This is a genomic window from uncultured Sphingomonas sp. (assembly GCF_964021865.1).
In the GTDB taxonomy this organism is placed as follows: Bacteria; Pseudomonadota; Alphaproteobacteria; order Sphingomonadales; family Sphingomonadaceae; genus Sphingomonas.
Map to the genome: position 1 here is coordinate 1 of NZ_CAXIAM010000001.1, position 114673 is coordinate 114673.

Annotated in this window: 105 protein-coding genes, 2 tRNA genes and 1 pseudogene (1 of these 108 cut by a window edge); 65 read left to right on the forward strand and 43 right to left on the reverse strand. The window is 68.2% G+C overall.

Annotation, left to right across the window (positions count from 1 at the left end; all coding sequences use genetic code 11):
• The 17 genes and pseudogenes from AADI75_RS00005 to AADI75_RS00085 all read left to right on the forward strand — a co-directional run.
• Positions 1-484 (forward strand): phage portal protein (locus AADI75_RS00005; RefSeq protein WP_341207012.1); only part of this gene is annotated, 484 nt, incomplete at its 5' end.
• The gene (locus AADI75_RS00010) at positions 481-810 is read left to right on the forward strand and encodes a DUF6127 family protein (RefSeq protein ID WP_341207013.1); all 330 of its coding nucleotides are present in this window, start codon (positions 481-483) and stop codon (positions 808-810) included. The genes AADI75_RS00005 and AADI75_RS00010, both read left to right, overlap by 4 nt.
• Positions 807-1175 (forward strand): HK97 family phage prohead protease, encoded by a 369-nt coding sequence (locus AADI75_RS00015; protein ID WP_341207014.1) that lies wholly within the window; start codon positions 807-809, stop codon positions 1173-1175. The genes AADI75_RS00010 and AADI75_RS00015 overlap by 4 nt, the downstream gene beginning before the upstream one ends.
• A 56-nt stretch (positions 1176-1231) precedes the next feature.
• Entirely contained in the window at positions 1232-2236 is a 1005-nt protein-coding gene (locus AADI75_RS00020; RefSeq protein WP_341207015.1) for a phage major capsid protein, read from the forward strand.
• Between the two features lie 280 nt (positions 2237-2516).
• Positions 2517-3029, forward strand: coding sequence for a hypothetical protein (locus AADI75_RS00025; protein ID WP_341207016.1), 513 nt, complete (start codon positions 2517-2519; stop codon positions 3027-3029).
• An 8-nt stretch (positions 3030-3037) separates the two neighbouring features.
• Positions 3038-3190 carry a hypothetical protein gene (locus tag AADI75_RS00030; protein ID WP_341207017.1) on the forward strand — a complete coding sequence of 51 codons (153 nt, stop codon included), beginning with the start codon at positions 3038-3040 and terminating at the stop codon, positions 3188-3190.
• Entirely contained in the window at positions 3178-3555 is a 378-nt protein-coding gene (locus tag AADI75_RS00035) for a DUF3168 domain-containing protein (RefSeq protein ID WP_341207018.1), read from the forward strand. Before AADI75_RS00030 ends, AADI75_RS00035 begins: the two co-directional genes overlap by 13 nt.
• Position 3556: 1 nt before the next feature.
• Positions 3557-3964, forward strand: coding sequence for a phage tail protein (locus tag AADI75_RS00040; RefSeq protein ID WP_341207019.1), 408 nt, complete (start codon positions 3557-3559; stop codon positions 3962-3964).
• Positions 3961-4263 (forward strand): GTA-gp10 family protein, encoded by a 303-nt coding sequence (locus AADI75_RS00045; protein ID WP_341207020.1) that lies wholly within the window; start codon positions 3961-3963, stop codon positions 4261-4263. Before AADI75_RS00040 ends, AADI75_RS00045 begins: the two co-directional genes overlap by 4 nt.
• A complete protein-coding gene (locus AADI75_RS00050) occupies positions 4260-4478 on the forward strand; it encodes a phage tail assembly chaperone (RefSeq protein ID WP_341207021.1) in 219 nt (72 codons plus the stop codon). The genes AADI75_RS00045 and AADI75_RS00050 overlap by 4 nt, the downstream gene beginning before the upstream one ends.
• A complete protein-coding gene (locus AADI75_RS00055) occupies positions 4471-5025 on the forward strand; it encodes a tail tape measure protein (RefSeq protein WP_341207022.1) in 555 nt (184 codons plus the stop codon). Before AADI75_RS00050 ends, AADI75_RS00055 begins: the two co-directional genes overlap by 8 nt.
• On the forward strand, positions 5025-7271 hold the full coding sequence (locus AADI75_RS00060; protein WP_341207023.1) for a DUF2460 domain-containing protein: 2247 nt from the start codon (positions 5025-5027) through the stop codon (positions 7269-7271). Before AADI75_RS00055 ends, AADI75_RS00060 begins: the two co-directional genes overlap by 1 nt.
• A pseudogene (locus AADI75_RS00065) lies at positions 7268-8070 on the forward strand (DUF2163 domain-containing protein). The gene AADI75_RS00060 and the pseudogene AADI75_RS00065 overlap by 4 nt, the downstream one beginning before the upstream one ends.
• Positions 8067-8480 carry a peptidoglycan endopeptidase gene (locus AADI75_RS00070; RefSeq protein WP_341207024.1) on the forward strand — a complete coding sequence of 138 codons (414 nt, stop codon included), beginning with the start codon at positions 8067-8069 and terminating at the stop codon, positions 8478-8480. Before AADI75_RS00065 ends, AADI75_RS00070 begins: the two are co-directional and overlap by 4 nt.
• Before the next feature lies 1 nt (position 8481).
• Positions 8482-10629, forward strand: a complete 2148-nt coding sequence (locus AADI75_RS00075; RefSeq protein ID WP_341207025.1) for a phage tail protein — start codon at positions 8482-8484, stop codon at positions 10627-10629.
• A gap of 2 nt (positions 10630-10631) precedes the next feature.
• Positions 10632-11135: a DUF2793 domain-containing protein gene (locus AADI75_RS00080; RefSeq protein WP_341207026.1), complete on the forward strand. Its 504-nt coding sequence runs from the start codon at positions 10632-10634 to the stop codon at positions 11133-11135.
• A gap of 131 nt (positions 11136-11266) precedes the next feature.
• Positions 11267-12391, forward strand: a complete 1125-nt coding sequence (locus tag AADI75_RS00085; RefSeq protein ID WP_341207027.1) for an OmpA family protein — start codon at positions 11267-11269, stop codon at positions 12389-12391.
• Between the two features lie 247 nt (positions 12392-12638).
• On the opposite strand, the gene AADI75_RS00090 is transcribed toward AADI75_RS00085, so the two are convergent.
• Positions 12639-13376: a folate-binding protein gene (locus AADI75_RS00090; protein WP_341207028.1), complete on the reverse strand. Its 738-nt coding sequence runs from the start codon at positions 13374-13376 to the stop codon at positions 12639-12641.
• A gap of 54 nt (positions 13377-13430) precedes the next feature.
• Here AADI75_RS00090 and AADI75_RS00095 point away from each other — a divergent pair, with 54 nt between their 5' ends.
• Complete coding sequence (locus tag AADI75_RS00095; protein WP_341207029.1) at positions 13431-14765, forward strand: dihydroorotase; 1335 nt, start codon at positions 13431-13433, stop codon at positions 14763-14765.
• Between the two features lie 22 nt (positions 14766-14787).
• On the opposite strand, the gene AADI75_RS00100 is transcribed toward AADI75_RS00095, so the two are convergent.
• Positions 14788-15552: a DUF1134 domain-containing protein gene (locus AADI75_RS00100; RefSeq protein WP_341207030.1), complete on the reverse strand. Its 765-nt coding sequence runs from the start codon at positions 15550-15552 to the stop codon at positions 14788-14790.
• Positions 15553-15710: 158 nt separating this feature from the next.
• Between AADI75_RS00100 and AADI75_RS00105 the strand changes: the two genes are divergently transcribed.
• Positions 15711-15800: transfer RNA gene (locus AADI75_RS00105), tRNA-Ser, on the forward strand.
• Between the two features lie 157 nt (positions 15801-15957).
• Positions 15958-16944, forward strand: a complete 987-nt coding sequence (locus AADI75_RS00110; RefSeq protein ID WP_341207031.1) for a glycosyltransferase — start codon at positions 15958-15960, stop codon at positions 16942-16944.
• Between the two features lie 15 nt (positions 16945-16959).
• Here AADI75_RS00110 and AADI75_RS00115 read toward each other — a convergent pair whose 3' ends face one another.
• Positions 16960-18621 carry a hypothetical protein gene (locus AADI75_RS00115; RefSeq protein WP_341207032.1) on the reverse strand — a complete coding sequence of 554 codons (1662 nt, stop codon included), beginning with the start codon at positions 18619-18621 and terminating at the stop codon, positions 16960-16962.
• A 206-nt stretch (positions 18622-18827) separates the two neighbouring features.
• Between AADI75_RS00115 and AADI75_RS00120 the strand changes: the two genes are divergently transcribed.
• The 3 genes from AADI75_RS00120 to AADI75_RS00130 are packed head-to-tail and all read left to right on the forward strand — an operon-like array spanning position 18828 to position 21972.
• The gene (locus AADI75_RS00120) at positions 18828-19565 is read left to right on the forward strand and encodes a DUF1080 domain-containing protein (RefSeq protein WP_341207033.1); all 738 of its coding nucleotides are present in this window, start codon (positions 18828-18830) and stop codon (positions 19563-19565) included.
• Entirely contained in the window at positions 19562-21268 is a 1707-nt protein-coding gene (locus AADI75_RS00125; RefSeq protein ID WP_341207034.1) for a GMC family oxidoreductase, read from the forward strand. The genes AADI75_RS00120 and AADI75_RS00125 overlap by 4 nt, the downstream gene beginning before the upstream one ends.
• Positions 21265-21972, forward strand: coding sequence for a gluconate 2-dehydrogenase subunit 3 family protein (locus tag AADI75_RS00130; protein WP_341207035.1), 708 nt, complete (start codon positions 21265-21267; stop codon positions 21970-21972). Before AADI75_RS00125 ends, AADI75_RS00130 begins: the two co-directional genes overlap by 4 nt.
• Before the next feature lie 112 nt (positions 21973-22084).
• On the opposite strand, the gene AADI75_RS00135 is transcribed toward AADI75_RS00130, so the two are convergent.
• The 4 genes from AADI75_RS00135 to AADI75_RS00150 form a co-directional block, all read right to left on the reverse strand.
• On the reverse strand, positions 22085-22984 hold the full coding sequence (locus AADI75_RS00135) for an intradiol ring-cleavage dioxygenase (RefSeq protein WP_341207036.1): 900 nt from the start codon (positions 22982-22984) through the stop codon (positions 22085-22087).
• A 136-nt stretch (positions 22985-23120) separates the two neighbouring features.
• Positions 23121-24458 carry an ATP-binding protein gene (locus AADI75_RS00140; RefSeq protein WP_341207037.1) on the reverse strand — a complete coding sequence of 446 codons (1338 nt, stop codon included), beginning with the start codon at positions 24456-24458 and terminating at the stop codon, positions 23121-23123.
• Complete coding sequence (locus AADI75_RS00145; RefSeq protein ID WP_341207038.1) at positions 24442-25212, reverse strand: response regulator transcription factor; 771 nt, start codon at positions 25210-25212, stop codon at positions 24442-24444. The genes AADI75_RS00140 and AADI75_RS00145 overlap by 17 nt, the downstream gene beginning before the upstream one ends.
• Before the next feature lie 121 nt (positions 25213-25333).
• Entirely contained in the window at positions 25334-28135 is a 2802-nt protein-coding gene (locus tag AADI75_RS00150; protein WP_341207039.1) for a TonB-dependent receptor, read from the reverse strand.
• A 170-nt stretch (positions 28136-28305) separates the two neighbouring features.
• Here AADI75_RS00150 and AADI75_RS00155 point away from each other — a divergent pair, with 170 nt between their 5' ends.
• Positions 28306-29865: a tryptophan halogenase family protein gene (locus AADI75_RS00155; RefSeq protein ID WP_341207040.1), complete on the forward strand. Its 1560-nt coding sequence runs from the start codon at positions 28306-28308 to the stop codon at positions 29863-29865.
• Entirely contained in the window at positions 29862-30569 is a 708-nt protein-coding gene (locus tag AADI75_RS00160; RefSeq protein ID WP_341207041.1) for a SapC family protein, read from the forward strand. The genes AADI75_RS00155 and AADI75_RS00160 overlap by 4 nt, the downstream gene beginning before the upstream one ends.
• A 19-nt stretch (positions 30570-30588) precedes the next feature.
• On the opposite strand, the gene AADI75_RS00165 is transcribed toward AADI75_RS00160, so the two are convergent.
• Positions 30589-30663, reverse strand: a tRNA-Thr gene (locus AADI75_RS00165).
• 87 nt (positions 30664-30750) lie between these two features.
• On the opposite strand from AADI75_RS00165, the gene AADI75_RS00170 reads away from it, so the two are divergent.
• A complete protein-coding gene (locus AADI75_RS00170; RefSeq protein WP_341207042.1) occupies positions 30751-30885 on the forward strand; it encodes a hypothetical protein in 135 nt (44 codons plus the stop codon).
• A 10-nt stretch (positions 30886-30895) separates the two neighbouring features.
• Here the strand turns inward: AADI75_RS00170 and AADI75_RS00175 are convergent, their stop codons facing one another.
• Entirely contained in the window at positions 30896-32695 is a 1800-nt protein-coding gene (locus tag AADI75_RS00175) for an aminopeptidase P family protein (RefSeq protein WP_341207043.1), read from the reverse strand.
• 277 nt (positions 32696-32972) lie between these two features.
• On the opposite strand from AADI75_RS00175, the gene AADI75_RS00180 reads away from it, so the two are divergent.
• The 8 genes from AADI75_RS00180 (at position 32973) to AADI75_RS00215 (ending at position 39542) form a co-directional block, all read left to right on the forward strand.
• Positions 32973-33542 carry an HNH endonuclease gene (locus AADI75_RS00180; protein WP_335309992.1) on the forward strand — a complete coding sequence of 190 codons (570 nt, stop codon included), beginning with the start codon at positions 32973-32975 and terminating at the stop codon, positions 33540-33542.
• A gap of 16 nt (positions 33543-33558) precedes the next feature.
• Positions 33559-33987 carry a hypothetical protein gene (locus AADI75_RS00185; RefSeq protein ID WP_341207156.1) on the forward strand — a complete coding sequence of 143 codons (429 nt, stop codon included), beginning with the start codon at positions 33559-33561 and terminating at the stop codon, positions 33985-33987.
• A 72-nt stretch (positions 33988-34059) separates the two neighbouring features.
• Positions 34060-36732 (forward strand): phosphoenolpyruvate carboxylase, encoded by a 2673-nt coding sequence (gene ppc, locus AADI75_RS00190; protein ID WP_341207044.1) that lies wholly within the window; start codon positions 34060-34062, stop codon positions 36730-36732.
• Positions 36733-36735: 3 nt separating this feature from the next.
• The gene (locus AADI75_RS00195) at positions 36736-37365 is read left to right on the forward strand and encodes a LysE family translocator (protein WP_341207045.1); all 630 of its coding nucleotides are present in this window, start codon (positions 36736-36738) and stop codon (positions 37363-37365) included.
• A gap of 64 nt (positions 37366-37429) precedes the next feature.
• Entirely contained in the window at positions 37430-38398 is a 969-nt protein-coding gene (locus AADI75_RS00200) for a glycoside hydrolase family 43 protein (RefSeq protein WP_341207046.1), read from the forward strand.
• A 106-nt stretch (positions 38399-38504) separates the two neighbouring features.
• On the forward strand, positions 38505-38675 hold the full coding sequence (locus AADI75_RS00205; RefSeq protein WP_341207047.1) for a hypothetical protein: 171 nt from the start codon (positions 38505-38507) through the stop codon (positions 38673-38675).
• Positions 38672-38932, forward strand: coding sequence for a hypothetical protein (locus AADI75_RS00210; RefSeq protein WP_341207048.1), 261 nt, complete (start codon positions 38672-38674; stop codon positions 38930-38932). Before AADI75_RS00205 ends, AADI75_RS00210 begins: the two co-directional genes overlap by 4 nt.
• Positions 38901-39542, forward strand: a complete 642-nt coding sequence (locus AADI75_RS00215; protein ID WP_341207049.1) for a hypothetical protein — start codon at positions 38901-38903, stop codon at positions 39540-39542. Before AADI75_RS00210 ends, AADI75_RS00215 begins: the two co-directional genes overlap by 32 nt.
• Before the next feature lie 301 nt (positions 39543-39843).
• Here AADI75_RS00215 and pepN read toward each other — a convergent pair whose 3' ends face one another.
• Positions 39844-42441 carry an aminopeptidase N gene (gene pepN, locus AADI75_RS00220; RefSeq protein WP_341207050.1) on the reverse strand — a complete coding sequence of 866 codons (2598 nt, stop codon included), beginning with the start codon at positions 42439-42441 and terminating at the stop codon, positions 39844-39846.
• A gap of 119 nt (positions 42442-42560) precedes the next feature.
• On the opposite strand from pepN, the gene AADI75_RS00225 reads away from it, so the two are divergent.
• Together AADI75_RS00225 and AADI75_RS00230 are read left to right on the forward strand one after the other, a co-directional pair.
• Positions 42561-44201 (forward strand): M28 family peptidase, encoded by a 1641-nt coding sequence (locus tag AADI75_RS00225; protein WP_341207051.1) that lies wholly within the window; start codon positions 42561-42563, stop codon positions 44199-44201.
• Positions 44198-44851, forward strand: a complete 654-nt coding sequence (locus tag AADI75_RS00230; RefSeq protein ID WP_341207052.1) for a hypothetical protein — start codon at positions 44198-44200, stop codon at positions 44849-44851. Before AADI75_RS00225 ends, AADI75_RS00230 begins: the two co-directional genes overlap by 4 nt.
• A gap of 175 nt (positions 44852-45026) precedes the next feature.
• Here AADI75_RS00230 and AADI75_RS00235 read toward each other — a convergent pair whose 3' ends face one another.
• Together AADI75_RS00235 and AADI75_RS00240 are read right to left on the reverse strand one after the other, a co-directional pair.
• Positions 45027-46328, reverse strand: coding sequence for a UDP-glucose/GDP-mannose dehydrogenase family protein (locus tag AADI75_RS00235; protein ID WP_341207053.1), 1302 nt, complete (start codon positions 46326-46328; stop codon positions 45027-45029).
• Between the two features lie 85 nt (positions 46329-46413).
• The gene (locus AADI75_RS00240) at positions 46414-46800 is read right to left on the reverse strand and encodes a hypothetical protein (RefSeq protein WP_341207054.1); all 387 of its coding nucleotides are present in this window, start codon (positions 46798-46800) and stop codon (positions 46414-46416) included.
• Between the two features lie 95 nt (positions 46801-46895).
• Between AADI75_RS00240 and AADI75_RS00245 the strand changes: the two genes are divergently transcribed.
• Together AADI75_RS00245 and AADI75_RS00250 are read left to right on the forward strand one after the other, a co-directional pair.
• Complete coding sequence (locus AADI75_RS00245) at positions 46896-47966, forward strand: polysaccharide pyruvyl transferase family protein (protein ID WP_341207055.1); 1071 nt, start codon at positions 46896-46898, stop codon at positions 47964-47966.
• A complete protein-coding gene (locus AADI75_RS00250; RefSeq protein WP_341207056.1) occupies positions 47950-49317 on the forward strand; it encodes a Coenzyme F420 hydrogenase/dehydrogenase, beta subunit C-terminal domain in 1368 nt (455 codons plus the stop codon). Before AADI75_RS00245 ends, AADI75_RS00250 begins: the two co-directional genes overlap by 17 nt.
• Before the next feature lie 129 nt (positions 49318-49446).
• Here AADI75_RS00250 and AADI75_RS00255 read toward each other — a convergent pair whose 3' ends face one another.
• From AADI75_RS00255 to AADI75_RS00295, 9 genes are all read right to left on the reverse strand, one after another.
• Entirely contained in the window at positions 49447-50940 is a 1494-nt protein-coding gene (locus AADI75_RS00255) for an esterase-like activity of phytase family protein (protein WP_341207057.1), read from the reverse strand.
• A gap of 111 nt (positions 50941-51051) precedes the next feature.
• Positions 51052-52725, reverse strand: a complete 1674-nt coding sequence (locus AADI75_RS00260) for an FAD-dependent oxidoreductase (protein WP_341207058.1) — start codon at positions 52723-52725, stop codon at positions 51052-51054.
• Complete coding sequence (locus tag AADI75_RS00265; RefSeq protein ID WP_341207059.1) at positions 52722-53534, reverse strand: aldo/keto reductase; 813 nt, start codon at positions 53532-53534, stop codon at positions 52722-52724. Before AADI75_RS00265 ends, AADI75_RS00260 begins: the two co-directional genes overlap by 4 nt.
• Positions 53531-54409 carry a glycoside hydrolase family 16 protein gene (locus AADI75_RS00270; protein ID WP_341207060.1) on the reverse strand — a complete coding sequence of 293 codons (879 nt, stop codon included), beginning with the start codon at positions 54407-54409 and terminating at the stop codon, positions 53531-53533. Before AADI75_RS00270 ends, AADI75_RS00265 begins: the two co-directional genes overlap by 4 nt.
• Entirely contained in the window at positions 54406-55299 is an 894-nt protein-coding gene (locus AADI75_RS00275) for a glycosyltransferase (RefSeq protein WP_341207061.1), read from the reverse strand. Before AADI75_RS00275 ends, AADI75_RS00270 begins: the two co-directional genes overlap by 4 nt.
• The gene (locus tag AADI75_RS00280) at positions 55296-56594 is read right to left on the reverse strand and encodes a hypothetical protein (RefSeq protein WP_341207062.1); all 1299 of its coding nucleotides are present in this window, start codon (positions 56592-56594) and stop codon (positions 55296-55298) included. Before AADI75_RS00280 ends, AADI75_RS00275 begins: the two co-directional genes overlap by 4 nt.
• Before the next feature lie 34 nt (positions 56595-56628).
• Positions 56629-58746 (reverse strand): polysaccharide biosynthesis tyrosine autokinase, encoded by a 2118-nt coding sequence (locus AADI75_RS00285; protein WP_341207063.1) that lies wholly within the window; start codon positions 58744-58746, stop codon positions 56629-56631.
• Positions 58747-58778: 32 nt separating this feature from the next.
• Positions 58779-60113: an outer membrane beta-barrel protein gene (locus AADI75_RS00290; protein ID WP_341207064.1), complete on the reverse strand. Its 1335-nt coding sequence runs from the start codon at positions 60111-60113 to the stop codon at positions 58779-58781.
• 8 nt (positions 60114-60121) lie between these two features.
• Entirely contained in the window at positions 60122-60703 is a 582-nt protein-coding gene (locus tag AADI75_RS00295) for a polysaccharide biosynthesis/export family protein (protein ID WP_341207065.1), read from the reverse strand.
• Between the two features lie 221 nt (positions 60704-60924).
• Here AADI75_RS00295 and AADI75_RS00300 point away from each other — a divergent pair, with 221 nt between their 5' ends.
• Both AADI75_RS00300 and AADI75_RS00305 read left to right on the forward strand, forming a co-directional pair.
• Positions 60925-62070, forward strand: coding sequence for a glycosyltransferase (locus AADI75_RS00300; protein WP_341207066.1), 1146 nt, complete (start codon positions 60925-60927; stop codon positions 62068-62070).
• Positions 62071-62160: 90 nt separating this feature from the next.
• Positions 62161-63153, forward strand: coding sequence for an NAD-dependent epimerase/dehydratase family protein (locus tag AADI75_RS00305; RefSeq protein ID WP_341207067.1), 993 nt, complete (start codon positions 62161-62163; stop codon positions 63151-63153).
• A 53-nt stretch (positions 63154-63206) separates the two neighbouring features.
• Here the strand turns inward: AADI75_RS00305 and AADI75_RS00310 are convergent, their stop codons facing one another.
• The 4 genes from AADI75_RS00310 to AADI75_RS00325 all read right to left on the reverse strand — a co-directional run bounded on the left by AADI75_RS00310 (position 63207) and on the right by AADI75_RS00325 (position 69248).
• A complete protein-coding gene (locus AADI75_RS00310; protein WP_341207068.1) occupies positions 63207-64598 on the reverse strand; it encodes an oligosaccharide flippase family protein in 1392 nt (463 codons plus the stop codon).
• Positions 64599-64696: 98 nt separating this feature from the next.
• Positions 64697-66001, reverse strand: coding sequence for a DUF1996 domain-containing protein (locus AADI75_RS00315; RefSeq protein WP_341207157.1), 1305 nt, complete (start codon positions 65999-66001; stop codon positions 64697-64699).
• Positions 66002-66003: 2 nt separating this feature from the next.
• Positions 66004-67368: a DUF1501 domain-containing protein gene (locus AADI75_RS00320; protein ID WP_341207069.1), complete on the reverse strand. Its 1365-nt coding sequence runs from the start codon at positions 67366-67368 to the stop codon at positions 66004-66006.
• 11 nt (positions 67369-67379) lie between these two features.
• Entirely contained in the window at positions 67380-69248 is a 1869-nt protein-coding gene (locus AADI75_RS00325) for a DUF1800 family protein (RefSeq protein WP_341207070.1), read from the reverse strand.
• 163 nt (positions 69249-69411) lie between these two features.
• On the opposite strand from AADI75_RS00325, the gene AADI75_RS00330 reads away from it, so the two are divergent.
• Both AADI75_RS00330 and AADI75_RS00335 read left to right on the forward strand, forming a co-directional pair.
• The gene (locus tag AADI75_RS00330) at positions 69412-69768 is read left to right on the forward strand and encodes a hypothetical protein (protein ID WP_341207071.1); all 357 of its coding nucleotides are present in this window, start codon (positions 69412-69414) and stop codon (positions 69766-69768) included.
• Positions 69769-69958: 190 nt separating this feature from the next.
• Positions 69959-70597 (forward strand): hypothetical protein, encoded by a 639-nt coding sequence (locus tag AADI75_RS00335; protein ID WP_341207072.1) that lies wholly within the window; start codon positions 69959-69961, stop codon positions 70595-70597.
• Positions 70598-70630: 33 nt separating this feature from the next.
• Here the strand turns inward: AADI75_RS00335 and AADI75_RS00340 are convergent, their stop codons facing one another.
• Positions 70631-71323, reverse strand: a complete 693-nt coding sequence (locus AADI75_RS00340) for a sugar transferase (protein WP_341207073.1) — start codon at positions 71321-71323, stop codon at positions 70631-70633.
• A 299-nt stretch (positions 71324-71622) separates the two neighbouring features.
• Here AADI75_RS00340 and AADI75_RS00345 point away from each other — a divergent pair, with 299 nt between their 5' ends.
• On the forward strand, positions 71623-73506 hold the full coding sequence (locus tag AADI75_RS00345) for an acyltransferase family protein (protein WP_341207074.1): 1884 nt from the start codon (positions 71623-71625) through the stop codon (positions 73504-73506).
• Positions 73507-73534: 28 nt separating this feature from the next.
• On the opposite strand, the gene AADI75_RS00350 is transcribed toward AADI75_RS00345, so the two are convergent.
• Together AADI75_RS00350 and AADI75_RS00355 are read right to left on the reverse strand one after the other, a co-directional pair.
• The gene (locus AADI75_RS00350) at positions 73535-74728 is read right to left on the reverse strand and encodes an acyltransferase (protein WP_341207075.1); all 1194 of its coding nucleotides are present in this window, start codon (positions 74726-74728) and stop codon (positions 73535-73537) included.
• A gap of 4 nt (positions 74729-74732) precedes the next feature.
• Entirely contained in the window at positions 74733-75203 is a 471-nt protein-coding gene (locus AADI75_RS00355; RefSeq protein ID WP_341207076.1) for a PilZ domain-containing protein, read from the reverse strand.
• 176 nt (positions 75204-75379) lie between these two features.
• On the opposite strand from AADI75_RS00355, the gene AADI75_RS00360 reads away from it, so the two are divergent.
• On the forward strand, positions 75380-75562 hold the full coding sequence (locus tag AADI75_RS00360) for a hypothetical protein (protein ID WP_341207077.1): 183 nt from the start codon (positions 75380-75382) through the stop codon (positions 75560-75562).
• A 41-nt stretch (positions 75563-75603) separates the two neighbouring features.
• On the opposite strand, the gene AADI75_RS00365 is transcribed toward AADI75_RS00360, so the two are convergent.
• The 3 genes from AADI75_RS00365 to AADI75_RS00375 form a co-directional block, all read right to left on the reverse strand.
• On the reverse strand, positions 75604-76869 hold the full coding sequence (locus tag AADI75_RS00365) for a DUF1996 domain-containing protein (RefSeq protein ID WP_341207078.1): 1266 nt from the start codon (positions 76867-76869) through the stop codon (positions 75604-75606).
• 142 nt (positions 76870-77011) lie between these two features.
• Positions 77012-77677, reverse strand: a complete 666-nt coding sequence (locus AADI75_RS00370) for a hypothetical protein (RefSeq protein WP_341207079.1) — start codon at positions 77675-77677, stop codon at positions 77012-77014.
• Positions 77678-77680: 3 nt separating this feature from the next.
• On the reverse strand, positions 77681-78874 hold the full coding sequence (locus AADI75_RS00375; RefSeq protein WP_341207080.1) for a glycosyltransferase: 1194 nt from the start codon (positions 78872-78874) through the stop codon (positions 77681-77683).
• A 237-nt stretch (positions 78875-79111) separates the two neighbouring features.
• Here AADI75_RS00375 and AADI75_RS00380 point away from each other — a divergent pair, with 237 nt between their 5' ends.
• The gene (locus AADI75_RS00380) at positions 79112-80209 is read left to right on the forward strand and encodes a glycosyltransferase family 4 protein (protein WP_341207081.1); all 1098 of its coding nucleotides are present in this window, start codon (positions 79112-79114) and stop codon (positions 80207-80209) included.
• A 24-nt stretch (positions 80210-80233) separates the two neighbouring features.
• On the opposite strand, the gene AADI75_RS00385 is transcribed toward AADI75_RS00380, so the two are convergent.
• Positions 80234-81190, reverse strand: a complete 957-nt coding sequence (locus tag AADI75_RS00385) for a UDP-glucuronic acid decarboxylase family protein (protein ID WP_341207082.1) — start codon at positions 81188-81190, stop codon at positions 80234-80236.
• 136 nt (positions 81191-81326) lie between these two features.
• Positions 81327-82493 carry a glycosyltransferase family 2 protein gene (locus AADI75_RS00390; protein WP_341207083.1) on the reverse strand — a complete coding sequence of 389 codons (1167 nt, stop codon included), beginning with the start codon at positions 82491-82493 and terminating at the stop codon, positions 81327-81329.
• 242 nt (positions 82494-82735) lie between these two features.
• On the opposite strand from AADI75_RS00390, the gene xrtV reads away from it, so the two are divergent.
• Complete coding sequence (gene xrtV / locus AADI75_RS00395) at positions 82736-83665, forward strand: exosortase V (protein ID WP_341207084.1); 930 nt, start codon at positions 82736-82738, stop codon at positions 83663-83665.
• Positions 83649-84353: an exosortase-associated protein EpsI, V-type gene (gene epsI / locus AADI75_RS00400; protein WP_341207085.1), complete on the forward strand. Its 705-nt coding sequence runs from the start codon at positions 83649-83651 to the stop codon at positions 84351-84353. Before xrtV ends, epsI begins: the two co-directional genes overlap by 17 nt.
• A gap of 12 nt (positions 84354-84365) precedes the next feature.
• On the opposite strand, the gene AADI75_RS00405 is transcribed toward epsI, so the two are convergent.
• Complete coding sequence (locus AADI75_RS00405) at positions 84366-84614, reverse strand: XrtV sorting system accessory protein (RefSeq protein ID WP_341207086.1); 249 nt, start codon at positions 84612-84614, stop codon at positions 84366-84368.
• Between the two features lie 94 nt (positions 84615-84708).
• Here AADI75_RS00405 and AADI75_RS00410 point away from each other — a divergent pair, with 94 nt between their 5' ends.
• Both AADI75_RS00410 and AADI75_RS00415 read left to right on the forward strand, forming a co-directional pair.
• Entirely contained in the window at positions 84709-85560 is an 852-nt protein-coding gene (locus AADI75_RS00410; protein ID WP_341207087.1) for a SurA N-terminal domain-containing protein, read from the forward strand.
• A gap of 99 nt (positions 85561-85659) precedes the next feature.
• Positions 85660-86742 (forward strand): DUF5694 domain-containing protein, encoded by a 1083-nt coding sequence (locus AADI75_RS00415; protein WP_341207088.1) that lies wholly within the window; start codon positions 85660-85662, stop codon positions 86740-86742.
• Between the two features lie 37 nt (positions 86743-86779).
• Here AADI75_RS00415 and AADI75_RS00420 read toward each other — a convergent pair whose 3' ends face one another.
• The 4 genes from AADI75_RS00420 to AADI75_RS00435 are packed head-to-tail and all read right to left on the reverse strand — an operon-like array spanning position 86780 to position 90895.
• Positions 86780-87580 (reverse strand): CpsD/CapB family tyrosine-protein kinase, encoded by an 801-nt coding sequence (locus AADI75_RS00420; protein WP_341207089.1) that lies wholly within the window; start codon positions 87578-87580, stop codon positions 86780-86782.
• Positions 87580-89058: a Wzz/FepE/Etk N-terminal domain-containing protein gene (locus tag AADI75_RS00425; protein ID WP_341207090.1), complete on the reverse strand. Its 1479-nt coding sequence runs from the start codon at positions 89056-89058 to the stop codon at positions 87580-87582. The genes AADI75_RS00420 and AADI75_RS00425 overlap by 1 nt, the downstream gene beginning before the upstream one ends.
• Positions 89055-90284, reverse strand: a complete 1230-nt coding sequence (locus AADI75_RS00430; protein WP_341207091.1) for a hypothetical protein — start codon at positions 90282-90284, stop codon at positions 89055-89057. The genes AADI75_RS00425 and AADI75_RS00430 overlap by 4 nt, the downstream gene beginning before the upstream one ends.
• Entirely contained in the window at positions 90281-90895 is a 615-nt protein-coding gene (locus tag AADI75_RS00435) for a polysaccharide biosynthesis/export family protein (protein WP_341207092.1), read from the reverse strand. Before AADI75_RS00435 ends, AADI75_RS00430 begins: the two co-directional genes overlap by 4 nt.
• Positions 90896-91078: 183 nt before the next feature.
• Between AADI75_RS00435 and AADI75_RS00440 the strand changes: the two genes are divergently transcribed.
• The 12 genes from AADI75_RS00440 (at position 91079) to AADI75_RS00495 (ending at position 103417) form a co-directional block, all read left to right on the forward strand.
• A complete protein-coding gene (locus AADI75_RS00440; RefSeq protein ID WP_341207093.1) occupies positions 91079-92521 on the forward strand; it encodes a hypothetical protein in 1443 nt (480 codons plus the stop codon).
• A gap of 41 nt (positions 92522-92562) precedes the next feature.
• Entirely contained in the window at positions 92563-94002 is a 1440-nt protein-coding gene (locus AADI75_RS00445) for an undecaprenyl-phosphate glucose phosphotransferase (protein ID WP_341207094.1), read from the forward strand.
• Positions 94003-94012: 10 nt separating this feature from the next.
• A complete protein-coding gene (locus tag AADI75_RS00450; protein ID WP_341207095.1) occupies positions 94013-94771 on the forward strand; it encodes a WecB/TagA/CpsF family glycosyltransferase in 759 nt (252 codons plus the stop codon).
• Positions 94768-95307 carry a hypothetical protein gene (locus AADI75_RS00455; RefSeq protein WP_341207096.1) on the forward strand — a complete coding sequence of 180 codons (540 nt, stop codon included), beginning with the start codon at positions 94768-94770 and terminating at the stop codon, positions 95305-95307. The genes AADI75_RS00450 and AADI75_RS00455 overlap by 4 nt, the downstream gene beginning before the upstream one ends.
• Before the next feature lie 360 nt (positions 95308-95667).
• Positions 95668-96195, forward strand: coding sequence for an FxDxF family PEP-CTERM protein (locus AADI75_RS00460; RefSeq protein ID WP_341207097.1), 528 nt, complete (start codon positions 95668-95670; stop codon positions 96193-96195).
• A 261-nt stretch (positions 96196-96456) separates the two neighbouring features.
• On the forward strand, positions 96457-97383 hold the full coding sequence (locus AADI75_RS00465; RefSeq protein ID WP_341207098.1) for a beta-1,6-N-acetylglucosaminyltransferase: 927 nt from the start codon (positions 96457-96459) through the stop codon (positions 97381-97383).
• A 12-nt stretch (positions 97384-97395) separates the two neighbouring features.
• Positions 97396-98166 (forward strand): metallophosphoesterase, encoded by a 771-nt coding sequence (locus AADI75_RS00470; RefSeq protein ID WP_341207099.1) that lies wholly within the window; start codon positions 97396-97398, stop codon positions 98164-98166.
• Positions 98167-98209: 43 nt separating this feature from the next.
• Entirely contained in the window at positions 98210-98677 is a 468-nt protein-coding gene (locus AADI75_RS00475; RefSeq protein WP_341207100.1) for a dihydrofolate reductase, read from the forward strand.
• 24 nt (positions 98678-98701) lie between these two features.
• A complete protein-coding gene (locus tag AADI75_RS00480) occupies positions 98702-99628 on the forward strand; it encodes a bifunctional riboflavin kinase/FAD synthetase (RefSeq protein ID WP_341207101.1) in 927 nt (308 codons plus the stop codon).
• Positions 99629-99652: 24 nt separating this feature from the next.
• Positions 99653-102454, forward strand: a complete 2802-nt coding sequence (gene ileS / locus AADI75_RS00485; protein WP_341207102.1) for an isoleucine--tRNA ligase — start codon at positions 99653-99655, stop codon at positions 102452-102454.
• Positions 102451-102954 carry a signal peptidase II gene (lspA, locus tag AADI75_RS00490; RefSeq protein ID WP_341207103.1) on the forward strand — a complete coding sequence of 168 codons (504 nt, stop codon included), beginning with the start codon at positions 102451-102453 and terminating at the stop codon, positions 102952-102954. Before ileS ends, lspA begins: the two co-directional genes overlap by 4 nt.
• Positions 102947-103417 (forward strand): DUF3035 domain-containing protein, encoded by a 471-nt coding sequence (locus AADI75_RS00495; protein WP_341207104.1) that lies wholly within the window; start codon positions 102947-102949, stop codon positions 103415-103417. The genes lspA and AADI75_RS00495 overlap by 8 nt, the downstream gene beginning before the upstream one ends.
• 155 nt (positions 103418-103572) lie before the next feature.
• Here the strand turns inward: AADI75_RS00495 and AADI75_RS00500 are convergent, their stop codons facing one another.
• From AADI75_RS00500 to AADI75_RS00510, 3 genes are read right to left on the reverse strand one after another with little or no spacing between them, the layout of a single operon-like run.
• The gene (locus AADI75_RS00500; RefSeq protein WP_341207105.1) at positions 103573-104865 is read right to left on the reverse strand and encodes a mechanosensitive ion channel domain-containing protein; all 1293 of its coding nucleotides are present in this window, start codon (positions 104863-104865) and stop codon (positions 103573-103575) included.
• Positions 104844-106037, reverse strand: coding sequence for a cystathionine beta-lyase (gene metC / locus AADI75_RS00505; RefSeq protein ID WP_341207106.1), 1194 nt, complete (start codon positions 106035-106037; stop codon positions 104844-104846). Before metC ends, AADI75_RS00500 begins: the two co-directional genes overlap by 22 nt.
• Complete coding sequence (locus tag AADI75_RS00510; RefSeq protein ID WP_341207107.1) at positions 106034-106882, reverse strand: sulfurtransferase; 849 nt, start codon at positions 106880-106882, stop codon at positions 106034-106036. The genes metC and AADI75_RS00510 overlap by 4 nt, the downstream gene beginning before the upstream one ends.
• Before the next feature lie 75 nt (positions 106883-106957).
• Here AADI75_RS00510 and queF point away from each other — a divergent pair, with 75 nt between their 5' ends.
• From queF to AADI75_RS00525, 3 genes are all read left to right on the forward strand, one after another.
• Complete coding sequence (queF, locus tag AADI75_RS00515; protein ID WP_341207108.1) at positions 106958-107404, forward strand: preQ(1) synthase; 447 nt, start codon at positions 106958-106960, stop codon at positions 107402-107404.
• A 126-nt stretch (positions 107405-107530) separates the two neighbouring features.
• Positions 107531-109804, forward strand: a complete 2274-nt coding sequence (locus tag AADI75_RS00520) for a glycosyltransferase family 4 protein (protein WP_341207109.1) — start codon at positions 107531-107533, stop codon at positions 109802-109804.
• A gap of 46 nt (positions 109805-109850) precedes the next feature.
• Positions 109851-111131, forward strand: coding sequence for a glycoside hydrolase family 130 protein (locus AADI75_RS00525; protein WP_341207110.1), 1281 nt, complete (start codon positions 109851-109853; stop codon positions 111129-111131).
• Between the two features lie 233 nt (positions 111132-111364).
• On the opposite strand, the gene topA is transcribed toward AADI75_RS00525, so the two are convergent.
• Positions 111365-113932 (reverse strand): type I DNA topoisomerase, encoded by a 2568-nt coding sequence (gene topA, locus AADI75_RS00530; protein WP_341207111.1) that lies wholly within the window; start codon positions 113930-113932, stop codon positions 111365-111367.
• Between the two features lie 140 nt (positions 113933-114072).
• Here topA and AADI75_RS00535 point away from each other — a divergent pair, with 140 nt between their 5' ends.
• Entirely contained in the window at positions 114073-114489 is a 417-nt protein-coding gene (locus AADI75_RS00535) for a hypothetical protein (protein WP_341207112.1), read from the forward strand.
• 87 nt (positions 114490-114576) lie between these two features.
• Here the strand turns inward: AADI75_RS00535 and dprA are convergent, their stop codons facing one another.
• Positions 114577-114673, reverse strand: the end of a protein-coding gene (dprA, locus tag AADI75_RS00540; protein WP_341207113.1) for a DNA-processing protein DprA. It continues 980 nt past the right edge of the window; 97 of the gene's 1077 nt are visible here — the last part of the coding sequence; its start codon lies off the right edge, out of view; the stop codon is at positions 114577-114579.

Here is a 114673-nt window from a genome sequence, read left to right on the forward strand (position 1 = left end):
CGGCGACGGATCGGTGCTGAGCCCCGAGCAGTTCCGGCGGCTGCGCGACGAGATGGAGCAGGGTTTCGCGGGCGCGGCCAATGCCGGGCGGCCGATGCTGCTGGAAGGCGGGCTGAAGTGGCAGGCGATGAGCCTGACGCCCGCCGACATGGACTTTGCGGGCACCAAGGCGGCGGCGGCGCGCGAGATCGCGCTGGCGTTCGGGGTGCCGCCGATGCTGCTCGGGCTGCCCGGCGACAGCACGCATGCCAATTACAAGGAAGCGAACCGCGCCCTGTGGCGGCTGACGGTGCTGCCGCTGGCAGGCGCGATCCTGTCGGCGGTGCGCGAGGGGTTGGCGGCGGACTTTCCCGACGCGCGGTTGCAGGTCGATCTCGATCGCGTGCCGGCGCTGGTCGAGGATCGTGCGCAATTGTGGCGGATGGTCGCGGAGGCCGACTTCCTCTCGGCCGACGAGAAGCGGCAGATGGTGGATTGGTCGTGAGCGCCGCCGGGGGAAACGTGCTGGCGCAATTGCTGGCGCAGGGGTGCGACGAGGGCGCGGCGATCGCGACCTTGCGCGGGATCGTCGAGGAGGCGGGCGAGCTGGGCGCGGTGCGCGCGCTGAAGCGGCTCGGGCTGGCCGATGACGGTGCGGCGGGGGACGTCGCCGAACTGCGTGAGCTGTTGCGCGCGTGGCGCGATGCGAAGCGCTCGGCGTGGCGCGCGCTGGCGGCGTGGGTGATGCGGGTGGTGTTCGCGCTGCTGCTCGCGGGGATCGCGGTGCGGCTGGGGCTGGACGGCCTGCTGAAGCCGGGGGCGATCAAGTGAGGATCGCGGGCTATGCGGCGGTGTTCGATACGGTCGACCGGGCGGGGGACGTCATCCGGCGCGGAGCGTTCGCGGACGCGGGGCCGGTACCGCTGCTGATGCAGCATCGCGGCGCGCCGGTCGGCACGGTGCTGACGATCGGCGAGGATGCGCGGGGCTTGCGCGTCGAGGCGCAGGTTGCGGACGACGAGGTCGCGCGGTTGGTGCGCGCGCGGGCGTTGCCGGGGCTGTCGGTCGGGTATCGCGCGCGGGTGGTGCAGCAGGGCGCGTGGCGCGCGATCCTGCGCGCCGATCTGGTCGAGGTGAGCCTGGTGGCGGTGCCGATGCAGCCCGCCGCGCGCGTCGAGCCAATCCTCGACGCCTGATTTTACCGGGCCTGATTTTACCGGGGTCTCGGGACCCCTTTTTCGTGGAGAAGAGCATGAGCGATACGGTGGTGGCACGCCCGGTGCTGGATGGCGCACGCGTGGGCGGCGGCGCGGCGTTCGACGGCTTCGTGCGGTCGGGGATCGTGGTCGAGCAGAAGGCGTTCACCGGCACGACCGGCGACCAGGGCGGCTATGCGATCCCCAGGGAGATCGACGCGCAGATCGATGCGGTGCTGAAGAACGCCAGCCCGATCCGCAGCATCGCGAACGTCGTGCAGGTCGGTACGGCGGGATATCGCAAGCTGGTGACGACCGGCGGGACGCCGTCGGGCTGGGCGGCGGAAACCGACGTGCGGCCGGTGACGGCGACGCCGACGTTCGTCGAGATCGCGCCGCCGATGGGCGAGCTGTACGCTAATCCCTCGGCGAGCCAGGCGATGCTCGACGATGCGCTGTTCGACGTCGAGGCGTGGCTTGCGGGCGAGATCGCGGCGGAGTTCGCCAAGGCCGAGGGCGCGGCGTTCGTCGGCGGGAATGGCGTCAACCGCCCGCGCGGCTTCCTGCAGGCGCCGACCGCGGCCACCGGGGACGCGACGCGCCCGTTCGGGACGCTGCAATATCTGCCGACCGGCACCGCCGGCGACTTCGGCGCGAACGGGGCGGAGCGGCTGATCGATCTAGTGCAGGCGCTGCGCGCGCCGTACCGGCAGGGCGCGACCTTCGTGATGAACGCGGCGACCGCGGCGCGCATCCGCAAGTTCAAGACCAGCGACGGGCAGTTCCTGTGGCAGCCCGGCATGGCGGCGGGGCAGCCGGCCAGCCTGCTCGGCTATCCGGTGGTCGAGGCCGAGGACATGCCCGACATCGCGGCGGGCGCGCATGCGGTGGCGTTCGGCAATTTCAAGTTCGGCTATCTGATCGCCGAGCGCAGCGAGACCAATGTGTTGCGCGATCCGTACAGCAACAAGCCGTTCGTGACCTTCTACGCGACCAAGCGCGTCGGCGGGTGCGTGTCGAACAGCGAGGCGATCAAGCTGCTGCGGTTCGCCGCAAGCTGAGCCTGCGATTGCACAGGCAATCGCAGGACTCGGCAAGGCCGGGCAGCGGAGGGCGGCGCACGCCGTCCTCCGTCTGACGGTGTTGCCGCGTTGGTGGGCGGGACGGTCGCGGCGGTAACGTGTGCGGCTCTGGATCGCGTCGCTTCGCTCGCGATGACGGGCGGGTGTCGTCTGCGCGCCGTGATGGCGGTGTGCGCGGAGAGATGGACCCCGGCCTTCGCCGGGGTGACGGAAGGGGTGGGGACACGGTCCCCCTCCGTCCGGCTGACGGAGGTTTCATATGACATGGGTGGCAGGGGCGCCCGGCGTGGTGACGCTGGGGGCGGGGGATCGTGCGCTGGCGCTGGCGGCGGTGCGCACGGCATTGCGCGCGGCGACGATCGACGACGATGCGCTGGCGCTGGCGTTCGTCGAGGCGGCGCTGGGGCTGGCGGAGCAATTCACCGGACGCGTGCTGATCGCGCGCGAGCTGGTGGTCGATCTGGCCGCGGCAGCGGGGTGGCAGGCACTGCCCGCCGCGCCGGTCAGCGCGATCGTCGCCAATGGCGCGGCGATCGACATCGATGCGCAGGGCGTCGGCTGGGTGAAGGGCGATGGCGCGCTGCGCGTCACCTTCACCGCCGGGCTGGCGAGCGGCTGGGCAGGGCTGCCCGCGCCGTTGCGGCAGGGCGTGGCGATGCTGGCGGCGCATCTGTTCAGCGACCGCGCGGGGAGCACGCCGGTGCCGGCGGCGGTGAGCGCGCTGTGGCGGCCGTTCCGCAGCGTCGCGCTCGCGCAGCCGGTGCACGCATGAAGCGCGCGGTGGCGCGGGTCCGCGCGCGGGTGGTGGCGCGGTTGCGCGACGTGCTGCCCGAAGCCGAGATCGCGGAGCGCGACGACGGCGTCGAGGTCGGCGCGCGCGGGCTGAAGCGGCGCTGGGTGGAGGATCCGTCGCTGGCGTGGTGGCGGCAGTGATGCGCGCGGCGGTGCTGGCGCGGCTGCGCGCGCAGGTGGCGGTGACGCGGGTGTTCGAGAGCGCGGCGGAGAAGGGCACGGTGCCGTTCCTGACGCTGCGCGAATGGAGCGAGAGCGACTGGGGGACGAAGGACCGCGCCGGACGCGAGCTGCGGATCGGCGTGGCGGTGCGCGACGCGGGCGAGAGCGGCGCGCGCGCGGTGGCGCTGGCGGCGGATGCGCAGGCGGTGCTGCTGGCGCTGCCCGGCGTCGCGGGGTGGCGCGTGGTGACGGCGGTGCCGGTGCGCAACGTGCTGGTGAGCGAGAGCGCGGGGCGCTGGTCGGCGCTGGTCGACGTGCGGGTGCGGATCATGGCGGAGGATTGAGATGGCGGCGGAGAAGGGCAGTGCGTTCCTGCTGAAGGTCGGCGATGGCGCGACCCCGGTGACGTACCGGACGGTGGCGGGGCTGCGCACGACGCAGCTGAGCGTCAACGGCGAGGGGGTGGCGATCACCAGCAAGGATTCGGGCGGGTGGCGCGAATTGCTGTCGGGCGCCGGCGTGCGATCGGTGAGCGTGGCGGCGGCGGGCGTGTTCACCGGATCGGCGGCGGAGGTGCGCGTCAAGGCGAGCGCGCTGGCGGGCACGCTCGACGATTACCGGCTGACGTTCGAGAGCGGCGAGACGATGACCGGGCGGTTCCTGGTCACGCGGCTCGACTATGCCGGGGATTACAACGGCGAGCGCAGCTACACGCTGGCGCTGGAAAGCTCCGGCCCGGTGGTGAGCGCATGAACCCGATACGCGGAGAAGCCGCCGTGCGGGTGGCGGGCGAAATGCTGGTGCTGCGCCCCACCTTCGCGGCGCTGGTGGCGGCGGAGCAGGAACTGGGGCCGCTGTTCGCACTGGTTGAGCGGGCGGCGGGGGGGTTGCTGCGGCTCGACGAGCTGGTCGGCCTGTTCTGGCATTGCCGGCACGAGGCACCGCCGGCGTTGACGCGCGAGGCGCTGGGCGAGGCGGTGGTGGCGGCGGGAGTCAGTGCGGCGACACCGGCGCTGAAGGTGCTGCTGACGCAGATCCTCGCGGGGCGATGACGACCTTCGCCGAGGCGGGAGTCAGTCGTTTCGCCGAAGCGGCGGGGCGGCTGGCCGGGCTGACGGGCGCGGTGTTCGGGTGGCGGCCGGACGATTTCTGGCGCGCGACGCCCGCGGAACTGGCGGCGCTGGTGCGCGCGTGCGCGCCCGAGGCGGCGACGCCCCCGGATGCCGCGACGATCGCGGCGATGCAGGAGGCTTTTCCCGATGGATGAGGAGATCGAGCGGCTGGTGATCGGCGTGCGCGCCGACACCGGCGGGTTCGCGCGCGACGTGGCGGCGATGCGCGCGACGCTGGAGGGCGGATTGGGCAGCGGTGCGCAGCGCGCGGGGCGGGCGGTCGAGACCGCGCTGGCGCGTGCGGTGCGGACCGGCAAATTGGGGTTCGACGATCTGAAGTCCGTGGCGCTGCACGCGCTGGGCGAGATCGCGACGGCGGCGCTGAAGAGGGGGATCACCAGCGTGCTCGGCAGTGGCGGCGGGGGGCTGGCGGGCGTGCTGACCGGGTTGCTGGGGTTGCCGGGTCGGGCGACCGGCGGGCCGGTGAGCCCGGGGCGTGCCTATCTGGTCGGGGAGCGCGGGCCGGAGGTGTTCGTGCCGACGACCAGCGGGCAGGTGGCGGTGCCCGGCAGTGGCGGCGCGCGCGACGTGCGGGTGGCGATCACGATCAACGCCGGTGGCACCGCCGCGCCCGAGGCGATGGCGCGATCGAGCCGGCAGGTGGCGCGCGCGGTGCGTGCGGCGCTGATGGAGGCGGAGTGATGGGGCATTGGTTGACCACGGCGCGCACCGCGCAGGCAATGGGCGTGATGACGCGCTTCGATCCCGTGTACTGGTCGGTTGATTTTCCGCGGCCGATGATGGCGGCGATTACGACGATCGCGGCCGATGCGCTGCGCGTCGATGCGGTGTTCTACAACCGCGACGATCTGGCCGGGCTGATCTGGGAGAGCGCCGACCGCCACGACCATCCGCTGCTGCGCTACGACACGGCGCGCGACTATCGCGCGTGCCGGTTGTCGTTTCGGTGGCGGTCGGCGGGGGTGCTGGCGCTGGACGCGGTCAACGGCCCGGTGCTGACGATCGAGGGGCGCGACGCGGCGGGGCAGGCGCGGGCGTGGTACGTGCGGCTGTGGAATTATGCGACCGGGACGCCGCAGGATGCGCGCGTGTCGATCGACTTCGCCGCGGTCGATGGCGGCTTCCTGCTGCCGGGCGAGCGCGATCCGGTGTGGGCGGGCGATATCGACCGGATGTTCGTGTCGCTGGTGGCGCCCGGCTACGCTGCGACCGGCGGGGCGCTGGCGGAACCGGTGGAGGCGTGGGTCGAGCTGAGCGAGATCGCGTGCGCCGGGGCGGGGGCGGTGATCGCCATCGGCGACGTGGTGCTGCCCGACCATGATCTGCGGATCGCGAACGGATATGACGACAGCTATCACCTGACCCCGGCGCGATTGCTGCGCAATATGCTGCAGCTCGGCTATCGCGGCGGGATCGTCCATTACGTCGGCATGAGCCACTATTTCCGGCTGCGCGGCGGACTGGTGGAGGGCGCGCTGAACGTCGCGTGCGCGGCGTGGCACCGGGACTTTGCGGCGCGGGCGAAGACGCTCGGTTATGACGTCGTCTGGTCGTTGTCCTACGAATTGTTCGATGCGCATTGCCCGCCGGCGTGGAAGCAGCGCGCGGCGGATGGATCGCCGGCACTGACCGGGTGGGTGCCGCCCTCGACCTTGCTGTCGCCGAGCCATGCGGCGGCGATGGCGTATCTGCGTGGGATCGCACTGGCGTTTCTGGGGATCGGGGCGGCGGCAGGGCTGGCGCCGCACTTCCAGATCGGCGAGCCGTGGTGGTGGGTGATGCCGGATGGGCGGCCATGCCTGTACGACGACAGTGCGAAGGCGGCGTTCGCGCCGGTGGCGATCGCGAGCGTGCGCGATGCTCTGAGCGAGGCGCAACGCGCGACGCTGGATCGTGCGGGGGCGGCGCTGGCGGCGTCGACCAGGGCGCTGGCGGCAGCGGTGAAGGCGGCGGCGCCGGGGTGCACGACCTATCTGCTCGCGTACCTGCCGACCGTGCTTGATGCCACCGCGCCGGAGGTGGTGCGGATGAACCTGCCCCTCGGCTGGGCGGCCCCGGCGTTCGATGTGCTCCAGCTCGAGGATTACGACTGGGTCACCGCCGGCGACACCGCGGCGAGCGCGCGCGGCGCGGCGGTGGCGACGGCGCGGCTCGGCTACCCGGCGGCGGCGCAGGACTATCTTTCCGGTTTCGTGCTGCGCGGCGCGGATCGCGGGCAATGGCCGGCGATCGTGACGGCGGCGGGCGCGGCGCAGGCGCGCGGGGTGACGCGCGTCTATCTCTGGGCGCTGCCGCAGGTGCTGCGCGACGGGCTGGTCTATTGGCAGGAGGAGGGCGCGGTGGAGGCGTTCGACGATGTGATGTTCCCGCTGGCGCTGGGGCGCGAGGCGGAGGTGACGCCGACCTTTTCGACCGGCGTGACGACCAGCGCGGGCGGGCGCGAGACGCGCAGCGCCGGCTGGGCGGAGGCGCGCACGCGCTACGACGTCGGGCCGGGGGTGCGCAGCGAGGCGGATGTCGCGATGCTGCTGGCGTTCTTCCGCGCGCGGATGGGCGCGGCGCGCGGGTTCCGGCTGCGCGATCCGTTCGACTGGCGGGCGACCGGCGAGACGATCGGCACGGGCGACGGCGTGACCCGTCGGTTCGTGCTGCTGCGGCGATATGGCGCGGCGACGCGGCGCATCACGCGGCCGGTGGCCGGAAGCGTGCGCGTCTTTGTCGACGGTGTGGCGACGGCCGGCTTCACCGTGTCGGCGGGTGGTGTGGTGACGCTCGATGCCGCGCCGGCGCAGGGGGCCGTGGTGGCGGCGTCTTTCGACTTCGACGTGCCGGTGCGCTTCGCCGAGGATCATCTGAGCGTGACCCGCGCGACCTATCTGGCCGGGGCCGCGCCCTCCGTACCGCTGATCGAGGTGCGCGAGGCATGAGCGATCAGCTGGTGACACAGGCCTTGTGCTGGCGGGTCGAGCGGCGCGACGGGGTGATGCTGGCGCTGACCGACCATGATCGCGATCTGGCGGTGGACGGCGTGACCTATCGCGCCGCGCCGGGGATGGTGCCGTCGGCGATCGTGCGCGGCGAGGGGCTGAACGCCGACACGATGGAGGTGAGCGGCGCGCTGGGCACGGGCGCGTTCCGGCGCGACGACCTGCTCGCCGGGCGCTGGGACGGCGCGCGGGTGGTGATCTGCGCGGTCGACTGGAGCGATCCGGGGCGCGGAGCGATCCCGCTGGGTGAAGGCCGGATCGGCGAGGTCGAGCTGGACGAGCATGGCTTCACCGCCGAGCTGCGCGGTGCGCAGGCGCGACTCGAGCGGCCGGCGAGCGAGACGACGTCGCCGACGTGTCGCGCCACGCTGGGCGATGCGCGGTGCCGGGTGGCGATGGCGCCGCGCCGCCGCTTCGCGCGGGTGATGGCGGGCGCGGGGGCCGAGGTGACGCTGGATGCGGGCGAGCCGGTCGCCGATGCGTATGGCGAGGGGGTGCTGCGCTGGTTCGGCGGCGCGAATGCGGGGCTGGCCAGCGCGATCGAGCGGTCGGCTGGGGCGGTGCTGACGCTGCGTCAAGCGCCGGCGTTCGCGGTCGCGCCCGGTGTGCTGGTCAGGTGACGGAGGGGTGCGACCGGCGGCTGGCGACGTGCGCGGCGCGCTTCGGGAATGTCGCGAACTTCCGTGGCGAACCGCATCTGCCCGGGATCGACCTGTTGACGCGGTATCCGGGCGAATGACGGGGCCGGAGCGGGTGGGCGGCGAGCGGGTGCTCGCCGCCGCACAGGCGTTGGTCGGAGTGCGGTTCCGCATGCAGGGGCGCGATCCGGCGCTGGGGCTGGATTGCGTCGGGCTGGTCGGCGTCGCGTTGCGGCGGGCCGGTGCCGACGTCACGGTGCCGCGCGATTACGCTGTGTCACGGGGGCGTGTTTCACCGGGGTCGGTGCCGCCGGGCCTGATCGTGTGCGACGGTGCGGCGGCGGGCGATGTGCTGTTGTGCCGGGTTGGCGCGACCCAGCTGCATCTGGCGGTGCGCGCGTACGACGGGATCATCCACGCCGATGCGCTGGCGCGGCGCGTCGTTGCACGGCCGGGCGCGGTGCCGTGGCCGATCGAGGGAGCGTGGCGCTGGACGCCGCAAGGAGGGTGAGATGGCGACATTGGTGCTGACCGCGGTCGGCAGCGCGGTCGGCGGGCCGGTGGGCGGCGCGCTGGGCGCGGCGCTGGGGAATGCGGTCGATCGCCGCGTGCTGGGGCCGGTGCTGACGCGGACGCGGGCGGGGGGGCGGCTGACCGACCTGAAGGTGCAGACGTCCTCCTATGGCACGCCGATCGCGAAGGTCTTTGGGACGACGCGCGTCGCGGGGTGCGTGATCTGGGCCACCGACCTGATCGAGACCCGCAGCGTCACGCGGGGCGGCAAGGGGCGACCGGGAGTCGAGGGCTATCGCTACGCCGCGTCGTTCGCGGTGGCGCTGTCGGCGCGGCCGATCGTCGGGATCGGGCGCATCTGGGCCGAGGGCAAGCTGTTGCGCGGGGCGGCGGGCGACTGGAAGTCGCCGGTGACGATGCGGCTGTATCGCGGCGACGAGGCGCAGACGCCCGATCCGCTGATCGCCGCGCTGGAGGATCAGGCCCCGGCCTATCGGGGAACCGCCTATGCGGTGTTCGAGAACCTGCCGCTGGAGCCGTTCGGCAACCGCATTCCCTCGCTGAGCTTCGAGGTGATCGGCGACGCTGCCACGCCGACGATCGGTGCGGTCGCGGGGGCGCTGGGCGTGGGCGCGATTGTGGGGGCGGGGCCGCAGGCGGCGCTGCCCGGCTATGCGACCGGGGGGGAGAGCGTTGCGGGTGCGCTGGAGATGCTGGCGACGATCGCGGGCGGCTGGTTCGTGCCCGCCGGGGGCGCACTGCGCTTTGCGGATACAACCGACGCGCCCCTAACAGTGGCGGCGGATGCGGCGATGAGCGAGCGACGGCAACCGATCGAGACGGTGCCGCAGCGGGTGCGTGTCTCCTGCTACGATCCCGCGCGCGATTACCAGATCGGGGTGCAGCAGGCGGGGCGGCCCGGGGGCGGCTGGCGCGAGGATGCGCAGGAGCTGTCCGCCGCCCTGGAGGCGGTGCAGGCGCGGGGTCTGGCGCAGGCATTGATGAAGCGCGCCGAGCGGGCGCGCGTGACCCGGCGGGTGACGCTGGACGCGACCGCGACCGGCATTGCGCCGGGCGACGCGCTGCGCTTTCCCGGTGAGCGCGCGACATGGCGGGTGACGCGCGCCGAGGTGAGCGCGCGGGGGGTGGTGTTGTCGCTGACACCGCAGGATAGCGGATCGGAGACGGGAGCAGGGACGGCGCCGGCCGATGCAGGGCGCGTGCTGGCGGCGCCGGATCGCCCGGTGGCGGCGACGATGCTGGTCGCCGCCGAACTGCCATCGCTCGACGACGGACGCGGCGAGACGCTGCGGCTGGCGGTGCTGGCGAACGGCGACGCGTCGGGGTGGCGCGGGGCGGCCTTGCTGACCAGCGACGATGATGGCGCGTCCTGGGAGGAGGCGGGCGGCACGGCTGCGCCCGCGATCGTCGGGCAATTGGCGGCGGCGGTGGCTGCGGGGACGGAGTGGTTGACCGACCGCCATGCGACGATCGACGTGGTGCTGGCGCATGATGCGCTGACCTTGTTGTCGATCGACGACGCCACGCTCGATCGCGGTGGCAACCTCGCGTTGCTGGGTGAGGAGCTGATCCAGTTTCGCGATGCCGAGCAGATCGGGCCGCGCCGCTGGCGATTGTCGACGCTGTTGCGCGCCCGGCGCGGGTGCGTGGCGCAGGCGCATGCGGCGGGGACGGCGTTCGCGCTGATCGAGCGCGGGTGCGTGGCGACGATCGCGCTGCCGCGCGCGCAGGTCGGCGACACGATCCGACTGCTTGCCAGCGGGATCGGCGATGCCGAGCCGATGGCGATGTCGATCGCGGTGACCGGCGCGTCGATCGCGCCGCCGTCGCCGGTGCGGCTGCGCGCGGTTCGGCGCGGCGGCGGCGAGGTGGACGTGAGCTGGGTACGCCGCAGCCGGTTGGGATGGCGGTGGGGCGATGATGGGGATGCGCCGCTCGGCGAGGAACGCGAGCGTTACCGCGTGACGATCGGCGACGGCGCGGGCGCGCGGGTGATCGAGAGCGATGCGGCGAGCGTCACGGTGCCCGCGACGATGGTGCCGGCCGGCGCCGCGCGGGTGACGGTGCGACAGCTCGGCACGCTGGCGGCTTCGGCCGCGGCCGGCGGTTTGATCGAGGGAGAGTGACGATGAGCGACGAGGATAGCGCGCGGCTCGGCCTGCCGCTGCTGGCGCCGGGGCAGGCGCAGAAGGAGATGTGGCATAACGAGGCGTTGGCGCTCCTCGATATCGCGGTGCAGGCCGGCGTCGAAGAGATCGACCGCAACACGCCGCCGGCTGCACCGCAGCCGGGGCAATGCTGGATCGTCGGCGCCGCCCCGACCGGCGTCTGGAGCGGGCACGCGGGGGCGATCGCGGGATGGACGTCCGGCGGATGGCGGTTCGTCGCGCCGCGCCCCGGTCTGGCCGTCCGGCATCTGCCGAGTGGGCAGATGGCGATCCGTGAGGCGAACGGGTGGAGAACCGGGGAGCTGCGCGCGACGCGAATGTTGATCGACGGCGTGCAGGTGGTGGGCGCGCAGGGTGCGGCGATCACCGTGCCGACCGGCGGCGCGACGATCGACGCCGAACTTCGTGCCTGCGTCGAAACGATCTTGATTATGCTTAGAAAGCATGGGCTTATCGCGGCATAACACCGTCTGTGGCGTCAATTTACGTGTGGCAATTGCGCCACAGTGGGCGGTATTTGTCAGCTTGTTCGGAAACCATCCTTCCGATAGTGAGTTTGCGCTGTCCGTAGTGACACCAAGGAAAGGGGATTATGATGCGTAAGCTTGCCATGATCATGGCGCTTGCCTCCACCGCCCTCGCCACGCCCGCGCTCGCGCGCGACAAGGCGTGGTATGTAGGCGTTGAAGGCGGTGCGATGATCGTCGAGGACATCGACTGGAGCGTCGTTGGTACCGCGACGAGCCGCAGCGGCACCGCCACTGTCGATCACGACTATGGTTGGGACGTCGACGGCGTCGTCGGTTACGATTTCGGCGCGTTCCGCCTCGAAACCGAAGCCGGCTATCGTCGCGCGACCGTCGACAGCCTCCGCACGACCGCGGGCGTTCCGACCAGCGGCACCACCCAGGCGAACCCGGGCACCTATGATGGCGTCGGCGGCCGTACCACGGCCTTGAGCTTCATGGTCAACGGTTTGCTCGACTTCGGTGAAGACGATGGCCTGCAGGGCTTCGTCGGCGGCGGTGCGGGTGTTGCCCGCGTCCAGGCCCGCATGTCGGCGCCGAACGCCTATCGCTTCCTCGACGATTCGGACACCGTCTTCGCCTGGCAGGCGCTGGCCGGTATCCGCGCGCCGCTGAGCGAGAATGTCGACGTTTCGCTGAAGTATCGCTTCTTCAACGCCGACAACGTCAACCTGTTTGACGCACGCGGCAGCTCGTACGACGGTCGTTTCCGTTCGCACAGCCTGCTGGGTGGCGTGACGTACAACTTCGGCGCACCGGAAGAAGCGGCTCCGCCGCCTCCGCCGCCCCCGCCGCCGCCGCCTCCGCCCCCGCCGCCGCCGCCTCCGCCGCCGGAAGTGGTCTGCTCGCCGGGTCCGTTCATCGTGTTCTTCGAGTGGAACAAGTCGGACGTCACCCCGGAAGCAGCGTCGATCCTCGACAACGCGGTTACCCAGTACCAGAGCTGCAACAACGCGCAGGTCATGCTGGCTGGTTACACCGACACCTCGGGTTCGGCGAAGTACAACGTGGGCCTTTCGCAGCGTCGTGCAGACGGCGTGAAGGCGTACCTCGCGTCGAAGGGTATCCCGGACGGCGTGATGACGACCGAAGCGTTCGGCGAGACCAAGCTGCGCGTCGAGACCGCCGATGGCGTCCGCGAAGTGCAGAACCGTCGCGTCGAGATCACCTACGGCCCGGGTTCGGGTCAGTAAGGTCGGTCACTTCGGTGACCGAAAAAAGGGAGGTCGGCGCGAGCCGGCCTCCTTTTTTGTTTGGGGCGGTGGATGCTTGGCTCTTGCCGCTATCCGGTCCTGACCGGCGGCGGGCCGCTTTAATCGGTGCCGTTAAAGCGAACCTCCGGAGAGAGGGGCGCTGTCATTGCGAGCATAGCGAAGCAATCCGGGGTGTCGTGAGCCGGCCCTGGATTGCTTCGCTACGCTCGCAATGACGTCAGGTGCGTTAGTTCTGATCTCGCTCGTCGGTGTCGGTGGCATCCGGCAGCCAATCCGGCACGTGCGCGTCGCCGAGCGTGTCGACCCGGCGTAACGTCACCATCAGGCCCAGCGGCGGATAGGTCGAGCGCTTGCGCGTGTCGCTCTCGTCGAGCGGTGCGACCAACAGGCGGCGGCGGACCTTATCGCGGTGGTGCATCCGCGCGGTATTTTCCTGACCGACGTAGCAGCCCTTGGTGAAGCTGACGCCGCGCAACTCGCGCGCATTCGCCTCCAGCCACAGCGTCTCGCCCGCGCCTAGATCGGCGACGCCCTCCGGCACGCCCAGCGACAGGCGGTGTTCGTGCCAGCCCGTCGCGGCAGGCGCCGGTGGCGCGATCCAGCGCGCGCCGAGCGCCTCCAGTCGTGGGTCGGGGGTGCGGTCCGGCGCGACGGGGGCCCAGTGCACCGCCAGCGCGTCCTCGGGCGCGATCGTGATCGCACGGCGCAGGCGGTACATCGTCAGCCGGCGCGCGATCGCCTCGCGCTGCTCACGCTCGACGTCGAGCAGTACGTCGTCGCCGTCGCTCCACACGATCATGTCGAACAGCGCCTTGCCCTGCGGGGTTAGCAGCCCCGCCCACACCGGCAGCGCCCCGGCCACGTCATTGGTCAGCAATCCCTGAAGGAAGCCGCGCACATCCTCGCCGGACAGCCGCAACAGCGCGCGATCGGCCAGCATCGTCGCCGGGGTGGTATCGTCCATGACGCCAAGGTAGGAAGAGCGGCGACCCCGCGAAAGAGCCGGAAAGGGCTGACGATGGCGACCTACGATCTCCTGTTGACCGGTGGCACGGTGCACACGCCGGGCGGCCCCGTGGCCGCCGACGTCGGCGTGCGCGACGGGCGGATCGTCGCGATCGGCGCGCGCGGCGATGCGGGGCGGACGATCGACTGCACCGGGCTCGACATCCTGCCGGGCGTTATCGACACGCAGGTCCATTTCCGCGAGCCGGGGCTGGTCCACAAGGAAGACCTCGCCACCGGCAGCGAGGCCGCGGTGATGGGCGGCGTGGTGGCGGTGTTCGAGATGCCGAACACCAAGCCCAACACCGACTCGGCCGAGGCGATCGAGGACAAGCTGACCCGCGCCAGGGGGCGGATGTGGTGCGATCACGCCTTCTACGTCGGCGCGACCAACCACAATGCGCGCGATCTGGCGGAACTGGAACGGCTGCCGGGCACCGCGGGGGTGAAGATCTTCATGGGCGCGTCGACCGGTGACCTGCTGGTCAGCGAGGATGCGCGGCTCGCCGAGGTGCTGGCGAGCGGGCATCGCCGCGTCGCGATCCACGCTGAGGACGAGGACCGGATGAATGCGCGCGCGGGCGAGCGCATCGAGGGTGATCCGTCGTCGCACCCGGTATGGCGCGACGACGAGAGCGCGTTGCTGGCGACGACGCGTATCCTGCGGCTGGCGCGCGCGGCGCGGCGGCGGATCCACGTCCTGCACGTCACCACGCCGGCCGAGCTGGAATTGCTCGGGCAGAACAAGGATATCGCGACCTGCGAGGTCACGCCGCAGCATCTGACGCTGGCGGGCGAGGAAGCCTATCCGCGGATCGGCACGCTGGCGCAGATGAACCCGCCGATCCGCTCGGGCGCGCATCGCGACGGGCTGTGGTATTGGCTCAACCAGGGCGTGCCCGACGTGATCGGTTCCGACCACGCCCCGCACACGCTGGAGGAAAAGGCCAAGCCTTATCCGGCGAGCCCGAGCGGGATGCCGGGGGTGCAGACGCTGCTGCCGTTGCTGCTCGATCACGTCGCGCACGGGCGGCTGTCGCTCCAGCGCGTGATCGAGCTGACCAGCGCGGGGGCGCAGCGGATCTTCGGGCTGACCGGCAAGGGGCGCATCGCGGCGGGTTACGACGCCGACTTCACGATCGTCGACCTCAAGAAGCGCTGGACGATCGAGGAGCGCTGGCTGCGCTCGCGCGCGGGCTGGTCGCCGTTTACCGGCATGGAGCTGACCGGCAAGCCGATCGGAACGATCGTGCGCGGCCGGGTGGCGATGTGGGACGATCAGCTCGGCGACGCGCCGCAGGGGGCGCCGATGCGGTTCGAGACGACCGGCTTCCCCGGCGGGCGCTGACGCCCCGCCGGTCAGGCGCGCGTCAGAAGGGGAGCCATTTCGAGGTTTCGGTGAACTTCATATAGCCGACGTTCACCCCGGCGCGCCAGCCGACGCCCAGCCGGACCGGGATCAACACGACATTGCCCTTGCGCAGATAGGTCGCGGCGAACCCGCCGACGAAATACAGCCGCCCCTCGGCGCCGGGGAAGCGCGTGAACAATTCGTGCGAATCGTAGAGGTTGTAGACCAGCACGAACACCTTGTTGGCGTCGCCGCCGACGTCGAAGCCGACCGACGGTCCGGTCCAGTAGACCGGCCGCTGTCCCTCGACCTTGTGCGTCATGATGCCGGAGCCGTAGCGGACGCCGACGATGAACGCGCCCGATGCCTCGCGGCCCGCGATATAGGCGTTGGGCTCGCCCTGGTCCTTCAGGATGTTCTCGATGATCTGCGCGAAGCCCTCCGCGCCCTTGCCGAACACGCCCTCGCCGGCGGCGATCAGGTCGTCACGCTTGTAGGTCGAGGCGGCGGTGGTGGTCGCGTCGGCGCGCACCTCCGATCCGGTGGTGGGTGGAGTCTGTGGCGCGGGTGTCGGCTCCTGCGGCGGTGTCGCGGGGAGCGGCCGGGCGGGAGCGGGGGCGGTCGGCGTGCGCACGCTGCGCGGCGGCGGGGCGGTGGTGACGTCGCCGTCGATCGCGGCGTTCGGGTCGATCGTCCGCACCTGCGCCGCGGCGCCGAGCGGCGCGCCGACGAGCGCGGCGATCAGCATCGCCGCCCTGATGCTGCGTTGTGCGATCCGCTTCATGCCTGCCCCCTCGACCATCGCGTCGTTATAGGCCGAGCGCTGCTGTCGCGGCAATGAACGGCGCGACGACCGGAGTCGAAGGCGCGATGTGCGGAAATGTTGCGCACCCGGTTGATCGCGGCGATCCCCCTCGCTATAGCCGCGCCCTACGCCGGCCCGGAGACGTGGGTGAGTGGCTGAAACCAACGCTTTGCTAAAGCGTCGTACGGGAAACCGTACCGAGGGTTCGAATCCCTCCGTCTCCGCCATATATATGCCGCACAACGCGACATCGTCCATCTCCCGATCGCGGTGCGAAGCGCACGCAGGATCGCGCCTGATCGTTCGCGGCTGATCGTCTGAGCAAACGCAAATCACCGGTCGGGCGCCTAGGCACGATCATAATTCTCGCTATACGATCGACGGGTGCCGGAGCATCGCCTAGCCATCGTCGTCATCGGCAGAAACGAGGGCCCGCGCCTTGCGGCGTGTCTTGCTTCGGTGCCGGCGGGCGTCACCGTGGTCTATGCCGATTCCGCATCGACCGACGACAGCATCGCGGTGGCGGGCGCACATGGCGCCGCGGTGGTCGCGTTGCACACCGACACGCCGCTGACCGCCGCCCGTGGGCGCAATGCCGGAGCGTACAAGGCGCTCGAACGAATACCGGATCTCGAGTTCATCCAGTTCGTCGACGGCGATTGCACGATCATGCCGGAATGGCTGCCGGCGGCGCTCGATTTTCTCGCGACCCATCCCGAGGTGGCGGTCGTATGCGGGCGTCGGTTCGAGCGTCATCCCGAGCGCTCGCTCTACAATGCGATGTGCGATCGGGAGTGGAACACGCCGGTGGGAAAGGCGGACGCCAGTGGCGGCGACGCGCTGGTCCGCGTGCAGGCATTCGTCGAAGTCGGCGGGTTCGCCGATGACCAGGTCGCGCACGAAGAGCCCGAGATGTGCGGCCGGTTGCGCGCCGCCGGCTGGGAAATCTGGCGGCTGGACGTCCCGATGACCGCGCATGACGCCAATATCACGCGACTGGGGCAATTCTATCGCCGCAGCCGTCGTGCCGGGTTAGGCATCAGCCAGTGCCTGGACCGGGGTGGGGCCGGGCGCGATCCGCAGGGGACGGCGATCGTGCGGCGCGCGCTGATCTGGGGTGTCGGACTGCCGTTGGCGATCGTGGCATCGTTGGCGGTCGATGCGCGGTTGGCGGCAGTCGTGGCGGCTGCCTATCCGGCGCAACTGCTGCGCCAGGCCGCGAGGAACAGGCGGCAGGGCTGGAGCGCGGGGCAAGCCGTGCGCGTCGCCGCGCTCGGCATCGTGTCCAAGTTCGCCGAAGCGCATGGCGTACTGGAATATTGGGCGGCCCGGCTTAGCAACCGACGCCACCGGCCGGTCACCTACAAGTAAAGCGCCACGGCGGGGTCACGACAGTGCCCATTGCTTGCGGGCGCCGTCGATCAGCGTCATGTCGCCGACCTGCGAGATCGTGTGCAGGCCATAGCGATAGCCGCCGTCCGCCCGCGGCTCGACACGCGCCACGACGCGCTCCTCGAACTCGGTCTCGCTCAGCGTCAGCACTTCGTTGATCGATACGGCGCTGCCGTAATGGGTCGAGCAATCCTGTGCCGGGCGATACAATCGGCCGTCGATCACGAACGGCGTGCCGGCCGGACGCGCGCTTCTCACGTCGGTCTTCACCGGATTGAGCGGATGCGCCTGCCACGGCCCGGCGAGGCTGTCGGCATGAAAGACGAACAGATCGGTGTTGTGGGTGGCCGTGTCCTTGGTCGCGAACGCCCAAATCTTGCCATCCCAAGCGACGAAGCTCGTATCGATCAACGGCGCGTCGGGCAGCATCGTCGCCTTGGCGGTCACCTCACCGTCCGGGCCGGTCGCGTAATGCGAGACGTCGCGGGCTGCTGCATGTTCCGGGACGAACCCGGCGACGCCCTCCAGCGCCAGCGTGAACGGGTAAGAGAGATGCGTCTCTGTCTCCAGCACCGTCCAGGTGTCACCGAACCGACCGTCAGCGTAGGTGGCGGTGGCGATCTCACCGCGGTTCTTTCGCCAGTCTAGTCGCTCGAAGAACAGGCGGATGGTGTCGCCGGGGCCGGTCTGCTGGCCGAACGGGTCGGCGTAGAATTCGCCGCGTGGCGGTTTCATCCACTGCACGCTGCGCAGCGCCTGCGCCTGCCGCTCCGCCCCTGCCAAGCCCGCCACGTCCGCGATCGGTGCGGCGATCACGCCGCAGGTCCAATCCTGTCGGAAGAAGCGATAGGTCACTTGCGTCGCGACGAACGCGCAGAGCGTCTTCCAGAGAAACCGCAGCATCGCCGTGTTGTTCGGCTGACGATAGATCTTGCCCTTGCCGTGACTGGCCGGCGCGGTGGGAAGACGCCCGGTGGCGAGAACGGCCGCGCAGGTCGTCCTTACCCACGACGCGCTGCCGAGATAGAGCGTGTCGCGCGTCTTGACGTAGGAGGAGCGGTTGGTCTGGAACATGCCCTGCCACAGGATCCTGCCGCCATCCAGTTCGTCGCTGAGCACCTGCAGGATGCTTCCGGCGACCGGCGATCCCTCCGCCAGCTCCCAGAAGCCGGGCGGCTGGCCGCGATACCGTGCCGGATCGCCATGATGAAAGGACCATACGCCATAGGTCGGCAGCTTCAGGATATCGCCGCGCACGATGCCGTAGCTGAACCGGAGCACGAAATCGGGCGCCAGCGCGCGGACGAAATCGAGCGTTGTATCGCTCAAGGCTTCGCCGAACTTGCCCTGCTTGACCGGGGTGTCGCGACATTGCGGGACGTCGGCGAACACGTCCGATAGATCGATGCGCTCAATCGCGCGGCTTCGGCGGCGTATGTAGAAGCGATCGAAGACGCGCCAGATCGCCAGATGACGCGCCTGCCACCGCCGGGCCCATCGACGGCTGTTGTCCGGCGGCGAGTCAGCCTCGCGGATCACCACCCCGACGGGCACGGCAACGCCCGCATCGACGGCCTCGGTGATGCTGCGTGCCTGCCATTGTTCGAAGTCGAGACCGTCGCACAGGACGACGAAACGAAGAGGTGCCGGCTGCATGCCCGGTTCATGGTCTGAAACGATCGCATAGTCGATGTCGAAATTGGCGCGGTGGCCGAGGGCGCCGGGCGAAGGAATGCAGGTTGCGCGCGGCGGTTGACGGGCATCAGCGCAAACGTCCGACCTTGCTTGTAAACAGGGGCGAAGCCGTTAAGCCCTTGGGGCAAAGGCGGCCTTGGGCGCGCGGGGATGGTGGGAGAGTGAAGATGCGTTTGGCATTTGGCATCGCGGCGGCGCTGGTGATGACGGCGCCCTGCGCTGCGCTGGCGAAGGACAACAGCCTGACCGCCGCGGAGCGCGCGCAGGGCTGGAAGTTGTTGTTCAACGGGCGTGACCTGTCGGGCTGGGGCGCCTTCGGTGGTGGTCCCGCGCCCTCGACGTGGACGGTGCGCGACGGGACGCTGCTGCTGACCAAGGCGGACGGGAAGATGAGCGGGACCGACCTCGTCACCACCGATCCCTATGGCGCGTTCGAGCTGACGCTGGACTGGAAGGTGGAGAAGGGCGGCAATAGCGGCGTGCTGTACCTGGCGCGTGCCGTCGAGGGTGCGCCGCTGCTGTACCAGACCGGATTGGAGATGCAGGTGCTTGACGATGCCGGACATCCCGATGGCAAGATCCCGACCCACCGCGCCGGATCGCTGTACGACATGACGGTGCCGCCGGCCGGCGTCGCCAAGCCGGCGGGCAGCTGGAACCATGCGCGGCTGCTCGTCCAGAATGGTCGGATCCGCCAATGGCTTAACGGCACGCCGACCGCCGACGTCTCGTATGGCGACGACGCATGGCGGCAGCGGGTGGCGGCCTCGAAGTTTGCGAAGATGCCGCACTTCGGTACCTTCGACAGCGGGGTGATCGGGTTGCAGGACCACGGCGAGCCGGTGGCGTTCCGCAACATCAAGCTGCGGCGCATCGGTGCGTCGGCAAAGGGAGGTGGACGGTGACGGCAGCCGCGGCGAACGGTGCCGAAAGCCCCGTCGATGTTGTCATCGTCGGCTCCGGCGCGGCCGGCGGGATGGCGGCCTATACGCTGACCAAGGCGGGCGTGCGCTGCCTGATCCTCGAGGCCGGGCGCGATTACGACCCGCAGGCCGAGGTCAACATGTTCGCGCCCGAGAGCGACGCGCCGCTGCGCGGGACGGGCACCGCCGACAAGCCGTTCGGCTATTTCGATGCGACCGTCGACGGCGGATGGCAGGTCGAGGGCGAGCCCTATACGATGACCGAGGGCAGCGACTTTCGCTGGTGGCGCCCGCGGATGCTGGGCGGGCGCACCAACCATTGGGGGCGGCACGTGCCCCGGTTCGGCGCCTATGACTTCAAGCCCTTCTCGCGCGACGGGCTCGGGGTCGACTGGCCGATCGGCTATGACGATGTCGCGCCCTTCTACGACCGCGTCGAGCGGATGATCGGGGTCAACGGCGGACCGATCGGGCTGGAGAACCACCCTGACTCACCCGCCGGCTGCCTGATGCCGCCGCCGAAGCCGCGCGTGCCGGAAATGCTTATCACCGCTGCGGCCGAGAGCCTGGGCATCCCGGTGCGCGCGGCGCATACCGCGGTGCTGACGCGCGACATGCCAGATAAGGTTGCGCCGCGCAGCGCGTGCTTCAACGCCACGCCGTGCACGCGCGGCTGCACGATCGGCGCGATGTTCCAGACCACCACCTCGCTGCTGCCGATGGCCAAGGCGACCGGCAAGTTGCGCGTCGTCACCGATGCGATGGTGTCGCGCGTGGTGATGGGCGCGCGGGGCCGGGCCGGGGGGGTCGAATATGTCGACCGCAAGACCGGGCAGCGGCATCAGGTAACGGCGCGCGCGGTGGTGCTGGCGGCGGGCACCGGCGAGACGACGCGGCTGTTGCTCAACTCGGGTGAAGCGGGCCGCGGGCTCGCCAATTCGTCGGGCCAGTTGGGGCGCAACCTGACCGACTCGACCGGCGCGTCGTTCCGCGCCTTCATCCCCGGCCTCGCCGGGCGCCCGCGCTACAACGAGGACGGGATCGGCGGGCAGCATATCTACATCCCGTTCTGGCTGTACGAGCAGCAGAAGCGCGGCGAGCTGGATTTCGCGCGCGGCTATCATTTCGAGATCGGCGGGCGGTTCGGCATCCCCGCCGAGGCGGCGCTGCCGCGCGTCTGGGGCAAGGAGCTGAAAGAGGCGGTGCGCAACGCATCGGGCGCGACGATCAACCTGACGTTGCGCGGCGAGATGATCCCCAACAAGGACACGTTCTGCGAGATCGATCCGAGTGTGAAGGACAGGTTCGGCATTCCGGTGCTGCGCTTCGCGTTCCGCTGGTCCAGACACGAGGTCAATCAGGTCGCGCATGGCCGCCGCGCCGCGCATTCGGTGTTCAAGCGGCTGAACGGCACGATCCTCGACCCCGACCTGCCGCCTGAGCAGATCATGACCGCGGGCGGCGAGATCATCCACGAACTCGGCACCGCGCGGATGGGGGCCGATCCGACATCCTCGGTGGTCGACAGCTACGGCCAGACCTGGGACGTCGACAATGTCGTGCTGATGGATGGTGCGACCTTCGCCTCCGGGCCGCACAAGAACCCGACGCTGACGATCCTCGCGCTGGCGCTGCGCGCGTCGGAGCGGCTCGCCACGCGTCTGTCGTCAGGAGCGCTGGCATGACGTTCACCCGACGCACGACGCTGCAATGGTTCGCCACCGCGACCGCGCTGTCGCTCGCCAATCGTGGCATCGCCGCTGCCGCCGTGCCACAGGCGACCGGCGCGGCGCCGCCGTTCAAGGTGGTCGCCTGGCCGGCGAGCATCGCGCCGATGCCGGTGGCCAAAGGCTATGGCCGCGATCCCGACCTGACCGCGCCCAAGGTGCCGTGGCCGCTGACGCTGACCAAGCCGCAGCGCGCGACGATCGATATGCTGGGCGACATGATCCTGCCCACCGATGGCGCTTCGCCGGGGGCGGGAACGCTTGGGGTGGGCGCGTTCATCGACGAATGGGTCAGCGCCCCCTACGCCCAGCAGCAGGAGGATCGCGCGAAGATCCTGGCCGGGCTGACGTGGCTCGATGCACAGAGCCGGGTGCTGCATGGCGGTGCGTTCACCGCGGGGACGGCGGCGCAGCGCACGACGTTGCTCGACGCGCTGACGGTCGAGACGCCAAGCGCGGCGATGGCGCAGCCGGTGGCGTTCATGGACCGGGTGCGCAACCTGTTCGTGCTCGGCTTCTACAGCCTGCCCGAGGGCAAGGCCGACATGGGGTATATCGGCGACCAGCCGACCGAGGGGCCGTATCCGGGACCGACCCCGGAGGCGCAGGCGCATTTTACGGCGTTGCTGGCGTCGTTGAAGTTGGAGGCAGTCAAGGTTTGACGCCGACGTGCCCCTTCACGTCGGTGGTGGGGCTGTGTCTTACCAAGCCTTGCACCCGCGGACAGGCCCCACCCCAACCCCTCCCCCGCAGGGGGAGGGGCTTGTCACAACATTACCGCGCAACGCCGATCACCACGGTCGCGGTGAAGCCGGTCGACGGGCTGCCGGTGATCGTCGGCGTCATCTGCGCGAGTTGCGCGGTGGTGTTGTCGCCGAAGACGTTGTCGCTCGACAAGGCCACCCGCGCGAAGTTCGACTGGCTCGACGGGTAGGTCGTCGTGTCCGCGTAAGCGGTGGTGCAGCTGCCGGCCGGCATCGCGAACTGGCTGGTCAGGATCGCGTAGCGGCCGCCCAGCGCCGTCGAGAGCGTCGAGAATACCTCGAAATGCATGTGCGGCCAGCGCCCGTCGTAGCAACCGGGGAAGATCGTGGTGAAGGTGACCTGCCCGTTGGCATCGGTGACCTGAACGCCGCGCAGATAGCTTTCGCCCGGCGCGCTGTAGAGCGAGTAATTGCCGCTGCGGTCGCAATGCCACAGATACACCGCATAGCCGGCGAGCGGCGCGCAGGTGGCATTCACGTTCACGACGGTGATCGTGAAGGTCATTGCGATCCCGGTCGCGACGGTGGTGGTCGTCAGGAAGCTGGCGCGGATGTCCGAGCGGACGATGCCGGTGCTGGTCAGCACGTTGCTGGTGGAACCCGACGCGGTGTTGGTGCCGTCGGCGGGATAGGGGCCGCCGGTTTCCTGCGGATCGGCGATGCAGGTGCCGGTCGCGGTGGTGCTGGTTGGCGTGGGGGTGGGTGTCGGGGTCGGCGTGGGCGTCGGCGTCGCGGTGGTCGACGTCGTGGTGTCGGTGCCGGTGGCATCGCTGCCGCCGCAGCCGGTGAGGAACGCGACCGTGCCCGCCCCCGCGAACCATTTGAGCGCACGGCGGCGCGCCATCAGCGCGTCGATCCGCTGCAGGTCTTCGGCCAGGCTGTGGCCGTGCGAATGGTCGTGATCGGTCATGGTCGAGTGGCTCCCGCTTTGCTGCAGAGCCGTGTGGCGGCGTTTGCTCACGTCGATATGTCGGGGCGTCGCAACCTTGTTGCAGGGTGTTGCAAAGCGGCAGGGTTTTGGCGGACGTCGCGGTTTTACCGGGGAGTTACGCCGACAGCGGCAACACCACGCGCGCCTGTGCGCCCGTTTCGCCGTTGCCGAGCGTGACCGCCCCGCCGTGCGCGGTGGCGATCGTGCGGACGATCGCGAGGCCGAGCCCGGTGCCGCCGGTCATGCGGTTGCGCGACGGATCGCCGCGCACGAATGGCTGGAACAAGCGCTCGGCCAGCGTCGGATCGATCCCCGGCCCGACATCGTCGATCGTGATCGTCACGCGCCCGTCGTCGACCGTCCAGCCGACCGTCGCACGCTCACCGTAGCGCATCGCATTCTCGACCAGATTGGCGAACAGCCGGCGCAGCGCGCTGCTGTCGCCGCGCACGATTGCGCGCGGGCCGCCGACGGATTCGACCGGCGCGCCTATATCCTTCAGGTCGTAGACGAGGCTGTCGATCAGGCTGGCGAGATCAAGCCGCGCCATCATCGTCGCGGCGGCATCATCGCGCGCGAAGACGAGGGTCGCGCCGATCATCGCGCGCATTTCCTCGATGTCGGCGGCCGCCTTGGCGCGTGCCGCCTCGGGCAGCGCCTCGACGCGGAAGGCGAGGCGGGCGAGTGGGGTGCCGAGATCGTGCGCGATCCCGGCGAGCATCGCGGTGCGCGCCTCGGCATGGCTCGCCAGCCGGGCATGCATCGTCGAGACCGCGCGCGCCAGATCGCGGATTTCGCGCGAGCCGCCGGGCAGCTCGGGCAGCGGCGCGCCGGTGCCGGCGCGATCGGCGGCGCCGGCAAGCTGGCGCAGCGGACGGGTGATCGCGCGCGCCAGCCACCAGCCGGGGATCGACAGCAGCAGGATCGCCGCGAGCAGCGCCAGGAGCGTGCGGACGTGCCAGCGGGTCAGCCACGGCGGTTGCTGGCTGCGGACCACCCACCAGCCGCCGTCCTGCCGCCAGCCGAACGTCCAGTCGCCGGAGAACGCCTCGCCCTCGCTACGGCCGGGTTGGGTGAAGGCGCGCACCTCCGCGACGGGTGTGCGCAAGGTGGCGGCGAGCCGGGCCGCGGCCTCGGGGTTGGGGCGTTCGTCCGGGCGGGGGCCGGGCGGCGTGGCGAGCCGCTGACGGCGGAGCGGGACGGGGCCGTGGCGGAAGGCGCCCCGCGGCATGCCACGATCACCCGCGCCCGGCGGCATCCCGCCGAAGCCGAACGGCGGTCGCTCGCCCCTCAGCGCGCGCGCGATCCCGGTCAGGCTGCGCGGCGGTTCGAACGGCGGCGGGCCCGAGAAGGTGACCGTGAACGAGATGACCGCGGTGACCAGCACCGACACCACCACCAGCACGAAGATCGGCCGCGCGAGCGGCCGGCTGCGGTCAGCGCTGCGCGACATCGGCCGCGAACATATAGCCTTCGTTGCGGACGGTGCGGATCAGCTCGTCGCCACCGCGCCCGTCGCTGCGCGCCAGCTTGCGGCGCAGCCGGCTGACCTGCACGTCGATCGCGCGATCGAAATGCTCGGCGGTGGGGCCGCGCGCGTGGTCGAGCAGGAAATCGCGCGTCAGCACGCGGCGCGGATGGTCGACGAAGGTCATCAGCAGCCGGAACTCGCCGTCCGACAGGTTGATGACCACCTCGTCGGGATCGAGCAACTGCCGCCCGATCGGGTCGAGCCGCCAGCCCTGGAAATGCTGCCACGGGCGCACCATCGCCGACTGGCGGACGGTGGCGTCGGATGTGGCGGCCGCCGCCCGGCGGAGCACCGAGCGGATGCGCGCGAGCAATTCGCGCGGGTTGGCGGGCTTGGCGATATAATCATCGGCGCCCATCTCCAGCCCGACGATTCGGTCGACCTCCTCGCCGATCACAGACATGATGATGACGGCGGGCGGCCCCGAACGGTCGAGCCCGCGGAGCAGCGTCAGCCCGTCCTCGCCGGGCATCATGACGTCCAGGACGACCAGCGCGTAATCGTGCGTCGCCATCGCGCGGCGCATCTCCGCACCGTCCTGTGCGACGTCGACGGTATAGCCGTGGCGGACGAGGAAATCGGCGGTCAGCTCGCGGATGTCGGGATCGTCGTCGACGATCAGCAATCGCGCGGCGCGGTCCATCAGGTCACCGGCATCGAGGCAGGACTGGAGCATGACGCGGCCATCGCTTGCCGACGTATCGCGCGCGTTTCACGGTTGCAACAAAGCGAAGAACGCAGCGCCGCCGCGCCGAAAAAGACAGCGGGTGGCGGCATGGGCCGCCACCCGCCGGAGATCAGAACGAGAAGCGGACGCCCGCGTCGTAGCGGGGGCCGAAGTTCTGGTACGTCAGCAGTTGATTGTCGAAGCGGCCGGTGGTGAAATACTTGGCGTTGAACAGGTTGGTGCCTTCGACGAACACCTGCACCGCCGGGGTGACGTTGACCGCGACGCTGCCGTCGAACTGGCCATAGTCGCGCACGAAGATCGGCTCGTTGCCCGACCCGCCCGCCAGCTGGCGCAGGAAGCGCTCGCGACGATTGTAGGCGATCCGCGCCGAGATGCCGTACTTTTCGTAGAACACGGTGCCGTTCTGCGAATTGCCGATCCCCTCCGCCGCGAACGACTGATCGATCTGGTTCACGTCGAAATCGCGGTTGGTGCTGACGAAGGTCGCATTGGCCTGCACGCCGAGACCGCTCAGGACGCCGGGCAACCAGTCGAACGTGTGCACCAGGTTCAGCTCGAGACCCTTGATCTCCAGCGATTGCGCGTTGCGCGGACGCCGCACGCTGAACCTTCCGAAGAACTGCCCGCCCTGCTGAACAATCAACCCGCCAGCCGGCAAAGTTACGCCCTGCGCGTTGCCGGCATTCAAGATCGGTATCAACTCCTCCTCGAAGCTCTGAACGATGAAGTCGCTGATCTTCTTGTAGAAGACTGCGGCCGACAGCGTCGTCGTACTGGTGGGATACCATTCGACCGACAGATCGGCGTTATTGGCACGGTACGGCTTCAGCTCGGTATTGCCGCCGCTGGCGCTCAGCGTCGCCGGACGCAGCGTCTCGGTGTTGAAGGTCGGCGCCAGATCGCCGATCGCAGGGCGGGTCAGCGTCTGATACGCCGCGACGCGCGCCTGCAGCTTCGGCGTCAGGTTCAGGCGGACGTTCGCGTTGGGCAGGAAGTTGCTGTACGACGACTGGCGCGACACCGGCAGACCGGACGTGCTGTCGAACACCCCGACATAGATCGTCGGATCGGTCGGCGGCCGGCCACCGGTAGGGGTCAGATCCACCAGCTGCCGCTGCTGCCCGAACGAGCTGAGTTCGGTATATTCGTAGCGCGCGCCGACGTTGACGAACAACGGCATGCTGCCGATGTTCGATTCGAGATCGATGTCGGCATAGCTGGCGTAGACCGTTTCCTTGACCCGTGCCGACGGCTGCGGGGTCGCCGCATAGCCGTTGGCGCGCGCATAGCGTGCCGCGGTGGTGCCGGGCGCGAGCTTCTGCGCGGTGTCGAGCGCCGAGGTGGCGGCCGCGCTGGTCAGGAAGTTCAGATAGGCGCGCGGATCGAAGGTCAGGAAGGTCAGCGGCACCGACCCGCTCTTCGCGCCGAGCGAATTCATCGTGAACGACGACAGCAGCGACGGGTCGGCCAGCGTGGGATAACCGCAATAGATGCAGCCAACGTCATCCGCCGACGTGATCGGAACGTTGTTCTTGTCACGCGTGGTGCGCGCCAGACCGAAGCGGAACGCCTTGAGGACGCCGTCCACCGGCTTGAATTCGTTGTTCCAACGATATTCGGTTACCTTTTCGGTGATGTCGTTGCCGTTGACGCCGGCGATGTGCGTACGGCCCAATGCCGGGTTGGTCAGCACGCCCGAGGAGTAACCCGAGGTGGAACCGATCCCGCCGTCCTCGGCCTGGGTGAACGTATATTGCGACGGCGAGCCGATCACCGCGAAATAGGACTTCCCGCCGCCGGCGTTCTTCGCGCGCGACCAGGTGGCGTCGAGCGTCATCTTGAACTGGTCGGTCGGTCGCCATTCGACGTTACCGCCCGCTTCCCACGTCGTCGTCTCACGGATCGCCCCCGACGAAATGAAGTCGGCATTGCCGTTGGTGGTCAGCGAGGTGATCGTGCGGTTTTCGTCGATCGTCGCCGCAGTATAGCTCGTGGGCTCGAACCAGCTGCCCAGCGCGCGCGTCGTCGAATCGCTCTTGAACTTGTTGTACAGGCCGTCGACCGTGAAGGTCAGCGTGTCGGTAGCCTCGTATTGCGCGACTAAGGTGGCACCCAGACGGGTGCGCACGTCGCGCGCATTGCCGACGTCCTGATTGCGCGGCGCGTAGACGCCTTCGGGGAACAGCCGGGCACCCTCTGGACCGACCAGCGTGTTGCGGAGGTAGCCGCCGTTACTGACCGAATCGACCGACGCGATACGCTTCTGGTACGAGATCGAGCCGAGCAGGCCGAGCCGGCCGTCAGCGAACGTATTGCTCAACAGCCCGAACAGCTGTGGGGTGAACTTCTCGCTGTTCTTCTCGTACAGCGCCTTGCCGGTGAAGATGCCCTTGAAGCCCTTCAGATCGAGCGGCCGCGGCGTCTGGATGTTGATCGTCGCACCGATCCCGCCGCTCTGCAATGGCGCCTGCGCGCTCTTGTAGACCTGCGCGCCGCTGATGAGTTCGGCCGGAATCAGGTCGAACGAGAAGGAGCGGTTGAAATTGTCCGAGGCGAAGCTGCGGCCGTTGAACAAGACGGTGTTGAACTGCGGCCCGAGGCCACGGACGGTCACCGACTGACCTTCGCCGTTGTTGCGGTCGATCGCGACGCCAGGGATGCGTTGCAGCGATTCGGCGACGTTGGCGTCGGGGAATTTGCCGAGATCCTCGGACGAGATCGCGTCGAGAATGCCCGAGGAGTCGCGCTTCTGCGCGGCGGAGCTGGCGATGCTGGCGCGGATGCCGGTGACCACAATGTCGTCGGCGGCGGTTTCGCCCGGGACGGCGACGCCAGTGGCCTGCGGCGGGGTGCTTTCCTGCGCGAGGGCCGGGGTGGCGACGATCAATGCGCCGATGGCGCAGCCCATACCCGCCGTGATATGGCGAAAGCCACGGGCATGCCGGTACCGAGACGTCATCCTTATCCTCCCATATGCCCGCCTTGGATCTGCGGGTTCGTCGTTGATTCTAGTAATATAATCAGACACCGGCAATATGGCCGTCAAACGTTTGCGGGTTTAGCCGCGGGGAGAGGGAAATGAGCAACACTGCCGAAGGCCGCGACCGTCCGGTGCGACAGGTCGTCGTGGTCGGGGGTGGCTCTGCGGGGTGGATCTCGGCCTGCCGGCTTGCCGCAGCGGCGCGACGCGGTGGCAGCGACGTGGCAGTGACGCTGGTCGAATCCGCGACGGTGCCGACGGTCGGGGTCGGCGAGGGCACCTGGCCGACGATGCGCAACACGCTCGCCAAGATCGGCATCTCCGAGACGCAATTCGTGCGCGGCTGCGACGCGGCGTTCAAGCAGGGCGCGCGCTTCGTCGGTTGGGCGGATGGGACGCCGGGCGACGGCTATTACCACCCGCTCAATCCCCCTGCGGGGGCGACCGACGTCGACCTGGCGCCGTATTGGCAGCAAACCCCCGGGGGCGTCGACTTCGCCGAATGGGTCGATTTCCAGGCGTCGCTCTGCGACGCGGGACTTGCGCCCAAGGCGATCACGATGCCCGAATATGCCGGGCAGGCGAATTACGCCTATCACCTCGACGCCGGCAAGTTCGCCGCGCTGCTCCAGGAACATGCCACGCAGACGTTGGGGGTCGAGCATGTCGTGGGCGATATCGTGCGCGCCGACATGGCGGACAACGGCGACGTGGCCGGGGTGGTGCTGGCAGACGGACGCACGATCGACGGCGATCTGTTCGTCGATTGCTCGGGCTTTGCGGCGCTGCTGATCGGTGGGGTATACGACGTGCCGTTCCGGTCGTGGGCGGACGTCATGTTCGCCGATCGCGCGATCGCGATGCAGGTGCCTTACGACGATCCCGACGATCCGGTGACGTGCCACACCGTCGCGACCGCACAGGAGTCGGGGTGGATCTGGGACATCGGGCTGTGGACGCGGCGCGGGATCGGTCATGTCTACAGCAGCGCCCACCAGAGCGACGACGATGCCGAGGCGACGCTGCGCCGCTATATCGGTCCGGCGGCGGAGAAGCTTTCCGCGCGCACGTTGCGCATCGACGCGGGCCATCGCGAGCGGTTCTGGCAGAACAATTGCGTCGCAGTGGGGCTGTCGGCGGGGTTCGTCGAGCCGCTTGAGGCGTCGGCGCTGATGCTGATCGAGGCTTCGATGGATGCGATCGCCGATCGCCTGCCGCGCACGCGCAGCGCGATCGACACCGCCGCGCGGCAGTTCAATGCCGCCTTCACGCATCACTGGGCGCGGATCATCGAGTTCCTGAAGCTGCATTATGCGATCACGCGGCGCACCGACACCGCGTTCTGGCGCGACCATGCCGATCCCGGGACCTGGCCGGACGGGCTGGCGGAGCGGCTGGCGCTATGGCGCGACCATCCGCCCGCCGCGGTCGATTTCGACCATGCGCGCGAGGTGTTCGGCTGGCCAAGCTATCAATATGTGCTGAACGGCATGAACTATCCGACCACCTACGCGCGCCCCGCCGCCGCCCCGGAGACCGCGCTGGCGCAGCGCTGGCTGGCGCGCAACGAGCGGATGCGCGCCGATGCGATGCAGCGGCTGCCGAAGCATCGCGACCTGTTGCGCGCTGTGCGCGCGCACGGGATGCAGGCGGTATGACGCGGTTGCGGGCGCTCGATCCGGCGCGGCACGGCGCGCTGCGGCTCGATCGGGCACGCGGGGCGGCGGCGCGGCGGCTGGTCCCGGTCGGGCGGAGCGAGATCGCGCTGGCGGCGGCGGACATGCCGCTGCTGCTGGCGAAGGACGGCCAGACCGGGCGCTTTGAACTGGTCGCGCTGGTCGGATTGGTGGAGCCGGTAAACCTCTTCGTCTCGCCGGCGGGCTATCATGCCACGAGCCAGCCGCAGGCCGCCGGGCTGACCGCGCTGCGGCTCGACCCGGAAGGCGCGGACGGGCTGGCGGTGGACGAGGCGGATGCGTCGCTGGGCGCGGCGGGAGAGGCGTTGTTCGAGTACGGACGCGCCGAACATTGGCGGCGGGCGCTGGAGGCGGCGCTGGCCGACGTCACCGCCGGGCGCGCGCTGGCGGAGGGCTATGCGCGGCGCGGGGTGCTGCGGCCGCTGTCGGTGACGCTGACGATGGCCGACGGGCACGAGCAGATGCTGGACGGGCTGTACGGGATCGCCGAAGCCGCGCTGGCCGAATTGGCGGATGCGGACGTCGTGGCGATGCACCGTGCCGACGAACTCGCCCCCGCGACGGTGCTGACCGCGTCGCTGGCGCAGGTCGAGCGGTTGCGACAGCTACATAACGCGCGGTTTTCAGGGCAGATTGCGGCGATCGGGCTGGGGATCGCCGACTGACGGGCATATCAGGAGAAAATGGTGCTGCCGGTGAGGATTGAACTCACGACCTCAGCCTTACCAAGGATGCGCTCTACCACTGAGCTACGGCAGCACTTCCCACGTCGTCCGCGGGAGCGGGCCTAAGAGCCGAGACCGGCGGCGTTGTCAAGCGCGTTCGGTGGCGGTAGCGAGATTTGCGATGAGCGATCAGGACGAACGCGCCGCGCGGCTGGCCGCGCAACTCAGGGCCAATCTGCGGCGGCGCAAGGCGCAGGCGCGGGAGCAGGCCGGGCCGCTTTCGGACGCCAATGACGGGGAAAAGGAGCGGCCCTGAGTGCGTCCGGTCACGCCGGGAGCGGCATACAGCGCGATTCGAGCCACTTGCGGTCCGCTTCGTCGAGCAACGGGGCCAATTCGCGCGCCACAATAGCATGGTAATTGTCGACCCAGTGTCGCTCCGACGCCGATAATAGCCCCGTGTCGATCAGGTCGGTATCGAGCGGTGCCAGAGTCAGCGTCTCGAATGCCAGCATCTCCGCCTCGCCACCCGCGATGGTGCGCGGCACGACCAGCAGCAGGTTCTCGATACGGATGCCGTAGTCGCCGGCCTTGTAATAGCCCGGCTCGTTGGAGAGGATCATGCCGGGGCGCAGCGGCTCGGACGGGCCGGCGCCGGGGTAGCTCGGCTTGGCGATCCGCGCCGGGCCTTCGTGGACCGACAGGAAGCTGCCGACGCCGTGACCGGTGCCGTGCGCATAGTCGAGCCCGGCCTGCCACAAGGGTCCGCGCGCGAGCGCGTCGAGCTGCGCGCCGGTGGTGCCGTGCGGGAAGACCGCGGTGGCAAGCGCAATATGTCCCCGGAGCACGCGGGTGTAGCGATCGCGCATCTCGGGCGTCGGCGGGCCGATCGGGACGACGCGGGTCAGATCGGTGGTGCCGTCGTCATACTGGCCGCCGGAATCGATCAGGTAGAGCTGCCCGGGCTCGAGCGCGCGGTTCGATTGCTCGGTGACGCGGTAGTGCGGCAGCGCGCCGTTCGGGCCGGCGGCGCTGATCGTGTCGAACGACAGGTCGCGCAGCACGCCGGTTTCCTCGCGAAAGCGCAGCAGTTGCGCCGCCGCCGACAATTCGGTCTGGCCGCCGTGCGGCGCGGCGTCGGCGATCCAGCGCAGGAAGCGCGTCACCGCCGCGCCGTCGCGCAGCGAGGCGGCGCGGTGGCCGGCGATCTCGACCGGGTTCTTGCACGCGCGCGGCACGACGGTCGGGTCACGCCGCGCCAGCGTCGTCCCGCCGCCGGCCTCGACCGCGTCGAAGATCGCCGCGACGGTCAGCGCCGGATCGATCGCGACCGTCTTGCCGGCGAAGCGCCGGAGCGACGCGGCGAAATCCGTGCGATCGTGGAGCCGCACCGCGTTGCCGAGATGCTCGCGCACCGCCGCGCCGACCTTTCCGGGTGCGACGAACAGGTCGGCGGTGCCGTCGGCATGGACGATCGCATAGGAGAGCGCGACGGGCGTGTGATCGACGTCGCCGCCGCGGACGTTGAACAGCCAGGCGATCGAATCGAGCGCGGCGACGACGAACGCGTCGGCCTTTTCCGTGCCAAGCCAGTCGGCGACCTCGGCGCGCTTGGCCGCGGAGGCGACGCCGGCCAGCGCCTCGGGCTGGACGAGCATCGGCTCGGGGGAAGGGGCGGGGCGGTCGCGCCAGACCGCGTCGATCGGGTTGGCATCGACCGCGACCAGCGTCACGTCCTTGTCGGCCAGCGCGGCGCGCCATTCGTCGATCGCGCCGCGCGGATGGAGCCACGGGTCGTAGCCGATCCGCGCGCCGGCGGGAGCGTGGTCGGCGAGCCAGCCGGCGATGCTGTCCTCCGGCACGCCGACATAATCCCAGTGGGCGGGGTCGACCTGTTCGCGGACCTGGATCGTATAGCGCCCGTCGGTGAAGATCGCGGCGCGCGCCGCCAGCACCACCGCGCTGCCCGCCGAGCCGGCGAAGCCGGTCAGCCACGCCAGCCGCTGCGCATAGCTGCCGACATATTCGCTCATATGCTCGTCGGTCAGCGGCACGATGAAGCCGTCGAGGGCGGCGGCGGCAAGCTGCGCGCGCAGCGCGGCGAGGCGGTCGGTGTGGGACGTCATGCGGAGACAGGTGGCATAGCGGGGCGGTGTAGTCACGCCTGCGATCCCTTCGTCCTTCCTGCGAAGGCGGGAATCCAGAACCTCTCACGTCTCGCCTCTTGCGAAAACCCGCGCGTCTGGATTCCCGCCTTCGCGGGAATGACGGAGGGGAGAAGGGAAGCGCGGAGAGTCGATCCCGCTGACTCTTGAAGCGGCTCGCGGGTGCTGTCATCATGGCGTCACGCGGCGGCGCGAAAGCACGCCGCACGACCAAGCGAGGTAAGGGGGACGTTCTGACGTGTTCCATCCCGACCTGATGCGGCACCCGGACTCCTGTCCGACCTTGGTGCTGAATGCCGATTACACGCCGCTGTCCTATTATCCGCTGAGCATCTGGCCGTGGCAGACCGCGGTGAAGGCGGTGTTCCTCGAGCGCGTCGACATCGTCGCGCATTACGAGCGCGAGGTGCACAGCCCCAATCTGACGATGCGGCTGCCCTCGGTGATCGCGCTACGGCAATTCGTGAAGCCGTCGCAATTTCCGGCCTTCACGCGCTTCAACCTGTTCCTGCGCGATACCTTCGCGTGCCAATATTGCGGCAGCCACGTCCGCGACCTGACGTTCGACCATGTCGTGCCGCGCGCGCAGGGCGGGCGGACGACCTGGGAGAATGTCGTCACCGCCTGCGCGCCGTGCAACCTGAAGAAGGGCGGACGCACGCCGAAACAGGCGGGGATGCCGCTGCCGATCGAGCCGATCCGGCCGACGAGCTGGCAGCTTCAGGAACATGGCCGTCGCTTTCCGCCCAATTATCTGCATGAGACGTGGCACGACTGGCTCTACTGGGATGTTGAGCTGGACGCTTGAGGGAGACGTGACGGACATGCGGGTGATGGTGGTGGTCGCAGGCGCGCTGGCGCTTGCCGCATGTTCGCAATCCAAGGAGCCGTCGCCCGAGGAACAGGCGGCGCTGTCCAATTACGTGCCGCCGTTCGTGATGTCGCGGCTCGACTTCGGCGGGGTGGTGGAGCGGCGGTTCCGCCGGCTGGACGTCAACAACGACGACAAGCTGACCCGCAACGAAGTGTCCAAGCGGCTGCTGCCGCGTTTCGACGAGATCGACCGCACCAAGGACGGCGCGATTTCGAACGAGGAATGGGGCGCGTGGATGATGGCGCGGTTCGACGGGCAGGACATCAACCACGACGGCACCGTGACCAGCGACGAGCGCGAGCGCGCACGCGAGCTGAAGGAGGTCGATCTGCCGACCCCGGCGGAAGAGCCCGCCAATACGACCGCGCCGCGCAACTAAATATCGTCTACGAACGTGTCGGGGCAGCAAACAATCGTTGACCCGGCTCTTGCGGCAGCGCAGCAAGGCCGCATGAGCACGCTGCCCCCGATCACGAACAATCCCGATGTCCGCTATCTCGGCCGCGTGCTGGGCGATGTGATCCGCGCCTATGGCGGGGAGACGTTGTACGAGCGGACCGAGGCGATCCGATCGGCCTCGGTCGAGCGGCATCGCGGCAACCACCAGGCGTCGGCGGATGCGGAGCTGGGCGCGCTGGACCTGGACGAGACGCTCGATTTCGTGCGCGGGTTCATGCTGTTTTCGATGCTCGCCAATCTCGCCGAGGACCGGCAGGGGATCGCGGCGGAAGAGGGCGCGGACGTCGCGGCGGCGCTGGCGCGGCTGAAGGATGCCGGGGTCGGCGTGGATCGCGTCCGCGCGCTGCTCGAACAGGCGCTGGTCGCGCCGGTGCTGACCGCGCACCCGACCGAGGTGCGGCGCAAGAGCATGATCGACCACCGCAACCGCATCGCGCAGTTGATGGCGCTGCGCGATCGCGGGCTGGAGACGACGCCCGACGGCGATCTGGTCGACGAGGCGATCGTGCGGCAAGTGGCGCTGTTGTGGCAGACGCGCGTGCTGCGGCGCGAGCGGCTGTATGTGGTCGACGAGGTCGAAACCGCGCTCAGCTATCTGCGCGACGTGTTCCTGCCGGTGCTGCCCGCGCTGTACCAGCGCTGGGACCGCGCGCTGGGCGGGCGGGTGCCGTCGTTCCTGCGCCCGGGAAGCTGGATCGGCGGCGACCGCGACGGCAATCCGTTCGTCACCGCCGATTCGCTGCGCACCGCGCTCGCCAAGGCGGCGCAGGCGGTGCTGGGCTTCTATCTGGAGCAGCTTCACGCGATGGGCGCGGAACTGTCGATCTCGGCACATCACGCGACGGTGGATGCGGGCGTGCAGGCGCTGGCGGATGCGAGCGGCGATGCCTCCGAGACGCGCAGCGACGAGCCGTATCGGCGCGCCTTGTCGGGCATCTATGCGCGCACCGCGGCGACCTATGCCAAGCTGACCGGGCAGCCGGCGCCGCGGCCGGGGAAGTTGAAGGGCGAGCCTTATGCCGATCCCAAGGCGCTGCGGGCCGACCTGATCGCGATCGCGCGGCCGCTGTCGGCGGGCGGCGACGGGCTGCTGGGGAGCGGCGGGGCAATCGGGCGGTTGATCCGCGCGGTCGACGTGTTCGGCTTCCACCTTGCGACGCTCGACCTGCGGCAGAACAGTGCGGTGCACGAGCGCGTCGTCGCGGAGATGCTGAAGGTCGCGGGGGTGTGCGACGATTATGCCGCGCTGGACGAGGATGCGCGGGTGATGCTGCTGCGGCAGGAGCTGGCGACGCCGCGCCCGCTGACGACGCGCTTCGCCGATTATTCGGAGGAGACCGCGGGCGAGCTGGCGATCGTGCAGGCCGCCGCCGACGCGCACGCGACCTACGGCGCGGCGGCGATCCGGCAATATATCGTGTCGATGACCAAGTCGGTGTCCGACCTGCTCGAAGTGCATCTGCTGCTGAAGGAGGTCGGGCTCTATCGCCCCGGCCCTCCGGCGAGCGCGGCGGTGATGGCGGTGCCGCTGTTCGAGACGATCGAGGATCTCGAGGCCGCGCCGGCGATCATGAGCGAATGGTTCGCGATCCCCGAGGTGCGCGCGATCGCCACGGCGCGCGGGCATCAGGAAGTGATGATCGGCTATTCGGACAGCAACAAGGACGGCGGCTATCTGACCTCGACGTGGCAATTGTCGAAGGCGTCGACCGCGTTGAAGCCGGTGTTCGATGCGGTGGGCGTGGGCATGCAGCTGTTCCACGGGCGCGGCGGCGCGGTGGGACGCGGCGGCGGGAGCAGCTTCGCGGCGATCCGCGCGCAGCCGCCGGGGACGGTGCAGGGCCGCATCCGCATCACCGAACAGGGCGAGGTGATCGCGGGCAAATATGGCACGCGCGAGAGTGCGGCGACCAACCTGGAGGCGATGGCGTCGGCGACGCTGATCGCCAGCCTCGAGCCCGAGGCGCTGTCGAACGGTGACAACGAGACGTTTGCCGGCGCAATGGACCGGCTGTCGGCCGACGCCTTCCGCGCCTATCGCGGGCTGGTCTATGAGACCGAGGGGTTCCGCACCTTCTTCCGCCAGATGACGCCGATTGCCGAGATCGCTGGGCTCAAGATCGGCAGCCGCCCGGCGAGCCGGAAGCAGTCCGACGCGATCGAGGATCTGCGCGCGATCCCGTGGGTGTTCAGCTGGGCGCAGGCGCGCGTGATGCTGCCGGGCTGGTACGGCGTCGGGCAGGCGATCGCCGCGTTCGAGGATCGCGCGCTGCTGCGCGACATGGCGCAGGGCTGGCCATTGTTCGCCGCGACGCTGGCGAACATGGAGATGGTGCTCGCCAAGTCCGACATGGGGCTGGCCGAGCGCTATGCCGGGCTGGTCGAGGACCAGGCGCTGCGCGACCATGTGTTCGGCCGGATCCGCGACGGCTGGCAGCAGACGCACGACGGGTTGCTCGACGTGACCGGGCAGGCGCATCTGCTGGAGAAGCATCCGGCGCTCGACGCGTCGATCCGGCTGCGGCTGCCGTATATCGAGCCGCTGAACCTGTTGCAGATCGAGCTGATGAAGCGGCACCGCGCCGGCGAGGAAGACGAGCGCGTGCGGCAGGGCATCCTGCTGTCGATCAACGCGATCGCGACCGCGTTGCGCAATTCGGGGTAAGGCATGGACTGGCACGCGTGGCTGGTATTTGCGGGCGCGTCGGTGGTGATGGCGATCATCCCGGGGCCGGGGGTCGCGAGCATCATCGGCTTCGCGTTCAGTTCGGGGCGGCGCACCGCGCTGGCCTCGGTCGCGGGAATGGCGGTCGGCAACATGATCGCGATGACCGTCTCGCTGGCGGGGGCCGGGGCGGTGCTGGCGTCGTCGGCGCTGGCGTTCACGATCCTGAAGTGGATCGGCGCGGCGTATCTGATCGCGATCGGGGCGCTGGCGATCGTGCGCAGCGGCGCGGCGGCGGGGGCGGACGACGCGCCGCGCCGGGCGGTGAGCCCACGCGCGGCGTTCGCGACCAATGTCGCGGTCGGCACCTTCCATCCCAAGACGATCCTGTTCTTCGTCGCCTTCGCCTCGCAGTTCATCCGCGCCGATGCGGCGTTCGTACCGCAGGCGGCGGTGCTGGTCGCGACCTTCACGCTGATCGCGGGGGTGAGCGACAGCCTGTACGCGCTGGCGGGATCGCGGGCGTCGGGGTGGCTGCGGCACCCGCGGGCGCGGGTGTGGACGCAGCGCGCGGGGGGCGGCGCGGTGCTGGGCGCCGGCCTCGCGATGGCGGCGATGCGTAGCCCTCGCTGACCGGTTGCGCTCGGTGACGATCTGTCGCATTGGTCGGCACCAATAATAAGATTAAGGTGCGCTGATGCTGCTCGACCGCCGCGTGATCCTTGCCGCGTTCGGGGCGGTGCCGTTCGCCACGGCGGCGCTGGCGGCAACGGATGACGATCCGTTGCTGTTCGCCTATTTCGGCACCGGCACGGACGAGGCGACGGGCTTGCGCTTCGCGGTCAGCGACGATGGGCTGGCGTTCCGCAATCTGGGCGACGGCGCGAGCTATCTGCGCCCCGAGGTGGGCGAGGCGAAGCTGATGCGCGACCCGTTCCTGTTCCGCGATGCGACGCAGGACGGGCTATGGCATCTGGTGTGGACGACCGCGTGGGAGGGGGTGACGATCGGGCACGCCACCAGCCGCGACCTGCGCCACTGGTCGCCGCAGCGCGCGCTGCCGGTGATGGCGTCGGTGCCGGGCACGCGCAATTGCTGGGCGCCCGAGGCGATCTGGGACGCGAAGGCACGGCGTTATGTCGTGTTCTGGTCGAGCACGGTGAAGGGGCGCTTCCCGGAGACCGAGGGGACGTCGGAAACCGGCTACAACCACCGCCTGTGGTATGTGACGACGCGCGACTTCGCGACGTTCAGTGCGCCCGCGGTGCTGTACGATCCCGGGTTCAGCGTGATCGACGGGACGTTTGCGCAGGGCCCTGGCGGCGCGCTGCATCTGATCGTCAAGGACGAGACGCTGCATCCGCCGCGCAAGCATCTGCGCAGCATCGCGGCGGCGTCGCCGACCGGGCCGTTCGGAACGCTCTCCGCGCCGTTCACCACGTCGTGGGTCGAGGGACCGATGAGCGCGACGGTGCGCGGCGAGACGCTGTGCTACTGGGACGTCTATCTGGAAGGCCGCTGGGGCGCGGCGGCGACGCGCGATTTCGTGACCTGGCGCGACGTGACGCCCGCGCTGTCGATGCCGAAGGGCGCGCGGCACGGCTCGCTGGCGCGGGTGCCGCGCCGGTTGATCGACGGGCTGGCGATGGGCCCGGCTGCCGATTAGGTTAAGCCGCCGATCCGTGTTAAGGTCCGTCATCGTCGGTAGATTGCCCACAAGCACCGACGGCTGAGAGACGCCGCGCTCCCGCTTGTCACTCGGGAGCCAGCGCATGGACCTCAACTACCTTTTCCATCGGCATCAGGTGTCGGTGATGATGGCCGCCGCCGCACGCGGCAGCGAGGCGCGCATGGCGCATGTTCAGCTTGCCGGCCGGTACGCGACGAAGATCGCCACCGTGCAGGCGCAGATGGGCGCCGACCGGACCTTCGTCGCCGCATGAGCGACGAACAGCCGCGCGCGACGCGCACCTTCCGCGCCGCGCGCGTCCGCTACGATCCCGAGCGCGCCGAACGGCAGAGCAAGGTGACGCGGCTGGCGATCGAGCGGCTTGGCGCGTCGGCGGCGCTGCCGTTCCTCAACGCCGACCACGAAGGGTTGGGCGCGACGCCGCTCCACCTGGCCGGCGACAGCGTCGAATCGTGCGCGCGGGTCGAGGCGGTGATCCGTGCGCTCGGGCCCGGCACGGAGGTGGCGTGATGCCGCGCTGGCGCCGCTGGCTGCGCGACTGGCTGCGGCGTCGTCGGGCGCGGCGCGCATGGCGGTGAGCGCGGCGGCGCGCGATCAGGCCGCGCTGACGCTGGCGCGGGCGACCGCGTTCCTGCGCACGCAGATCGGCCAGCCGTGGCTGGACCAATGCTGGGGCGAGAACGACCGGCTGGTGCGCTCCCGCGTGATCGGCAACTGGATCGGCGAACTCGACCGATTGCTGCACGTCCTGCTCGACGCGGCGGCGGATCATGCCGGGCAGCCGGTGCAGGCACGCCAGCGCAACACCGGCAGCAAACTGGTGACGTTCTGCGCCGAGGCATCATGGGGCGTCGAGCGGCTGGACGGCATGGCGCGCGCGCGTGCGACGTTCCGCTATACGCAAGGCGCGGCGCGGCGCGCGGATGTGCGCGGCGGCAGCCACATGACGGTCGGCTGGTCCGGGCCCGGCGGGGCGCTGCGGCGCTTTACGCTGGGCGAGCGGATACACCTGGGCAGTGATGCGTTACTAGAGGTCTGCGACCTGTACGACGAACTGGCGGCGCAGGTCGTGCGCGTGCCGCCCGTGCAAGCCAAAGGGGTCGGTCATCAAGGAATATGAACGCTTCGAAGCGATCGCCGCGCAACACCGCCGCGATGCGCAGGAAACCACGCTGGATAACGTTCGCGAACGCTGCCAGCGATCAGAGGATGCGTGGCTGAAGATGGCGGCGCAGTCGCGGCGCACCGAGCAGCGTCGCGTCGAGCGAGACGCGAAGGTGGAGCTGGCCGCGGCCGTCTGAGGTGGTTTAGCCCCTCCCCTTCAGGGGAGGGGTTGGGGTGGGGACTGGCCTTTGCCGTGTAGGATCAGGTAGTTTGAGTCCCCCACCCCCAGCCCCTCCCCTGAAGGGGACGGGAGATTGTTACCCCTCCAGACTCTTCGATGCCTGTTCGAACAGGTCCTTGCTGATCCCCGGCGTGCCCACGATCCGCTCCAGCTCCGCGCGCATCGCGGCCGAGCGCACCGGATCGAAGCGGCGCCAGCGGCCGAGTGGCGGGAGCAGGCGCGCCGAGGTTTGCGGGTTGAGCTTGTCGAGCGCCAGCAATTGCTCGGTCAGCCAGCGATAGCCCGCGCCGCCCTCCGCATGGAAGGCGCGTTGATTGACCGCGAACGCCCCGACCAGCGCGCGCGCGCGATTGGGGTTGGCGAGCGTGAAGTCGGGATGCTGGGCGAGTTCCGCGACCAGCGCGGGCGTGTCGTCGCGCGACGACAGCGCCTGCGTCTGGAACCATTTGTCGAGCACCAGCGCATTGTCGGCATAGCGGGTATAGAAATGATCGAGCGCGCGTTCGCGTTCGGGCGAATAACCGCTCACCAGCGTCGATAGCGCACCCTGACGGTCGGTCATGTTGTCGGCCGCCTCGAACTGCGCCCATGCCAGCGCCGCGGCATCCTCTGCACCGGATGCGGCGAGATAGCCGAGCGCGACGCTGCGCAGGCGGCGGATGCCCTTGTCCTCGGGCGTGTAGGCGTAGGGGCGGCGCAATGCGGGATCGATCGCGGTACGCCAGCGCGGCTCCAGTTCGCGGCCGAGCGTGGCGCGTAGCCCCTCGCGCGCGCGGAAGATCGCCTCGGGATCGACGACGCTCAGCTGGTCGCCGATGAAATTCTCCGAGGGCAGCAGCACCGCCTCGGCGACGAACGCGCGGTCGAGCGTCGGGTCGTCGAGCGTGTCGGCGACCGCCGCGACCACCGCGCTTGGATCGGCGTCGCCCTCGACGGTGGCGGCGATCAGCGTGTCGAGCATCAATTGCTGCATCGCCTCGTAGCGCGCGAAGGCATCGTCGTCGTGGCGCGCGAGGAACGCGAGGTCGGCAGCGCTACGGTCGCTCTCGACGATCACCGGCGCGGAGAAGCCGCGGTTGAGCGACACGACCGGGCGTTCGGTCACCGTCTCGAACGTCACGCTGGCGCTGGCGTCGGAGAGGATCACGAGCTGCTCCTCGCCGAGCGGCTGGCCGGTGTCGCCGCCGAACAGCCGGATGCGCAACGGGAGCACCTGCGGCTGCTTGATCGGCTGGCCGGGGGTTTCGGGCACCTTCTGCGCGAGGTTGAGCGTCGCGCGGCCGCTGCCGGGTTCGTGGACCAGCGAGGCGGAGACGCGCGGGGTGCCGGCCTGACTGTACCACAAGCGGAATTGCGTGAGGTCGATCCCGCCGGCCTCTTCCATGCAGGCGACGAAATCCTCGCAGGTGGCGGCGGTGCCATCGAAGCGGTCGAAATACAGGTCGCAGGCGGCGCGGAAGCGTTGCGGCCCGAGCATCGTCGCCATCATGCGGATCAGCTCCGCGCCCTTGTTGTAAATGGTCGCGGTGTAGAAGTTGCTGATCTCGATATAGCTTTCCGGGCGGACCGGGTGCGCGAGCGGGCCGGCATCCTCCGGGAACTGCGCGGCGCGCAGGCCGCGCACGTCCTCGATCCGTTTGACCGCGGCCGAGCCCTTATCGGCGGAGAAGCCCTGATCGCGGTAGACGGTGAAGCCTTCCTTGAGGCTCAACTGGAACCAGTCGCGACAGGTGATGCGGTTGCCCGACCAATTGTGGAAATATTCGTGTGCGACCACCGCGGCGATCGCATCGTAATCGTAATCGGTCGCGGTATCGGGGTCGGCGAGGATGTAGCGGCTGTTGAAGATGTTCAGCCCCTTGTTCTCCATCGCGCCGAAGTTGAAATCGTCGACCGCGACGATGTTGAACACGTCGAGATCATATTCGCGGCCATAGACGCGCTCGTCCCACGCCATCGACAGCTTGAGCGCGTCGAGTGCATGATCGGTCTTGGGCAGATCACCGGCGCGGACCCAGATGCCGAGCCGGACCTCGCGGCCCGAGCGGGTGGTGAAGGTGCCGCGATTGACCGCGAGATCGCCCGCGACCAGCGCGAAGAGGTACGACGGCTTGGGCCACGGATCGTGCCATTCCGCCCAGTGCGTGCCGTCGGCGTTGTCGCCTTGCGCGATCGGGTCGCCGTTGGCGAGCAGCACCGGGAAGCGCGCCTTGTCAGCGGTCATCCTCACGCGGTAGGTTGCGAGCACGTCGGGACGGTCGGGGAACCAGGTAATGCGGCGGAAGCCCTCTGCCTCGCATTGCGTGCACAGATTCCCGCCCGAGGCGTAGAGCCCCATCAATTGCGTGTTGCGGTCGGGCGCGATCTCCACCTCGGTCTCGACGACATGCGCGTCGCCGGGGAGCGGGACGACGAGCTGCTCGCCCTCGATCCGCCAGTCGTTGATCGCTTGCCCGTCGACCGTCACCGAGAGCGGCACCTGACCGGCGCCGTCGAGCCGCAGCGGGGTGTCGTGCGCGCCGTTGCGGGTGACGTCGAGGCGGGCGCGGACGCGCGTCGCGACGGGGTCGAGCGCGAAGTCGAGCGCGACCTGCGGCACCAGCCAGGCGGGCGGGGTATAATCGCTGCGGCGCGTGGCGGCGGGCGTGACGGGCGTGGTGCGGGCATCGGCCATGCCGCGGACTATGACGACATCGCGGGCCGTGTTCCATCCGAAAGCCGCGCGATCGTCTCGACGGCAACCATCGGCCCCCGTAAGGTCAGCGATCCTTCCTCTTCCAGCCGGGCGTGTCCATGTTTCGTTCGTTCGCTTTCCTGCCGTTGCTCGCTTTTTCCGCCACCGCGCTCGCCCAGACGACGCCCGCCGCGCGCAACGCTGCGCTCAACGCGCCGCTGCCCGCCGATCAGGCGGCGATGAAGGCGCATGTGATGTTCCTGGCGTCGGACGCGATGAAGGGGCGTGACGTCGGCTCGCCCGAGTTCGATATCGCCGCGCAATATGTCGCCGCGCAATTCTACGCCGCGGGGCTGAAGCCGATGGGCGACGATGGCGGCTATCTGCAGAAGGTGCCGCTGACCGGGTACAAGATCGCGGGTGAGGGGAATGCGTCGTGGACCGCGGCGGGCGGGGCCGCGGTGCCGCTGGCGTTCGGCAACGACTTCACCCCGGCGGCGAATCCGGCCGCGAAGGTGACCAGGGTCGCGGCACCGGTGGTGTTCGTCGGCTATGGGCTGGAAGCGCCGCAATATGGGCTGAACGATTATGCGGGCGTCGACGTGCGCGGCAAGATCGTCGCTTATGTCGGGGGCGCGCCGGCCGGGCTGCCGAGCGAGGTGGCGGCGACCTTCGGCAGCGCGGCGGCGCGGCAGAGCGCGGCGGCCAAGCATGGTGCCGTCGGCGTGATCGCGATCGCCGATCTGCGCAAGGCCGGGCGTGGCGCGCCGTCGTTCGCGTCTGTGACGAAGGGCTATGCCGCGGAGCGGATCACCTGGGCGCGCCCCGACGGCACCGGCAATGCGAGCGGCGCGCCGTTGCTGGGAACGCTGTCCCCAGCGGGCGCGGCGAAGGTGTTCGGACGGCAGTGGCGGGCGCTCGCCAAGGGCGCGGCGCGCCAGACGCTGAAGGTGCGGCCCGTGACGGCGGCGGGAACGCTGTCGATCGCAAGCGCGACCAGCTATCGCCCGATCGACAGCAGCAATGTCGTGGGGATCATCCCGGGCAGCGATCCGGCGCTGGGACGCGAGACGGTGGTGCTGTCGGCGCATCTCGATCACGTCGGGGTCGGCGCGGCGGTGAACGGCGACACGATTTACAACGGCGCGCTTGACGACGGTATCGGGATCGCGAGCCTGATCGAAGCCGCCAAGCGCTTCAAGACCGCGGCCGCGCCGAAGCGCAGCATCCTGTTCCTTGCGGTGACCGCCGAGGAGAAGGGTTTGGTCGGCAGCGATTATTTCGCGAACCATCCGACGGTGCCGATCCGCGACATCGTCGCCGACGTGAACCTGGACATGCCGATCCTGACCTATCGGTTCGAGGATATGGTGGCGTTCGGCGGTGACCGTTCGACGCTGGGGCCGATCATCGCGCGCGCGGTGGCGGGGATCGGCGTCGGCCTGTCACCCGACCCGATGCCCGAGCAGGCGATCTTCGTCCGCTCCGACCATTATCGCTTCGTGCAGAAGGGCGTGCCCTCGGTGTTCCTGTGGCCGGGGGAGAAGGGGCCGGGCAAGGCGGCGATCGAGACGTTCATGAGCACATGCTACCACAAGCCCTGCGACGACCTGACGCAGCCGATCCTGTGGGATCAGGGGGTGCGCTTCGTCGACGCCAATTACCGGATCGCCCGCGAGATCGCCGATGCGCCACAGCGGCCGGTGTGGAACAAGGGTGATTATTTCGGGCTGCTGTTCGGCGGCCCGATGGCGAATTGAGCGCGCTTGCCAAGCGACGCTCGACGGCCGATGACGGTCGCTGGTCAGGAGAGCGGCAGGTGACAGGCGGGCGCGACATCATCCGACGCACGGTAATCGAACTGGGACCGATGCGGATCACGCGCGAGTGCCGGTTCGCGGTGCCGGGGCCGTATTATCCCTTCTACGAGCCGGCGCGAGCGCGTTCCGGCGGCGGCTGGCGCGCGGCCGGGATCATGGGGGTGATGCTGGCGGTGAGCGCGGGCGGGCTGTCGATGGCCGCGACCCATGCGCCGCCGGTGCGCGCGGTGAACTATTCGGTCAGCGTGCCGGTGCCGCAGCAGGTGATCGCGCCCCCGGCGCCGTTGGTGGTGGCGCGCGCGGTGCGGCCGATCGTGCCGGGCCCAACGCCGGCGCCCTTGGCGAAGACGGCCGTGGCCGACGACTTGCCGCAGGAGAGCGGCAGCCGCGCGGCGGCGATCGCGGCGGCGTTGCGCAGCGGCGAGGTGCAGGAATGGTATGAGTCGGCCGGGCAGGTGCACGGCTTCGTCGTCGCGGGCGAGGCCGAGGCGGATGGCGGAAAGCTGTGTCGCGCGCTGTCCGTGCTGACGCGCGCGCCGGGGGGCGCGGACCGGGTCGATCAGCGGCGGGAGTGTTTGCCGGCGGGGTAGGCGCTCCAGGCTGCCCATCGGCTCGCCGTTCCCGCGGAGGCGGGACTCTAGACGCGCGGGTTTGTCGGTAGAGCCGGCGCGTCGCAGGTTCTGGATCCCCCGCCTTTGCGGGAATAACGGTGGCGAAAAAGAAGCGGGGCGACGGACCGTTGGTTCGTCGCCCCGCGGTCTTCGATCAGCGGCCGATGCTGGTGTACTGGAACCCCGCCGCCTTCACCTCGGCAGGGGTGTAGATGTTGCGCAGATCGATCAGGATCGGCTCCTTGAGCAGCGACTTCACGCGCGGCAGGTCGAGCGCGCGGAATTCGTCCCATTCGGTGACGATCGCCAGCGCGTCGGCGCCCTCGATCGCCTGATACGGGCCGTCGCAATAGTCGACGTTCTCCAGCACCAGCTTGGCCTGTTCGGTGCCCTCGGGGTCGAACGCCTTCACCTTCGCACCGGCGTCCTGCAGCGCCTGGATCACCGCGATGGCAGGCGAATCGCGCATATCGTCGGTGTTCGGCTTAAAGGTCAGGCCCAGCACCGCGATCGTCTTGCCGCGGACGTCGTCGCCCATCGCATGGACGATCTTGCGGCCCATCGCACGCTTACGGTTGTCGTTGACGGCCACGACCGCCTCGACGATCCGCTGCGGCGCGTCATAGTCCTGGCTGGTCTTCAGCAACGCCAGCGTGTCCTTGGGGAAACACGACCCGCCATAGCCCGGCCCGGCATGCAGGAACTTCGAGCCGATGCGATTGTCGAGCCCGATCCCGCGGCTGACGTCCTTCACGTCGGCGCCGACCTTCTCGCACAGGTCCGCGATCTCGTTGATGAAGGTGATCTTGGTCGCGAGGAACGCATTGCCCGCGTATTTGATCAGCTCGGCGGTGCGGCGCGCGGTGACGAGGATCGGTGCGGCGTTGAGATACAAAGGCCGATAGACCTGGCGCATCACCTCGGTCGCGCGATCGTCCTCAGAGCCGATCACGATTCGGTCGGGACGCTTGAAGTCGTCGATCGCCGCGCCTTCGCGCAGGAATTCCGGGTTCGAGACGACGCCGAATTCGGCGTTCGGCGCGGCCTCGCGGATGATCCGCTCGACTTCGTCGCCGGTGCCGACCGGAACGGTCGACTTGGTGACGATCACGGTATAGCCGGTCAGCGCCTCGCCGATTTCCTTGGCGGCGGCGTAGACGTAGGACAGGTCGGCATGGCCGTCGCCACGACGGGTCGGCGTGCCGACGCCGATGAACACCGCGTCCGCCCCCGCGACCGCTTCCTTCAGGTCGGTGGTGAACTTCAGCCGGCCCGCCGCCACGTTGCGCGCGACCAGATCCTCGAGACCGGGCTCGTAGATCGGCATCTTGCCGGCGAGCAGCCGGTCGATCTTGCCCTTGTCCTTGTCGACGCAGATCACGTCATGGCCGAAGTCGGCAAAGCATGTGCCTGAAACCAGGCCGACATAGCCCGAACCGATCATGGTAATGCGCAAGACGGTCGCTCCCTTGAATGAACCGCCCCCCGGGCGGCATCCCAGCCTTGCCCGCTAGCGACTCGACCGCCCGTCTGGCAAGCGTTCAGGTGGTTGCAATCGGTGCAGCGCCGCTTGACCTTGCCGAAATCGGGGCGGGGCGTGCGAGCGTGGCAATCGTCTTCTGCCAGCGTCGACGGCGCCATGCGATCACCACGGTGATCGCCGTCGGCCACATCATGGTGAGAACAAAGTCTGAAATCGTGTCGCCCCACGTCCATTTCGGGCTGGCGGCGAGCCAGTCCATCGTCTCGTTCGCCAGTTCGGCGGCGAGCACGCATTGCAAAGCCAGAAAACCGCCGCGGCGTTGCCGGACCACCATGAGCGCGAGAAGATAGATCGCGAGCCCCGCGTGGACGTGTAGCAATTCCGCCGACCCGCTGTGTTCGACGATGATATCGATCAGCGACTTGTAGAGGTACACGATTTCCATGCCCCGACGTTAACACAGATAAGTTGATAAAGCGTCATTGCCCCGGCGGACCCAAGCGTCTGGAACCGCGCCGTTTCGAAAAGATTGTCACCGTAATGACCGAATCACCCGCGCAGGTCGGCGTCCTGACCTTTCACCGTTGCATCAATTATGGATCCTATTGGCAGGCGCGTTGCCTGGTCGAAGGGCTGCGTGCCTTGGGGCATGATGCGCGCCTGCTCGACCACCACAGCGACGCGGTGGTGCAGGCGGAGTGGCGGTGCGCGTTGCAGCCGACCCTGCCCGAGCGGACGCGGGCGGCGGACCTGCCGGCGTACAAGGCCAAGGCGCGCAAGTTCGTCACCGCGATCGAGGAACTGCCGCGCTCCGCGACGTTCGCGATCGACGATCCGGGCGCCGCGTCGGCGCTGGACGCGGTGGTGGTCGGCAGCGACGAGGTCTGGAATTTCCGGCATCCCTGGTATGCGGGCGTGCCGCTGTTCTTCGGCGAGGGCGTCGCGGCGCCGCGGCTGGTGTCCTATGCCGCCAGTTTCGGGAACCATGACGCGGCCGACGGGATCGGGGACGCGTGGGTGGAACGGCTGCGGCGGTTCACCGCGATCTCGGTGCGCGATGCCAATGCGCAGGCGCTGGTCGGTGGCGCGTTAAGCGTGACGCCGCCGCTGGTGCTCGATCCGGTGCTGCAATTCGGCGAGCGCGTGCCGCGCGGGACGCCGGACGGCGACCGCTATGCGCTGGTCTACGGCCACGGCTTTCCGGACTGGCTGGCGCAGGCGATGCGACGCTGGGCGGCGCGGCACGACGTGCGGCTGCACAGCATCGGTTATCGCAACGACTGGGCCGATACGCAGGAGATCGATGCCGGGCCGGACGCCTTTGCCGAGCGCGTGGCGGGGGCAAGCGCGCTGGTCACCAATTTCTTCCACGGCTGCGTCTTCGCGCTGGTGCACGGGACGCCGTTCGTGACGGCGCCGTCCTCTTACCGGTTCAACAAGGTGCGCGATCTGGCGGCGGCGCTGGATGCCGGGCGGCATATCGTCGCGCCGGAGACCGCCGACGGGTTCTACGACACCATGCTGACCACGCCGCACGAGGCGCGGATCGGAGAGCGGATCGCCGAATTGCGCGCGCAATCGACCGCCTTCCTGGGTGCGGCGCTTGGTTGAGGCGCTGCGACCCGACGATATCGTCGACGCAGGGCTGTGCATCGGCTGCGGTGGCTGCGCCGCGGCGATGCGGATGGATCGCGACGGGCTGTGGAAGCCGGAGCGGGGCACACTAGGCGGCGCGGACTTTGCGGCGCGCTGCCCGTTCTCGCCGGTCGCGGCGAACGAGGATGTGCTGGCCGCCGAGCGCTTTCCGGCGGCGGCGGCGCGCAGCGCGCTGCTCGGACGGTTCGAATCGACCTGGGTCGGGCATGTCGCGGAGGGTGGCGTTCGCGCCAACGGCAGCTCGGGCGGGATGGTGAGCTGGGTCGCGGCGGAATTGCTGCGCACCGGCGCGGTCGATGCGGTGGCGCATGTCGCGCCGGTCGCCGATCCGCAGGCGGACGGGCGGTTCTTCTCGTACCGGCTGTCGCGGGACGTTGACGAGATCGCGGGGGGCGCCAAGTCGCGTTACTATCCGGTCGAGCTGTCGGCCGTGATTGCGGCGATCCGCGCGACGCCGGGGCGCTATGCGGTGGTGGCAGTGCCGTGCTTCATCAAGGCGCTCAACCTGTTGCGGCGCACCGATCCGGTGATCGCGGAGCGGGTGACGCATCTGCTGGGGCTATTCTGCGGGCATCAGAAGAGCGCACGACTGGTCGACAGTTTCGCGTGGCAATTGGCGACGCCAATCGCGCGGGTGCGGAGCGTCGATTACCGGATCAAGGACGCCAGCCGACCCGCCAATTGGTATCGCGCGCATCTGACGCTCGATGACGGCAGCGCGCGCGCCGAGGATTGGTGGCATCTGGCCGATGGCGACTGGGGCGCGGGCTTCTTCCAGAACCCAGCGTGCGACTGGTGCGACGATGTCGTCGCCGAAACGGCCGATGTCGCGTTCGGCGATGCGTGGGTGGAGCCCTATTCGTCGGACGGGCGCGGCACCAATGTCGTGATCGCGCGCTCGCCGGAGATCCATGCGATGATCGCGGGGGCGGTGGCGGACGGGCGGCTGGCGCTAAGCGAGGTCGATGCGGCGTTCGTCGAGCAGACGCAGGCGGCGGGGTTTCGGCATCGTCGCGAGGGGCTGGCGTATCGGTTGACGTGGGCACGCGGGGGGGAGGCGGTGCGGCCGGTCAAGCGCGTTGCGCCCTCGGCGGCGCTGCCGGTGCGGCGCAAGCTGGTGTATCGGATGCGCTACATGATCGCGCGCGACAGCCACCGGATCGCGCGGGTGGCGCTGCGCACCGGGCGGCCGGGGCTTTATACCGGATGGGCGCGGCGCGTGCTGGCGGTGTATCGTGCGGTGGCGTGGTCGCACGGTCGGCTGGGCGCATGGGTCGACCGGGTGCTGCCCGACCGGCGGCGATAGCTCAAGTCCCATCCGCCCTGAGCGTGTCGAAAGGCCGGGTGCGCGGCATGTGCTTCGACAGGCTCGGCGCGAACCGACTGGGAGGGCGCTTGGAATGCGCCCCGGGGTCAAGCCCCGGGGCGGCGATCGTCAGACGAGCGCGCGGCGGAGCGGCTTGCGGCGGCGGCGCATCGCCGCGCCGACCACGCCGAAGCCGGTGAGCATCATCGCCCAGGTCTGCGGCTCGGGCACCGCGCCGGTCAGCTTGGCATATTCGGCCGCGCTCACCTTGAAGCTGTAGACCGTGTTCGGGATCAGCTTCATCCCCGCCGGGCAGGCCGCACCGAGCTTGACCTGTTCGGTGCTGCCCTTCCCCGCGACGCCGCTGGTGCAGACGTCGAACTGCTCGCCGCTGCCCGACTGGGTGACCGAATAGTCGTTATCGGTGACGACGATCAGCGTGTAGCTGCCGTCCGCCAGCCGCGGACCGAATGCGAAGCCCTCGATCTTCTCGGGGATCGGGTAGCCCGCCGCCTTCAGCGCGGCGGCGATGTCGAGGAACGGGGTCGAGGCCTTGCTCACCGCGGTGACGCCGGCGGGCAGATCGTTGGTGGCAGCCAGGCTGACATCCTTGACGTCGGTGGCGTTGGTCAGGTCGATCTCATAGACGCGCTTGTCGCCGACCTGCTTCTTGCCGTTGGGATCGTCGACGCCGAAGCCGCGATTGTCGCGTTCCAGCACCAGCAGCTTGTTGTCGCCGACCGCCTGGAGCGAGGAGACGCCGATCGAGCGGCCCTGCTTGTCGGCGTCGAACGTGCCCTTGGTGATGCCCTTGTTGATGTCGTCGACCGAATCGAGCTGATAGACATATTGCTTGGTCTGCTTGCCGCTCGCGACGTCGAATTCGACGATGCGGGTGTTGCGGCTGTAGACGCCGTTTGCCGAACCGTCGGGCGCGCGACCTTCGTTGACCAACGGATCCTGCAGGATCGCGTAAGCGGTCTTGCCGTCCTTGCTGACGGTCAGCCCTTCGAAGCCGCGATTGTCCTGGCGGCCGGTAACGATCGCGCCCGCACCCCCGACGTAATCGACGCCGCCGTTGCCGTCGCGCGGCACGAGGTTCGACGGCACCTCGAACGCGCGGACGAACTGGCCGTCGGTGCGGAATTCGTAGACCGACGGGCCATATTCGTCGGACACCAGGAAATTGCCGTTGGGCAGCCGTGCCAGCCCTTCGGGATCGAGCGAGCGGCCGAGATCGGCGACGCTGCCGTTCAGCAACTGCGGGTTGAGGCCGTTATACGTGTTGGCACCGTCACGGTAGAGGACGGTGTTGGTCAGGTTGAAGCCGTTGATCTTGCCGCCGGCATCGATGTCGAGCGTGAAGCCCTGCAGCCGCGGGGCGTACGACAGGACGCCGCCGCCCGGCCCGCGATCGGTGGTGCTCCAGAAAGTGCCGGTGCTCGCGTCGTAGCTGAGGTCCGACCCGAAGCCGCCGAACCGATTGTCACCGACATTGGCGAAGCCCGACAGATCCGTGCCGTTGTCGACCGAGAAGGACGAGATCAGCGTGACGGCGCCCGCCGATGACGGCGCGAGGGCGAGCGTGGCGGCGGCGGTAGCGAGCAAGGCGAAGCGGCGCATCGGGTTAATCTCCTGTTAACCATGCGCCTGACCCTTCGCTGTTACGCAGCCATGACGGTTGCGCGACGATCGTGCGACACTTGTCCGCCTGTCCCGCTTTGGAACGGCGGGTCAGCCGTTACGACGCAGATGCTCCGCCAGCCGCAGCGTCTGTGCGAGCAGCGTCAGCGTCGGATTGGCGAAGCTGGAGGTCGGGAAGCTCGCCGCGCCCGCGATGAACACGCCGCGCGTGCCGAACAGCTCGGCATTGGCGTCGCAGACGCCATCGGTCGCGGTCTCTGCCATCCGCGCGGTGCCGATATGGTGGCCGCCGACCGGAACGGGATGATCGCTCCACGCCTGTGCCTCTTCGTCCGGGAGCATGATCGTCGCGGCACCGCTGCGGTTCACCGCCGCCGCGATCACGCGCACGCCCGCGATCATGCGTTCGCGATCGGCGGCGGTGCAGCGCCAGTCAATGATCGCGCGGCGCATGCCGACGGCATCGCGCTCGTTCCCGAGCATCACGCGGCTGTCGCGATACGGCTCCTGTTCGCCATTGAGGTCGAGCGGATAGACGCCGCGCGGTTCGGCGAGCAGCACGCTGGGCAGTTTGCGCTGCGCAAGGATGCGGCGGCGCGTCCAGTCGAGCGCAAACCCCGCCAGCCGCGGCGCGCCGCGCAGCACGTTGCGGAAATGCGCGGCATGGAAGGACGCCGACGAGCCGCCGCGTCGCGCACGCGCGTCATGCTCCAGCGCGGTCATCTTGCGCGCATATTCGGGGACAATCATGTTCTTGGCAAGATACATCGCCGACAGCACCGGATGGCGATGCGCGGGATCGACGATGCTGGGATGCGCGGGGCGCAGCACCATGTTGGCCAGACGCTCGCGCCGCTGCGCCTCCGGCGACAGCCACAGATAGCGGCGGCAATAGACGCCATCGTGCGAGCGGAAATAGTCGAAGCGGTCGTGCCCGGCGGGCGGGTGGAAGGCGATCGTGCCGAGCGTGCCCTCCAGATGGCATTGGTAATAGCGCCCGACCAGATCATGCTCGTTGCCGAGCCCGCAGGCGCGCGCCTCGTCGCTGGCGAGCAGCAGCCGCGCGGTTTCGATCCCGCCCGCGGCTATGACGATGCGCGGCGCGGCGACCGTGACCTTCGCGCCATCGGGAAGGCGGAGGCGGACGCCGCTGGCGACTGCGCCGTCGTCGGCGGTGAGGATCTGGTCAACGGGGGCGTTGGTGAGGACGCGCAGCCGCGGTGCGGCGGCGAGCCGCTTGCGATACCAGCCGCCGAAATCGGTCGGGTGGCTGAAGCGCTCGACGCGCTCGGTGATCGCGTCGTCGCCGGTGCCGGGGAGCGCGGGGTCGGCCTCGCGCGGGTCGGCGGCGGCGGCGGTGACGTCGAGCGCGCCGGCCTCGGCGAGCGCCATTGCATGCGGGTAGAAGCGCGCGATGTCGTCATGCCGGATCGGCCAGCGCGCGGCGGGCATCCAGTCGCGCGTTTCGAAATCTACGGGATCGAACGGGATGCAGCGCCCGCCCCACACCGCGCTGGTGCCGCCGAACTGGCGACGGCGGTACATCTCGCCGGGCGAGTGCGAGGAGGGGGAGACCGACTGCGCGCGCAGGAAATCCTGCCCGGCCTTGTCGAATTTGTCGCCGCCGGCCTCGACCAGCACGACGTTCCAGCCGGCATCTTCCAAGGTCAGCGCCAGCGTGATCCCGGCCGGGCCGGCGCCGACGATCACCAGATCGGCCTCGATCCGCTCGGGCAGCGCGGCGCGGCGCGCGTCGACGATCATCGCGCCGACCCGCGTGCGATCGCGGCGAGCGCGCGCAGATGCTCGGGCTTGCCGGTGCCGACCACGGTGCAATCGACGGCGGGATGCGCGATCGCGCGCGCCACCGCCTGCGCCGGGGTGAGCCCGGGTTGCAGCGTCACCACCTCGCGCGCGAGCACCAGATGCCCGCGCGCGCGGATCGTGTCGGCGCGCCTGCCGAGCGCGGTGAGCACGTCCCACGGCAGCTCCAGCACGTCATAGCCGGGCTGGTCGAGTGCGGCGTCGAGCGTGGCGAGATCGTCGCACGACACGCCGATCCTGAGCGCCTTGCCGCTGGCGCGTGCGGCGACGAGCGCCAGCGCCAGTTCGGCGTCGGCAGCGACATGCGCAGGCGGGCTATGGAGCAGGAAAGCCTCGACGCGATCGGTGCGCAGCCGCTTCAGCGATGCCTCGAGGCTGGCGACGATCGTGCGCGGCCGCCAGTCGGCGCTGATCGCATCGGCGCGCTGCGCGGTGACGGCGTTGCCCGCGCCGCCGCGCCGCGCGAGCACCGCGCGGATCAGCGGCTTGGCGGTGCGCAGCAGCCGGTATTTGGCGGAGAAGGTCTGCCCGCCCTTGGTGACGACGAACGCCGTGTCGCGCCGTCCAGCGATCGCGCGGCCGATGATCCGCTCGCTATCGCCCTGGCCATAGATGCTGGCGGTATCGAGCACGGTGACGCCGAGGTCGAGCGCGGTGCGGACCAGCCGCTCACTGTCGGCGGCGGGGGCGGGGTTGGCGAACGAGCCGAACTTGCTGCCGCCCAGCCCGAGGCGCGAGACGGCGGTCACTGTCCCGCGATCCGGTAGCCGCGCACCCAGTCGATCTTCATCCGCGCCGGCCATTTCTGATCCGCCCGCGGCGCGCCCGGCCAGTTGCCGCCGATCGCGAGGTTGAGGAGCAGGTAGAGCGGCTGGTGGTAATCCTTGTTCGCGACGCGGCGCACCGGCCGGTCGTCGAAATACCAGATCAGCTCTTTGGGGGTCACCATCATGCCATAGGTGTGGAATTGCGACAGGTCGGTGCCGCTCTGCCACGGCATTCCGTCGCCCTTCTTCTGGTTGTCGGGCAGGTTCGGGAAGTAGGTGAAATAGAGTTTGCCGGGCTCACCGATCGATTCGAAGACGTCGATCTCAGTCGGCCCGGGTTGTTGCGGCTTGCCGTCCTTCACCGCCGGGACGGGGAGCAGCCAGAACGCCGGCCAGATGCCCTTGCCCGACGGGAAGGCGATCCGCGCCTCGACATAGCCGTAGGTGAAGTGGAACGAGCGCTCGGTGGTGATGAGCCCCGACAGATACGGCAAATGGTGGGTGACCGGATCGGCGCGATACGGGTTAGGGCGCGCGGCGATCGTCAGCACGCCCGGTTTCCATTCGAACGCGGACATGCCCTCGGCGGGGTCGCCATAATATTCCAGCTCGCCGTTGGGGACGAGCGTGCGCGGCTCCCAGCCCTTGTCGGCGCGGGTCGGCTGAACGCCGAACCAGTAATTGGTCTTCCAGCGCCCCTTTGGGTTCTTTTCGGCGTGCCAGAAATCGGGCGCGCGATCGAACTCCTCGGCAAAGGCGGGCTGCAGCCGCGACCGGTCGAGCGTGCCGCCGCCATTCGGGGTCGCCGACCAGCCGGCCCAGATCGCCGCCGCGAGCAGCGCGACGCGCACGATCATTTCCACACCGAGCCGCCGCATTCGCGGATATAGGCCGCAGTCTGGCGCGAGATCGCCTTGCGCTGCGGCCGGTCGCTGCGTTTGCGCCAGTCGAGGAACTTGCGCACCGCGCCGGTGACACTGGCCTGGCCGCGCTGGCGCATCAGCAGATAGGGCGTGAAGAGCGCGGCGTTCACCAGCACCTCCGGGAAAGGCATTCGAAGGTAGCTGATGATGTATTTGTTCGCCAGCCGCTGCGTCTGGACGCGTTTTTTCGCGTCGCGCCCGGCGGGATGCTCCAGCTCCTCGCAACTGATCGCGGGATCGTAGCGGATTCGCCAGCCGGCATCGATGATCCGGTACGACAGCTCGATCTCCTCCAGTCCGTAGAAGAAGTCGGGCAGGAAGCCGCCGACCTCGCGCAGGCAGGCAGTGCGGAACGCGACGCACCCACCGACGAAGCGGAAGGTGAGGAAGGTGCTCGTCAGGTCGACGTCCTTGCGGGTGTGCGGGATCAGGTCGACGCGGCGGCGCGTCTCGCCGCGGACGTGCTTGCGGACCGTGATCGCGCCGAGCCGGTCGTCCGCGTCGAAGCGCGCCGCGAACAGGTCGAGCATCGCCGGCGTCTCGACCAGCACATCGTCGTCGAGCAGCACCACGATCTCGCCGCGCGCCGCGTCGAAACCGTCGTTGCGCGCGTGGACGCCCTTGTTGAACCCCGAGAACAGATACTGGCGGTGCGGGAAAGGATCGAGCAGCGTCTCGCGCGTGCCGCGGTCGGCATTGTTGTCGACCAGGATCAGTTCGTAATCGTCGCGTGGTCCGAGGCATTCGTGGAGCCGGGTCAGCGTGTCGGCGAGGATCTGGTCGCGGGCGTAGGTGAGCACCACGACGGAAAAGCGGATCGTCATGCCATTGGCTCCGACAGCGCGAGGCGGGTGAGGGCGTGGCGCTCGGCAAGGGTGAGCAGCACGATATTGGCGAGCTGGCTGACCGCGATCGCGATCGCCATGCCGGCGATGCCGTGCGGAATCGCCAGCACCAGCGCGGCGAGCGTCACCAGCGCGGTCGCGGCGCGGGTGACGAACATCGTGCGGCTGGCGCGCAGCACGATCAGCAGCGTTTCCGACGGCTGGTTGAGGCAGAACAGGAAGAAGGCGGCGCACAGCAGCTGCACATTCCGTTCGACCCCGGCGTACTGGCCGTGGAAGACCAGCGCGATCAGCGGATGCGCGAACAGCGCGATGAGCGCGAGATAGCCGCCGGTGAGCAGGATCAGCGTGCGGCGGGTGTTGCCGATCGCGCGGCGCAGGCCGGGACCGCCGTCTTTGGCGAGCGCGGCGGCGGCGCGCGGCTTGTCGGTCGAATCGATCGCCGAGACGATGCTGACCGCCGGGTTGGTGAGCGTGCGCGCCGCGGTGAACACCGCCGCCGCGCCCGGCCCGAGCAATGCGCCGATCAGGATCACGACCGTGGCGGTGCTGTAGACGGTGTACGGGAAGATGTTGAGCGCCAGCCAGCCGGCGAAGCGGCCGTGCGGGGCGAAGCGCTGCCACGCGCGCGCGGCCGCCGGGGCGGCGGGGCGGAGCAGCAGGAGCGCGAACACGGTCGCGAGCGTCGCTGACACCCCCCACGCCAGCGCGCCTGCCACCGCATCGGGGCGGGTGGCTGCGGCGACCAGCGCGCCGCCGATCAGCACGACGAAGAACAGTGCGGAGACGAGCGCCGCGAGCCACGCGCGCTCCTGCTTGTAGAACCAGCGGCGGACGAAATCGGCGGCGAGCAGCGGGGGGGTGATCCCGGCGCCGAGCAGCAGCGGCTCGGCGAGCCAGCGTTGCGCGGGCAGCGCGACCTGCACCAGCGCCGCAATCGCGACCAGCCCGACCGCGAGCACCAGCGCGGCGGCGACGTTCAGCCACCACCAGTCGGAATGGTAGCGGCGGTCATCGGCGGCATCGCCATGCTCGCGATGCTCGGTGACGTACGGCAGGGTGATGAGCGAGCGGTGGAAGCCCGCGACGAAATAATAGGCGCCGATCGCGACGCCGACCGCGCCGAACGCGTCGGGGGCGAGGTGCCGGCCGAGGATCGCGCTGGCGGCGATGCTCCCCAACCCCTGGAACCCCTGGTCGGCCAGCGCGAACACTCGCGCCAGCCGCCGGTTGCGGAGCCGCCCGGTCAGGCTCTGGAGAGGGGAAGAGGCCATCGGGCGGCGCGCTGGTGATCCGGTCGCGGCCGGATCACGACTGGGCGTAATAGTCCTTCATGTAATCGGCGTAGTAGGACGGATCGCCGAAGCCCGACTGCGCCTGTACCTTCAGGTTGACCATCGTCAGCGCGACGCCGGTCACGCCCGAGCCGACCGAGCTGATCTGGTGGAGCGCGGCGCGCGCGGCACGCGCCGGGGTCGAGCGCCAGCGGACCAGCATCGCGAGCGCGTCGAAGTGATGCGCGAGCACGCGGGTATCCGCGACCGCGAGCACCGGCGCGGTATCGACCACGACCAATTCGTAGCGGCGACGCAGCTCGGCGAGCAGCGCGGTGAATTCCGGGGTCTCGAAGATGTGCGGCGAGGTGCCCGCGGTCGGGGCGAGCGGCAGGACGTCGAGCCCGGTCTGCTCCTCGCGCAGGATCACCTCGTCGAGCGTCGCGGTGCCGGCCAGCACCTCGCCCAGCCCGACGCGCGCCTGCGGGGCGAGCGCGACCGACACCGAGCGACGGCGCAGATCGGTGTCGAGCAGCAGCGTGCGCGATCCGCCGGTGGCCAGCACGCGCGCGACCGAGGTCGAGGTCGTGGTCTTGCCTTCCTTCGGCAGCGCCGAGGTGATGCCGAGGATCTTGCCGCCCTGCACCGACGAGGCCGCGAAGCTGAGGCTGGTCGCGAGGTTGCGATACGCCTCGGTATAGGCGGACAGCGGGTGGAGCAGCGTCGCCTCGGCCGGATCGCTGGTGCGCGGCTTCTCGATCGAGCTGGCCGGGGTCGGCACGCTGTTGAAGTAATCGACCCCGAGCATCGTCTCGATATCGTCGACCGTATCGAGACCCTGCACCCAACGCTCACGGACGTAGGCGATGGCCAGACCGATCGCGAGGCCGAACACCGCGCCCATGAACAGCAGTACCGGCACGTTCGGCGAGCTGGGGGTCAGCGGCAGCGAGGCGGGCGCGGCGATGCGGCTGTCCGGGCGGACGATCGACTGCTGCGCATTCTGCTGCGTGCTGGTGTTGAGGAGCTGCTGATAGGCGTCGCGCGCGTTCTGCGCGGTACGCTGAAGATCGGCGAGTTCCACCGATGAGCGCACGTTGTTGGTCAGACGCGCCTGCGCGGCGGCGAGGCTGGCCTCCAGCGACGCGGCGGTCGAGCCGGCCGCCTGCGAGGCGTTGCCGGCCGAGCGCGACAGGTCGCGCATCTCGCCGCTCAACTGCGCGTCGATCGCGTCGAGTTCCTTGCGTGCGTCGGCCAGCGCCGGATAGCGCTCGCCGTAGCGCGACTGGAGCGAGGCGACGCGCGCGGCGACCTGTGCGCGCTGCTGGCGCAGCGACGACATGGTCTGCGTGCTGTACGGGCTGTTGGTGCCGCCGCCGACGATCGTCGAGCCGCTGGCGCTGCTGCGCGCGCGCGCCGCCGCCTCTTCGGCGCGGGCCGAGGCGAGCGCACCGCGGATCGAGGAGATCTCCTGCTCGGCGGTCACCGAATCGGGCAGGCCCAACAGGTTGTTGCGGACGCGGAAGGCGGCGACGGCGGCGTCGGCCTGCTCGACCTTGCGGCGCAGTTCGTCGAGCTGGCCGTTCAGGCGCGAATCGACGTCCTTGAACTCGGTCGCCTTGCTCTGCAGATCCTCGGCCATGAACGCCTGGGCGAAGGCGTTGGCGACCTGCATCGCCTTCAACGGATTCTTGTCGGTGTAGCTGACCTCGAACAGCGAGGTGGTGCCGACGCGTGCCGCGTTCAGGTTCGTCAGCAGCGCACCGGCGATCGCCTGCTTGCCGGTTGCGGCGTCGGTCGCGAAATCCTTGGCGGCCTCGCGCAGCTCGGGATCGCGATCCAGCTTCAACTGGTCGACGACACGGGTCGCGACGGGCAGCGACTTCATCGTCTGCACCTCGGCATCGATCTTCGCGTCGCGCGCCAGATCCGATAATTGCGGCTGCGGCGCACCGGCCACCGGGCTTTGCGGGGTATATTCGAGCTGCGCCGAGGCGGTGTAGCGGCGCGGCAGCACCTTGCTGATCCCCCAGGCGACCACCACCATCCCGACGACGCACGCCAGGATGATCGGCAGGTGCCGCTTCAGGCGCGAGAAGAGGCCGGCCAGATCCTGGCTCTCCTCGGGTCGCACGTTCGTCGCTTCCGCCATCGCTTACCCTTTTGTTCTGCCTGTGCTGCGGCTCAGCGCCGCAACGTCAGGCTCAACCCTGCGCGTACTTCGTTGAAGCGTTGCCCAATCTGCGCGCCGCGGCTGTCGCGATTGGAATAGTCGATCGACGGCGTCAGCACCATCGACCGGTTGAGCGTATACAACGCGCTCGCCCCGACATGGAACAACGTGTCGTCGCGGTCGATGCGCGAGAAATCGTCCTTCTCCACGTCGGCACGGCCGATCAGGATCAGGTTGCGCAGCAATTCGTGATCGATCTCCGCCGACGCCCGGGAGGCGACATAGCCGGGCGAGCCGGCGACGATCGCGTCGCGCACGTCACGGCGTGCCAACAGGCTGATCGTGGTCAGCTCGGTGATCAGATAATCGACCTGCGCGTCGAGCGCGAGCCCGCTGAGATTGCCGACGCCCGCCGTCTCGTAATGGCGCGTCAGATAACCGACGCCGAGCCGCGTGCGGATCAGCGGCGTCACGTCGAACGCTGCGCCGCCGATCACGCGCACTTCGTCGCCGCTGCGATCGAAGTCGAAGTTGATGACCTTGTAATCGTGGCGCGTGTAGATGCCTTGCACGAACAGCGAGGTGACCGGGGAGACGTTATATTCGGCGCGGGCGGTCAGCCGGGTCGCGGTGCGATCCAGATAGTCCTGATCGATCAGCGTGCCGTCCAGCGCGCGCGTATCGCTGTAGTTCAGTCGGGTGACGTTGACGTCGCCGATCAATTGCAGCCGGTTGAGCGCATAGGTGCCGCGCAATGACGCGACCTGGCGATCCAGCGGCACCGAGGCAGCGGCGAAGCGCGGGAAGTCGCCCGAAAGCTGGGTGATGTAGATACGGTCGGCGTTCACCGCCGCGCGCAGGTTCGAATCCCCGATGATGTCCAGCCGACCATCGACGCCGATGTCGTAGCCGTTCTCGTTCTTGATCGAATAATCGAGATAACGACGGAAGGTGCCGCGGGCATGCGCCTGCAACTGATGCCGCGACCAGTCGCTGCGCGCGTCGATCCGCGGCGCGACCGTCGCATACACATCGGAATCGGTATCGGTGGTCGCGCCGAAGACGTTGTTGGTCGCGTTGGCGGCCAGCTCGATCTGCGGGAAGACCAGGAACGCGCCGGCATGGACGCCCAGCGCATCCACTTCGGGATGCGGGCGCTGCAACACCGTGACGCGATCGGTTTGCGGAAGGTCGAACGGGATGCCGGTGTCGAGCACCGAACGCGTGGTCTGCGCCTGCGCGGCGGACGTGCCCGCGGCGAGCAGCGATACCGTCGCCAGCAGCCGTGACGCGACGACGCGATGCCGTCGCGACGGGCGGGCAGGGGCAGGCCGGACGCGGGTCATCGCAGAGATCAGAACAATCGCTCGGTGAAGCGGATCGTGTCGCCCGGGCGCACCGCCATCTCCGGCGTCGCCTCGACCTTGGTTTCACCGCCGCCGGTTTCGGGGCGGATGAAGACGTAGTTCTTCTGCGCGCGATAGGTGTAGCCGCCGGCCAGTGCAACCGCACCTTCCAGCGTCATGCCGGTCTGGTACGGATACTGGCCGGGCTTGTTGACCTCACCCAGGATGTAGAACGGACGATAGGACACGATCGAGCCCGTCACGCTGGGGTTGCGCAGGAAGCCGTCGGCCAGCCGGTCGCGGATCAGCGTGCTGACCGCGTCGATCGTCATTCCCTGCGCCTTGATCGTCCCTGCCAGCGGCACCTCGATCGTCCCGTTCGGATTGATCGCATAAGTGCGCGTCAGGTCCGGCTCGCCATAGACCGCGAGTGCGATCTGGTCGCCCACGCCCAGCTGATAGGTGGCATCAACCGGCGTCGCCCGCTCGCGTCCCAGCGCGGAGGCGGATTGCAGCGGCAGATCACCGCCGCGTCCGGCGCAGCCCGACAGCAGCGCCACTGCCGACAGCATCATCGCCAGCCTGGTCATATTGATGGTTCCCCTGCGTCTATGCCGCACGTGCGAAGTGGCGACGTGGTAAGCGATGTTGCTTCAAATGCAAGCCATCTTCCAAGGGTTGACCGGAACCATGCGCCTTCTTGCAGGAATATCTTTACTCGCTATGGCTCATGACAAAGGCAGGGGGGTGACAAGCGACGGTCGCTGCTCCCTCTGATGTATGCCGTAAAAGGGGCTGGCGAGACGCGAGCATGATCTGGGTGTACGCCATCGCTGCCGGGCTGTTGCTGTTGCTAGCGGTGCATCCGTTCGTCATCTATCCGTTCACCTTGCGCTTCTTTCGACGTCGGCCGGTGTCGCCTATGTCTCATGGCGGGACAGCGCGGCCGTCGCTGGCGATCTGCATGTCCGCCTATAACGAAGCGCGATCGATCCGGCGTCGGCTGGAGCGGTTGATCGAGGCGGCGGATGCCTATGGCAATGCGACGATCCACGTCTATGCCGACGGGCCGCAGGACGGGACGATCGAAATCCTGCGCGAGTTCGCGGACCGCGTCGATCTGGTCGTGTCGCATGGGCGGCACGGCAAGACCTATGGCATGAACCTGCTGGTCGAGCGCTCATCGTCCGAACTGCTGATGTTCACCGACGCCAATGTGATGCACGACGGCGACGTGATCGCGCGGCTGATCGCGCCGTTCGTCGATCCGAGCGTCGGCTGCACCAGCGCGCGGCTGGTCTATGACAATGCCGACGACAGCCCCGCCGCCGCGACCGGTGCCGCTTACTGGCGTGCCGAGGAGGCGATCAAGGCGATCGAGAGCGAGACGGTCGGGCTGATCGGCGTCGACGGCGCGATGTTCGTGCTGCGCCGCGAACTTCATCGCCCGCCGCCGCCGCATCTGATCGACGATCTGTACCTGAGCCTCGTCGTGCTGGCGCAGGGCAAGCGGCTGATCAGCGTGCCCGATGCACTGGTCCACGAGCGCAGCGCCACCGAGGCGGAGGAGGAACTGGCGCGCAAGCGGCGGATCGCGTGCCAGGCGATCAACGTCCACCGCGCGCTGTGGCCGCAGCTGCGGCGGCTGCCGTGGCCGGCGCTGTATGGCTATGCCTCGCACCGGATGCTCAAATGGATGACGCCGTTCCTGTTGCTGGGGGCGGGTCTGTTCGCGCTGCCGGTGGCGGTGGCGCTGTTCGGCGCGGTGCCGATCCTGTCGCTCGCGGCGGGCGGTGCGATCCTGCTGGCGGTCGGCAACCGGCTGCGGATCGGGATCGCGCAGAAGGTGGTCGCCGCGCTGCTGAGCCTCGTCGGCGTCGCGCAGGGTGTGGTGGATTCGGTATGGGGCGGAAAGACATACGCCGTCTGGCAACCCGCGGAGTCGGTGCGCGACTGAGACGGGGCGAGTTGCCGTTACGGGTTCGCATCTTTAGGAGGCGGTGCAGCATAAGGGCGCCGACTGCGGCGCGAACCGAGGGATGACAGCATGAGCGCCCGCACCGATCCGATCCTGGTCACCGGCACCGCCGGCTTCATCGGCCATGCCGTCGCGCACCGCCTGCTCGACCGCGGCGAGCGCGTGATCGGCGTCGATATCGTCAACGATTATTACGATCCCACGCTGAAGGAAGCGCGGCTCGCAACCTTCCAGGGGCGCAATACCTTCGCGTTCCACCGCGCCGACATCGCCGATGCCGCGGCGATGGCGAAGATCGTCAACGACGAGGGCGTGCGCCGCGTTGTCCACCTCGCCGCGCAGGCGGGGGTCCGCTACAGCCTCGAAAATCCGTTCGCCTACGAGCGGTCGAATCTCGCCGGCCATCTGTCGATCATGGAGGCGTGCCGGCACGCCGAAGCTTTCGAGCATCTTGTCTATGCCAGTTCCAGCTCGGTCTATGGCGACAAGCCGATGGGCGGCGAGGGGTTCACCGAGGACGAGGCGGCGGTCGATCCGGTGTCGCTCTATGCCGCGACCAAGCGCGCGTGCGAGCTGATGAGCCAGTCCTATGCGAAGCTGTACGGCTTTCCGCAGACGGGCCTGCGCTTCTTCACCGTCTATGGCCCGTGGGGCCGGCCGGACATGGCCTATTTCTCGTTCACGCAGAAGATCATGCGGGGCGAGGCGATCGAGGTGTACGGCGAAGGCAAGATGGCGCGCGACTTCACCTATATCGACGATATCGTCGACGGGATCGTCGGTGCGCTCGATCATCCGCCGGAAGCGGGCGGGCACCGCGTGCTCAACATCGGTGACAGCCACCCCGTCGGGCTGATGGAGATGATCGAGGCGCTGGAAGACGCGGTCGGGCAGAAGGCCGAGAAGGTGATGCGCCCGATGCAGCCGGGCGACGTCACCGCGACCTATGCCGACGTGTCGAAGCTCCACGCGCTGACCGGCTACCAGCCCAAGGTGATGCTGCGCGAGGGATTGCAGCGCTTTGCCGAATGGTATCGCGGCTATTACGGGCCCAACGCCTGACCCGCCCCGCGTGGGCACCTCGAATGTGATCCGGGGTGCCTACGGCTGATGGCTCAACGGTACATGGTGATCCGGAACAGCTCGCCGGGCGCGCCGGTCAGCCCGATCTGGAACGTGACCCAGCGGATCGCATAGGCGAGCGCGATCAGCGCGATCGTCGCCAGCAGGTCCTGCCGGATGAACGTGACCTTCAGCCGCGCCTGACCGACCGACAAACAGGCGTAGCGCATCAGCTCCGCCAGCACGGTCGCCACCGCCGCGGCGGCGATGCCGTAGCGCATCAGGCCGATCGGCAACAGCACCGCCAGCCCGAGCAGCTTCGCCGCGCTGCCGAAGGCGCTGTAATGCGGCTTGCGAAGGCCGAGCATCAGATTTTCGTTGAGCGTGCTGAGGATCATCAGCCATGCCGCCACCGAGACCCACGGCAGCAGTTGCGCCGCGCTGTGGTACCGCACGTCGTAGATGCGGATGATGAAGTCCGACAATGCGATGACTCCGGCGATCGCGACCATCGTCGCGGCCTGGAACTGCATCCGGCGGTGCGCCAGCTTGCGTTGCAGCTCAACCCCGCGGACCGTGGCCGCCGCGACGCTGGGGAAGACGATCTCCGCGCCCAGCTTGACGCTGAACTGCGCGAACACGTCCGACAGCGTGCGCGCGATGCCGTAGATGCCGAGCGCGGCGAAGCTGACGTATTTGGCGAGGATCAACCGGTCGAAATTGAGCGCGAGGAAGAAGACGATTGAGGAAATGAACACCCATTTGCCGAAGCCGAGGATCTCGCGCACATAATCCCAGTCGATCAGCAACCGGTGCTTGATCTCCGGCTTGATGAAATAGGACAGGACGATGCCGGTGAACGAAGCCAGCAGGCTTCCGGCGAGCAACCCCCAAATGTTGGGCCAAATCCAGGCGGCGCCGATCAGGAAGATGTTTCCTACAAAGCAGATCGCGACTTCGAACATCGACGTCCGGTCGATCGCCAGCTGCTTCACCGCGAGCGGCTGCCCGATCGAAACGAAGCCGGTCATGAGCAGGAAGAGCGACATGAACGGCAGGATCTTGTGGAGCGTCGGATCGCCGTAGAAATGGCTGATGACGGGTTGCAGCAGCAACGCGATCAGCGCCAGCGCGACACCGCGGATGACCTGGAGCGTCCAGGCGGTGTTGTAGAAGCGCGGATCGGTGGCGTTCGGACTGCTGACGACGTTCTGGCCGATGCCGATGTCGGTGAACAGTTCGAGCCCGACCCGCAACGAGGTGAGCAGGATCATGATCCCGAACAGTTCGGGCGCGAGAAGCCGGGTCAGCACCAGATTGGCACCGAACCGCATTCCCTGCACCAGAACATAGCCCAGCGTCGCCCAGCCGAGCCGCGCCAGTAGCGCTTCGGGCACGTGGATCCGCGCCATCATCCGGGCACGCAGCGTAGAAGTGTCGGCCATGAACCCGTGCATTTCCGTCAGTATAGAGGGTGGGCGCGGCTAATCACGCCGCGTCGGGGGCTGCAACCGCAAACGGGCGGCGGCTGATGGCGGCCGTCCTAGCGCGTGGCCACCGCCTTGCCCGCACGGGCCGCCTCGCCGGGGCGCGGCGGGATCGGCACGAGCCGGCGCGGCGTGTTCCAGACGAACGGCGTCACCGGCTTCATCATGCGCAGCCCGCCCAGAACGCCACTGTTGCAGGACTTCAGCGCCTCGAGGCAGTCCGCGGTCCACATCGCCATGACCTCGTCGTCCCAGGCACCGAACCAATCGGCGTGGAAGGTCGACCCCGCGGGCATCCGCTCCATGCCCGGCATCTCGTCGGAGGACAAATACCAGCTATCGGCACGCTGCGCGTCGACGCTGTACCAGGACGCCAGGGTGAATGTCGGAATCACCAGGGGATGCGTCGACGGGCAGCGCAGATAGCCCCACGAGCCGTAGCTGGGGTTGGCCATATGGTCGCGGTGGTTGGGACTGTCGAGCCGGACGCCGTCCCAGCAACCCGGCGCGTACACGATCGCGCCCAGCCGGTTGCCGGCCGGGCAGTTCGCCGCAGCCTCGGTGATCGTCTTATAGTGCCCCGACTTGGCGGTGGGACCGTCGCAGTCGAAATAGCTGCCGCCGGTCGGCGTCTTGCCGGTCAGCATGTCGTAGCCGAAGATGAAGCGCAGCCCGCGCGGCAGCGGGACGCAGTCCTTCGCCTGGCGGTGGCACTCCGCGCTGCTGCTGGACAAGCGCTTGTAATAGATCGAAACATAGTCGGGGCGCACGACATGACCGCGGCCATCGAGCATCGCCGGCATCCAATAGGCCGAGCGGTTCAGGATGTTGATGCAGGTGCTCTCGCCCGAGGTCCGCAGGCTGCGGTACGTGCTGCTCGCGTTCGCGCCGGTGTTGCCGAAGAACTGGTGCAGGTGGCTCTTGCCCGGCTGGTTCGGGTAGACGATCGGATCGTCGTAGCTGATCTGCCCGGGTTCGCACAGGAAGCGGAATGCGCCGATCGACTCGGTTGCCGCGGTCGGCGGCGTGTCAATCGGCTGGATCAACGTCGCCGGCTTGACCGGCGACGGGATCGATGGCGGGACCTCGACGACGTCGCCGCTCAGCTCGGGGCGAACCTGATCGCCATGCTGGCTGCCGACGTTGTGCGAGACATGGTTCTTGCCGACCGCCGCGGCCTCCGGTCCGCGCAGCTCATAGACTGTGTCGTCGGCGCGCAGCTGCGCCCGCTGCGCCGGGGTGGCGGACGCACAACCGAGCAGCGACAGGGCGATGAGAAGGCGGCGGTACACGATCGGTCTCCAGCAGGCGCCCGCCTTATAGGGGAACCGCACCACCGCGACAAACGCCGCGGCGGGCACGCTCAACCGTACAGCCCGATTGGCCCGCGTCCGTTGGTCGACCATGTGGCCCAGTTCGGAACGACATAGGGCATGTCGGCATCGCTGACGCCATGCCACTTCAGGATCGCGCCGAGATATTCCTCCTGCGCGGTGGTCGGCAGGAATCGGCCCTCGTTGCTGACGTCGTCGGCGCCACCCAGCGTCGGATCGGGATAGCGGCCGAAGACGCCGCCGGACGTCACCCCGCCGCCGATCACCAGATGGTTGTTGCCCCAGGCATGGTCGCAGCCGAGCTGCGCATTGCCGCGATAGGTGCGTCCGAAATCGCTCATCGTGAAGGCGGTGACATTGTCCTGCAGGCCGAGCGCTTCCATCGCATTGTAGAAGGCCGACAGCGCCAGCGCGAGGTCGCCGAGCAGGTTGGCGTGCGTGCCGGCGACGACATTGCCGAACGTCACCTGCGCATCGTGCGTGTCATAGCCGCCCTGCGAGACGAAGAACGACTGGCGCGTATGCCCGAAGGTCGAGCGCGCCTCGATCATCCGCGCGACGCGCTTCAACTGCTGCGACACGTCCGAGGTGAGCGCCGCGCCGGTCGTGGGATCGACGAAGAACGCCTCGACGCTGCCGGTCGCGCCCAGCACCGCGCTGGTCGCGGCGCTCATCGCATAGGCGTCGCGCACCGTGTCGGCGGTCGAGGCGGTAATGTCGTCGAGTCCGGTTCCGCCCGCGAGGCTGCTGACCGCGGCATCGATCGCGCTGCTGTTGGTGCCGTAACGCGACAGCACGCCCTTCGACGGAAGCACCAGCGGCTGCGCCTGCTGACCGATCAACGCGACATTGTTGCCGCCAAACGAGATAACCGGGGGCACGCCGCTGGCGCTCATGCGATCGTGGAGGCGCCCCATGAAGCCGTCGCGATTGACCGATTGCGCGCGCAAGCCCTGCCAATGCTCCTGCTCGTCGGAATGGCTCATCAGGTTCGACGGGCGCAGGTCCGGGCGGCTGAGATAGGTCGCCTTGGTCAGGGGCGTGGCGAGCGTGCCGGTGTTGAGCACCAGCGCCATCGCCCCCTTGTCCCAGATCGGCGCGAGGCTGGCCATCGCCTTATGCAGCCCCAGCCCGCTGCCGGCCAGCGGCACGACGCCCGATGGGGGCAGCGCGACGGTCTGGCGCGCGCTGACATAGGCCGAGTAGGCTGCGGTATCGGTGGGGACGAGCATGTTCCACCCGTCGTTGCCGCCGAACAGGAACACGCCGACCATGGCGCGAAAGCCGCTGCCGGGCGCGCCATAGGCGACACCGCGACCGAACATGCCGAGCGCGGCGGCGGCGCCGGCGCTCATCGCCATATGGTGGAAGTGGCGGCGGGAAATGTGCGTCATGAGCGTGATCCTCAGCGATCGACGAGGAAGTTGGGGCTGGTGGCGGCAATGTAGAGCAGCGCCTGCGCGCGCTTTCGTGCCTGCACCTGCGCATTGGCGTTGGTGATCGACACCGCGGCGTTGCGCATCGCCTGCTTCTGCGCCGCGGTGGCGGTGTTGTTGAGCATCAGCAGGTTGACCACCGCGACCAGCCGGTCGGGATCGGCGGCGATCGCCTCCCATCCGCCCCACAGCGGCGCCGTGTTGGCCGAGCTGTTGGTGTTGTTCAGATAGTTGGCGAAGTTCCAGTCGCCCCGGTTGCTCTCGCCCTTGAGCGTCCAGTCGTAGACGAGGTTCTGGAGCGCGACGGTGCCGCCCGCCGACAACAGCTTCGACGCCGGGCTGACCAGCCCGTTGCTGCGCGGCAGCGGATAGTCCGGCGGGTAGAAGTTGAAGACCGACGGCGCCTGGAACACCGGCTGGCCCAGCGCGACGTCGCGGATCGTCATCGCCGCGCCGTCGGTCTGGAGACCCAGCGCGCGGACCAGCGCGGTCATCACCAGCACCGGTTCCTTGACCTTGCCGAACCCGCCACCGCGCGGCTCGTCGCCGCGTGCCTCCGGATCGAGCAGGATCGCGCGCACCACGGCCTTCAGATCGCCGCGCACGCCCTTGCCATTGTCGATGAACACCGCGCCGATCCGCGTGACATAGGCAGGCGACGGGTTCGCCTTCACCAGATTCTGGATCAGCAGCCTGGCAAGGCGCGGCGGCGTGCTGGGATGGTTGAACGCGGCGTCCAGCGCGATGCGCACGCCTTCCGCCGGCGTTGCCCCGGCGGGGACAGTGACGCCCAGGAACGACTTCGCCTGCGTGTCATAGGCCCAATTGACCGGGCGCACGATCATTGGCTGCGAAAAGTCGTTGCCGGTCCAGTCGGTGCGACCGCCGCTCTTGACGTAGGTCCAGCCGGTGAGCGCGCGCGACAGGCCCTTGATGTCGTCCGCCCCGTAATTGGGGACGAGCGCGCCGTTGCCGGCCAGCACCGGGGTGCCGTCGGCGTTCAATTGCATCGGCCCCATCGTGAAGAGCTGCAGCATCTCACGCGCGTAATTCTCCGACGGCGCGCTGCGCGCGCTGTCGGCCATCGACAGGTACCAGCCCATCGCGCCGTGCATCGTCACCTTGCCGAGCAGATCGCGATAGTTGCCGAATGCGCCGTCCAGCAGCACCTGCTGATAGGAGGCGATGCCCGAGGTGCTGTTCACGCCGTTGCCCGAAATGACGAGGATCTGCGACAACGCGAACGCGACGCGTTGGCGAAGCTGGTCGGGCGCGAGCGCGGCGTCGGCATAGAAGCGCGCCGCGACAGGCACGCGCGTGAAGTTGTTCTGCCAGCAGTTCACGATCGTGCGATCGGAGCAATAATCGTTCGGCACCCATTTGATCAGATCGGTGTAGGTACTGCCACGGACGCGGAATTGTTCGTCGATCCAGCCGGGGATGCCGAGTTCGGTGATCCGCGATACGAGTTGCGGCGTGGGTCCGAACGAGGCCTGGCGGGCGAGGCGCAGCACGTCGACCGGCACCGCCGCGGCGCCGTCGACCGTGGTGACCGGCTGGTTGAACGCGGTCAGCCCGGTGCTCCACGGCGTAGTGTCGCCGTTGGCGGTGAACAGCGCGAGGAACCGCCAGAAGGCGTCGACGATCGACGAGGCCAATTCACCGGCACGCGCAGCGAGATAGGCGAGCCCGTCGCTGGGGGACGACTCTTCCGGCAGCTCGATGACCGGCGTAGGCGTCGGGGTCGGCGCGGGCGTGACGACTTCCGGCGTGGGCGTTGGTGTCGGGGTGACCACGACCGGAGTCGGGGTGGGTGTCGGCGTGGGTGTCGGTGCCACGACGGCGGGGGTCGGCGTTGGGTTGGGTGTTGGCGTGGGCGCCGGCGTGACGACGACAGGGGTGGGCGTTGGGGTGGGTGTCGGTGTGGGCGCCGGCGCGACGACGACAGGCGTCGGCGTTGGGGTGGGCGCCGGCGCGACGGCGACGGGCGTTGGCGTCGGAGTGGACGTCGCCACTGGATCGGGGAACGGGCTGACCGGCGCAGTCGGCGATGGCGTCGGCGCAGGCGTCGGTGTGACGATCACGATCCCGCCATCGGTGGGCGATGGGGTCGGGGATGGCGATGGCGTCGGCGTGACGCCGGGGCCGGCGCTGCCCGAGCCGACCGACGGGGTCGGCGTGGGCGTCGGCGCGGTGACGACGACGACCGGCGCGGTCGAGGTGCTGCCGCCGCCTCCGCCCCCGCCGCAGCTCGCCAGGGCGAGCGACGCGGTCGCCAGAAGAAGGTGTGTTCGTAGCCGCGTCTTCGTCACAATGATCCGCCCGAATCTGAACTGTCGCCGCCGTTTTGGCGGATGAGCAGCAGCTACGCGGATCGATTGAAGACGAGGTTAATGGTGCAGCAGTAATCCGACGCAATGGACGAGCGATTACAATGTTGTCCGGGCGTAACGATCGCCGAGATAGGCGGTGTAATGTAGCTTACCTCTTCTTAATGCCTGGCGCTTAACATGATCGTGTAACGCAACGATTGAGGGCATGCGGCATCATGGAAGTGGCGAGCGGGCGTTCGACGGTTGATGACGATATCGCTGCGGCGCTGCGTCGGGCGGTCGCCTTTGCGGGATTGTTCGCAGTGACCGCGATCGCGGCGATCGCGTGCACCGCACGCACTCCGCAGCCGGCGGCCGGGATCGCGACCGATCGGCTGATGGCGCAGGAAGCCTTGTGGAACGCCGAAGCGACGCGCGCGTCGGCGATCGCCTTCCCCCCCGCGCTCTTGGCCCGTCGCAAGGATCCCAAGGTCGCGACCATTCTGGCCGAAGTGCAGCAGCAGCTATCCGCCGATCAATCCGCCTCGGCAGCGCGGCGCAGTGCCGTGCTGCGTCAGATGGACGAAGCGCGTGCCGAGCGCGACCTGCACGAATCGCAGCGCACGGTATTGTTGGTGAAGATCGAGCAAGCCCATGCACTGATGCAGCAGCGCGGCTCCGCGGGCGCGACCCCCGCGCTTGAGCGCGACCTGGCCTTGCTGAAGGTCCAGGAGGCGAGTTCGTATGGCGGCGTCGTGCTGGCAAGCCGCAAGCTAAAGTTGCTTACCGAACGGATGATGACGCTCGCCAAGGCCGAGCAGGCGCGGGCAAACACACGGCTGGAATCAGTCCGCACCCAGCTGCGCGGGGGATGAGCAAAGCCCGCCGCCGTCGGGCGGCGGGAGGAATCAGTAGGAGCCGCGCTGGAACAGCACGCTGGGAACGGTGTAGGCGATGATCTTCACGTTCATCGCGCACGACCGCGCGCGGCTGTACGTCACGTCATAGGCCACGCGCCGACGATAGGACACGTCGTTGCGGCCGCCGACCTGCCACAGCCCGGTGATGCCCGGACGCACGGCGCAATAATGTTCGAAATAGCGGCCATAGCGACCGATCTCGCCGACCACGATCGGACGCGGGCCGACTAGGCTCATGTCGCCACGCACGACGTTCCAGAGCTGCGGAAGTTCGTCGAGGCTCGTCTTGCGGAGGAAGCGTCCGATCCCGATCACGCGCGGATCGTCCCGAAGCTTGTGATCCCGCTCCCACTCGGCGCGCGCCTCGGGGCTGGTCTCGAGCAGGTGGCGCAGGCGCGCATCCGCGTCGACCACCATGCTGCGGAACTTCAGACACGGGAACGACCGCCCGCCACGTCCGATGCGCTGGTGCGCGAAGATAATCGGGCCGGGATCGAGGATGTAGATCACCGCGGCCACAATCGCCATCAACGGCGCGAGGATGATCAGCGCGGTAACCGCAAGAGTCACATCGAGCACACGGCTGGCGACATCGTCCAGCCGCTGCCACTTCGCGGAATCGTTGATGCCGCTCGCTACGCCGGTCCGTTCCGGCGCAACCATCACGGTTGCTTCATGCACGGCTTCGCTCCCTGGACGTCACGCTGCATCGCAACAAATAAATCAAATCGTTGGAATTGGAAACCGGAAGAAAGTCACACTTTCCTCGCTTTGCCCCGCAATCGTGGCGATCCATCGTGGCGGTGGTTAAAGTGGCATTTACCGGAATGGTTCCGCCAGGGCGATAACTTGTTGGATGGGCGGGATAAGCTGAGAAACTGACGGAACCAGAGCATTGCCTGGCTTCTCTGTGCGGGACGTTCGCCGGCCTGCCGTCCTTGTTTGCGGTGCAGCGCTGCCCTAACGCCCGACCGGGGAGAATGCCGAGTTTGGGCCACCGTTACGACATCGATGGACTGCGCGCGCTGGCCGTCCTGCCGATCGTGCTCTTCCATTTCGGTGCCGCGACCCTGTCAGGCGGCTACGTCGGGGTCGACGTGTTTTTCGTGATCTCCGGGTTCGTCATCGCACGCAGTATCGTCGCCGACGTCGACGCCGGGCGGTTCAGCCTCCGCTCCTTCTATGTCCGGCGCATCTGCCGGATCCTGCCGGCGCTGGTGATCACCGTCGCGGCGACGACGGTGGCGGCGATCTGGCTGCTGCTGCCGGAGGACCTGACGGCGCATTTTCGCAGCGTGGCTGCGATCGGCACCTTTTCCTCGAACGTTTTCTTCTGGCGCTCCTCGGGGTATTTCGAGGCGGCCGCGCAGACCCGGCTGTTGCTGCATAGCTGGTCGTTGGCGGTCGAGGAGCAATTCTACTTCCTGGCCCCCGTGCCGCTGGCGCTGCTCCATCGCCGGTTTCCGGGCCGGTGGGCACTCGCGATCCTGATCGTCGCGGCGGTGAGCCTGGCGACCTCGGTCATCATGGTGTTCACCGCCCCGACCGCCGGCTATTTCCTGTTGCCCGGGCGCGCATGGGAGCTGTTGCTCGGCGCGGCGGTGGCGCGGGCGAGTGCCGCGCCCACCGGCAACCCCGCCGCGCGGGAAGGGCTGGCGGTCGCCGGCGTGACGATGGTCGTGGGCAGTATGATGCTGCTCGAGGAAAGGTCAGCCTTCCCGGGCTGGAACGCGCTGTTTCCGTGTCTCGGCACCTTGCTGGTCATTTTGGCGGGGACCGGCGCGGGACGATTGCCGATCATCAACCGGGGGTTGGCGATGGCGCTCCCACGCGCCATCGGCCGCATCTCCTATTCGCTTTACCTCGTCCACTGGCCGATCGTCGCGCTGTTCCAATATCGGCTGATGCGGCGGCCGACCGCGGTCGAGGGGCTGGCGATGCTGGCTGTGAGCATCGTGCTCGCGGCATTGTCGTGGCGGTTCGTCGAGGAGCCGGCGCGGCGCTATTCCTATCGTTCGCGCGATCAGCCTACGGCGCAGTGGCGGGTGATTGGCGTCGGCGCAGCCACGTCGGTCGCGATGATCGCGGCGGGCCTGGCAGGGGCAGCAAGCGGCGGTTGGCCGCAGCGATTCGCCGACTACCATCCCGTCGCGATCAGCGGGCAGGAGCGTTGGGGCGGTGCAACCTGTTTCAACGAGGATCCTTCACACGCCATCGCGTGGAATGCCGACCGATGCACCCGCGTCCACGGGCATGGCGGGCGTATCCTGCTGTGGGGCGACAGCCATGCGGCGCAATATGTACCGGGATTGATCGACGAGCGGGCTTCGTTAGACCGCGACGTGTTGCAATATACGTTTGCGGGCTGCCCGCCGATCTTCGCCTATTTCTCGGCGGCGCGGATCGGCTGCTCGCAATCGAACGCCCGCGTTCCGGCGCTAATCCGCCGGTACGGCATCACTCAGGTGGTGCTCGCGGCGCGTTGGGACAAAGTGCCGCTGCGAACGCTGGCCGAATTGCATGCCACGATCGCCGCCTTGCAGCGGCTCGGCGTCGGCGTGACCGTGATTGGGCCATCGCCGATCTTCGGCGTGACGCCGCAGGCGTTCGACTACCTCTCCGGCCAATCGAATCGCCCGCGCGGGACAGCCGAGCCGCGGCTTGATCCCGAACTGATCGCGGTGGTGCGGCGGGAAGCGGCCGGTGCCCGCTATGTCGAGCCGTTGACGAACCTGTGCACCGCCGGTGCATGCCCCTATCGGGTCGGATCGACCTGGCTTTATGGTGACGACGCGCATCTATCCGCAGCCGGATCACGACAAGCGGCCCGCGCCTTTCTGATCCCGGCGCTACGGCATCACTGAGCGTGGCCGGCGAGCCGCCGGCGCGGCGTCACCGGAGTGTTTCCGCCTGTACGGTGAGCCGCGCGCCTGACGGCCCCGTTCGACGCGCAACGAACCGGCGACGCAAGGCCTTTAAGAGCGGCTGCTCGACGAAAAGGTGGAGTGCCACCCCGACCACGCCGACGACGATCAGCGTGGCGACCATGATGAATGCCTGCATCGGCGCTGTCGCATCACGGAAGAAGCCCCCGGCAAGAACCGACAGCGCTTTGATCACGAACGGGTGGATCAGGTAAATGGCATAGCTCGCCTCACCCAGCCGAAGGAGCATGGGATGGCCCGCGCGGCCGTCGCCACGCTCCAGCATCAACGCCGATGCCACGATTGCGAAGGCGGGCACCCCCCATTTTACGATGTCGGGGATTGCGGGCCACAGCGTTGCGCCCATGACGAGCGCCAGCGCGGCCCCCGTCAGGATCAGTAGCGCGAAGATCCGGTTGCGGGCGTGGACATGCCGGTCGCATGCGCCTTGCCAAAGACGGTGCAGCCATAATCCCGCGCCGAATTCGAGCAACAACGGGCTGGTATAGGTGCGGCCGATCGCGCTGTCGGGATCGATGGCGAAGCCGACCGCCACCAGCGCTCCCAACACGATGCTCAGCGTGATCAGTCGCAACGACGCGTCCCGTATCAGAAGCCCGGCAGCGAACAGCACGTAGAAGAACATTTCGTAATTGAGCGTCCATCCGATGAACAAGACCGGGTGGATTTCGCCGGCAGGGTCGACGTACGGGATGAAGAGCAGGGAGCGAAGGACCATCCAGATGTCAGGGATACCGGCCTTGCTGGCCAGCGCCGGGATGAATGGCCCGGCGACCCCGATCAGCAGCGTCAACAGCCAATAGAGCGGGGCGATGCGGATGAGGCGCTTCACCATGAACGCGCCGGGCCGACCGACATCGTCGCGTGCCGCAACATGCTGGATGATGAAGCCGCTGATGACGAAGAAGATGTCGACGCCTGCCCGGCCGAACTCCAGCGGTAGCGACTGGCCAAGCGTGGTCAACAGCCGCGCATGATAAAGCACGACCAGACAGGCCGCGGCAGCGCGTACATATTGCAGGTTCGTCAAGAGAGCGCGTGGCGGCGATTCGCGAGAAGTATCGGGCGATAACAAGTACTTCTCCGCTTCGGTCGCGCTTGAGTGACCATGAGGCGCGAACCCGGCGCCGCCAGCGGTCACACCGTCATAGCAGCGCCGCGATCAGCTTGACCACCCCGGCCCACAGCACCATCGAGCCTCCCACGATCACGCCAAGCCGCACCGCGCCGGGAAACCGCTGGATCTCGGGTTCGGCGAGCGGCGGCATGATCGGCGACTCGCTCGTCATGTGGATGACGGTGCCGCCGCGGAACGCCTGCATCACTTCGGCGCGCCCGAGCGGCTCGTTGAATTCGCAGCCGTAGCCGCCGGGCACCTGGCGCACGACGCGCGCGCTGGCGCGACCGCGGCCGGGCAGGCCGATCGTCACCTCGCTGCCGAGTTCCAGCCGCGAGTCGGTGGCGACGCTGAACCCGGTTTCGGACAGGTCACGCACATAGACGTCGTTCGCCTGCGCACGTTCGTCGCGCAGGGTGGACGGTTGATTGATCGTCTGCCGCTCGGCCGAGCGGCGATCGTCGGAATCGCTGGGTAGCAATATTGCCGGAATGAGCATCGCCGCGCCTTTCACTGAGCATCAAGGAGTTAGTCGTCGCAGAGCTACCAGCGGGTTAATGCGCGCCCCTTTTTGCGCCCGCGGAAACAACATCGACGGAATACGTTCATCGCACCGTAACTTTTGTGTGCCGTTCCGGGACGGACGTACGGCAGCCTTGGTAAATGGAGGGGTAAGTGCGTTTCGATCGGACGGAGCACTTCGCCGCAAGCGGCGTACCGCTGGTCTTCGACCGGTTCGGGTTGATCGGACCGTTCATCGCCGACGTCGTCGATCCATTGTCGGCGGCGCGCGGTGTGCTGACCGGGCTGGCGCTGGCGACGTCCCTCTGGTTGCTGATCGCCGCGCTGGTGATCTGACGCCGCGCACGGCGCGATCGGAAGGGAACGTCGATCATCGGTTAGCTTCGGATCGGCACGACGTGCGGCTTGGCGGTCCAGACGAAGTCGCTGAACATCTTCAGCTGCTTGCCGTTGCCGAGGTCGCCACCGTTGCAGCTCAGCAGCTTGTCGATGCAATTCGCCATCCACGTCCGCATCACCGAGTCGTCCCACGCACCGAACCAGTCGGCGTGCAGCGTGCTGCCTGGGCGCATCATCGGCATGCCGGGCATCTCATCGGACGCCAGATGCCAGCTCTTCGCCGTTCCGTTCCACGTCCCCGAGGTGTCGAGATCCTCGTCCACGCTGTACCAAGCCGCGATGGAGAAGCCCGGCAGGATATAGGGATGCGTGTCGGGGCACTTCAAATAGCCCCAGTTGCCGAAGCCCGGATAGGCCATGTGCGAGCGGTGATCGGCACTATCGAGATTCTTGCCGTCCCAGCAGGTGGGAGAGGCGAGGACCGCGCCGAGTTGGTTGCCCACGGGGCAATTCTTCGCCGCCTCGACGATATCGGCGAAATGGCCGGACTTGGCGGTCGGCCCCTGGCAGTTGAACCAGCCGGCCTCGAATTTGGCCGACATGTCCGCCATGTTGAAACCGAAGACATAGCGCAGGCCGCGCGGCAGCGCGACGCACGCCTTGCCGACGGTCTTACATTGAGGGGCCGTCTGCGGATAACCCTTGTAATAGATGGTGATGTAGTCGGGCCGGACGACCCCGCCTTTGCCGTTCAGCATCGCCGGTATCCAGTACGCGCTGCGGTTCAGCGGGCTGTTGCAGGTGCTCTGACCGGTGGTGCGCAGGCTTTCGTAGGTTGAATTGGCGTTGGCCAGCGTGTTGCCGAAGAACTGATGCAGGTGTGAGCGTCCCGCCTGACCGGGGAAGACGACCGGGTCGTCGCGCAGCTCGTGGCTGGGGTTGCAGATGAAACGGAACGCGCCGACGTCTTCGGTGCCCGCCTGCGCGATGTCACCAGTACCCCAGGACGGCACCAGCTCCGAATTGACGTCGAAGTTGCTGGGGATTTCGGGATAGCCGTCAGCGGCCGCCAGGCTGCCCGGGGTCACCGCGACTGGTGCCGCGCTCGGCGTAGGCGTCGGGACCGGGGTCGGCGTCGGTGTCGGCACAGCTGCAACCGGTGCCGCGGCGGTCGGCGACGTCGCCTCACCACCGCCGCCACCGCCGCACGATGCGAGCGCCAGCGCGCCGGCGAGTTGCGCGAAGGTTCGGCCGGCGCGACGCGTCAGCGTGCCCGGTGCCGCATGACGCAGCAGCGACTTCATCAGAAAGCTCCATGCCCGGAGTGGCCGGACGTGCGTCCGGTCGGGATGGCTCTTTCTAGCGCGCGGTGGTTAGGGCGGTGTGAAGCGGCGTGGTTACGCGCCGGTAAACATGAGGTAGTTCAGCGCCACGCCGGCGCCAATATCAGCGCGCCGCCGCCGCGCCGCGCCGTGCCATTTGCCGTTTGATGCGGCGCGCCCATTGCGCGGCGTCGCGCAGGATCGGCCAGCGATCGAAGAAGCGCAGATCGGCAATGTCGGTACGCGACGGCCGCTGGTCGGCGATCGGCGGCACCGCGAAATGCGTGACGATCTCGGGATGCGCGCGACGATACCAGACATAGGCACCGTCGATCGTCGGGTGGTCGTCGAGCGCGAGCAGCCCGCGCAGGTAAGTGGCCAGCGCGGGAACGATGTCCGCACGAAATCCCATGCAATGCGACCCGATGATGTCGCTTCGCTGCAGGTCGTCCGGATTGGCCGCGTGATAGCCGCCGTAAAAGAGCTGGCAGTCGGCCGGCAGTACCGTGTCGCGCGCGGCGGCGGTGAAATCGGCATCATCCTCGAGAATCAGCACGCCGGCGCCGGCCGCCGCTGCGGCGTCAAGGATGTCGAGATGGCTGTGGTAGCAACCACGCGCACCGATCGAACTGAAGGTGCCGGGATCGTCGAAGCGGCAGGCGTCGAAGAAGGCGACGCGCGGGTCGGTGTCGGCACCGATCCGGCGCAGCTCCGCGATCATTTCCGCCCGGCGATCGGTACGATGTTTCAGGTTGATGATGCGGACTTGGTCGAAATGGTCGAACAGCATCTCTCAATCCTTGCCGAACCAGCGCGCGAGCGGCAACACCGCGGTGGCGATGTCGAACTCGCCTGCGACCTTCGCACGCGCAGCGGCCACCAGTCGATCGCCGAGTTCGGGGTCGTTGCGGATCTGCGCGATCGCGCGGCGCAGATCGTCCCAGTCGCCGGGGCGGAACAACAGTCCCTCGACGCCGTCCTCGATCAGCTCGGGTACGCCCGCCACGCGGCTGCCGATCACCGGCACGCCGATCGCCATCGCCTCCATCAGCACGATCGGCAGCCCTTCCATGAAGCTGGGCAGGACCAGCAGATCGGCGCGCGCGATCGCCGCCAGCGTGGCGGCCTCGTCGAGACGCCCGGCGAAGCGGACGCGGTCGGCGAGCCCGGCGGTCGCCACCGCTCGTTCAATGTCCGCCAGCATCGGTCCGTCACCGACAAGCGTGAGATTGACGTCGAGCGGCGCGATCGCCTCGAGCAGCCCGAGGTGGCCCTTTTCGGCGGAGAGCCGCGCGACGCAGACGATCTCCCGCCGCGTGCCGGTGCGCGGCGGCGCGGACGGGAGAGTCGGCAGGTCAAGGCCGCAGCGCACGGTGGCGAACTTGTGCCAGTGCGCCGGTGCGGTGACGCGCATCGCCTGCGCGCGCCCGAACCATGAGACGCAGGCGGCGAACGTCGCCGCCTCCAGCTTCGCACCCAGCGTCAGCCCGGCGGGATAGTCGGTTTCGGAAATCCCGTGCAGCGTCAGGCTCCACGGCAGCCCGGCGAAGCGCGCGGCGAGCATCCCGACGGTCGCGCCGGCGTTGGCGAAATGATTGTGGACGTGTGTGATGCCGTCCTCACGCAGCATCGATGCGAGCACGACCGCCTCCGCGAAATGGAAGAGCGACCAGAGCATGGCCTTCGCGCCCGGTGCGCGGTGGCGCAGCGCGAGCCGGAGCAGCGCGAACCATGCGCCGGGCTGCGTCGTCAGGGCGCGCAGATGCGCCTTGAGCAAGGTCCCGGCCGCCATCGGGAGCACGAAGCGCGTCTCCGCGAACGACGCCTTGTCGGCCGGTGCCTTGAGCTCGGCCGGGGAAGGGCGGCGGACACTGTAGGTGCGGATATCGACGCCGTGGCGGCGCAGGCTGTCGACCTCGCGGCGGATGAAGGTGTGCGACGAGGCCGGATATTGGCTGACGACATATGCGATGCGCGGGTCGGTCATGTGCAGAGGATCGCCGATGAGGGGTGACGCACGCAGGACAGGCGGGAGACCGATCGTTCCAATACCGCGACGCCGATCCGGGTCGGCTTGCTGGGGGAAGGGAAGGTCATGCAGCCGCAGCGGTCGTCCAGTGAGCGTTGCGAATCAAGCCGGATTGATCCACCGCGACGGCCTCTAGCATCGCACAGGTTAAATTCGAGGGATCGGCATCGTGCGCGGCGGAATAAGGACGTGACCATGCGGATATTGTTTGCGCTGCCCGGTTTTCATCGCTTCGAACGCGGCGCGGAGATCGCCTTGCTGTCGCTGGCCACCGAACTGGGGCGTGCGGGCGAGGACGTGACGGTGATCGGCTCGGGCGACGCGCGCGCCGATACGCCGTATCGCTTCCTCCACGCCGGATCGGTGCGGCGCGAGCGGCTGGAGCATTTGCCGCGCCTGCCCGCGCTGCGCAGCGACACCGGATGGGAGGAGGCGACGTTCGCGCCCGGCTTGCTGCGCGCCTATCGCCCGGCGGACCATGACATTACCGTCACCTGTTCCTTCCCGTTCACCAACTGGGTGCTGCGCCGCCCGGTGCTGGGCGGTCGGCGCCCGCCGCATGTGTTCGTGACGCAGAACGGCGAATGGCCGGCGGTTTCGAACGATTCGGAGTTCCGCACCTTCGGCTGCGAGGGGCTGGTGTGCACCAACCCCGACTATTTCGAGCACAACCGTGATCGCTGGCGCTGCGCGTTGATCCCGAACGGCATCGATGCGACGCGCTTCACGCCGGGCGCGGCAGAGCGCACGCGACTGGGGCTGCCCGAACAGGGGCCGGTCGTGCTGATGGTCAGCGCGCTGATCCCGTCGAAGCGCGTCGCGGACGGCGTGCGCGCGGTCAGTCACTTGCCAGACGCGCAGTTGGTCGTGGCGGGCGACGGACCCGATCGCGACGCCATCGACAAGCTGGCCGGCGAATTGCTGCCCGGCCGCTTCCGCCGATTGACGGTGGCGGCGACCGAGATGCCGGCGCTCTATCGCTCGGCGGACGTGTTCCTGCATCTGTCCAAAGAGGAGTCGTTCGGAAACGTCTATATCGAGGCGCTTGGGTGCGGCGCGCCGGTGGTCGGGCATGATTCGGCGCGGTTGCGCTGGATCGTCGGCGACGACGCGGTGCTGCTCGATACGTCCGACCCCGCAGCGGTGGCGCGTGCGCTCACCGAGGCGATGGCGGCGCGCGAAACGCTGGTGCCGCGCGGGGTCGCGCGTGCGGCCAGTTTCGCGTGGCCGCGGGTCGCGGCGCAATATCGCGATTTCCTGACGGAGGTGATCGCGGCGCAGCGGCGGGCATAGCCGCACCGCCGCGCCGCGGCGTCGTCAGTTCACGAAGTCGCGGAAATAGTCGATCGTGCGCTCCAGTCCTTCGCGCAATTGTACCTTGGGTTCCCAGCCGAGCTTGTCGCGCGCGACGGTGATGTTTGGCTGGCGCTGCATCGGATCGTCCTGCGGGAGCGGGCGATAGTCGAGCGTCGAGCGCGAACCGGTCAGCTCGATCACCAGCTCGGCGAGCTCGCGAATCGTGAACTCGTTGGGGTTTCCGATGTTGACCGGGCCGGTCACGTCCGGCGCGGTGTCCATCAGCCGCAGGAAGCCCTCGACCAGATCGTCGCGGTAGCAGAAGCTGCGCGTCTGCGATCCGTCGCCGTACAGCGTGATCGGCTCGTCCTTCAGCGCCTGCATGATGAAGTTTGAGACAACCCGGCCGTCGGCCGGGTGCATCCGCGGGCCGTAGGTGTTGAAGATCCGCGCGACCTTCACCTCCAGCCCCATCTGCCGGTGATAGTCGAAGAATAACGTCTCCGCGCAGCGCTTGCCCTCGTCATAGCAGGAGCGGATGCCGATCGGGTTGACGTTGCCCCAATAATCCTCGGTCTGCGGATGGACGTGCGGATCGCCGTAGACCTCGCTGGTCGATGCCTGGAAGATCTTGCACTTCAGCCGCTTCGCCAGCCCGAGCATGTTGATCGCGCCGATCACGCTGGTCTTGGTCGTCTGCACCGGATCATGCTGGTAATGGATCGGCGAGGCCGGGCAGGCGAGATTGTAGATCTCATCCACCTCGACATAGAGCGGGAAGCACACGTCGTGGCGCATGAATTCGAAGCGCGGATTGGCGTGCAGATGCTCGATGTTGCGCTTGGCGCCGGTAAACAGATTGTCGACGCACACCACCTCGTCGCCGCGCTCCAGCAGGCGGTCGATCAGGTGCGAGCCGAGGAAGCCGGCACCGCCGGTCACCAGAATACGCTTACGTGACTGATAATTCCGCGCCATCCGGCCCTGATCCCCTGATCCTGCTCGTCAGCGAGCGCCCCGACGGCGTCGCACGCAAAGCGTTAGCCTCTAGCTACTAAGGCGGCGTTACGCCTCGCGCAAACACTGTTGCGGCACCCCGATCAACGACGGCCAGCTAGCGTCCCGCGCGCAGCCAGTCGGTCGGCCGCTTGCGTGCGAGCCCGAGATAGAGCGGGATTTTCCACAGGATATAAATCGGCAGCCGTATCGCTGCGGCGCCCGACAGAAACGGGCGTCCCGCCTGCGCCCATGCCGCCACCAGCGCGAACAGGGCGAGCAGCAGCAGCGCGCCCACCACCAGCGCGGGCCATGCCGCAGCGCCGACGAGCGTGAGCACGGCGAGCGCGCCCAGCCCCGCGACGTCCAGCAGCAGCAGCAACGTCAGCGGTGGCACTGCGAGGCTGAGGCCGGCCCACATCGCGCGCCTATCGCCGGCGCGCAGGCCGGCCGCGATCGCGGGAAGCGCGTGACGCTTCGAGGTGGCGAGGAAGCCACCCTCCCAGCGGGTGCGCTGCTTGAGCGTGCCCTCCGCGCTGCTCGCCGCGCTCCACACCGTCGCTTGTGCGGCGAAACGGGGCGGGGTGCCGCGCCGCGCGAGTTCGAGCCCGAGCGCCAGATCTTCGACGATGTCGTCGGTGGCGAGGGGTGCGTCGCGGAACACCGGCCAGGGGAAGGCCATGCCCGTGCCGGTCAGATTGACGCGCCCGGCCAGACGCTGCAGCCCACGCTGCCGCACCAGATTCTTGATTGCAAAGGCGAAATTCGACACCTGCACCATCGGTGCGGCGCCCCGCTCGGGCTGCATCAGGTAGCTGGCCTGCGCGGGGACATGGCGGGCGGTCGCCGCCAGTGTCGTAAGCGACGCGCGATCGATCGTGCAATCCGCGTCCAGTACCACGACGACGTCGAAAATAGCACCCTGCGCGGCGAGATGGTCGCGGGCGTGGGCGAGCGCGAAGCCCTTGCCGCGCCGGGTGGGATCATCGCGGCGCAGCACCTGGGCGCCGGCTTGTCGGGCGAGGTCGGCGGTATCGTCGGTGCAATTGTCGGCGACCACCAGCACGCGAAAGCGATCCGGCAATTCGGCGGCAAGCAGCGTAAGCGTGCGCGTGATGACCGCGGCTTCGTCGTTGGCCGGCATGACGATCACGGTACGCGCGCCGGTTTCCGGCGTCGTCGGCGCACGCATCGCGCGCAGCCCGGCGATCACCTCGATGGCGAAGGCTGCGGTGAGTATCGAAAGCGGGGCAGCGAGCGCTACCGCCACGATCGTCGCGATCACCTCCATTGCCCCATCCCCGTTACTGTCCCGATGCCGTATCGCCGCCCTTAGGCCGAGCCGCCGCGATCCGCCATGCCACGCCGACAGTTTACCGGTCCTTGAGAAACGGCGCGACATAGCGGCGCGTCCCGGGGCGGGATGTCGGGTCGGTTGCAGCGGGGGGGCGGAATGTCTACAAGGTCGAGGCCGGAAGGGGCGCCGGTGCCAGCCAGGATTGTGCCCGCGCGTCGGAAGCAGACAAGGTGAATAACGAAGCCGTCGGAACATGGGAGGCTGCGGACCGCAAGCCGGCACCGCGCCGCGCAGCGACGTTGCGCTGGCCGTCGCTCTCTTGGGGGGCGTGGCTGCTGATCGCGGGGATGATCGCGCTCGGCATTCCGACCATGCTCACCGTCGCACGCGTCAGCTGGTCGACCGAACAGGGCGGGCATGGTCCGCTGGTGCTGGCGACCGGCCTTTGGCTGATGTGGCGTGAGGTGCCGAGGGTGATGCGGTTGCGCACGCCGGGCAACGTGCTGTTGGGCGGCGCCTTCGTCGCCCTGTGCCTGCTTGCGTATCTGGTCGCGCACATCACCGGGATCATCGAGATCGAGGGCTTCGCCTTCTATGGCGCGCTGCTGGGGGCGGGGTATCTGCTTTTTGGCGGGCCGGTGCTGCGCGAATTGTGGTTCCCGCTGCTCTATCTCGGCTTCATCTTCCCCCCGCCCGATCAGGCGGTGGCGATCATCACGCAGCCGATCAAGATCGCGATCTCCGAACAGGCGGTGAACCTGCTGCATGCGCTGGGTTACCCGATCGGCAGCTCGGGCGTGTCGATCCAGATCGCGCAATATGACCTGCTGGTCGCCGCGGCGTGCGCCGGGCTGAACTCGATCATCAGCCTGACCGCGATCTGCCTTTTCTATATCTATGTCCGGCATCACGCCAACTGGCGCTACAGCGTGCTGTTGATGCTGACGATCATCCCGATCGCGGTGTTCGCCAATTTCGTCCGGGTGATCCTGCTGATCCTGATCACCTATTATTTCGGTGATGCCGCCGCGCAGGGGTTTGCGCACGATTTCGCCGGCCTGGTGATGTTCCTGATCTCGGTTCTGACGATCTTCGCGCTGGACGGGTTGGCGGCACCGCTGCGGCGCGCCTTGGGGGACGGCCATGACGACGACTATTGAGCGTTCCGGCGACGATCGCGCGCTCAACCGGCGGCAGGCGATCCTCGGCGGCGCTTTCCTGCTGACCGCGGGCACCGCGGTGGCGCGCGTGCCGAGCCACAACATCGACCTGCTGGGTGCTCGCAAGCTCGACAAGCTGATCCCGCAGAAGATCGGGCAGTGGGAGTTCTACTCCAAGAGCGGGCTGGTCGTGCCGCCGGCGGATCAGCTGAAGGACGCGCTCTATTCGCAGCTGTTGACGCGGGTCTATGTCGCGCCGGACGCGTTACCGATCATGTTGCTGATGGCGCAGAGCGGCGGGCAAACCGGGGTGCTGCAGGTGCATCGCCCCGAATATTGCTACCCCGCCAGTGGCTTCACGCTGATGGGGCGCAGTGTGCTGCCGGTGCCGTTGCCGGGCAGCCGGCTGGAGGCGACGGCGATCACCGCCGCTGCAGACGACCGGACCGAGCAACTGCTGTATTGGACGCGTGTCGGCGAGGATATGCCGCTGACCTGGGCGCGGCAGCGCTGGTCGGTGGCGCGCGCCAATCTGAAGGGTGATATCCCGGACGCGGTGCTGGTGCGCGTGTCCGCGCTGACCCCGGATCGCGAAGCCGGCATGGCGACGCTGACCCGATTCGTGCAGGAAATGTTCGCCGCGGTGCCGAGCGACGTGCGGCGCTTCCTGGACATCGACGCGCGCTGAGCGCGCGGCGAATCAGGAGCGGCGCGGCAGCTCGATCGGCTTCAGCACCAGCAGGATGAAGGCGAGGTTGGCGACGATCAACACGCCGGCCAGCAGGTCATGTCCTTCATTACCCAAGTAATTGGCCAAAGCGCACATCGCGGCGCCGGCGAGATAGGCAATCATCGAATCCTGATGATCGTCTGCCATCGAACGCTGTAGAAACAGCACGACGAGTCCGGCGAAGATAGCCAGCGTCACCCAATCGTAGACCGTTTCCATAGTAGGTTCCCAATTACCGCCACGAGGCACTACAGGATTTGTTCGGCCGGTGCTAGTAACGGCACTGTGTCGAAATGACCCTGGGGGAATTCAGATGTTGAAGCGTGGTGCATTGCTGGCCGTGACCGCCCTGTCGCTGGCCACCGCGGCATGTGATCGCAAGCCGACCGGACAGAGCGTCGCGGTGGTGAACGGCGAAGAGATTTCGGCCGGCGAGTTGAACGGCGAGTTGCAGCTCGCCAATGTGCCGCCGAACGCGGACCAGAAACTGGCGCGCCAGCAGCTCCTGCAGGGCCTGATCGACCGTCGCCTGCTGGCGCAGGCTGCGCGCAAGAACGGCGTCGACAAGTCACCGGAATTCCTGAGCCGCCAGCGTCGCCTGACCGACGAGTTGCTGATCGCGATGAACGCCGAACGGCAGGCGGGCAGCAAGAAGCTGCCGGACCAGGCGGCTATCGACGCGTTCATCGCGCAGAACCCATATCAGTTCGGGCAGCGGCAGATCCTGTCGCTGCAGCAGATCGCGATCGACGCGCCGTCCGATCCCAAGTCGCTGGCGCCGCTCGCCGATGCCCATTCGCTCGACGCCGTGGCGGCGGTGCTGACGCGGCTCAAGATCCCGTTCACCCGCACCAGCGGTCGTCTCGATACCGCAACCGTTCCGCCCGAGGCGCTGAAGCGCATCTTCGCGCTGCCCGCGACCGAGCCGTTCGTGTTGCCGGCCAATGGCAAGCTCTATGCGAACATCATCGTGGGCCGCGAGCCGGTGCAGATGTCGCAGGACGATATGCGCAAGGCCGCGATGGGAGCGCTGCGTCAGCAGAACGCGCGCGAGGGGCTGGCCGCCGACGTAAAGCAACTGCGGTCGACCGCGAAGATCGAATATCAGCCGGGCTATGCACCGGTTGCGAACGCGACGCCGGCGGCGGGCGCCGCGAAGAAGTAACGTCGATCGACAGGGCCGGCGGTGTCGCCGGCCTTGTCTTCGCCGCTTGTCGCAACGCGTATGATCTGCATAATACACCCCCGTTGAACGGGGGATGAGATGCGGATCGGCGAGACATTGATGCGCGGCGTGGCGACGTTGGTGGCGAGCGGCCTCTCGGTGGCAGCGACAGCACAGGATTACGTACCGAGCTTTCGGCCCGATCGGCTGAAGGGACCGCCGCCGGGTCCGCCCAATCAGGTGCTGGTGCTCGGCGGCCCGCACCTTTCCTCGTTCAAGACGCTGCAACGCGATGCACTGGCGCCGTTGCTCGACCGGCTGGCAGCATGGAAGCCCGATGTGATCGCGACCGAGGACCTGTCGGGATTATTGTGCGATTCGATGCGGCGCTATCCCTCGCGGTACGCCGACAGCGCCGCGACATATTGCCCCGATCCCTCGGCAGCGGGCACCGCGCTGGGACTCGACGTGCCCGCAGCGAACGCGGCGGTGGCGCAAATGCTGGCGACCTGGCCGACGGCGCCGAGCGCGGCGCAGCGGCGGCGGTTGGCGGCGTTGTTCCTTGCCGCGGGGGAGCCGGCGTCGGCGCTGGTGCAATGGCGGCGGTTGCCGGAAGCGGAGCGTCGCGCTGGCGACGGACTCGACGCTGCGATGCTGGCCGAACTCGCGCGACGCTGGAGTCGCCCGGGGGAAACAGAATGGGTGGGAGTTGCGCTGGCGGTGCGGCTGGGACTCGAACGGGTCTATGGCGTCGACGATCACACCGCCGATGCGCCAAGCCCCCCCGGCTATGAAGACGTCATCATGCGGGTCTGGGACAATGCCGCGATGCACGAGCGGGAGGCGTTCACGAAGCCGCTGGATGCGGGCGTGGCGCGACCGGGCGGGGTGCTGGCGATGTACCGCGCGTACAACTCGCCCCGCGCGCAGGAGCTTGCTTATCGCAGCGATTTCGGCGTGACGTTCCTGGAGCCGTCACCGCAGCGCTTCGGGCGTGGGTATCTTGGCTATTGGGAAACGCGCAACCTGCGGATGGTCGCGAATATCCGCGACGTGCTCGGTCAGCATCCGGGCGTCCGGCTGCTGGCGATCGTCGGGGCGTCGCACAAGGGCTATTATGAAGCCTACCTCAACCAGATGCATGACGTGCGGCTGGTGGATGCCGCAAAGGTGCTGCGGTGAGCAGGGCGGGGTGCCGCGACGGCACCCGCCCACCGCCTCACTTGTTGTAATAGTCGCTGTAACCGGCGCCGTAGCCATAGCCGTAATTGTCGGTCAGCAACCCGCCGTCGAAGCGGTTGAGCACGACGCCCGCGCAGGGCGCCTGATCGAGCACGTGCAGCGCGTCCTGGATCTGCTTGCGCGTGGTGCGGCCTTCCTCGACGATCAGGATGAACGCGTCGAGCTTGGTCGTTACGATCGTCGCGTCGTCGTTGGCGAACACCGGCGGCAGGTCGCACAGGAAGATGCTGTGCGTCGGGCGCGCGCGCATTGCGGCGACCATCGCGTCCATCCGCGGCGACGACAGCAATTCCGCCGAGCGGGCCGGGGCGTTGTCGGTCGGCAGGATCACCAGCCGCTCCCCCTCGGGATGCACCGCCAGATCGCCGAGCGACGGAACCGTGCCTTCGAGGAAGTCGCGCATCCCGCGCTCGACGGTCAGACCGAAATTGGTCGCGATCGAGCCGCGGCGCAGGTCGAGGTCGACCAGCGTCGTGTCGATCCCCGGGGTGCGCGACAGCGCCGCCGACAGGTTGGTCGCGACGAACGACTTGCCGACCGCCGGAGTTGCCGAGACGATCCCGAACAATCGCCAGCCCTTGTTCCGGTGCAGCTTGAGCAGCCGCGAGCGGAGCATGTTGAACGGGCGCGAGCGGACGTCGCGGCTGTCGAAGCCGTAGATGCCGCGCTGCTTCGCCTCGGCCTGCGTCCAGGCGAATTGCCGCGCCTCCTGCAAGGTGGGGAGCGGCGCCTCGGGGCGCAGGTCACTGGCGATCTTGGTCATGGCACTCTCGGTCATCACAGCGCCCCCTGCGGCTCGGCGTCGGGGCGACGCCGCCGACGCAGTGTCGGCAATCGGAAGAAGCGGCGGCGCGGCTTCTTGCCGGGTGGCAGATCGGGGACGAAGGTCGGCACCAGCGCCAGCGGCTCCAGCCCAAGGCCCTGGATTTGCCCGACGCCGCGGATCGGGCGCAGCAGGAACTCCAGCGCCAGTGCGAGAACGAGGCCGAGCGCTAGGCCGCCGCCGATCCCGCCGCCGATCAACAGCAGGCGATTCGGCGACACCGGCTTGTCCGGCGCCGAGGGCGGATCGATGACCGACAGGCGCTCACCCTTCTGCTCCTGCGCCATCCGCGCCGAATTCTGCGCGCGCAGCACGTTGCCGGAAACCTCGCGCAGCTGGTCGCGTAGCGTCGAGGCGCGCGATTCGAGTTGCGACACCTCTTCCTGCAACACCGGCGCACGCGATTGCGCCGCCATGCCGGCCGCGGCACGAGCCTCGTCGGAGGCGCGATATTGCTGGAGCTGCGCGATCTGAGCGTTGTTCGCCTGAATCTGGCTCTGGATCAGCGAATTGTCGGAGCCGCCGTTCTGCGAGGCGGCAATATCCTTGGCCTGTTGCAGCCGCGACTTGGCGCGCACCACGTCCGGATGGCTCTCCGCGAAAACGGCGCGCGCCGCGACCAGCGCCGCTTCGGCCTGCTGCACCAGCGGGTCCTTGCCGCCGCTGCGCTGGACCTGCGCCATCAACTGCCGGTTCTCGCTCTGCAACTGAGCGATCTGCGCGCTGTAGTTGCCGGTGTTGGCGGGCATCACCACCCCGCCGCTGGCCAGCGTGCTGCCGTTGCGGGCCTTGATCGACGTGATCTGGCCTTCGATGCGATTGATCTCGTCGGTCAGCTTGCGCGACTGATCCTGGAGGAAATCGACGGTGTTGTTCGCCTGTGCCGCCATCGTCGTGGCGTCGATCTCCAGGAAGCGGCTGACAAAGCTCTGCATCACCGCCTGCGCCTTGGCAGGATCGGAATAATCGTAGCTCATGTTGAAGGCGATGGTGTTGGTGCCACCGCCCTGCGCGCCGCCGTTGCCGATGTCGCCACTCACCGCGCCGAGCTTCGTCGCTTCCTGCATCTCCGTCACGATCGAGGACAGCGGCTTCGAGCGGCGCTCCTTCTCGTAAAGGTTGTTCTGCTCGATCAGCTCGATCAGATCGCCACGGCTCAGCACCTGTTCACGGATCTTGGCGATCCGCTGGTCGATGATCGTGTTGATCGGCGACGTGACCAGCGCGGAGGGAAGCTCCTGCGACTCGACCAGCAGCGTCGCGCTGGACCGATAGATGCGTGGCAGCATGAATGCCGTCACGATCCCAGCGACCGACAGAAGCACGAATGGCACGATCACGAGCCATTTGCGCTCCCACAGGATGCGCGGGATGTAATTAATGAAGCCGCCGCCGCCGGCGGGCTGGTCTTCGGTATCTACGCTGTCACTCACCGGATGTCGCCCAATCTGGTTCGCAGGAATAGCCGGAAGGTCACATCGTGCGGGACGCCGAAGCCGGTGGCATCAGCCTGCCGGTATGCAACCGACGCGCCCGCAAAGAGCCGCCGCGTCAGCCCGCGCTCGTAGGTGGCCTGACCGCTGAGGAACGACGTGCGCGGCGCCTGCAAGGTGGTGTTGGACGTGGTCGTCAGCCGCGAATATTCCGCCGAGGCGCGCACGAAGTCGAATTCGCCGAGTTGGTACGAATAGTCGAACGACGCCCCGAGCCGCCGCGACACGTCGCCAAGCCCGGTCGGCTGCGCATCGCTATAGGCGCGCAGGCACTGCACCGAGCGCCCGCCGTTGCGGCAGCCGTTGAACGTGCCCGAGAAGCCGGTGGTGGTGAAGGTGCCGCGCGGCGTCGTCGACGACACGAACACCACGCCCGCACCGAACGAGAGATTCACCAACTGGCTTGCCTGATAGGTCACCGTCGCTTGCGGCGAATAGGTGTGCCCGGAATAGCTCGGATTGTCGTAGTCGATCCACGATCCCGAGCCCTGCGCGCCCACGCTGAGCCGCTCCGACAGCGATCGGCTGTAGCCGATCGTGGCGCCCGTGGTCCGCGACGAGAGCAACACGCCGTTGCGCCCGTTGCCGCCATAGCTGATGCGGTTGACGCTGACCTGCCCGTTGATCGTGTCGCGCGTGCTGAGGCGATAGTCGCCGCCGACCGCGGCCGAGATCGCGTTCTGACGCTGGTTCAGCCCGATCAGCGTGATGTCCGGTGTGCTGAGATCCGGGCCGGGGACCAGGTTCGGATCGACGACTCCGACGATCCCCAACCCGTTTTGTCCGATGATCGAACTGTCGAAGGAGACGTCCGCCCGCAGATTGAGCCGCGCGCTCATCGCGCGTCGCGCCAGGGCGCTGAAGCCATAGGCTTCGGCGGAATTGTAGCGGGTCAGATAGTCGCTGCGGCGATAGCGGGCGACCAGCGACGCCTGACTCCGCTCGTCCACGAAATTGAGTTGCGGGACGACCGACAGCTCGGTCGATACCGAACTGTCGCTGCCGCCGCGCACCAGGAACGGATTGGTCGAATATGCGGCACCGGCCGACACGTCGACCGCGAAGCGCGTTTCCTGCGCGGCCAGCGGCGTCATCGGCAGCGTTACGGCCGCGGCAGCCAGCAGCAACGCGGCGGCGCCGCGTGCAGCGCTCTTACCCGCGATCACGGAACGATGACCGTATCGCCGCCGCGCACCAGCGGCAGCGTCTCGTTGGTCACGTCGGCGACCTGACCCTTGAGGATGTCGCTGAGCCGGACGCGGATCGCCTGCGCCCCCGTCGGCGTCTTGCGAATGATGACCACGTTGCCGAGCTGCGCGAACTCGGCCGGGCCGCCAGCGAAGCTCAGCGCTTCCAGCACATTGACGTAGCGGCCGGGGTTGAACGACCCGGGGCTGCGTACCTTGCCGAGCACCGAGAATTGCAGCCCGGCCGGCGTCTTCACCGACACCGTCACTTGCGGCACTGCGGTGCGGTATTGCGACTCCAGCCCCTTGGTGATGCGCGCCTCGATCTCACTGGGTAGGGCATTCAGGGCGTCGACCTTGCCGACCAGCGGGAAAGAGAAGGTGCCATCGGGCAGCACGCGCTCGGTACGCTGAAGGCGTTCCTCGCCCCAGACGAAGATCTCCAGCTCGTCGCCCGGGTTGATGCGGTACGGGACCAGCGTGTTCGGCGTGGCGGCGGCGCGCGTCTGCGCGGCGGCCGGCTGCTGCGCCAATGCCGGCGGGGCCTGAAGCAGCATTAACGCTAGGCCGCAGAAAAGCTTGGTCTTCATGTCGTTCCCCCATGCCGATGTGCGGGCGCCCGCGACGCTGCCCTGCACCCGGCCGCTTCCATCGTTTGCCAGCCCGTCCCTTATCGGGTAAAGCGCCGAACGTCAGGTGCCTTACAGCATTTTCCTTACGAAGTACGTACGAGATTGTTGGGGATGGGCAGCATTCTTGTGCGGGGGGCAACGGTGAAGCGGACCCCGAAACGGCGGGCGGCAGGACGGCGGTTCGCCGTAGCAGCAGCGGCGGTGCTGATGCTGTTGTCGGCTTGCCGCTCACGCGAGGAACGCGCCGCCAAGTTCGCCGCCGTCTACGAGGCCGCGATGGCCAATAACGATCCCGTTATGGCACGGCTGGCGATGCAGCAGGCAGTCGGCTTCGACGATTCGAATGCCGATTACTGGCAGCAGCTCGGCAGCGTCGAGCTGGCGCTGGGCGATTTTTCGGGGGCGTTCAACGCCTATCTGCGCGCGAACGAGCTGGATCACAGCCGCCCGGCGGTGTTGCAGGCGTTGGCCGATCTGGCGGTGGTCGGCGGCCACACCGAGGATGCGCAGCGTTATGCCAAGCAGGTGTTGCAGCTGCGCCCCGACGATCTCGCGCCGCAGACCACGCTGGGCTTCGTAGCGCTGCGCAACCGCGATTACGATACGGCGCTCAAGCATGCCGATACGGTGCTGGCGTCCCGTGTCGACGATTCCAATGCCACGATCCTGAAGGCGCGCGCGCTGGCTGGATTGGGGAAGCCCGACGATGCGATGACGCTGTTGCGCGATTTCGTCACGGGACACCCGAGCGACGCGACCGTGCTCGACGCGCTGGGCGACATGGCCGGGCGCTTTGGCAATCTGGCCGGGCAGAAGGAAGCGCAGAGCCGCGAGCTGGAGATGCGGCCCAAGGATGTCGCGCTGCGGATCGCCTACGCACGAACGCTCTATAGGCTGGGCGAGCGTGAGGCGGCGCACAATCTTACCGCGCCGCTGGCGAGCAGCGGGGAACATGACGGGCGGCTGATCGACATTCTGGAATTGTGGCTGCGTTTCGAACCGCGCGACGCGGCGGTGGCGCAAGTGCGACAGCTGGCGGCGCAGGCGTCGACCGCGGACAAGATGCGCTACGCCTATTTCCTGATGCTGGCCGGGCAGCCCGCGGAGGCCGAGGCGTTGGTCGCGCCGCTGGTGTCGCTGCCGGTGACCGCCGCCAATGCCGCGCCGCTCGCGCTGCTGGCGCAGACGCAGGCGCGACAGGGGCGCGACGCCGAGGCGCTCAAGCTGCTGGACGCGGTGCTCGCCTTCGACGAGGGCAATATCCTGGCGCTGCGCGCACGTACCGACCTCTATCTACGGACCGGGCGCGGGCGACAGGCGGTGTTCGACGCGCAGCGGCTGGTCGCCAGCAAGCCGCGCTCGGCCGATGACCGCGTGCGACTGGCGCGTGCCTATGCGCTGGCGGGGCAACCGCAATTGGCCGAGAACACGTATCGCGCGGGCATTCAGGCGATTGGCGGGGCCGACCCGTTGTTGTTCGGTGGCCTACGCGACTTCCTGGTCAAGGCCGGGCGTTCGGACGAACTTGCGGACGTGCAGCAGCAATTTGTTGAGCAAAAACGGCTAGCGCGGGCGCAATGGTAGCGCGGGGCGGCGGCGACCCGGTCGAATCAGGGCGGGAACAATTGACGGGTTCGCGAACGGTGCAGGGCAGGCGTTTCACGTCGAACGTCATTCCGTCGATGGTGGTGACGGTCGACCTGCTGTGTCTTGTCGTCAGCGCGCCGATCGCGGTGGTCCTCTATACGCTGGTCTTTCAGCAGACGGTGGTGCCGGGGGTGCATACCGCCGCGGGCTTCATCGCCGGCGTCGCCTTTTTCCTGATCCGCCAGTCGCGCGGCGTCTACAGCCAGTCGTTCGTCATCCTGCAATCCGGCGATACCGCGGTGGCGGTCGACTATCTGATGTCGGCGCTGCTCAGCAGTGCGATCGTCTGGCAATTCGGGCTGGTCGACGAATTCTCGCGCGGGTTGACGCTCGCTTATGTGGGTTCGGTCACCGGGTTGCTGTTCGTCAGTCGCTTCGTCCTGCGTGCCGCGCTGCGGCGGCTGGCCGATAGTGGACGCATCCGCCAGCGCGTCGTGCTGTATGGTGCGGACAAGCGGACGCTGGCGCGCACCTGCCGGATGCTCGACCTGCAGGCATTGCCGCAATTGCTGCTCGTCGGGGTGGCGGACGACTATACGCGATCGGCCGAACCCGAAGCGGTCGAAGAGCTGCCGTTCATCGGCGGCTTTCCCGAGCTGCTGTCGATGGCACGCGACGGCGAGGTCGATCAGGTGCTGATCTCGCTGTCCGACATGACGCGCGAGCGGATCGATGCGATCATCGAGAAACTGAGCGAGGTCGCGGTCGACGTGTCGCTGATCCCGCGCGAGGCGATCGCGCTCGCGCCCGATTACCGCGTCAATTTCGTCGGGCAGATCCCGGTTCTGACGCTGTGGCAGCGCCAGATGCGCGACGGGAACACGATCGTGAAGGACGTCGAGGACTTCGTCGTCGCGACCCTGGCGCTGATTTTCTTGTCGCCGTTGCTGCTGGTGACCGCGATTGCGATCAAGCTGACCAGCCGCGGCCCGGTGATCTTCAAACAGCCACGCTTCGGGTTCAACAACCGCGAGATTCTCGTCTGGAAATTCCGGTCGATGTACACCGACCGTCAGGACGTGAGCGGGGCGGCGCGCACCACCAAGGGCGATCCGCGCGTCACCCCCGTCGGGCGGCTGATCCGCAAGCTGAGTATCGACGAATTGCCGCAGCTCTGGAACGTGTTGCGCGGCGAGATGTCGATCGTCGGCCCGCGCCCGCATGCTACGCACATGAAGGTCGGCGACCATTATTACTTCGACGCGGTGCGCGGTTACGCGGCGCGGCACCGGGTGAAGCCGGGGATCACCGGGCTGGCGCAGGTGCGCGGGCTGCGCGGCGAGATCCAGACGATCGACCGCGCCAAACGCCGCGTCGAGCTGGACCGTTACTATATCGACAATTGGTCGCTGATGCTCGACCTGCGCATCATGGTGGAGACGGTCGTCAATCTGGCGTTCGACAAGAATGCCTATTGATCTCGCCGCGATGGCGCGTCGCACGTTCATCGGGATCGGCTTCGACCCGCTTGATACCGATGCGGCGGTCGACTGGCTGACACAGATGACGGCGGAAACGCCGTTCCGTTACGTCGTCACCCCCAATGTCGACCATATCGTGCGGCTGGAGGCGCTGGGCGAGGCGGACCCGGTCGGCGCCGAATTGTGGCGCGCCTATCGCGGCGCGGCGCTGGTGCTGTGCGACAGCCGGGTGCTGGCACGGCTGGCGCGCTTCTATGGCATCACGCTGCCGTTGGCACCGGGCAGCGACCTGACCGTACGGTTGTTCGCGGAGGTCGCGCAGAGCGGCGACCGGATCGCGATCATCGGCGGCGACGCGGCGCTGCTGCAGGCGTTGCAGGCGCGCTTCGTGACGCTCGATTTCGTCCAGCACATTCCGCCGATGGGCATGCTCCGCGATCCGGCCGCGCTCGACGCCGCGGCGGCGTTCGGCCGCGACTCGGGCGCGCGCTTCGTGCTGCTGGCGGTGGGGTCGCCGCAGCAGGAACTGCTCGCCGCCCGAATCGCCGCCAGCGGCGGTGCGCGCGGATGTGGGCTGTGCATCGGCGCCTCGCTCGACTTCATCGTGGGACGGCAGCGGCGTGCGCCGCGCGTGGTGCAGCGGCTCGGGCTGGAGTGGGCGCATCGACTAGCGTCGCAGCCGGGGCGGTTGTGGCGGCGGTATCTGGTCGACGGCCCGCGCATCTTCCGACTCGCGCACCATCATCATCGCGGCGGGCGGCGTTGATCGACGGCTGGACCCCGGGGATCGGCGATCCGACCTGGGGCGGCTGGGTGACGGTGGTGTTTTACCTCGTCGCTGCATGCGTCTGCGCGTCGAACGCACGTCGCACCAACCGCAATGGTGCACGCTTCTGGACTATTCTGGCGCTGTCGATGCTCGCGCTGGGGATCAACAAGCAGCTCGACCTGCAGTCGCTGTTCACGGCCGTGATGCGCGACAATGCCGTTCATTATGGCTGGTTCGGCAAGCGACGCGAGCTTCAGCTGGCGTTCGTCAGCGTCATTGCTGGCCTTGGCCTGGTGCTGGCGATCCTCTCGGCATTCTACCTTCGCACGCTGCAACGCAACATTCGGGCTGCCATGGTAGGCCTATACTTGATCTCTACTTATGTCATCATCCGTGCGGCTTCGTTTCATCATATCGACCGCCTCATCGACGGCGAAATACTTCGCGGACGATGGAGCTCCATGATCGAGCTCGGCGGCATTGCGGTCGTTTTGATCGGCGCGCTGGACGTCCAACGGCCCAGCAATAATTAACCAGATTCGACGGGCAAGCGCCGAAATCGGGGGGTGGCTGACGAATTTTCGAGGTTGCTCAATGTCGTTTGCTCCACTTGTCCCAAATCTGGACAGGGTCGGTAATGTTGCGACGCAAACAAATGGAGTAAAAGCAGGTTTATCGGGTCGTACCGCAGGGTGACGCATCTCAGGCAGTGCAAAAAGAGCACGGCCTGAGGAACGCGGGGTCCCGGTAAAAATGCGATGGTTTTCGTACCGTTAAGGTGCGATACATCGAATCACTAGGTGGCCGATCGAAAACGGTCACCATCGCCATGAACGGCGGGTCGCGTGAGTGGTACGGACGGACGTCAACAGGGTGCAAGGGGAGTTCCTAATATGAAGAAGATTTTCGCAACCGCAGTCGCTGCGGCCACGTTTGCGGTGTCGGCACCGGCGATGGCGGTGACCAATATCGATCTCGGGCCGACTGGCTCGGACGTTCAGTTCGGTTCTTTTACCATCAGCGGGACCTCGGGGACCGGCCTCTCTCAGGACTTCACGTTCAACGTTCCGTCTGAAGGTATCGTCAGCGCGTCGGGCACCGCCACGATCAGCTTGGCGACCAACAGCGCGATTCAGCTTACCTCCATCGTCCTGAATGGCATCTCGAAGGCTGCCACGCTGAGCGCTGACGGTTCGGCCTATCAAGCGGCGATCAACAACATCGTCACGAACGCCAACAACCCGCAAACTCTGCGCGTGAACTACAATGTGACCGGTCGCGGCGGTATCGCTACGGGCACCGTCAGCTGGACCTCGGCGGTCCCGGAGCCGGGCAGCTGGGCGCTCATGATCCTGGGCTTCGGCATCGTCGGTTACGCGATGCGTCGTCGCCCGTCGGTCCGTTTCGCTCAGGCGATCTGATCGCGGCATCGCACCGGCGCTTCGGCGCCGTGGCGGTGACGATATGGAAGGCGGCGGCATGCCCGATCGGGGATGCCGCCGCTTTTCGTTTGCGGCGGAGTCGCGCAGACGTGTTCCGCCCGCATAACCGGTCGACGTCGCCGGTAGGGAGCGGTTAGGGTGGAGTCGCTATCCCCCATGCGTGACCCGGAGCCTGCCCCTGCCGAATCGCCCGATCCCTGGCCGCGCTCTTATCGAATCGGCGCGGCCGGGGCGCGCACGATGACGATCGGCTTCGTCATCCTGTCGCATCGCGATCCCGCGCAGTTGCTGCGGCTCGTTACCACGCTCAACCGGCTGTACGACGATCCGCCGATCGCCTGCCATCACGACATGGCACAATCCGCAATCGACGTCGGCGCGTTCCCCGGCAATGTCCGTTTCGTTCAGCCGAGCATCCGTACGGGCTGGGCGAAATGGTCAGTGGTGCAGGGGTTTTTCGCGGCATTGCGGTTGCTCTACGAGCATGACGCGCCCGACTGGTTCGTGTTGCTGAGCGCCGTCGATTACCCGATCCGTCACGCCGCGGCGGTGCGGGCCGACTTGGACATGCTGGACGCGGATGCGCTGATCGACTTTCGCCGACTCGACGACACCGCCGAGAGTGCCGCAGCGTGCTTCGGCCCGCGCAATCCCGAACTCGACCAGTTCGAGTCGGAGATCAACCGCCGCCTGAAACGCACCCGCTATGAGGGCGCGCAGCTCTGGCTGCCGATATTGCGCTTCAACGACGGTGGTCGCCGCGTGCGACCGGGGCGCCGCACGCTGGAGCTTCCGTTCAGGACGCCGTTCCGGCCGTTCTCGCGCGATTTCCAATGCTTTGACGGCGATCATTGGTTCACCGGCAACGCACGCGTCGCGCGGCTGTTGCTCAACCCGACATCGCGCCACCTGAAGCTGCAAAAGTATCTTTCGATGCGCACCAGCCCCGACGAATGCTATTTCCAGACCGTGCTCTGCAACGAGCCCGGGCTGCGCCTCGTGCGCGACAATCGCCGCTATGCACAGTGGAATGGCGGCGGCGCCCATCCGCAATCGCTGACCGACGCCGATCTCGGCGCGATCGCGGCCTCGAATGCGCATTTCGCGCGCAAGTTCGCCGCTGGCGCGCCGGTGCTCGACCGCATCGACGCCATGCTGTTCGACTAAATTGCGCGCGTGATGGGACGTTTCCGTGACCTGATCGGATGGCCGCCGCCACGTCGCGCCGCGGTGCCGGCGGGGATGCGCGTCTATGCGATCGGCGACGTGCATGGCCGCGCCGATCTGTTGCAGCCGCTGCTCGGCTGGATCGCGGAGGATCATGCCCGCCGCGGCGGCGAGGCGGCGCTGCACATCGTCGCATTGGGTGACCTGATCGATCGTGGGCCGGCGTCGGCGAAGGTCATCGACCTGTTCGCCGCCGACACCCGCCGCAATGCGCACTATTCCTTCCTGAGCGGAAACCATGAGGAGATGCTGCTCGCGATCCTTGACGGCGAGGCGGAGGGCGTTCCCGACTGGCTGGATCATGGCGGGGCGGAGACGCTGGAGAGCTATGGCGTCGATCCGGCGCGCTTCTGGGACGATCCGGAGGCGCTGCCGCGCGTGCTGCGCGCCGCGCTGCCGTCCCGTCACATCGCGTTCCTGCGCGCGATGCGCGATCAGGTGCGGATCGGCGATTATCTGTTCGTCCATGCCGGCATCCGTCCGGGCGTGCCGATCGACGAGCAGGAGGGGCGAGACCTGCGCTGGATCCGCAAGGAGTTCCTGACCAGCCACGTCGATCATGGTCCGGTGGTGGTGCATGGGCACACGATCGTGCCGAAGGTCGACTATCGCCGCAATCGGATCGCGATCGACACCGGGGCGTATCGTACCGGGCGCCTGACGGCGCTGGGCTTGGAGGGAGAGGCGCGCTGGACGCTGACCAGCCGGCTGGACGAGGCATGATGCGGACTTTCCTCGCGCCCGCGTCGCGCCTAGCGCGGCACCGATGATCGTCTTTGTTCTCGCGCGCGCCGACAATGGCGTCATCGGCGTCGACGGCCGGCTGCCGTGGCGGTTGCCGGCGGACCTGAAGCGCTTCAAGGCGCTGACGATGGGCACGCCGATGGTGATGGGGCGCAAGACCTTCGAGAGCTTCCCCGCGCCGCTGCCCGGACGGCGGCACATCGTGCTGACGCGCGACCGCAACTGGTCCGCGGTCGGCGCCGAGGTGGCGCACAACGTCGAGGCGGCGCTGGCGCTGGCCGGAGCGGGCGAGGTGACGGTGGTCGGCGGTGCGGAAATCTATGCCCTGCTGCTCGATCGCGCCGACCGGATCGAAGTGACCGAGGTGCATTGCGCGCCCGAGGGCGATGCGGTGGTGCCCGCCTTCACCGGCTGGCGCGAGGTGGCGCGCGTCGCGAACCCTGCCGAGGGCGAGCGGCCGGCTTATGATTTCGTGACGCTAGTACGGTGACGGTGCAGGCGCTAAGGGCGGCCGATGCAGCGGCTTGACGGCGGCGCGGCGGTGCCTGACGCTCTGGCGGGCGCGATCGTTGCGCTCGGCAATTTCGACGGTTTTCACCTGGGTCATCAGGCGGTTGTCGCGCGGGCGGTCGATCGCGCGCGCGCCGAGGGCCGCCCGGCGCTGGTCGCGACCTTCGATCCGCATCCGGTTCGCCACTTCCGCCCCGAGACCGAGCCCTTCCGGCTGACCACGCTCGACCAGCGCGCGCGGCTGTTCGCCGCGGCGGGGGCGGACGGCATGGTGGTGTTCCATTTCGACGCCGCGCTGGCGGCGCTGCCCGCCGAAGTGTTCATCGCCGAGCGGCTGATCGGGGCGCTCAAGGTCGGCGGGGTGGTGACCGGGGAGGATTTCACCTTCGGCCACGCCAAGAGCGGGAACATCGCGACGTTGCGTACGGCAGGAAAAAGCGCCGGTTTCTCGGTCGATACGGTCGGCGCGGTGCTGCTGGACGGCGAGCCGGTGTCGTCGACGCGGATCCGGGGCGCGCTGCGCGGCGGCGATCCGCGCGGTGCGGCGCGGTTGTTGACGCGGCCGTTCGCGATCGAGGGTATCGTCCAGCATGGCGACAAGCTGGGGCGGACGATAGGTTATCCGACCGCGAACCTCGATATGGGACCGTATCTGCGTCCGGCATATGGCATTTATGCGGTGCGGGGGCGGCTTGCGGATGGCCGGGTCCTCAAAGGCGCCGCGAACCTGGGCGTCCGGCCCACGTTCGACCCGCCCAAGGAGCTGCTGGAACCGTATTTCTTCGACTTTTCGGGCGACCTGTACGGACAGGTGCTGGAAGTCGAGCTGATCGAGTGGCTGCGCGCCGAGGCGAGGTTCGACGACCTCGACGCGCTGGTCGCGCAGATGGACCTGGACTGCGCGCGCGCGCGCGAGTTGCTGGCGGACTAACCCGTCGTTAAGGCTAAGAGACACATGGCCGACGCACCCGACACGTCGCGCGACTGGCGCGACACCGTATTCCTGCCGCAGACCGACTTTCCGATGAAGGCCGGGCTGGCGCAGAAGGAGCCCGCGATCCTCGACCGCTGGAAGCGGATCGGGCTGTACCAGCGGCTGCGCCAGCAGCGGCTGGGGCGCGAGCGGTTCATCCTCCACGACGGCCCGCCCTATGCCAATGGCGACATCCACATGGGCCACGCGATGAACAAGGTGCTGAAGGACGTGATCGTCCGCAGCCGCACCCTCATGGGCTATGACGCGCCCTATGTCCCGGGCTGGGACTGCCACGGGCTGCCGATCGAATGGAAGGTCGAGGAAGCGTATCGCGCGAAGAAGCTCGATAAGGACCAGGTGCCGGTCGCGCAGTTCCGCGCCGAGTGCCGTGCCTATGCCGACAAATGGGTGGCGGTGCAGCGCGACGAGTTCGAGCGGCTGGGCGTGATGGGCGATTGGGACGATCCCTATCTGACCATGAAGTTCGACGCCGAGGCGACGATCGCGGGCGAATTGCTCAGGTTCGCCGAGAGCGGGCAATTGTACCGCGGCGCCAAGCCGGTGATGTGGAGCCCGGTCGAGAAGACCGCGCTGGCCGAGGCCGAGGTCGAATATGAGGACGTCGTCTCGACGCAGATCGACGTCGGATTCGAGGTGATCGACTGCCCGGAATATCCGGGGCTGGCGGGGACGCTGGCGGTGATCTGGACGACGACGCCGTGGACGATCCCGGTGAACCAGGCGCTCGCCTACGGCTCGGCGGTCGATTACCTGCAGTTCGAACATGACGGGCGGCGGTATCTGGTCGCCGAGCCGCTGATGCCCGCCTTCACCAAGCGCACCGGCATCCCGATGGGCAAGATCATCGCGCTCATCAAGGGCCCGGTGCTGGAAGGCGCGACCGCGCGGCATCCGATGCACGCGCTGGGCGGTTTCTTCGCGACGCCGCGGCCGTTCTTCGAGGGCGCGTTCGTCACCACCGACGCCGGCACCGGGCTCGTGCATATGGCGCCGGATCATGGCGAGGACGATTTCCTGCTGTGCAAGGCGCACGGAATCGATCCGGTGTTCGCGGTCGATGGCGCGGGGATGTACCGCGAGGACTGGGCGTGGCTCGGCGGGCAGGGCAGCGTCATCAGCAAGAAGTTCGTCGGCGCCGAGGGGCCGATCTGTTCGGACCTGCGCGCGACGGGCAATTTGCTGTCGGCGAGCGACGATTTCGCGCACAGCTATCCGCATTCGTGGCGGTCGAAGGCGAAGGTGATCTTCCGCGCGACCCCGCAATGGTTCATTGCGATGGATGGCAACGCAAAACTCCCCTCCCCTGAAGGGGAGGGGCTTGCCCCGGGCAATGCCGCCACGCTCCGCGAACTCGCGCTCGATGCGATCTCCCGCACGCAATGGGTGCCGGCGCGCGCCGAGAACCGCATCCGTGCGATGGTCGAGGGGCGACCCGATTGGGTCATCAGCCGGCAGCGGGCGTGGGGGGTGCCGATCGCGCTCTATGTCCACCGCACGAGCGGACAGTATCTGAACGATCCCGCGGTCAACGCGCGCATTCTCGATGCCTTCCGCGCCGGCGGGGCGGATGCGTGGTTCACCGCCGACCATCAGGCGTTGCTCGGCGACGGCTACGGCCTCGCCGATTACGAGCCGGTCAACGACATCCTCGACGTATGGTTCGATTCGGGTTCGACCCACGCGTTCGTCGTCGAGGCGCGTTACGGCGAGGGTACGCGCGCGAACCTGTACGTCGAGGGCTCGGACCAGCATCGCGGCTGGTTCCAGTCGTCGTTGCTGGAGAGCTGCGGGACGCGCGGGCGCGCGCCCTATGATGCGGTGCTGACGCACGGCTTCGCGCTCGACGGGCAGGGGCGCAAAATGTCCAAGTCGCTCGGCAATGTCGTCGATCCGCTCAAGGTGATCGGCGAATCGGGGGCGGACATCCTGCGGCTGTGGGCGGTGTCGACCGATTATTTCGACGACGTGCGGATCGGCAAGGAAGTGCTGGCGACCGCATCGGACGCCTATCGCAAGCTGCGCAACACCTTCCGCTATCTGCTCGGCGCGCTCGACGGCTTCACCGATGACGAGCGGGTGCCAGTCGCCGAGATGCCGGAGCTGGAGCGCTACATGCTCCACCTGCTCCATGCGCTCGACCGCGAGCTGAAGGAGGCGGCGGGCGCTTACGAGTTCAACCGCTATGTCCGGCGGCTGACCGACTTCTGCAACGAGGATCTGTCGGCGTTCTTCTTCGACGTGCGCAAGGATTCGCTTTATTGCGACGCCGCGGGCGACATGAAGCGGCGCGCCTATCGCACGATGCTCGACGTGCTGTTCCATGCGCTGGTCCGCTATGCCGCGCCGGTGCTGGTGTTCACCGCCGAGGAAGTGTGGCAGGCGCGCTTCCCGGCCGACGACAGTTCGGTGCATCTGCTCGAATGGCCGACGCTGCCCGACGAGGCCGGCGAGGACGTGGCGGCGCGCTGGCTGAAGGTGCGGGCGCTGCGCGAGCGCGTCACCGAGGCGATCGAGCCGCTGCGCCGCGAGAAGACGATCCGTTCGAGCCTGGAGGCGGACGTCACCGTACCCGAACTGCCGCTGCCCGCCGAAGCATTGGCGGAGGTGTTTATCGTCGCCAGGGTCGGCGAGGCGCCGACCGTCGACGTGGCGCGCACCGATTACCACAAATGCGGGCGCTGCTGGCGGCACCTGCCCGAGGTGACGAGCGACGGCGCACTGTGTGCGCGCTGTGCCGATGTGACGGGAACGGCGGCGTGATCCCGCGCGCGGGATTGCTGCTGGCCGGGGCGGTGTTCGCGGTTGACCAGCTCGTCAAATGGCTGGTCACCGGGCCGCTTCAGATCGATTTCCTTGGCGCATACCGCACGTTGCTGCCGATCTTCGACCTGCGCTTCACCAAGAACGAGGGCGTGTCGCTGGGGATGCTGCGCGCCGAGACCGATGCGACGCGCTGGCTGCTGGTCGCGTTCACCGCCGCGATCGCGATCGCGGTGGCGGTCTGGATGTTCCGCGAGCGCAAGCGCGCCGACCAGCTCGCGCTCGGGCTGGTGCTGGGCGGTGCGATCGGCAATATCGTCGATCGCGTGCGGCTGGGCTATGTGGTCGATTTTGCGGATCTGCATTTCGGTGAATGGCGACCGTTTCTGGTGTTCAATGTCGCCGATGCCGCGATCTCGATCGGCGTGCTGATTCTGCTGGTGCGCGCGCTCCTGATCCGCGAGAAGCGCGACGATGTTTCGGAGAATGTCCATGCGTAAGTCTGTGGTGGTGGTGGCCGGGATGGCGGCGCTGGGGCTGCTCGCCGGCTGCGGCAAGCGCGGTTACGACCGTGCCCGCCCCGACGAATTCGCGGTGGCGCGGCAGGCGCCGCTGATTATCCCGCCCGATTTCGCGCTGGTCCCGCCGCAGCCGGGCGCCGCGCGGACGCAGGGCAACAACCCGCAGGCGCAGGCGATCGAGGCGCTGTTCGGCGGCCCGGCGGCGCGCAGCGCGGGTGAGGCCGGCGTGGTCGAGCAGGCCGGTGGCGCGAGCGCCGCGACGCCGGGCATCCGCTCGGGCGTGGGCGATCCCGGGACCAATGTCGTCGACAAGGGCCAGACCACCAGCGACATCGTCGCCGCGCCGCAGGGCGACGGGCAGGATGCGCGCGCGTCGGCGGGCGGGGCGGCGGCTACTGCCCCTGCGCAACCGACACCGGCGCAACCCACGCCGCAGCAGTAAGCTCGCCGTCACCCCTGCGAAGGCAGGGGCCTATGGCTGTTTCGTGCTTGGAGGCGTCTGACACATGCGCGGGGCGTATGTGTCAGACGCCTCTACTGCATTCGACAGACATGGGTCCCTGCCTGCGCAGGGCCGACGGCGATGGTGCGCTCCCCTTACGCCGCCGGCGGCTCGCTCCCCGGCCAGCTCCGCACATAGATGTCGCGTTGCGCGAACGGCATGCCGATCCCGGCGTCGCGGAACATCGCCCACAGACGGTTGAGCACGTCCGACCGGACGTTGCCGACGCCGCTCTCCGGATCGCTGATCCACGCCAGTATCTCATGTTCCGCGCCGTTGGTGCCAAAGGCGGTCAGCCAGACGTTGGGCTTGGGCGAATCGAGCACGCGCGGCGATTCGCGTGCCGCCTTCAGCATCAGCGCCTGCGCGGCCTGCAGATCGCAGTCATAGGGCACGCGCACCGGGATGCGGACGCGGACGTTGCGGTCGGAATAGGACCAGTTCTCGACCTCGCGGGTCATCAGATCCTCGTTCGGGATCAGATGCTCCTTGCCGTCGCGCGTCACCACCGACACCGCGCGCACCCCGATCTTGTTGACCCAGCCGAAGCTGGTGCCGACCGCGATGACGTCGCCCGGCTTGATCGAGCGGTCGAGCAGCAGGATGATCCCGGCGATCAGATTGCCGATCGTCTTCTGCATCCCGAACCCGACCGCGAGCCCGAACGCGCCCGAGAAGACCGCAAAGGCGGTCAAATCGATCCCGAGCAGGTCGATCCCGAACAGAAAGGCGAAGACGACGACCGCGATCCCGGCGATCTTCTGCGCGAGCACCTTCTGCGTCGGGTCGAGCGCGCGGGCGTGCGCGATCGTCTGCGCGGTCACCCGATTGGCGACACGCACCGCCGCCATCAGCGCGACGACGATAACCAGAAACTCGATCAGCGAGAGCAGCGACAGCCGGCGGCTGCCGACCCGGACCCCGATCGCATCGAGCGTGGTGGTGATCGGCTCCAGCCCGCCGACCGCGTGGCTGAAGACCGCGGTGAACACGACCAACTCGACGACGTAGGCCGCCCAGCGCGGGATGCCGACGCCGCGCATCAACTGGTGCGCGGTCAGCGTCCCCGCCGCCGCCATCGCGAAGCCGATCGCCGCCGCCGCCAGCGGCCCCCACGGCCAGATGGCGTAGACGAGCGCGAGCAGCAGCGCGGCGCTGCCGTGGCGGATGATCGCAGCGATCCGCGGGCTGAGCCCCTCGACATGCGCCCCGACGCGCGCACGCCACCAGGCGGCGGTGCGCGCGCCGACGACGCGCTGTGCGAGGACGCCGAGCGCGAGCGCCGCGATCACCAGCGTGCCCGCGGCGGCAAGCTCGATCAGGTCGGCCTGCGCCGGCAGCATCGCCAGCACCGGGCCGAGATCGGTCACGCCTGTGCCGCGCGCCATGCCGCAAGGCCGCGTTCGAGGTCGGCGATCAGGTCCTCGGGGTCTTCCAAGCCGATCTGCAAGCGGACCAGCGGCCCGGCGAAATCGGGGGTGGTGGCGGTGCGGTGGCGTTGCGGGTCGACCGGGACGGCGAGGCTTTCGAACCCGCCCCAGCTATAGCCGATGCCGAACAGGTCGAGCGTGTCGATCAATGCGCAGCGCGCCGCATCGCCGCCGCCCGCGAGTACGAAGGCGAACAGCCCCGCCGCGCCCTTGAAGTCGCGCTGCCACAAGTCGTGGCCGGGGCAGGAGGGGAGCGCTGGATGGAGGACGCGTGCGATTTCGAGGCGGGCTGCCAGCCACTCGGCGATCCGCCGCGCGCTCGCCTCGTGGCGCTCCAGCCGCACCCCCATCGTGCGCAGGCCGCGCGTGGCGAGATAGGCGTCGTCGGCGCTGACGACCTGGCCGAGCTGGAAGCTGGTGTCGCGCAGCGCGGCGAAGCGGCCCGGCCCGGCGGTGACGGAGCCCATCATCACGTCGGAATGGCCGGCAATATATTTGGTGCAGGCGAGGATCGAGTAATCGACCCCCAGTTCCACGACCGGGAACAGCAGCGGCGTCGCCCAGGTGTTGTCGATGACGGTCGCGACCCCGCGCGCTTTCGCGGCGGCGACGATCGCGGGAACGTCCTGCACCTCGAAGGTCAGGCTGCCGGGGCTTTCCATGAAGATCGCCCGCGTCCGCTCGCCGATCAGCGCGGAGATGCCGGCGCCGATCAGCGGATCGTAATAGCGCGTCGTGATCCCCATCCGCGCCAGCAATTTGTCGGCGAGCGCGCGGGTGGGATCATAGGCGCTGTCGACCAGCAGCAGCTCGTCGCCGGGCGACAGCAGCGTCAACAGGCACGCCGACACCGCCGCGACGCCGGAGGGATAGAGGAACGTCCCCTCCGCGCCCGGCTCCAGTTCGGTCAGCGCGTCGGCGAGGCTCCATTGCGTCGGCGTGCCGCGCCGGCCGTAGAACAGCCGGTGGTGGGTGTCGCGCGCGCCGGTCGCGCGCAGGTGCGCGACATCGTCGTAGAGGATCGTCGAGGCGCGCCAGACGGGCGTGTTGACGACGCCGGCGGTCCATTCCTTGCGCCGCCCGCCGGTGACCAGCCGCGTCGCCGGTCGGATGTCATCACGCGCGCTCATGCGTCCCCCGTCGCTTTCGGCGTGGTCGGGTCGCTGCCCCATTCGGTCCAACTGCCGTCATAGACCGCCGCCTCGCGTCCGAGCAGATGCGCGCCGAAGGCGAGCACGCTGGCGGTGATCCCCGACCCGCAGGTCATCGCGAGCGGGCGGTCGAGATCGACCCCCGCCGCGGTGAAGGCGGCAGCGAGCGCCTCGCCCTGTTTCCACGTCCCGTCAGCGTTGAAGAGCTGCGGATAGGGCAGGTTGCGCGCGCCCGGGATATGGCCGGGCGCGACGCCGGGGCGCGGATCGGCCTCCGCGCCGGTGAAGCGCGCCGCCGAGCGCGCGTCGACGATCTGCGCCCCGCCGTCCTGCTGCAACGCGCGCATCGCGGCGAGATCGAGCAGACCGATCCCCGATGCCGTCACCTCGACCGTCGTCGGCGCGACCGGCGCCGTGCCTTGTTCGAGCGCACGCCCCTCGGCCTTCCACTTCGCCAGCCCGCCGTCGAGCAAGGCGACATCGGTGAAGCCGAACGCGCGCAGCATCACCCAGGCGCGCGCCGCGGTATGGTGCGGGGCGTCGTCGTACAGCACGATCCGCTCATCGCCGCGCAGCCCCAGCCGCCCGGCGCGTGCGGCGAAATGCGTCGCGTCCGGCATGGTGGAGGGCAGCGGCGCGTCTGGCGCGCTGAAGCTGGCGAGGTCCATGAAGGTCGCGCCCGGAAGATGCCCGGCGGCGAAATCGGCGGCGGCGTCGCGCGGCGGCTCGCCGGGCAAGCCGACGTGATAGCTGGCATCGAGGATGCGCAGCCCCGGCGCGCCCGCATGCGCGGCAAGCCATTCGGTGGAGACGAGAGCGGTCATGGGCCTCTCCATAGCGCCAGCGCGCCGGCTTGGAACAGGTCGCAATTGCGCACGCCACGCCTTATGTGCGCGCGCATGACCCCGATGCATCTTGGCCAAGCCAGCACGTTGCCCGCTTCACCGGACGAGGCGGTGCTCGACTACGTTTCCAATCCGCGCCCGGCGCAGACCTATCTGGTGCGCTTCACGCAGCCCGAATTCACGTCGCTATGCCCGGTGACCGGGCAGCCGGATTTTGCGCATCTGGTGATCGATTATGCGCCGGCCGAGACGATCGTCGAATCCAAGTCGTTGAAGCTGTTCCTCGGCTCGTTCCGCAACCACGCCGCCTTCCACGAGGATTGCACGGTCGGGATCGGTGAGCGGCTGTTCCGCGAAATGCGCCCGCAATGGCTGCGGATCGGCGGCTATTGGTATCCGCGCGGTGGAATGCCGATCGACGTCTTCTGGCAATCGGGCGCGGCACCGGCGGATCTATGGCTGCCCGATCAGGGGGTCGCACCCTATCGCGGGCGAGGGTGATTGATCGGGATCAGACCGGTGAGCTTTGCTGCATTGCGGAATTATGGCAACCTTTCGTCTTAATGACGGTTCATCTTTGCGAACACGCGCGCAATGGGCGGCGTACCCATCGGCAGAGGTAAGGGGATGAAGAAGTCGACCGGAGCGCTGAACGTCGGGCACATCGCGCTGATCGGTAATTTCCTGCCGCGAAAGTGCGGGATCGCGACCTTCACCACCGATACCTACCAGGCGCTGCGCGCCCGCTTCCCCGAGATGCAGGTCGACGTCTATGCGATGGACGACCATCCCGGCCGTTACGAGTATCCTGAGGCGGTGGTCGGCGCGATCTCGCAGCACGACCGCGACGCCTATGTCGCCACCGCGCGCGCGATCGAGAACAGCGGCGCGCAAGTGCTGTGGCTCCAGCACGAATATGGCATTTTCGGCGGTGAGGCGGGCGGACACATCCTCGCGATGCTGGATCGCGTGTCGCTTCCGCTGATCGTCACGCTGCACACCATCCTCGAAAAGCCGAGCGCCGCCGAGCGCACGGTGCTCGAAGGGTTGCTGCGCCGCGCCGCCAAGGTGATCGTGATGGCCGAGCGCGGGCGGGAAATCCTCGAGCGCGTCTATGGCGCGAACCCGAAGCAGATCGCGACGATCCCGCACGGCGTTCCCGATCGGCCGTTCGCCGAGCCGGATTCGTTCAAGGCGCGGTTCGGCTGGGATGGCCGGCGCGTGATCCTGACGTTCGGGCTACTCGCGCCGGGCAAGGGGATCGAGACGATCATCGAAGCGATGCCGTCGGTGGTCGAGCGTCACCCCGAGGCGATGTACGTCGTGCTCGGCGCGACGCATCCCAATCTGGTCGCGCATGAGGGCGAGAAGTATCGCGACTCGCTGAAAGCGCGTGCCGAGGAACTGGGGGTCGGTGCGAATGTCGCGTTCATCGACGCGTTCGTCGACCACGACGACCTGATCGACTATCTGCAGGCGGCGGACATCTATGCCACGCCGTACCTCAATCCCGCACAGATCACGAGCGGGACACTCAGCTATGCGGTCGGCGTCGGCAAGGCGGTGGTTTCCACGCCGTATGTCCATGCCACCGAAATCCTTGCCGATGGACACGGCGTTCTGGTCGATTTCCGCGACCCGGCCGCGTTCGCACGTGAGATCAACGACCTGCTCGGCAGCGCGCGCAATCTCGCGCGGTTGTCGGCCCGGGCTTATGCGCGGGGCCGGACGATGATTTGGCCACGCGTCGTGGAGAAGGCAATGGACGAACTGATGGCCAGTCTGTCGACGCGGACGCAACGGCTTCCGCATCCCGGCAAAGCCGACAAACAGGTGTTGGCTCCCGATATCGCGGCCGTCGAGCGGATGAGCGATGCGACGGGGATGCTCCAGCATTCGATCTTTTCGGTGCCCGACCGGCGCCACGGCTATTGCATCGACGATAACGCCCGCGCGCTGATGCTGATGAGCGCGATCGACGACCTCGACGCCGAAACGCGCGACAAGTGGATGACGATCTATGCGTCATTCGTGCAGTTCGCGTGGAATCCGGAGGCGCGGCGCTTCCGCAACTTCATGAACTTCGACCGGACATGGTGCGAGGACGTCGGGTCCGAGGATTCGAACGGGCGCGCGCTCTGGGCGCTGGGTGTCACCGCGCGCGACGCGCATGAGCCCAAGCATCGCGATTGGGCGACCGCGATGTTCGACAACACTGCCAGCCTCGCGCTCGACCTCGGCAGCCCGCGCGCGCAGGCGTTCGCGATGCTGGGTGCGGCGGCGATGCTGGAGGCATCCCCCGGGCATGAGATGGCGTTGCAGATCCTGCGTCGCTTCCCGGATGAGCATCTGGCGCTGCTCGACGCCGCGCGGCGGCCGGAATGGTGCTGGTTCGAGATCGTGCTGGCCTATGACAATGCGCGGCTGCCCGAGGCGATGCTGCGCGCCGGGCTGGCGCTGAACCGTGCCGATCTGATCGCGTGCGGGCTCGACACGCTTGATTGGATCGTTGCGCGCCAGACCGCGCCGGAAGGACATTTCCGCGCGGTCGGGTCGGAGAGCTTCGGGCGCGTCTACGCAGACCCGCTGCCGTTCGATCAGCAGCCGCTCGAGGCGCAGGCGACGATCGACGCATGCGCGGCGGCGTTCGACGCCACCGGTGACGCGCGGTGGTATGCCGAGGCGAAGCGCGCCTACGACTGGTATCTGGGGGTCAACGATCTCGATCTGCCGCTGGCGACCCAACGCGATGGCGGCTGTTTCGACGGGCTGATGCCGACCGGATTGAACCGCAATCAGGGTGCCGAATCGATCCTGGCGTTACAAATGGCGTCCTGTGCGATTTCGGGGCTTTCAAAGCGCGTCGGAAAAGTGGCAGGGACGGTGCGCGTTTCCGCCTGACGGCGGCGACGTTCGCGTTCGACGTCCCTAAAGACGAGGCTGGTCCTTGGAGCTGTTCAACCACCGGCTGCGCCTGCATGCCGATCCGTCGCGCGTCGTCGTGCGGCCCTTCCACATCGGCTGGATTGCCAATGCCAACGGCGTCAGCCGTTCGCAGCGGCTGATCAGCGAGGTCATGGACATGTCGCCGCAAGAGGCGCGTGACCAGCTCGACCTGGTGCTAAAGGATTTCGAGGCACGCCACTGGCAGACGCGGCGCGTGTTCATGACCCGCTACGACGAGATCGCGGCGGCGCATGACCTCGACGGCAGTCGCATCTCGGATGAGAAGCGGCAGTTGATCGGCGCCTATTTCTGTCACGAATACAGCTATGCCGCCGCTGCGCTGATGAACCCCAGCGCGGTGCCGCATCCCGATCAATCGGGCATGGAAGACGGCGCGCAACGCATCGTGATGTCGCTGCGTGCGGTCGGCGAGGGGCACATATCCTCGGTCGCGTTCCGCGAGGGGATCATCACCAGCGAGAACGAGCTGAAGCTGGCGCCCGAGCCGCCGTTCGCCACCGCGACCGACGCGACCGGCACCGACGAGGAAGCGCCGCCGAGCGGCCCGGTGACGGTCTATCGCCACCGCGACAGCACCTTGTCCGGCACCGTGATCTTCCCGATCACCGATGCGCAGTCCAAGGGGCTGGAAGACCTGCGGCTCGTGCATTTCACGCACGACGACGGGACGCAGGAGTGGCTGGGCACCTACACCGCCTATAACGGTGCGACGATCCAGTCCGAGCTGTTGCGCACGCGCGATTTCCGCGCGTTCGACCTGATCCCGATGACCGGCAGCGCGGCGCGCAACAAGGGCATTGCGCTATTCCCGCGCAAGGTGGGCGGCGAATATCTGTCGATCGGGCGGCAGGACGGCGAGAATCTCTACCTGCTGCGCAGCGACGACCTGACGCATTGGGACGACGGCGAACTGATCCTGAAGCCCGTCTTTCCGTGGGAGTTCGTCCAGATCGGCAATTGCGGGCCGCCGATCGAGATCGAGGAGGGCTGGCTCCTGCTGACGCATGGCGTGGGCGCGATGCGGAAATATTCGATCGGCGCGGCGTTGCTCGACAAGGACAATCCGGCGCGGATCATCGGCCGCACGCGTTCACCAATCTTGGCGGCGGCGGATCAGGATCGCGAGGGCTATGTGCCGAATGTGGTTTATACGTGCGGCGCGATGAAGCATGGCGACAAGCTGTTCATGCCGTACGGTATCGCCGACAGCTCGGTCGGGTTTGCGTTCGTGTCGATCAAGGAATTGCTGGAAAAGATGTGACCGGTCGCCGCGACGTTGGGCAAAGCCGACGGTGGCGGTGCGCAGGGTGCAGCGACCGGTCCGGCCGGCGGGTCGGCATCGCCAATCCCGTCCGACATCATGCCGATGGCTTTGCCGTCGGCGTTCCACGCGGTTGTCATTGCGAGCGTAGCGAAGCAATCCAGTCACGGACCAGGACGCTCTGGATTGCTTCGCTACGCTCGCAATGACGGTATCGTGCGACGACTTGCCGTTTAGTCTTTCGCCACCGCTTTCTTGGCCGGCGCCTTTTTCGCCGCAGGCTTCTTCTCCGCGGCCGGCTTCTTCGCCGCGGCCTTCTTGGCAGGCGCTTTCTTCTTCGGCTTCGCGGGTGCTGCCGCGGCGCGGTCGTCGATCAGTTGCGCGGCTTCCTCCAGCGTCAACTGGTCGGGCGCGATCGTCTTGGGCAGCGTCGCATTGGTCGTGCCGTCCGTGACATAGGGGCCGTAGCGCCCCTCCATCAGCTTGATCTCCGCCTCGGTGCGCGGGTGAGCGCCGAGCACCTTGAGCGGGGCGCGTGCTGCGCCACGCGCCGGGCGGCCACCGCCGGCCGCTGCCTCGGCGAGCTTGACCACCGCGGCGTTCATGCCGGTCTCGAAAACCTCGGATGTTGACGAAAGTCGCGCATATTTGCCGTCGTGCACGAGGTACGGTCCATAGCGGCCGATGCTGGCGTTGATGGGCAGACCGGTTTCCGGATGTTGCCCGATGGCGCGTGGAAGGTTCAACAAACGCAACGCCATCTCAAGGTCGAGTTCGCCGATGTCCTTCGGAATCGACGCGCGCTTCGCTTCCTTGCCCTCGCCGAGCTGGATGTAGGGGCCGAACCGCCCGCTCTTGCGCTCGACCGGCAGCCCGGTCTCGGGATCCTGCCCGAGCGTTTCCGGCCCGGCATCCTCCGCCGCCGCGTCGCCGCCCTGCGCGAAGCGGCGCGTGAACTTGCAGTCGGGATAGTTGCTGCACGCGATGAACGCGCCGAACTTCCCGCCGCGCAGCGCGAGCTGCCCGGCGTGGCACGCCGGGCACAGTCGCGGATCGCTGCCATCGGCCTTTTCGGGGAACAGGTATGGCGCCAGGAACTGGTCGAGCGCGGCGGTGACCTCGCTCGGCTTCTGCTCCATCACCTCGGCGGTGCGCGGCTTGAAGTCGCGCCAGAACGCCTCGAGCACCGCCTGCCACTGCGCGCGGCCGCCGGACACGTCGTCCAGCTCCTCCTCCAGCTCGGCGGTGAAGTCGAAGCCGACATATTTCTCGAAGAAGCGTTCGAGGAACGCCGTCACCAGCCGCCCGCTCTCCTCGGCGAAGAAGCGGTTCTTCTCGACGCGGACATAGGCGCGGTCCTTGAGCGTCTTGATGATCGAGGCATAGGTCGACGGACGACCGATCCCCAACTCTTCCATACGCTTGACCAGCGACGCCTCGGAGAAGCGCGGCGGCGGCTGGGTGAAATGCTGTTCGGCGAGCACGTCCTTCTTCGCCGGCGCATCGCCCTCGCGCATCCGCGGCAGGCGCTTGGCGTCCTCGCCTTCCGTGTCGTCCTGTCCTTCCTCGTAGAGCGCCAGATAGCCGGGGAAGAGCACCACCTGACCGGTGGCGCGCAGCACGTTGCGCCCGGTGCCATCGGCCAGCTCGATCGTGGTGCGCTCCATCCGCGCCGACGCCATCTGCGACGCCAGCGCGCGCTTCCACACCAGATCGTACAGCCGCGCGTGGTCACCCGAGCCGACGCGGTCCTTCGAAAAGTCGGTCGGGCGGATCGCCTCGTGCGCTTCCTGCGCGTTCTTGGCCTTGGTCTGATACTGGCGCGGCTTGTCCGGCACGTAGCTGCCGTCGTAGCGACCGGCGATCGCGGCGCGCGCGGCGGAGATGGCGCTGCCGTCCATCTGCACGCCGTCAGTCCGCATATAGGTGATCGCGCCATCCTCATAGAGCTGCTGCGCGATCCGCATCGTGTGATCGGCGGAGAAGCCGAGCTTGCGCGCCGCCTCCTGCTGGAGCGTCGAGGTGGTGAAGGGCGGCGGCGGGTTGCGCGTCGCCGGCTTGGTCTCGACCGACTGGACCGAGAAATTGCCGGCCTCGACGTCCGTTTTCGCCTTCAGCGCGTCGCCCTCGTTGCCGATCGACAGCCGGTCGAGCTTCTTGCCCTGCCATTGCACCAGTCGCGCGGCGAACGGCGTGCCGTCCTGCTCCATGCTGGCCACGACCGACCAATATTCCTGTGCGCGGAACGCCTCGATCTCGCGCTCGCGATCGACGATCAGCCGCAGCGCGACCGACTGAACGCGGCCCGCCGATTTGGCGCCGGGCAGCTTGCGCCACAGCACCGGCGAGAGCGTGAAGCCGACCAGATAATCGAGCGCGCGCCGCGCGCGATAGGCGTCGATCAGATCGGTATCGAGGTCGCGCGGCGCCTGCATCGCCTGCGTCACCGCTTGTTTGGTGATCGCATTGAAGGTGACGCGCTGGACGTCCTTGGGCAGCGCCTTGCGCTTGGCGAGCACCTCTTGGACGTGCCACGAAATCGCCTCGCCCTCGCGATCGGGGTCGGTGGCGAGGATCAGGCGGTCGGCGGTCTTGGCGAGATCGGCGATCGCCTTGAGCTGCTTGGTCTTGTCGGCGTAATTTTCCCATTCCATCGCGAACCCCTCGTCGGGGTTCACCGAACCGTCGCGCGGCGGCAGGTCGCGGACGTGGCCGTAGCTGGCAAGGACGCGATAGTCCGAGCCGAGATACTTCTCGATGGTTTTGGCCTTGGCGGGCGATTCGACGATGACGAGCTGCATGGCGGCGGTAGGAGATCCTTACGTGTACGCGTGAGGGTGGGGAGTACGGACAAGGGCGTCAAGCGTCGGTAGACCGGCCCGTCACGCGTCGGTCATCGAGCCGCGGTATCGTTGCGCGAAGGCAATGAGAGAGGGGTATCATGGCAAAGATCCGTTTCGTCCTCGCCGCGACGGCGTTGTTCCTGGCGGTTCCCGCCGCCGCGCAGGCTCCGGGATCGACGGCGTCATGCCCGAACGGCCAAGTGACCCGCGTGCGCCTGTCGACGATCAAGCCCGGTTCGACCATGGCCGACTTCCAGGCCGCGGTCGCCGCGCACATCGCGTGGTACAAGGCGCATGGCTTCAAGATCGACCAACGGGTGGCACCGATCGTGGCGTACGATCCGGCGACCAAGCAGCCGAAGCAATCCGCGACCGAGGTGATGACCTTTGCCACCGGCGACTTCGTGCCCCAAGAAAAGCAGGACGATGGCTGGAAAGCCTTCGTCGCCAAATATCGCGCCGTTTCTGACCTGGTGATCGACAAGCCGGTGTGCATGCCGCAGGCGGCGGACTGATCGCTATCGTGACTTCCCCTTGGGCGCGCCGCGTCCCCGCGTGACCGCCGATCGTCGTCGCCCCGGATCATGTCCGGGGCGAAGGGCTTAGGACAGGCTCACTCTGCCGCCCGCATGGCGTTCGAGACGGCCGGCGAGTTCCAGTTCGAGCAGCACCATCTGCACCACGGCGGGGTCGCAGCCG

Coding starts and splice junctions, on each gene's coding strand:
- AADI75_RS00020 (WP_341207015.1), top strand. CDS start 1,232: ATGAGCGATACGGTGGTGGCACGCCCGGTGCTGGATGGCGCACGCGTG.
- AADI75_RS00025 (WP_341207016.1), top strand. CDS start 2,517: ATGACATGGGTGGCAGGGGCGCCCGGCGTGGTGACGCTGGGGGCGGGG.
- AADI75_RS00040 (WP_341207019.1), top strand. CDS start 3,557: ATGGCGGCGGAGAAGGGCAGTGCGTTCCTGCTGAAGGTCGGCGATGGC.
- AADI75_RS00045 (WP_341207020.1), top strand. CDS start 3,961: ATGAACCCGATACGCGGAGAAGCCGCCGTGCGGGTGGCGGGCGAAATG.
- AADI75_RS00050 (WP_341207021.1), top strand. CDS start 4,260: ATGACGACCTTCGCCGAGGCGGGAGTCAGTCGTTTCGCCGAAGCGGCG.
- AADI75_RS00055 (WP_341207022.1), top strand. CDS start 4,471: ATGGATGAGGAGATCGAGCGGCTGGTGATCGGCGTGCGCGCCGACACC.
- AADI75_RS00060 (WP_341207023.1), top strand. CDS start 5,025: ATGGGGCATTGGTTGACCACGGCGCGCACCGCGCAGGCAATGGGCGTG.
- AADI75_RS00070 (WP_341207024.1), top strand. CDS start 8,067: ATGACGGGGCCGGAGCGGGTGGGCGGCGAGCGGGTGCTCGCCGCCGCA.
- AADI75_RS00075 (WP_341207025.1), top strand. CDS start 8,482: ATGGCGACATTGGTGCTGACCGCGGTCGGCAGCGCGGTCGGCGGGCCG.
- AADI75_RS00080 (WP_341207026.1), top strand. CDS start 10,632: ATGAGCGACGAGGATAGCGCGCGGCTCGGCCTGCCGCTGCTGGCGCCG.
- AADI75_RS00085 (WP_341207027.1), top strand. CDS start 11,267: ATGCGTAAGCTTGCCATGATCATGGCGCTTGCCTCCACCGCCCTCGCC.
- AADI75_RS00090 (WP_341207028.1), bottom strand. CDS start 13,376: ATGGACGATACCACCCCGGCGACGATGCTGGCCGATCGCGCGCTGTTG.
- AADI75_RS00095 (WP_341207029.1), top strand. CDS start 13,431: ATGGCGACCTACGATCTCCTGTTGACCGGTGGCACGGTGCACACGCCG.
- AADI75_RS00100 (WP_341207030.1), bottom strand. CDS start 15,552: ATGAAGCGGATCGCACAACGCAGCATCAGGGCGGCGATGCTGATCGCC.
- AADI75_RS00115 (WP_341207032.1), bottom strand. CDS start 18,621: ATGCAGCCGGCACCTCTTCGTTTCGTCGTCCTGTGCGACGGTCTCGAC.
- AADI75_RS00120 (WP_341207033.1), top strand. CDS start 18,828: ATGCGTTTGGCATTTGGCATCGCGGCGGCGCTGGTGATGACGGCGCCC.
- AADI75_RS00130 (WP_341207035.1), top strand. CDS start 21,265: ATGACGTTCACCCGACGCACGACGCTGCAATGGTTCGCCACCGCGACC.
- AADI75_RS00135 (WP_341207036.1), bottom strand. CDS start 22,984: ATGACCGATCACGACCATTCGCACGGCCACAGCCTGGCCGAAGACCTG.
- AADI75_RS00140 (WP_341207037.1), bottom strand. CDS start 24,458: ATGTCGCGCAGCGCTGACCGCAGCCGGCCGCTCGCGCGGCCGATCTTC.
- AADI75_RS00145 (WP_341207038.1), bottom strand. CDS start 25,212: ATGCTCCAGTCCTGCCTCGATGCCGGTGACCTGATGGACCGCGCCGCG.
- AADI75_RS00150 (WP_341207039.1), bottom strand. CDS start 28,135: ATGGGCTGCGCCATCGGCGCATTGATCGTCGCCACCCCGGCCCTCGCG.
- AADI75_RS00155 (WP_341207040.1), top strand. CDS start 28,306: ATGAGCAACACTGCCGAAGGCCGCGACCGTCCGGTGCGACAGGTCGTC.
- AADI75_RS00160 (WP_341207041.1), top strand. CDS start 29,862: ATGACGCGGTTGCGGGCGCTCGATCCGGCGCGGCACGGCGCGCTGCGG.
- AADI75_RS00170 (WP_341207042.1), top strand. CDS start 30,751: ATGAGCGATCAGGACGAACGCGCCGCGCGGCTGGCCGCGCAACTCAGG.
- AADI75_RS00175 (WP_341207043.1), bottom strand. CDS start 32,695: ATGACGTCCCACACCGACCGCCTCGCCGCGCTGCGCGCGCAGCTTGCC.
- AADI75_RS00185 (WP_341207156.1), top strand. CDS start 33,559: ATGCGGGTGATGGTGGTGGTCGCAGGCGCGCTGGCGCTTGCCGCATGT.
- ppc (WP_341207044.1), top strand. CDS start 34,060: ATGAGCACGCTGCCCCCGATCACGAACAATCCCGATGTCCGCTATCTC.
- AADI75_RS00195 (WP_341207045.1), top strand. CDS start 36,736: ATGGACTGGCACGCGTGGCTGGTATTTGCGGGCGCGTCGGTGGTGATG.
- AADI75_RS00200 (WP_341207046.1), top strand. CDS start 37,430: ATGCTGCTCGACCGCCGCGTGATCCTTGCCGCGTTCGGGGCGGTGCCG.
- AADI75_RS00205 (WP_341207047.1), top strand. CDS start 38,505: ATGGACCTCAACTACCTTTTCCATCGGCATCAGGTGTCGGTGATGATG.
- AADI75_RS00210 (WP_341207048.1), top strand. CDS start 38,672: ATGAGCGACGAACAGCCGCGCGCGACGCGCACCTTCCGCGCCGCGCGC.
- pepN (WP_341207050.1), bottom strand. CDS start 42,441: ATGGCCGATGCCCGCACCACGCCCGTCACGCCCGCCGCCACGCGCCGC.
- AADI75_RS00225 (WP_341207051.1), top strand. CDS start 42,561: ATGTTTCGTTCGTTCGCTTTCCTGCCGTTGCTCGCTTTTTCCGCCACC.
- AADI75_RS00240 (WP_341207054.1), bottom strand. CDS start 46,800: ATGGAAATCGTGTACCTCTACAAGTCGCTGATCGATATCATCGTCGAA.
- AADI75_RS00245 (WP_341207055.1), top strand. CDS start 46,896: ATGACCGAATCACCCGCGCAGGTCGGCGTCCTGACCTTTCACCGTTGC.
- AADI75_RS00255 (WP_341207057.1), bottom strand. CDS start 50,940: ATGCGCCGCTTCGCCTTGCTCGCTACCGCCGCCGCCACGCTCGCCCTC.
- AADI75_RS00260 (WP_341207058.1), bottom strand. CDS start 52,725: ATGATCGTCGACGCGCGCCGCGCCGCGCTGCCCGAGCGGATCGAGGCC.
- AADI75_RS00270 (WP_341207060.1), bottom strand. CDS start 54,409: ATGATCGTGCGCGTCGCGCTGCTCGCGGCGGCGATCTGGGCCGGCTGG.
- AADI75_RS00275 (WP_341207061.1), bottom strand. CDS start 55,299: ATGACGATCCGCTTTTCCGTCGTGGTGCTCACCTACGCCCGCGACCAG.
- AADI75_RS00280 (WP_341207062.1), bottom strand. CDS start 56,594: ATGGCCTCTTCCCCTCTCCAGAGCCTGACCGGGCGGCTCCGCAACCGG.
- AADI75_RS00285 (WP_341207063.1), bottom strand. CDS start 58,746: ATGGCGGAAGCGACGAACGTGCGACCCGAGGAGAGCCAGGATCTGGCC.
- AADI75_RS00290 (WP_341207064.1), bottom strand. CDS start 60,113: ATGACCCGCGTCCGGCCTGCCCCTGCCCGCCCGTCGCGACGGCATCGC.
- AADI75_RS00295 (WP_341207065.1), bottom strand. CDS start 60,703: ATGACCAGGCTGGCGATGATGCTGTCGGCAGTGGCGCTGCTGTCGGGC.
- AADI75_RS00300 (WP_341207066.1), top strand. CDS start 60,925: ATGATCTGGGTGTACGCCATCGCTGCCGGGCTGTTGCTGTTGCTAGCG.
- AADI75_RS00305 (WP_341207067.1), top strand. CDS start 62,161: ATGAGCGCCCGCACCGATCCGATCCTGGTCACCGGCACCGCCGGCTTC.
- AADI75_RS00310 (WP_341207068.1), bottom strand. CDS start 64,598: ATGGCCGACACTTCTACGCTGCGTGCCCGGATGATGGCGCGGATCCAC.
- AADI75_RS00320 (WP_341207069.1), bottom strand. CDS start 67,368: ATGACGCACATTTCCCGCCGCCACTTCCACCATATGGCGATGAGCGCC.
- AADI75_RS00335 (WP_341207072.1), top strand. CDS start 69,959: ATGGAAGTGGCGAGCGGGCGTTCGACGGTTGATGACGATATCGCTGCG.
- AADI75_RS00345 (WP_341207074.1), top strand. CDS start 71,623: ATGCCGAGTTTGGGCCACCGTTACGACATCGATGGACTGCGCGCGCTG.
- AADI75_RS00355 (WP_341207076.1), bottom strand. CDS start 75,203: ATGCTCATTCCGGCAATATTGCTACCCAGCGATTCCGACGATCGCCGC.
- AADI75_RS00365 (WP_341207078.1), bottom strand. CDS start 76,869: ATGAAGTCGCTGCTGCGTCATGCGGCACCGGGCACGCTGACGCGTCGC.
- AADI75_RS00370 (WP_341207079.1), bottom strand. CDS start 77,677: ATGCTGTTCGACCATTTCGACCAAGTCCGCATCATCAACCTGAAACAT.
- AADI75_RS00375 (WP_341207080.1), bottom strand. CDS start 78,874: ATGACCGACCCGCGCATCGCATATGTCGTCAGCCAATATCCGGCCTCG.
- AADI75_RS00380 (WP_341207081.1), top strand. CDS start 79,112: ATGCGGATATTGTTTGCGCTGCCCGGTTTTCATCGCTTCGAACGCGGC.
- AADI75_RS00385 (WP_341207082.1), bottom strand. CDS start 81,190: ATGGCGCGGAATTATCAGTCACGTAAGCGTATTCTGGTGACCGGCGGT.
- epsI (WP_341207085.1), top strand. CDS start 83,649: ATGACGACGACTATTGAGCGTTCCGGCGACGATCGCGCGCTCAACCGG.
- AADI75_RS00405 (WP_341207086.1), bottom strand. CDS start 84,614: ATGGAAACGGTCTACGATTGGGTGACGCTGGCTATCTTCGCCGGACTC.
- AADI75_RS00410 (WP_341207087.1), top strand. CDS start 84,709: ATGTTGAAGCGTGGTGCATTGCTGGCCGTGACCGCCCTGTCGCTGGCC.
- AADI75_RS00415 (WP_341207088.1), top strand. CDS start 85,660: ATGCGGATCGGCGAGACATTGATGCGCGGCGTGGCGACGTTGGTGGCG.
- AADI75_RS00420 (WP_341207089.1), bottom strand. CDS start 87,580: ATGACCGAGAGTGCCATGACCAAGATCGCCAGTGACCTGCGCCCCGAG.
- AADI75_RS00435 (WP_341207092.1), bottom strand. CDS start 90,895: ATGAAGACCAAGCTTTTCTGCGGCCTAGCGTTAATGCTGCTTCAGGCC.
- AADI75_RS00450 (WP_341207095.1), top strand. CDS start 94,013: ATGGCGCGTCGCACGTTCATCGGGATCGGCTTCGACCCGCTTGATACC.
- AADI75_RS00460 (WP_341207097.1), top strand. CDS start 95,668: ATGAAGAAGATTTTCGCAACCGCAGTCGCTGCGGCCACGTTTGCGGTG.
- AADI75_RS00465 (WP_341207098.1), top strand. CDS start 96,457: ATGACGATCGGCTTCGTCATCCTGTCGCATCGCGATCCCGCGCAGTTG.
- AADI75_RS00470 (WP_341207099.1), top strand. CDS start 97,396: ATGGGACGTTTCCGTGACCTGATCGGATGGCCGCCGCCACGTCGCGCC.
- AADI75_RS00475 (WP_341207100.1), top strand. CDS start 98,210: ATGATCGTCTTTGTTCTCGCGCGCGCCGACAATGGCGTCATCGGCGTC.
- AADI75_RS00480 (WP_341207101.1), top strand. CDS start 98,702: ATGCAGCGGCTTGACGGCGGCGCGGCGGTGCCTGACGCTCTGGCGGGC.
- ileS (WP_341207102.1), top strand. CDS start 99,653: ATGGCCGACGCACCCGACACGTCGCGCGACTGGCGCGACACCGTATTC.
- AADI75_RS00495 (WP_341207104.1), top strand. CDS start 102,947: ATGCGTAAGTCTGTGGTGGTGGTGGCCGGGATGGCGGCGCTGGGGCTG.
- AADI75_RS00500 (WP_341207105.1), bottom strand. CDS start 104,865: ATGGCGCGCGGCACAGGCGTGACCGATCTCGGCCCGGTGCTGGCGATG.
- metC (WP_341207106.1), bottom strand. CDS start 106,037: ATGAGCGCGCGTGATGACATCCGACCGGCGACGCGGCTGGTCACCGGC.
- AADI75_RS00510 (WP_341207107.1), bottom strand. CDS start 106,882: ATGACCGCTCTCGTCTCCACCGAATGGCTTGCCGCGCATGCGGGCGCG.
- queF (WP_341207108.1), top strand. CDS start 106,958: ATGACCCCGATGCATCTTGGCCAAGCCAGCACGTTGCCCGCTTCACCG.
- AADI75_RS00520 (WP_341207109.1), top strand. CDS start 107,531: ATGAAGAAGTCGACCGGAGCGCTGAACGTCGGGCACATCGCGCTGATC.
- topA (WP_341207111.1), bottom strand. CDS start 113,932: ATGCAGCTCGTCATCGTCGAATCGCCCGCCAAGGCCAAAACCATCGAG.
- AADI75_RS00535 (WP_341207112.1), top strand. CDS start 114,073: ATGGCAAAGATCCGTTTCGTCCTCGCCGCGACGGCGTTGTTCCTGGCG.